Annotated in this window: 108 protein-coding genes, 2 tRNA genes and 1 pseudogene (1 of these 111 running past the window's edge); 57 read left to right on the forward strand and 54 right to left on the reverse strand. The window is 66.8% G+C overall.

Going from position 1 to position 111,785, the window contains the following annotated elements; all coding sequences use genetic code 11:
• The first annotated feature begins 324 nt into the window (after positions 1–324).
• The 6 genes from BDI24065_RS24620 (at position 325) to BDI24065_RS24645 (ending at position 5,160) form a co-directional block, all read left to right on the forward strand.
• Positions 325–903, forward strand: coding sequence for a YqgE/AlgH family protein (locus BDI24065_RS24620; protein WP_011351143.1), 579 nt, complete (start codon positions 325–327; stop codon positions 901–903).
• Positions 900–1,349 (forward strand): Holliday junction resolvase RuvX, encoded by a 450-nt coding sequence (ruvX, locus tag BDI24065_RS24625; protein WP_027788201.1) that lies wholly within the window; start codon positions 900–902, stop codon positions 1,347–1,349. Before BDI24065_RS24620 ends, ruvX begins: the two co-directional genes overlap by 4 nt.
• Entirely contained in the window at positions 1,336–1,848 is a 513-nt protein-coding gene (pyrR, locus tag BDI24065_RS24630) for a bifunctional pyr operon transcriptional regulator/uracil phosphoribosyltransferase PyrR (RefSeq protein ID WP_175033456.1), read from the forward strand. Before ruvX ends, pyrR begins: the two co-directional genes overlap by 14 nt.
• A gap of 73 nt (positions 1,849–1,921) precedes the next feature.
• Complete coding sequence (locus tag BDI24065_RS24635; protein WP_175033457.1) at positions 1,922–2,953, forward strand: aspartate carbamoyltransferase catalytic subunit; 1,032 nt, start codon at positions 1,922–1,924, stop codon at positions 2,951–2,953.
• Between the two features lie 52 nt (positions 2,954–3,005).
• A complete protein-coding gene (locus tag BDI24065_RS24640) occupies positions 3,006–4,283 on the forward strand; it encodes a dihydroorotase (RefSeq protein ID WP_175033458.1) in 1,278 nt (425 codons plus the stop codon).
• Positions 4,284–4,302: 19 nt separating this feature from the next.
• The gene (locus tag BDI24065_RS24645) at positions 4,303–5,160 is read left to right on the forward strand and encodes a lysophospholipid acyltransferase family protein (RefSeq protein ID WP_175033459.1); all 858 of its coding nucleotides are present in this window, start codon (positions 4,303–4,305) and stop codon (positions 5,158–5,160) included.
• A 32-nt stretch (positions 5,161–5,192) separates the two neighbouring features.
• Here the strand turns inward: BDI24065_RS24645 and BDI24065_RS24650 are convergent, their stop codons facing one another.
• Entirely contained in the window at positions 5,193–6,032 is an 840-nt protein-coding gene (locus BDI24065_RS24650) for a symmetrical bis(5'-nucleosyl)-tetraphosphatase (RefSeq protein WP_175033460.1), read from the reverse strand.
• A gap of 339 nt (positions 6,033–6,371) precedes the next feature.
• Here BDI24065_RS24650 and rfbB point away from each other — a divergent pair, with 339 nt between their 5' ends.
• The 8 genes from rfbB (at position 6,372) to BDI24065_RS24690 (ending at position 14,463) form a co-directional block, all read left to right on the forward strand.
• Positions 6,372–7,433 carry a dTDP-glucose 4,6-dehydratase gene (rfbB, locus tag BDI24065_RS24655; protein WP_175033461.1) on the forward strand — a complete coding sequence of 354 codons (1,062 nt, stop codon included), beginning with the start codon at positions 6,372–6,374 and terminating at the stop codon, positions 7,431–7,433.
• Between the two features lie 11 nt (positions 7,434–7,444).
• On the forward strand, positions 7,445–8,338 hold the full coding sequence (gene rfbA, locus BDI24065_RS24660) for a glucose-1-phosphate thymidylyltransferase RfbA (RefSeq protein ID WP_175033462.1): 894 nt from the start codon (positions 7,445–7,447) through the stop codon (positions 8,336–8,338).
• Positions 8,323–8,871 (forward strand): dTDP-4-dehydrorhamnose 3,5-epimerase, encoded by a 549-nt coding sequence (gene rfbC / locus BDI24065_RS24665; RefSeq protein ID WP_175033463.1) that lies wholly within the window; start codon positions 8,323–8,325, stop codon positions 8,869–8,871. The genes rfbA and rfbC overlap by 16 nt, the downstream gene beginning before the upstream one ends.
• Complete coding sequence (gene rfbD / locus BDI24065_RS24670) at positions 8,868–9,764, forward strand: dTDP-4-dehydrorhamnose reductase (RefSeq protein ID WP_175033464.1); 897 nt, start codon at positions 8,868–8,870, stop codon at positions 9,762–9,764. The genes rfbC and rfbD overlap by 4 nt, the downstream gene beginning before the upstream one ends.
• 75 nt (positions 9,765–9,839) lie before the next feature.
• Positions 9,840–10,646, forward strand: a complete 807-nt coding sequence (locus BDI24065_RS24675; protein WP_175033465.1) for an ABC transporter permease — start codon at positions 9,840–9,842, stop codon at positions 10,644–10,646.
• The gene (locus BDI24065_RS24680; RefSeq protein WP_175033466.1) at positions 10,636–11,949 is read left to right on the forward strand and encodes an ABC transporter ATP-binding protein; all 1,314 of its coding nucleotides are present in this window, start codon (positions 10,636–10,638) and stop codon (positions 11,947–11,949) included. The genes BDI24065_RS24675 and BDI24065_RS24680 overlap by 11 nt, the downstream gene beginning before the upstream one ends.
• Before the next feature lie 77 nt (positions 11,950–12,026).
• Positions 12,027–13,172 carry a DegT/DnrJ/EryC1/StrS family aminotransferase gene (locus BDI24065_RS24685; RefSeq protein WP_175033467.1) on the forward strand — a complete coding sequence of 382 codons (1,146 nt, stop codon included), beginning with the start codon at positions 12,027–12,029 and terminating at the stop codon, positions 13,170–13,172.
• Positions 13,159–14,463, forward strand: coding sequence for a glycosyltransferase (locus BDI24065_RS24690; RefSeq protein WP_175033468.1), 1,305 nt, complete (start codon positions 13,159–13,161; stop codon positions 14,461–14,463). Before BDI24065_RS24685 ends, BDI24065_RS24690 begins: the two co-directional genes overlap by 14 nt.
• Positions 14,464–14,492: 29 nt before the next feature.
• Here BDI24065_RS24690 and BDI24065_RS41165 read toward each other — a convergent pair whose 3' ends face one another.
• A complete protein-coding gene (locus BDI24065_RS41165; protein ID WP_254609859.1) occupies positions 14,493–14,909 on the reverse strand; it encodes a hypothetical protein in 417 nt (138 codons plus the stop codon).
• Here BDI24065_RS41165 and BDI24065_RS24695 point away from each other — a divergent pair.
• Both BDI24065_RS24695 and BDI24065_RS24700 read left to right on the forward strand, forming a co-directional pair.
• A complete protein-coding gene (locus BDI24065_RS24695) occupies positions 14,904–15,863 on the forward strand; it encodes a glycosyltransferase family 4 protein (protein ID WP_254609860.1) in 960 nt (319 codons plus the stop codon). The genes BDI24065_RS41165 and BDI24065_RS24695 overlap by 6 nt on opposite strands.
• A gap of 55 nt (positions 15,864–15,918) precedes the next feature.
• Complete coding sequence (locus BDI24065_RS24700) at positions 15,919–17,808, forward strand: glycosyltransferase family 2 protein (protein WP_254609861.1); 1,890 nt, start codon at positions 15,919–15,921, stop codon at positions 17,806–17,808.
• Between the two features lie 61 nt (positions 17,809–17,869).
• Here BDI24065_RS24700 and BDI24065_RS24705 read toward each other — a convergent pair whose 3' ends face one another.
• Together BDI24065_RS24705 and BDI24065_RS24710 are read right to left on the reverse strand one after the other, a co-directional pair.
• Positions 17,870–18,538, reverse strand: a complete 669-nt coding sequence (locus BDI24065_RS24705; protein WP_175033471.1) for an acetyltransferase — start codon at positions 18,536–18,538, stop codon at positions 17,870–17,872.
• A gap of 117 nt (positions 18,539–18,655) precedes the next feature.
• On the reverse strand, positions 18,656–21,031 hold the full coding sequence (locus BDI24065_RS24710; RefSeq protein WP_254609862.1) for a glycosyltransferase: 2,376 nt from the start codon (positions 21,029–21,031) through the stop codon (positions 18,656–18,658).
• Between the two features lie 285 nt (positions 21,032–21,316).
• Here BDI24065_RS24710 and BDI24065_RS24715 point away from each other — a divergent pair, with 285 nt between their 5' ends.
• Genes BDI24065_RS24715 through BDI24065_RS24730 form a run of 4 tightly spaced genes read left to right on the forward strand, consistent with a single transcriptional unit; the run spans position 21,317 to position 26,048 of the window.
• On the forward strand, positions 21,317–22,177 hold the full coding sequence (locus BDI24065_RS24715) for a glycosyltransferase family 2 protein (protein ID WP_175033556.1): 861 nt from the start codon (positions 21,317–21,319) through the stop codon (positions 22,175–22,177).
• Entirely contained in the window at positions 22,174–23,139 is a 966-nt protein-coding gene (locus BDI24065_RS24720) for a UDP-glucose 4-epimerase family protein (protein ID WP_175033473.1), read from the forward strand. The genes BDI24065_RS24715 and BDI24065_RS24720 overlap by 4 nt, the downstream gene beginning before the upstream one ends.
• A 5-nt stretch (positions 23,140–23,144) precedes the next feature.
• Positions 23,145–24,161, forward strand: coding sequence for an MraY family glycosyltransferase (locus BDI24065_RS24725; RefSeq protein WP_175033474.1), 1,017 nt, complete (start codon positions 23,145–23,147; stop codon positions 24,159–24,161).
• A gap of 12 nt (positions 24,162–24,173) precedes the next feature.
• Entirely contained in the window at positions 24,174–26,048 is a 1,875-nt protein-coding gene (locus BDI24065_RS24730) for a polysaccharide biosynthesis protein (protein WP_175033475.1), read from the forward strand.
• A gap of 98 nt (positions 26,049–26,146) precedes the next feature.
• Here BDI24065_RS24730 and BDI24065_RS24735 read toward each other — a convergent pair whose 3' ends face one another.
• The 5 genes from BDI24065_RS24735 to BDI24065_RS24755 are packed head-to-tail and all read right to left on the reverse strand — an operon-like array spanning position 26,147 to position 31,584.
• On the reverse strand, positions 26,147–27,253 hold the full coding sequence (locus BDI24065_RS24735) for an MraY family glycosyltransferase (protein WP_175033476.1): 1,107 nt from the start codon (positions 27,251–27,253) through the stop codon (positions 26,147–26,149).
• A 27-nt stretch (positions 27,254–27,280) separates the two neighbouring features.
• Positions 27,281–28,303 (reverse strand): UDP-glucose 4-epimerase GalE, encoded by a 1,023-nt coding sequence (galE, locus tag BDI24065_RS24740; RefSeq protein ID WP_175033477.1) that lies wholly within the window; start codon positions 28,301–28,303, stop codon positions 27,281–27,283.
• A gap of 15 nt (positions 28,304–28,318) precedes the next feature.
• Positions 28,319–29,455, reverse strand: a complete 1,137-nt coding sequence (locus BDI24065_RS24745) for a glycosyltransferase family 4 protein (protein WP_175033478.1) — start codon at positions 29,453–29,455, stop codon at positions 28,319–28,321.
• Between the two features lie 51 nt (positions 29,456–29,506).
• Positions 29,507–30,331, reverse strand: a complete 825-nt coding sequence (locus BDI24065_RS24750; protein WP_175033479.1) for a glycosyltransferase — start codon at positions 30,329–30,331, stop codon at positions 29,507–29,509.
• Complete coding sequence (locus tag BDI24065_RS24755; RefSeq protein ID WP_175033480.1) at positions 30,328–31,584, reverse strand: lipopolysaccharide biosynthesis protein; 1,257 nt, start codon at positions 31,582–31,584, stop codon at positions 30,328–30,330. Before BDI24065_RS24755 ends, BDI24065_RS24750 begins: the two co-directional genes overlap by 4 nt.
• A 262-nt stretch (positions 31,585–31,846) precedes the next feature.
• On the opposite strand from BDI24065_RS24755, the gene BDI24065_RS24760 reads away from it, so the two are divergent.
• From BDI24065_RS24760 to waaA, 4 genes are all read left to right on the forward strand, one after another.
• Positions 31,847–33,241, forward strand: coding sequence for a phosphomannomutase/phosphoglucomutase (locus BDI24065_RS24760; protein ID WP_175033481.1), 1,395 nt, complete (start codon positions 31,847–31,849; stop codon positions 33,239–33,241).
• A gap of 175 nt (positions 33,242–33,416) precedes the next feature.
• Positions 33,417–34,412 (forward strand): lipopolysaccharide heptosyltransferase I, encoded by a 996-nt coding sequence (gene waaC / locus BDI24065_RS24765; RefSeq protein ID WP_175033482.1) that lies wholly within the window; start codon positions 33,417–33,419, stop codon positions 34,410–34,412.
• A gap of 34 nt (positions 34,413–34,446) precedes the next feature.
• Positions 34,447–35,331 (forward strand): Kdo hydroxylase family protein, encoded by an 885-nt coding sequence (locus BDI24065_RS24770; protein WP_021161704.1) that lies wholly within the window; start codon positions 34,447–34,449, stop codon positions 35,329–35,331.
• Between the two features lie 37 nt (positions 35,332–35,368).
• Positions 35,369–36,724 carry a lipid IV(A) 3-deoxy-D-manno-octulosonic acid transferase gene (gene waaA / locus BDI24065_RS24775; protein WP_175033483.1) on the forward strand — a complete coding sequence of 452 codons (1,356 nt, stop codon included), beginning with the start codon at positions 35,369–35,371 and terminating at the stop codon, positions 36,722–36,724.
• 63 nt (positions 36,725–36,787) lie between these two features.
• Here waaA and ureG read toward each other — a convergent pair whose 3' ends face one another.
• The 16 genes from ureG to hemN all read right to left on the reverse strand — a co-directional run bounded on the left by ureG (position 36,788) and on the right by hemN (position 51,458).
• On the reverse strand, positions 36,788–37,435 hold the full coding sequence (gene ureG / locus BDI24065_RS24780) for an urease accessory protein UreG (protein ID WP_175033484.1): 648 nt from the start codon (positions 37,433–37,435) through the stop codon (positions 36,788–36,790).
• 17 nt (positions 37,436–37,452) lie between these two features.
• Entirely contained in the window at positions 37,453–38,133 is a 681-nt protein-coding gene (locus BDI24065_RS24785; RefSeq protein ID WP_175033485.1) for an urease accessory protein UreF, read from the reverse strand.
• Positions 38,120–38,719 carry an urease accessory protein UreE gene (gene ureE, locus BDI24065_RS24790; RefSeq protein ID WP_175033486.1) on the reverse strand — a complete coding sequence of 200 codons (600 nt, stop codon included), beginning with the start codon at positions 38,717–38,719 and terminating at the stop codon, positions 38,120–38,122. The genes BDI24065_RS24785 and ureE overlap by 14 nt, the downstream gene beginning before the upstream one ends.
• Positions 38,720–38,741: 22 nt before the next feature.
• The gene (ureC, locus tag BDI24065_RS24795; RefSeq protein WP_175033487.1) at positions 38,742–40,448 is read right to left on the reverse strand and encodes an urease subunit alpha; all 1,707 of its coding nucleotides are present in this window, start codon (positions 40,446–40,448) and stop codon (positions 38,742–38,744) included.
• Between the two features lie 29 nt (positions 40,449–40,477).
• Positions 40,478–40,783: an urease subunit beta gene (locus BDI24065_RS24800; protein WP_046545089.1), complete on the reverse strand. Its 306-nt coding sequence runs from the start codon at positions 40,781–40,783 to the stop codon at positions 40,478–40,480.
• A gap of 7 nt (positions 40,784–40,790) precedes the next feature.
• Complete coding sequence (gene ureA, locus BDI24065_RS24805) at positions 40,791–41,093, reverse strand: urease subunit gamma (RefSeq protein WP_006406310.1); 303 nt, start codon at positions 41,091–41,093, stop codon at positions 40,791–40,793.
• 236 nt (positions 41,094–41,329) lie between these two features.
• Complete coding sequence (locus BDI24065_RS24810) at positions 41,330–42,205, reverse strand: urease accessory protein UreD (protein WP_175033488.1); 876 nt, start codon at positions 42,203–42,205, stop codon at positions 41,330–41,332.
• A gap of 197 nt (positions 42,206–42,402) precedes the next feature.
• Complete coding sequence (gene urtE / locus BDI24065_RS24815; RefSeq protein ID WP_175033489.1) at positions 42,403–43,095, reverse strand: urea ABC transporter ATP-binding subunit UrtE; 693 nt, start codon at positions 43,093–43,095, stop codon at positions 42,403–42,405.
• Positions 43,096–43,099: 4 nt separating this feature from the next.
• The gene (urtD, locus tag BDI24065_RS24820; protein WP_175033490.1) at positions 43,100–43,957 is read right to left on the reverse strand and encodes an urea ABC transporter ATP-binding protein UrtD; all 858 of its coding nucleotides are present in this window, start codon (positions 43,955–43,957) and stop codon (positions 43,100–43,102) included.
• Complete coding sequence (urtC, locus tag BDI24065_RS24825) at positions 43,954–45,141, reverse strand: urea ABC transporter permease subunit UrtC (protein WP_175033491.1); 1,188 nt, start codon at positions 45,139–45,141, stop codon at positions 43,954–43,956. The genes urtD and urtC overlap by 4 nt, the downstream gene beginning before the upstream one ends.
• A gap of 1 nt (position 45,142) precedes the next feature.
• On the reverse strand, positions 45,143–46,762 hold the full coding sequence (gene urtB, locus BDI24065_RS24830) for an urea ABC transporter permease subunit UrtB (protein ID WP_175033492.1): 1,620 nt from the start codon (positions 46,760–46,762) through the stop codon (positions 45,143–45,145).
• Between the two features lie 108 nt (positions 46,763–46,870).
• On the reverse strand, positions 46,871–48,178 hold the full coding sequence (urtA, locus tag BDI24065_RS24835; RefSeq protein ID WP_046545094.1) for an urea ABC transporter substrate-binding protein: 1,308 nt from the start codon (positions 48,176–48,178) through the stop codon (positions 46,871–46,873).
• 452 nt (positions 48,179–48,630) lie between these two features.
• Positions 48,631–48,954, reverse strand: coding sequence for a rhodanese-like domain-containing protein (locus BDI24065_RS24840; RefSeq protein ID WP_011351193.1), 324 nt, complete (start codon positions 48,952–48,954; stop codon positions 48,631–48,633).
• A gap of 14 nt (positions 48,955–48,968) precedes the next feature.
• A complete protein-coding gene (locus BDI24065_RS24845; RefSeq protein ID WP_175033493.1) occupies positions 48,969–49,625 on the reverse strand; it encodes a protein-L-isoaspartate O-methyltransferase family protein in 657 nt (218 codons plus the stop codon).
• 104 nt (positions 49,626–49,729) lie between these two features.
• On the reverse strand, positions 49,730–49,987 hold the full coding sequence (locus BDI24065_RS24850; protein WP_006488573.1) for a hypothetical protein: 258 nt from the start codon (positions 49,985–49,987) through the stop codon (positions 49,730–49,732).
• A 79-nt stretch (positions 49,988–50,066) separates the two neighbouring features.
• Positions 50,067–51,458, reverse strand: a complete 1,392-nt coding sequence (hemN, locus tag BDI24065_RS24855; protein ID WP_175033494.1) for an oxygen-independent coproporphyrinogen III oxidase — start codon at positions 51,456–51,458, stop codon at positions 50,067–50,069.
• A gap of 173 nt (positions 51,459–51,631) precedes the next feature.
• Between hemN and BDI24065_RS24860 the strand changes: the two genes are divergently transcribed.
• From BDI24065_RS24860 to BDI24065_RS24870, 3 genes are all read left to right on the forward strand, one after another.
• Positions 51,632–51,946 carry a YkgJ family cysteine cluster protein gene (locus tag BDI24065_RS24860; RefSeq protein ID WP_175033557.1) on the forward strand — a complete coding sequence of 105 codons (315 nt, stop codon included), beginning with the start codon at positions 51,632–51,634 and terminating at the stop codon, positions 51,944–51,946.
• Positions 51,943–52,524: a DUF1439 domain-containing protein gene (locus BDI24065_RS24865; RefSeq protein WP_175033495.1), complete on the forward strand. Its 582-nt coding sequence runs from the start codon at positions 51,943–51,945 to the stop codon at positions 52,522–52,524. The genes BDI24065_RS24860 and BDI24065_RS24865 overlap by 4 nt, the downstream gene beginning before the upstream one ends.
• Positions 52,525–52,605: 81 nt before the next feature.
• Positions 52,606–53,436: an undecaprenyl-diphosphate phosphatase gene (locus tag BDI24065_RS24870; RefSeq protein WP_175033496.1), complete on the forward strand. Its 831-nt coding sequence runs from the start codon at positions 52,606–52,608 to the stop codon at positions 53,434–53,436.
• Between the two features lie 150 nt (positions 53,437–53,586).
• Here the strand turns inward: BDI24065_RS24870 and trmB are convergent, their stop codons facing one another.
• Both trmB and BDI24065_RS24880 read right to left on the reverse strand, forming a co-directional pair.
• Entirely contained in the window at positions 53,587–54,354 is a 768-nt protein-coding gene (gene trmB / locus BDI24065_RS24875; RefSeq protein WP_175033497.1) for a tRNA (guanosine(46)-N7)-methyltransferase TrmB, read from the reverse strand.
• A 133-nt stretch (positions 54,355–54,487) separates the two neighbouring features.
• Positions 54,488–54,562: transfer RNA gene (locus BDI24065_RS24880), tRNA-Gly, on the reverse strand.
• Positions 54,563–55,067: 505 nt separating this feature from the next.
• On the opposite strand from BDI24065_RS24880, the gene BDI24065_RS24885 reads away from it, so the two are divergent.
• The 3 genes from BDI24065_RS24885 (at position 55,068) to BDI24065_RS24895 (ending at position 58,873) form a co-directional block, all read left to right on the forward strand.
• A complete protein-coding gene (locus BDI24065_RS24885) occupies positions 55,068–56,864 on the forward strand; it encodes a DUF262 domain-containing protein (RefSeq protein WP_175033498.1) in 1,797 nt (598 codons plus the stop codon).
• A 267-nt stretch (positions 56,865–57,131) separates the two neighbouring features.
• The gene (locus BDI24065_RS24890; protein ID WP_175033499.1) at positions 57,132–57,596 is read left to right on the forward strand and encodes an ion channel; all 465 of its coding nucleotides are present in this window, start codon (positions 57,132–57,134) and stop codon (positions 57,594–57,596) included.
• A gap of 116 nt (positions 57,597–57,712) precedes the next feature.
• Positions 57,713–58,873, forward strand: a complete 1,161-nt coding sequence (locus BDI24065_RS24895; protein WP_175033500.1) for an enolase C-terminal domain-like protein — start codon at positions 57,713–57,715, stop codon at positions 58,871–58,873.
• Here the strand turns inward: BDI24065_RS24895 and BDI24065_RS24900 are convergent.
• From BDI24065_RS24900 to BDI24065_RS24910, 3 genes are all read right to left on the reverse strand, one after another.
• On the reverse strand, positions 58,859–59,503 hold the full coding sequence (locus BDI24065_RS24900; protein WP_175033501.1) for a LysE/ArgO family amino acid transporter: 645 nt from the start codon (positions 59,501–59,503) through the stop codon (positions 58,859–58,861). The genes BDI24065_RS24895 and BDI24065_RS24900 overlap by 15 nt on opposite strands.
• A gap of 125 nt (positions 59,504–59,628) precedes the next feature.
• Positions 59,629–59,970 carry a DMT family transporter gene (locus BDI24065_RS24905; protein WP_175033502.1) on the reverse strand — a complete coding sequence of 114 codons (342 nt, stop codon included), beginning with the start codon at positions 59,968–59,970 and terminating at the stop codon, positions 59,629–59,631.
• Between the two features lie 123 nt (positions 59,971–60,093).
• The gene (locus BDI24065_RS24910; RefSeq protein WP_175033503.1) at positions 60,094–61,023 is read right to left on the reverse strand and encodes a LysR substrate-binding domain-containing protein; all 930 of its coding nucleotides are present in this window, start codon (positions 61,021–61,023) and stop codon (positions 60,094–60,096) included.
• 170 nt (positions 61,024–61,193) lie between these two features.
• On the opposite strand from BDI24065_RS24910, the gene BDI24065_RS24915 reads away from it, so the two are divergent.
• From BDI24065_RS24915 to scpB, 3 genes are all read left to right on the forward strand, one after another.
• Positions 61,194–62,516, forward strand: a complete 1,323-nt coding sequence (locus tag BDI24065_RS24915) for an MFS transporter (RefSeq protein WP_175033504.1) — start codon at positions 61,194–61,196, stop codon at positions 62,514–62,516.
• A 61-nt stretch (positions 62,517–62,577) separates the two neighbouring features.
• On the forward strand, positions 62,578–63,801 hold the full coding sequence (locus BDI24065_RS24920) for a CaiB/BaiF CoA transferase family protein (RefSeq protein ID WP_175033505.1): 1,224 nt from the start codon (positions 62,578–62,580) through the stop codon (positions 63,799–63,801).
• Positions 63,798–64,607, forward strand: a complete 810-nt coding sequence (gene scpB / locus BDI24065_RS24925; RefSeq protein WP_175033506.1) for a methylmalonyl-CoA decarboxylase — start codon at positions 63,798–63,800, stop codon at positions 64,605–64,607. The genes BDI24065_RS24920 and scpB overlap by 4 nt, the downstream gene beginning before the upstream one ends.
• Before the next feature lie 169 nt (positions 64,608–64,776).
• Here scpB and BDI24065_RS24930 read toward each other — a convergent pair whose 3' ends face one another.
• The 3 genes from BDI24065_RS24930 to BDI24065_RS24940 form a co-directional block, all read right to left on the reverse strand.
• Positions 64,777–65,316 carry a chromate transporter gene (locus BDI24065_RS24930; RefSeq protein WP_175033507.1) on the reverse strand — a complete coding sequence of 180 codons (540 nt, stop codon included), beginning with the start codon at positions 65,314–65,316 and terminating at the stop codon, positions 64,777–64,779.
• Positions 65,313–65,924 (reverse strand): chromate transporter, encoded by a 612-nt coding sequence (locus BDI24065_RS24935; protein WP_175033508.1) that lies wholly within the window; start codon positions 65,922–65,924, stop codon positions 65,313–65,315. Before BDI24065_RS24935 ends, BDI24065_RS24930 begins: the two co-directional genes overlap by 4 nt.
• A 215-nt stretch (positions 65,925–66,139) precedes the next feature.
• Positions 66,140–66,895 carry a DeoR/GlpR family DNA-binding transcription regulator gene (locus BDI24065_RS24940; protein WP_089450074.1) on the reverse strand — a complete coding sequence of 252 codons (756 nt, stop codon included), beginning with the start codon at positions 66,893–66,895 and terminating at the stop codon, positions 66,140–66,142.
• Positions 66,896–66,976: 81 nt separating this feature from the next.
• On the opposite strand from BDI24065_RS24940, the gene BDI24065_RS24945 reads away from it, so the two are divergent.
• From BDI24065_RS24945 to BDI24065_RS24965, 5 genes are all read left to right on the forward strand, one after another.
• Positions 66,977–67,576 carry an NUDIX domain-containing protein gene (locus tag BDI24065_RS24945; RefSeq protein ID WP_175033509.1) on the forward strand — a complete coding sequence of 200 codons (600 nt, stop codon included), beginning with the start codon at positions 66,977–66,979 and terminating at the stop codon, positions 67,574–67,576.
• Complete coding sequence (locus BDI24065_RS24950; protein ID WP_175033510.1) at positions 67,573–67,953, forward strand: DUF4406 domain-containing protein; 381 nt, start codon at positions 67,573–67,575, stop codon at positions 67,951–67,953. The genes BDI24065_RS24945 and BDI24065_RS24950 overlap by 4 nt, the downstream gene beginning before the upstream one ends.
• 184 nt (positions 67,954–68,137) lie before the next feature.
• Positions 68,138–69,007 carry an SIR2 family NAD-dependent protein deacylase gene (locus tag BDI24065_RS24955; RefSeq protein WP_175033511.1) on the forward strand — a complete coding sequence of 290 codons (870 nt, stop codon included), beginning with the start codon at positions 68,138–68,140 and terminating at the stop codon, positions 69,005–69,007.
• A 194-nt stretch (positions 69,008–69,201) separates the two neighbouring features.
• Positions 69,202–69,588, forward strand: a complete 387-nt coding sequence (gene crcB / locus BDI24065_RS24960) for a fluoride efflux transporter CrcB (RefSeq protein ID WP_011351225.1) — start codon at positions 69,202–69,204, stop codon at positions 69,586–69,588.
• A 23-nt stretch (positions 69,589–69,611) separates the two neighbouring features.
• Positions 69,612–69,962 carry a DUF190 domain-containing protein gene (locus BDI24065_RS24965; protein ID WP_175033512.1) on the forward strand — a complete coding sequence of 117 codons (351 nt, stop codon included), beginning with the start codon at positions 69,612–69,614 and terminating at the stop codon, positions 69,960–69,962.
• 12 nt (positions 69,963–69,974) lie between these two features.
• Here the strand turns inward: BDI24065_RS24965 and BDI24065_RS24970 are convergent, their stop codons facing one another.
• The gene (locus BDI24065_RS24970; RefSeq protein WP_039371016.1) at positions 69,975–70,538 is read right to left on the reverse strand and encodes a YggT family protein; all 564 of its coding nucleotides are present in this window, start codon (positions 70,536–70,538) and stop codon (positions 69,975–69,977) included.
• A 75-nt stretch (positions 70,539–70,613) separates the two neighbouring features.
• Complete coding sequence (locus tag BDI24065_RS24975) at positions 70,614–71,543, reverse strand: Rossmann-like and DUF2520 domain-containing protein (protein WP_175033513.1); 930 nt, start codon at positions 71,541–71,543, stop codon at positions 70,614–70,616.
• A gap of 518 nt (positions 71,544–72,061) precedes the next feature.
• On the opposite strand from BDI24065_RS24975, the gene BDI24065_RS24980 reads away from it, so the two are divergent.
• Positions 72,062–72,367 carry a hypothetical protein gene (locus tag BDI24065_RS24980; RefSeq protein WP_027783774.1) on the forward strand — a complete coding sequence of 102 codons (306 nt, stop codon included), beginning with the start codon at positions 72,062–72,064 and terminating at the stop codon, positions 72,365–72,367.
• A gap of 124 nt (positions 72,368–72,491) precedes the next feature.
• Here BDI24065_RS24980 and BDI24065_RS24985 read toward each other — a convergent pair whose 3' ends face one another.
• Positions 72,492–73,160 (reverse strand): LysE family translocator, encoded by a 669-nt coding sequence (locus tag BDI24065_RS24985; RefSeq protein ID WP_175033514.1) that lies wholly within the window; start codon positions 73,158–73,160, stop codon positions 72,492–72,494.
• A 58-nt stretch (positions 73,161–73,218) separates the two neighbouring features.
• Positions 73,219–74,775 (reverse strand): UbiD family decarboxylase, encoded by a 1,557-nt coding sequence (locus BDI24065_RS24990; protein ID WP_175033515.1) that lies wholly within the window; start codon positions 74,773–74,775, stop codon positions 73,219–73,221.
• Between BDI24065_RS24990 and BDI24065_RS24995 the strand changes: the two genes are divergently transcribed.
• Together BDI24065_RS24995 and BDI24065_RS25000 are read left to right on the forward strand one after the other, a co-directional pair.
• Complete coding sequence (locus tag BDI24065_RS24995) at positions 74,747–74,941, forward strand: hypothetical protein (protein WP_175033516.1); 195 nt, start codon at positions 74,747–74,749, stop codon at positions 74,939–74,941. The two genes, BDI24065_RS24990 and BDI24065_RS24995, sit on opposite strands and share 29 nt — an antisense overlap.
• A 431-nt stretch (positions 74,942–75,372) precedes the next feature.
• Positions 75,373–76,479 carry a transglycosylase SLT domain-containing protein gene (locus BDI24065_RS25000; protein WP_175033517.1) on the forward strand — a complete coding sequence of 369 codons (1,107 nt, stop codon included), beginning with the start codon at positions 75,373–75,375 and terminating at the stop codon, positions 76,477–76,479.
• 113 nt (positions 76,480–76,592) lie between these two features.
• Here the strand turns inward: BDI24065_RS25000 and BDI24065_RS25005 are convergent, their stop codons facing one another.
• From BDI24065_RS25005 to BDI24065_RS25045, 9 genes and pseudogenes are all read right to left on the reverse strand, one after another.
• Positions 76,593–77,789, reverse strand: coding sequence for a pyridoxal phosphate-dependent aminotransferase (locus BDI24065_RS25005; RefSeq protein ID WP_175025622.1), 1,197 nt, complete (start codon positions 77,787–77,789; stop codon positions 76,593–76,595).
• A gap of 72 nt (positions 77,790–77,861) precedes the next feature.
• Entirely contained in the window at positions 77,862–78,299 is a 438-nt protein-coding gene (nusB, locus tag BDI24065_RS25010; protein WP_021157083.1) for a transcription antitermination factor NusB, read from the reverse strand.
• Entirely contained in the window at positions 78,296–78,814 is a 519-nt protein-coding gene (gene ribH, locus BDI24065_RS25015) for a 6,7-dimethyl-8-ribityllumazine synthase (RefSeq protein WP_011351235.1), read from the reverse strand. The genes nusB and ribH overlap by 4 nt, the downstream gene beginning before the upstream one ends.
• A 53-nt stretch (positions 78,815–78,867) precedes the next feature.
• Positions 78,868–80,010, reverse strand: a complete 1,143-nt coding sequence (gene ribBA / locus BDI24065_RS25020; protein WP_175014011.1) for a bifunctional 3,4-dihydroxy-2-butanone-4-phosphate synthase/GTP cyclohydrolase II — start codon at positions 80,008–80,010, stop codon at positions 78,868–78,870.
• Between the two features lie 193 nt (positions 80,011–80,203).
• Entirely contained in the window at positions 80,204–80,722 is a 519-nt protein-coding gene (locus BDI24065_RS25025; protein WP_175033518.1) for a DUF1993 domain-containing protein, read from the reverse strand.
• A 366-nt stretch (positions 80,723–81,088) separates the two neighbouring features.
• A pseudogene (locus BDI24065_RS25030) lies at positions 81,089–81,226 on the reverse strand (riboflavin synthase); the annotation flags it as partial.
• A gap of 89 nt (positions 81,227–81,315) precedes the next feature.
• Positions 81,316–82,437, reverse strand: a complete 1,122-nt coding sequence (gene ribD, locus BDI24065_RS25035; protein ID WP_175033519.1) for a bifunctional diaminohydroxyphosphoribosylaminopyrimidine deaminase/5-amino-6-(5-phosphoribosylamino)uracil reductase RibD — start codon at positions 82,435–82,437, stop codon at positions 81,316–81,318.
• 15 nt (positions 82,438–82,452) lie between these two features.
• Positions 82,453–83,736 carry a glutamate-1-semialdehyde 2,1-aminomutase gene (gene hemL, locus BDI24065_RS25040; protein ID WP_175033520.1) on the reverse strand — a complete coding sequence of 428 codons (1,284 nt, stop codon included), beginning with the start codon at positions 83,734–83,736 and terminating at the stop codon, positions 82,453–82,455.
• 176 nt (positions 83,737–83,912) lie between these two features.
• On the reverse strand, positions 83,913–84,377 hold the full coding sequence (locus BDI24065_RS25045; RefSeq protein WP_174951059.1) for a hypothetical protein: 465 nt from the start codon (positions 84,375–84,377) through the stop codon (positions 83,913–83,915).
• 249 nt (positions 84,378–84,626) lie between these two features.
• Between BDI24065_RS25045 and BDI24065_RS25050 the strand changes: the two genes are divergently transcribed.
• Positions 84,627–85,844, forward strand: a complete 1,218-nt coding sequence (locus tag BDI24065_RS25050; RefSeq protein WP_174941429.1) for a Bcr/CflA family multidrug efflux MFS transporter — start codon at positions 84,627–84,629, stop codon at positions 85,842–85,844.
• Between the two features lie 96 nt (positions 85,845–85,940).
• Here the strand turns inward: BDI24065_RS25050 and BDI24065_RS25055 are convergent, their stop codons facing one another.
• The 3 genes from BDI24065_RS25055 to zwf all read right to left on the reverse strand — a co-directional run bounded on the left by BDI24065_RS25055 (position 85,941) and on the right by zwf (position 90,085).
• The gene (locus BDI24065_RS25055; protein ID WP_175033521.1) at positions 85,941–87,869 is read right to left on the reverse strand and encodes a bifunctional transcriptional regulator/glucokinase; all 1,929 of its coding nucleotides are present in this window, start codon (positions 87,867–87,869) and stop codon (positions 85,941–85,943) included.
• Positions 87,847–88,527, reverse strand: coding sequence for a 6-phosphogluconolactonase (pgl, locus tag BDI24065_RS25060; RefSeq protein ID WP_175033522.1), 681 nt, complete (start codon positions 88,525–88,527; stop codon positions 87,847–87,849). Before pgl ends, BDI24065_RS25055 begins: the two co-directional genes overlap by 23 nt.
• 88 nt (positions 88,528–88,615) lie before the next feature.
• A complete protein-coding gene (gene zwf / locus BDI24065_RS25065; protein WP_174941423.1) occupies positions 88,616–90,085 on the reverse strand; it encodes a glucose-6-phosphate dehydrogenase in 1,470 nt (489 codons plus the stop codon).
• Positions 90,086–90,514: 429 nt separating this feature from the next.
• Here zwf and BDI24065_RS25070 point away from each other — a divergent pair, with 429 nt between their 5' ends.
• From BDI24065_RS25070 to BDI24065_RS25085, 4 genes are all read left to right on the forward strand, one after another.
• Complete coding sequence (locus BDI24065_RS25070; RefSeq protein ID WP_060229382.1) at positions 90,515–91,762, forward strand: ABC transporter substrate-binding protein; 1,248 nt, start codon at positions 90,515–90,517, stop codon at positions 91,760–91,762.
• Between the two features lie 138 nt (positions 91,763–91,900).
• Positions 91,901–92,839, forward strand: a complete 939-nt coding sequence (locus tag BDI24065_RS25075; RefSeq protein ID WP_011351250.1) for a carbohydrate ABC transporter permease — start codon at positions 91,901–91,903, stop codon at positions 92,837–92,839.
• Positions 92,829–93,686, forward strand: a complete 858-nt coding sequence (locus BDI24065_RS25080; RefSeq protein WP_043181722.1) for a carbohydrate ABC transporter permease — start codon at positions 92,829–92,831, stop codon at positions 93,684–93,686. Before BDI24065_RS25075 ends, BDI24065_RS25080 begins: the two co-directional genes overlap by 11 nt.
• A 112-nt stretch (positions 93,687–93,798) precedes the next feature.
• Positions 93,799–94,917: an ABC transporter ATP-binding protein gene (locus BDI24065_RS25085; RefSeq protein WP_175033523.1), complete on the forward strand. Its 1,119-nt coding sequence runs from the start codon at positions 93,799–93,801 to the stop codon at positions 94,915–94,917.
• Between the two features lie 84 nt (positions 94,918–95,001).
• Here the strand turns inward: BDI24065_RS25085 and BDI24065_RS25090 are convergent, their stop codons facing one another.
• The 3 genes from BDI24065_RS25090 to trxB form a co-directional block, all read right to left on the reverse strand.
• Positions 95,002–95,625, reverse strand: coding sequence for a trimeric intracellular cation channel family protein (locus BDI24065_RS25090; protein WP_175033524.1), 624 nt, complete (start codon positions 95,623–95,625; stop codon positions 95,002–95,004).
• Entirely contained in the window at positions 95,612–96,391 is a 780-nt protein-coding gene (locus BDI24065_RS25095) for a Smr/MutS family protein (RefSeq protein WP_175033525.1), read from the reverse strand. Before BDI24065_RS25095 ends, BDI24065_RS25090 begins: the two co-directional genes overlap by 14 nt.
• Before the next feature lie 137 nt (positions 96,392–96,528).
• A complete protein-coding gene (gene trxB / locus BDI24065_RS25100) occupies positions 96,529–97,491 on the reverse strand; it encodes a thioredoxin-disulfide reductase (protein ID WP_174968517.1) in 963 nt (320 codons plus the stop codon).
• 439 nt (positions 97,492–97,930) lie between these two features.
• Here trxB and BDI24065_RS25105 point away from each other — a divergent pair, with 439 nt between their 5' ends.
• From BDI24065_RS25105 to BDI24065_RS25115, 3 genes are all read left to right on the forward strand, one after another.
• Positions 97,931–100,240: a DNA translocase FtsK gene (locus BDI24065_RS25105; protein WP_175033526.1), complete on the forward strand. Its 2,310-nt coding sequence runs from the start codon at positions 97,931–97,933 to the stop codon at positions 100,238–100,240.
• 46 nt (positions 100,241–100,286) lie between these two features.
• On the forward strand, positions 100,287–100,976 hold the full coding sequence (gene lolA / locus BDI24065_RS25110) for an outer membrane lipoprotein chaperone LolA (protein WP_011351257.1): 690 nt from the start codon (positions 100,287–100,289) through the stop codon (positions 100,974–100,976).
• 209 nt (positions 100,977–101,185) lie between these two features.
• Positions 101,186–102,496, forward strand: a complete 1,311-nt coding sequence (locus tag BDI24065_RS25115; RefSeq protein WP_175033527.1) for a replication-associated recombination protein A — start codon at positions 101,186–101,188, stop codon at positions 102,494–102,496.
• A gap of 43 nt (positions 102,497–102,539) precedes the next feature.
• Here the strand turns inward: BDI24065_RS25115 and BDI24065_RS25120 are convergent, their stop codons facing one another.
• Positions 102,540–102,806 (reverse strand): DUF2164 domain-containing protein, encoded by a 267-nt coding sequence (locus BDI24065_RS25120; RefSeq protein WP_011351259.1) that lies wholly within the window; start codon positions 102,804–102,806, stop codon positions 102,540–102,542.
• A 263-nt stretch (positions 102,807–103,069) separates the two neighbouring features.
• Between BDI24065_RS25120 and serS the strand changes: the two genes are divergently transcribed.
• The 4 genes from serS (at position 103,070) to BDI24065_RS25140 (ending at position 107,431) form a co-directional block, all read left to right on the forward strand.
• Positions 103,070–104,371, forward strand: a complete 1,302-nt coding sequence (serS, locus tag BDI24065_RS25125; RefSeq protein WP_175033528.1) for a serine--tRNA ligase — start codon at positions 103,070–103,072, stop codon at positions 104,369–104,371.
• A 135-nt stretch (positions 104,372–104,506) separates the two neighbouring features.
• Positions 104,507–104,597 (forward strand) — tRNA-Ser (locus tag BDI24065_RS25130).
• 202 nt (positions 104,598–104,799) lie between these two features.
• Positions 104,800–105,753: a phosphatase PAP2 family protein gene (locus BDI24065_RS25135; protein WP_254609863.1), complete on the forward strand. Its 954-nt coding sequence runs from the start codon at positions 104,800–104,802 to the stop codon at positions 105,751–105,753.
• Between the two features lie 142 nt (positions 105,754–105,895).
• A complete protein-coding gene (locus BDI24065_RS25140; protein WP_175033529.1) occupies positions 105,896–107,431 on the forward strand; it encodes a methyl-accepting chemotaxis protein in 1,536 nt (511 codons plus the stop codon).
• 81 nt (positions 107,432–107,512) lie between these two features.
• Here the strand turns inward: BDI24065_RS25140 and BDI24065_RS25145 are convergent, their stop codons facing one another.
• Positions 107,513–108,673, reverse strand: a complete 1,161-nt coding sequence (locus BDI24065_RS25145) for an alkane 1-monooxygenase (protein WP_175033530.1) — start codon at positions 108,671–108,673, stop codon at positions 107,513–107,515.
• A 669-nt stretch (positions 108,674–109,342) separates the two neighbouring features.
• Between BDI24065_RS25145 and BDI24065_RS25150 the strand changes: the two genes are divergently transcribed.
• From BDI24065_RS25150 to minE, 4 genes are all read left to right on the forward strand, one after another.
• Positions 109,343–109,855: a GNAT family N-acetyltransferase gene (locus BDI24065_RS25150; protein ID WP_175033531.1), complete on the forward strand. Its 513-nt coding sequence runs from the start codon at positions 109,343–109,345 to the stop codon at positions 109,853–109,855.
• 169 nt (positions 109,856–110,024) lie between these two features.
• The gene (gene minC / locus BDI24065_RS25155) at positions 110,025–110,795 is read left to right on the forward strand and encodes a septum site-determining protein MinC (RefSeq protein WP_175033532.1); all 771 of its coding nucleotides are present in this window, start codon (positions 110,025–110,027) and stop codon (positions 110,793–110,795) included.
• Between the two features lie 59 nt (positions 110,796–110,854).
• Positions 110,855–111,670, forward strand: a complete 816-nt coding sequence (gene minD / locus BDI24065_RS25160) for a septum site-determining protein MinD (RefSeq protein ID WP_175033533.1) — start codon at positions 110,855–110,857, stop codon at positions 111,668–111,670.
• A 12-nt stretch (positions 111,671–111,682) separates the two neighbouring features.
• Positions 111,683–111,785: the 5' portion of a cell division topological specificity factor MinE gene (gene minE / locus BDI24065_RS25165; protein WP_006486661.1), read on the forward strand. Its footprint extends 152 nt past the window's final position; only the first 103 of its 255 coding nucleotides appear in the window; the start codon lies at positions 111,683–111,685; its stop codon lies beyond the right edge, outside the window.

A 111,785-nucleotide genomic window follows, 5' to 3' on the forward strand; every position in this document is an offset into this window, starting at 1 on the left:
GCTCGCCGACGGCGGGCTCGATGCGCACGGCCACGCGTCCGACATGCTGCGCGCGGCGCTGCTGAAGATCGCGGCCGGCGTCGCGCCGCCGGACCTCACCGCGGCGTCCGGCGCGCTCGGTGCGGCGCTCGGCCGGGCCTGACGAACAAGGGGACGGACACGCCGCGGCAGCCCTTGCCGCGCGGGCCCGCAACACGCTGCCGACAGCGCCCGCGCGCGTGTTAGAGTGCCATGTGATCCGTGCGCGCCGTTGCCAGCGCGGTGCGGCGTTGCTTGTTGATCGCGGCTCGGTCAGGCCGCGGCGTCTTTGCTAAAATTCAAACCATGTCAAAGCCTTCCGATCGCATCAATCTCACCAACCAGTTCCTGATCGCCATGCCGAACATGGCCGATCCGACGTTCTCGGGAACGGTGGTCTATCTTTGCGATCACAGCGAGCGCGGTGCGCTCGGCCTCGTCATCAATCGTCCTACCGACATCGACCTCGAATCGCTGTTCAACCGCATCGACCTGAAGCTCGACATCGAGCCGCTGCTGCACATCCCGGTGTACTTCGGCGGCCCGGTCCAGACCGAGCGCGGTTTCGTGCTGCACGAGCCGGTGGAGGGCGCGAGCTACAACTCGTCGATGTCCGTCGAGGGCGGGCTGGAGATGACCACGTCGAAGGACGTGCTCGAGGCGGTCGCGACGGGCACCGGCCCGAAGCGCTTCCTGCTGACGCTCGGCCATGCGGGCTGGGGGGCAGGGCAGCTCGAGGAAGAAATTTCCCGCAACGGCTGGCTGACCGTGGCCGCCGATCCGCGCATCGTGTTCGACACGCCGGCCGAAGAGCGCTTCGAAGCCGCGCTGGGCCTGCTCGGCGTCAGCTCGTCGATGCTGTCCGGCGAAGCAGGGCACGCATGAGTGGCGCGAGCGCGCGCGATGCGACGCTCCTCGCGTTCGACTACGGCGAAAAGCGTATCGGCGTCGCGATCGGCAATGCGCTGACGCGCTCGGCCCGTGCGCTCGTCGTGATCCAGAACCTGAACCGCGAACACCGCTTCAAGGCGGTCGGCGACCTGCTGGCCGAATGGCGGCCGGACGCGCTCGTCGTCGGCCTGCCGATGCATCCGGACGGCACGCCGCACGACATGACGCAGCAGGCGAAACGTTTCGGCAACCAGCTGAACGGCCGCTTCGGGCTGCCCGTCACGTGGGTCGACGAGCGCTATTCGTCGGTCGAGGCCGAGGCCGGGCTGCGCGAGCGCAACGTGCGCGGCCGCGCCCGGGCCGAGATGCTCGATGCCGAGGCCGCGCGCGTCATCCTTCAACAGTATCTCGATCAATTGTCCGACCATGAGCACCATTGATGCCGAGGCGCTTTACCGCGTCCTGCTCGACCAGATCCGCGCCGTGTACGGCACGGCTTTTGCGGAACCGGGCGGCCCGCGGCTTGCCGGCATTCACAGCGGCGGCGCATGGCTTGCCGAGCGCCTCGCGCGCGATCTCGGCGCGCCGTCGTTCGGCGTCGTGAACGTCGCGCTGCATCGCGACGATTACGCGAAGAAGGGGCTGCACAGCCAGGCCAGCCCGACGTCGCTGCCGTTCGAGGTCGACGGCGCACGCATCGTGCTCGTCGACGATGTGCTGTTCACCGGGCGCACCGTACGCGCGGCGCTCAACGAGCTGTTCGACTACGGCCGTCCGGCCGCGGTCGAGCTCGCGGTGCTCGCCGATCGCGGCGGCCGCGAGCTGCCGGTGGCTGCGCGCTTCGCGGGCGGCACGCTCGACGTGCCGGCCGGCGCGACGCTCGTGCTCGCGCGCGACGATGCGCAGTTCACGCTGCGCGTCGAGGCGCACGGCGCCTGAACGACACGCGAACCGTATCCCGGGCCGCCGGTTTGCACCGCGGCCCGTTTGCATAGTTGGAATCACGCACACCATGACCACCGACACCACTGGCCGCACCGGCAATCCCGCTGCGGCCACGAGCCCCGACCGGTTCCGCTACGGTTTCCTGAAGGGCAATCCGCAGCTCACGAAAAACGGCGAGCTGAAGCATCTGCTGTCGATCGAGGGCCTGCCGCGCTCGATCGTCAACCACATCCTCGATACGGCCGAGCAGTTCGTCAGCGTGACGGACCGTGAAGTGAAGAAGGTGCCGCTGCTGCGCGGCAAGTCCGTGTTCAACCTGTTCTTCGAAAACTCGACGCGCACGCGCACGACCTTCGAGATCGCCGCGACGCGCCTGTCGGCCGACGTGCTGAACCTGAACATCAATGCGTCGTCGACGAGCAAGGGCGAATCGCTGCTCGACACGATCAACAACCTGTCGGCGATGCATGCCGACCTGTTCGTCGTGCGTCACGCGTCGAGCGGCGCACCGTACCTGATCGCCGAGCACTGCGCACCGCACGTGCACGTGATCAACGCCGGCGACGGCCGCCATGCGCACCCGACGCAGGGCCTGCTCGACATGTACACGATCCGTCACTACAAGCGCGACTTCACGAAGCTGCGCGTGGCGATCGTCGGCGACATCCTGCATTCGCGCGTCGCCCGCTCCGACATCCATGCGCTCACCACGCTCGGCGTGCCGGAAGTGCGCGCGATCGGCCCGCGCACGCTGCTGCCGGGCGGCCTCGAGCAGATGGGCGTGAAGGTGTTCCACAACCTCGACGAAGGGCTGAAGGGCGTCGACGTGATCATCATGCTGCGCCTGCAGAACGAGCGGATGAGCGGCGCGCTGCTGCCTTCCGCGCAGGAATACTTCAAGACCTGGGGCCTGACGCCCGAGCGCCTCGCGCTCGCCGCGCCCGACGCGATCGTGATGCACCCGGGCCCGATGAACCGCGGCGTCGAGATCGACTCGCAGGTCGCCGATGGCCCGCAGTCGGTGATCCTCAACCAGGTCACGTTCGGCATCGCCGTGCGGATGGCGGTAATGGGCATCGTCGCCGGCAACAGCGACTGAGCCCGCTTTCGCGCATCCTTATTCACGCAATCAACGCATTCACAGACAGCGCATGAAGATTCATATCAAAGGCGGCACGCTGATCGACCCGGTCGCCGGCACCGAGCGGCAGGCCGACGTATTCGTCGCAGGCGGCAACATCGCTGCGCTCGGCACGGCGCCGGCCGGTTTCAACGCGGACAAGACGATCGACGCATCGGGCCTGATCGTCGCGCCCGGCCTCGTCGACCTGTGCGCGCGGCTGCGCGAGCCCGGCTACGAGCACAAGGCGACGCTCGCGTCCGAGATGGCCGCGGCCGTCGCAGGTGGCGTCACGACCCTCGTGTGCCCGCCGGATACCGACCCCGTGCTCGACGAGCCGGGTCTCGTCGAAATGCTCAAGTTCCGCGCGCGTAACCTGCACCAGGCGAACGTGCATCCGCTCGGCGCGCTGACGGTCGGCCTCAAGGGTGAAGTGATTACCGAAATGGTCGCGCTGACCGAGTCCGGCTGCGTCGGCTTCACGCACGCCAATGTGCCGGTGCGCGACACGCAGGTGCTGCTGCGTGCATTGCAGTACGCGAGCACTTACGACTACACCACGTGGTTGCGCCCGCAAGACGCATTCATCGGCCGCGGCGGCGTCGCCGCGAGCGGCGCGCTGGCGTCGCGGCTCGGGCTGTCCGGCGTGCCGGTCGCGGCCGAGACGATCGCGCTGCACACGATCTTCGAACTGATGCGCGTGACGGGCGCACGCGTGCATCTCGCACGGCTGTCGTCGGCGGCCGGCCTCGCGCTCGTGCGCGAGGCGAAGGCCGAGGGGCTGCCCGTGACCTGCGACGTCGGCGTGAATCATTTGCATCTGATCGACGTCGACATCGGCTACTTCGATTCGCAGTTCCGGCTCGATCCGCCGCTGCGCAGCGAGCGCGATCGCGAAGCGATTCGCGTGGCGCTCGCCGACGGCACGATCGACGCGATCTGCTCCGACCACACGCCGGTCGACGACGACGAGAAGCTGCTGCCGTTCGGCGAAGCGACGCCGGGCGCGACGGGGCTCGAACTGCTGCTGTCGCTGACGCTGAAGTGGGCGGACGAGACGCGTACGCCGCTTGCGCAGGCGCTGCGCCGCATCACGTCCGCGCCGGCCGACGTGCTGAAGCTGCCGGCCGGTCGCCTCACCGAAGGCGGTGCGGCCGACCTGTGCGTGTTCGACCCGCGCGCGCACTGGCGGGTCGAGCCGCGTGCGCTGAAGAGCCAGGGCCACAACTCGCCGTTCCTCGGCTACGAACTGCCCGCTTGCGTGCGCACGACGCTCGTCGCCGGGCAGATCGCGTTCGAGCGCCCCTGAACCACGCCGGACCTTCGCCATGATTGCCCTTCGCAAGCTGCGTCTCGTTTTCCACCTGTTGCGCGGCATGGTGATCGTCGCGCTGCGTTTTTCGCACGTCACGCCCGCGCGGCGTGCCGAGATGACGCGCCGCTGGTCGCTCAAGCTGCTGCGGATCTGCGGGATGCGCCTCGTCGTCCATAACGACGGCGCGCGGCTCGACGCGAGCGCGCTCGTGGTCGGCAATCACGTGTCGTGGCTCGACATCTACACGGTCAACGCGTGGCGGCCGACGCCGTTCGTGTCGAAGGCCGAGGTGCGGCAGTGGCCGGTCGTCGGCTGGCTCGCCGAGAAGCTCGACACCGTGTTCCTGCAGCGCGAGAAGCGCACCGAGGCGATGCGGGTCATGCACGAGATGGCCGAGCGCCTGCGCAACGGCGGGCTGATGTGCGTGTTTCCGGAAGGAACGACGACCGACGGGCAGGAACTGCTGCCGTTCCATGCGAACCTGTTCCAGTCCGCGGTATCGGCCGGCTGCGCGGTGCAGCCGATCTGCCTGATGTACGAGGACGCGCAGCGGCGGCAGTCGGTCGCGCCGGCCTACACGGGCGAACTGGCGCTCGGCAAGTCGCTCGACATGGTGTTGCGCGGTGGCCCGATCATTGCGCACCTTTACGTATGCGAACCGATCGCGCCGGGTGGCGACCGGCGGGCGACGTCCGCGGCGGCGCGCGATGCGATTGCCGCCGCGCTCGCGACGCTGCAGGCGAAGGTCGACAAGCCGACGGCCGAGTCGCTCGCGGAGCTGGCCAGACATGCCTACCCGGCGACCGAGGTCGGTGCCGGTGCGGCAGGCGACGAGGCGGCCGACGCGCCCATGCCGGGGCGCGAGGGTTGACGCGCTTCCCGGCGCCGCGAATCAGTCTTTGATCACTCTCCGCCCGGCGCGCGGCACGCTTCGCACTGCACCTGCGTGACCGCGCGCTGAGCCGGATCGGCCGTCAGCCGCACGGCCGACAGCTGGTTACCCCACACACACCCGGAATCGAGCGCGACCACGTTCTCGCGCATCATCAGGCCGAGCGCGGCCCAGTGCCCGAACACGACCGTCACGTCCTCCGTGCGACGCCCCGGTACGTCGAACCACGGCAGATAGCCGGGCGGCGCGTTGTCGGGGCCGCCGTTCGCCTTGAATTCCATTGCGCCGTCGGGCGTGCAGAAGCGCACGCGCGTGAACGCGTTGAACGCGACACGCATCCGGTCGCGCTTCTTCAGGTCCGGGCTCCATTGATTCGGCTCGTTCCCGTACAGCTTCTGCAGCGTGTCGCGCCAGTCGGGCGCGCGCAGCGCGCGCTGGAGTTCGTCGGCGAGTTCGAGCACGAGCGTGGCATCCCACTGCGGCAGCACGCCCGCATGCACGAGCAGCATCCCGTTTTCCGCGTGCACGAACGGGCGGTGGCGGACCCAGTCGAGCAGCGCATCCGCATCGGGTGCGTCGAGGATCTCGCCGATGGTGTCGCCCGGGCGTTCGGTGCGCAGGCCGGCGGAGACCGCAAGCAGGTGGAGGTCGTGATTGCCGAGTACGACGGTCGCGCGCGGGCCGAGGTCGACGAGCGCACGCAGCGCGGCGAGGGAGTCCGGGCCGCGGTTGACGACGTCGCCGGCGATCCACAGCGGCGTGTCGGCAGGTGCTGAAAGCTTGTCGAGCAACGACTGGAAAGCGGAATGACAGCCTTGGATGTCGCCGATGGCGATGGGGGCGGGAAGCATGAGGGTCAGATCGTACCGAAACGGGGTGAACTGGGAAAAATCGTATGAATATACGGCGGCGCAACGGCTGTTCCACATCGGACGGCCCGCCAGGCATGCGATTTTTCGTGACGCGAAGGGCCCTCGCGCTGTATCAAGTTGTTAGCAGCGTGGAGTTGGCACCGGCTGGATTCCTATAATTGACATTTTCACTCCGAAATTAACATCTCGTGACTTTGCCGGTATGGCGACCGGTTAAAATGCCGGGCCTGATCGGCCTAGACTTGGCCACTGTGACATGACATGAAGTGCGACGAGCGCCTGCCAGGCGCGCCGCACATTATTACTAGAGGACGTTTCATGATCCTGGTTACCGGCGGCGCGGGTTTTATCGGTGCCAACTTTGTACTCGACTGGATGGGCGCCTCCGGCGAAGCCGTGCTCAACGTCGACAAGCTGACCTATGCGGGCAACCTGCGTACGCTGGCACCGCTCGACGGGAATCCGGATCATGTGTTCGCTCGTGTCGACATCTGCGATCGCGCGGCACTCGATGCCCTGTTTGCCGAGCACCGGCCGCGCGCCGTGATCCATTTTGCCGCCGAGAGCCACGTCGATCGCTCGATCCACGGGCCGGCCGATTTCGTGCAGACCAACGTCGTCGGCACGTTCACGCTGCTCGAAGCGGCGCGCACGTACTGGAATGGCCTGGACGACGCGAACAAGGCAGCGTTCCGCTTCCTGCACGTATCGACCGACGAGGTGTTCGGGTCGCTGTCCGCGACCGATCCCCAGTTCTCGGAAACGACGCCTTATGCCCCGAACAGCCCCTATTCGGCGACGAAGGCAGGCTCCGACCACCTGGTGCGTGCGTATCACCACACGTATGGCCTGCCGACGCTCACGACGAACTGCTCGAACAACTACGGTCCGTACCAGTTCCCGGAGAAACTGATTCCGCTGATGATCGCGAATGCGCTCGCAGGCAAGCCGCTGCCGGTCTACGGCGATGGCCAGAACGTGCGCGACTGGCTGTACGTCGGCGACCACTGCAGCGCGATCCGCGAAGTGCTTGCGCGCGGCGTGCCGGGCGAGACGTACAACATCGGCGGCTGGAACGAGAAGAAGAACCTCGACGTTGTGCACACGCTCTGCGACCTGCTCGACGCCGCGCGGCCGAAGGCGGCGGGTTCGTATCGCGACCAGATCACCTATGTGAAGGACCGTCCGGGCCATGACCGCCGCTACGCGATCGATGCGCGCAAGCTCGAGCGCGAGCTCGGCTGGAAGCCGGCCGAGACGTTCGAGACGGGGCTCGCGAAGACCGTGCGCTGGTATCTCGACAATCAGGTCTGGGTGGACGAGGTCGCGTCCGGCGATTACCGCAAGTGGGTCGAAACGAACTATGCGCAACGCACATGAGGATCTGATCGATGGCACGTAAAGGCATCATTCTCGCCGGCGGTTCGGGCACGCGGCTGTATCCGATTACCCACTCGGTGTCGAAGCAGCTGCTGCCGGTGTACGACAAGCCGATGATTTACTACCCGCTTTCGACGCTGATGCTCGCGGGCATTCGCGACGTGCTGGTCATTTCGACGCCGGCGGACACGCCGCGCTTCGAGGCGTTGCTGGGCGACGGCTCGAAGTGGGGGATGAACCTGCAGTACGCGGTCCAGCCGTCGCCGGACGGGCTCGCGCAGGCGTTCGTCATCGGGCGGGACTTCATCGGCAACGATCCGAGTGCACTGGTGCTCGGCGACAACATCTTTCACGGCCACGATCTCGCGAGGCAGCTTCACGCGGCGAATGCACGTACCGAAAGCGCGACCGTGTTTGCCTATCACGTGCAGGATCCGGAGCGCTACGGCATCGTCGAATTCGACGACCAGATGCGCGCGGTATCGATCGAGGAGAAGCCGGCCCAGCCGCGCTCCCGCTACGCGGTGACGGGTCTTTATTTCTACGATAACGACGTGTGCGACATTGCGGCCGACATCAAGCCGTCGGCGCGCGGCGAACTTGAAATCACCGACGTCAATTCCCGCTATCTCGCGGCAGGCAAGCTGCAGGTGGAGATCATGGGGCGCGGCTATGCGTGGCTCGACACCGGCACGCACGATTCGCTGATGGAGGCCGCGGCGTTCATCGCGACCTTGCAGAAGCGCCAGGGCCTCGTGGTGGCATGCCCGGAGGAGATTGCATACCGAATGGGCTGGATCGATGCCGAGCGCCTGGCGGCGCTCGCCGCACCGCTCGCCAAGAACGCGTACGGGCAATATCTGAAGAACCTACTGACGGACAAGATTCTATGGCAATCACGGTAACTTCCACGGCAATTCCAGACGTCAAGCTGATCGCGCCCAAGGTCTTCGGCGACGCTCGCGGGTATTTCTTCGAGAGCTTCAATCAGCGGGAATTCCGTGAGCAGGTTGCGGATGTCGAGTTCGTTCAGGACAACGAGTCGCGCTCGGTCAAGTCCGTCCTGCGCGGGATGCACTATCAGGTCCGTCATGCGCAGGGCAAGCTGGTCCGCGTCGTCGAAGGCGAAGTGTTCGACGTCGCCGTCGATCTGCGTCGTTCGTCGCCGACGTTCGGCAAATGGGTTGGCAGCGTGCTGTCCGCGGAAAACCACCTGCAGATGTGGGTGCCTGCCGGATTTGCGCACGGCTTTCTGGTGATGTCCGAGGCGGCGACGTTTCAATACAAGACGACCGATTTCTGGTACCCCGAATTCGAGCGCGTGCTGCTGTGGAACGACGCGAACGTCGGCATCGACTGGCCACTCGACGGCGCTCCGGTGATCGCGCCGAAGGATCTCGCCGGCACCGTGCTGGCGGATCTGGAGACCTACGCATGAAGATTCTCGTGACGGGTGCGAACGGGCAGGTCGGATGGGAGCTCGTGCGTGCGCTGCAACCGCTGGGCCAGGTGGTGGCCGCGACGCGTCACGTCGTCGATCTCGGCGATGCGGCTGCCGTCGCTGCATACGTCGACGCGCTCGCGCCCGATCTCGTGGTCAATGCGGCCGCCTATACCGCGGTGGATCGCGCCGAGGACGAGCCTGACGCCGCATTCGCGATCAACCGCGATGCGGCGGGCGCGCTTGCGCAGGCCGCCCGGAAGCGCGGCGCATTGCTGATCCACTTCTCGACCGACTATGTGTTCGACGGGAGCAAGCGGACGCCGTATGCCGAGCGCGACGACGTGCGCCCGCTGAACGTTTACGGCGCGAGCAAGCTGGCCGGAGAGCAGGCGATCGCCGACGCCGGCGGCGACTGGCTCGTGTTCCGTACGTCGTGGGTCTACGCGTCGCGCGGCCAGAATTTCCTGCGCACGATGCTTCGGCTGGGGGCGAGCCGCGAGACGCTGTCCGTCGTCAGCGATCAGTTCGGCGCGCCGACGAGCGCGCGCATGATTGCGGACCTGACCGCGCACGCGGCGGCGCAAGCGCTCGCCGAGCGGCGGGCGGGATCGTTCGAGAGCGGCCTCTATCACATGACGGCGCAAGGCTCGACGACCTGGCACGCGTTTGCGGAAGCCATTTTCGCCGGGGCCAGAAGCCTCTCTCCGCAGATCGACCTGTCTGTCCGCGAAGTGAAGCCGATCCCGGCGGCCGAGTATCCGGCGAAGACGCCGCGTCCGACCTTTTCGGTGCTCGACAACACGCGGTTCGACGAGCGTTTCGGATTGCATCGGCCGCAGTGGTCGGACGGGCTTGCGCTCGTCCTTGCGGAACTGTTCGATGCCTGATGCCGCCCGATCCGGGCGGTGCACATCACACTTCATGCCGAGTCGTTCGGCGGCATGGTTTAGCTAGAGATTGTCATGCGGGAAATCATTCAACCATCACTTCCTATCTGGCGGCATCGCCGCCTGATCCTCCAAATGGCGCGCCGCGAGGTGGTCGGCCGATATCGCGGCTCGGTGCTCGGCCTGCTGTGGTCGTTCTTCAACCCGCTGCTGCTGCTGACCGTCTACACGTTCGTGTTCAGCGTGATTTTCAAGGCACGCTGGAATACCGGATCCGATTCGAAGACGGAATTCGCCGTCGTGCTGTTCGTCGGGATGATCATGTTCCAGGTGTTCTCGGAAGCCGTGAACCGTGCACCGTCACTGATCATCAGTAACGCGAACTACGTGAAGAAGGTCGTGTTCCCGCTCGAGGTATTGCCGGTCGTCGCGCTGCTCGTCGCACTGTTCCATGCCGCGATCAGCTTCTGCGTGCTGGTGCTCGCGATGCTCGTGCTGGGTTTCCAGGTGCATCTCACGATCCTGTATTTCCCGCTGATCGTCCTGCCGTTCATCCTGTTCACCCTCGGTGTCTGCTGGTTCCTGGCGTCGCTGGGCGTGTTCATCCAGGACATCGGCCAGTCGATCGGGCTCGTGACGACGGTGCTGATGTTCCTGACGCCGGTGTTCTATCCGGTGAGCTCGCTGCCGGCCAGTTACCAGCGTATCGTCGGAATGAATCCGATCGCGTTCGTCATCGAGCAAAGCCGTAACGTCGTGATCTTTGGAAACGTGCCGAGCTGGACCGGTCTGCTGGTGATGATGATCGTCAGTGTCGGCGTCGCGGCACTGGGCTACCAATGGTTTAATCGCACGCGGAAAGGATTCGCAGATGTCCTCTGATCTCGCAGTCAGCGTGAAGGATCTGAGCAAGGTCTTTCATATTTACGATAACCCGCGCGCGCGCCTGATGCAGATGCTGTTCGGCTCCCGCAAGCAGTATTACCGCGAGTTCTGGGCGCTGCGCGATGTCTCGTTCGATATTGCGCGCGGCGAGACGGTGGGGATCGTCGGCCACAACGGCTCGGGAAAGTCCACGCTGCTCCAGGTGATCTCGGGTACGCTCGCGCCGAGCGCCGGCAACGTCGAAACGAACGGCAAGGTTGCCGCGCTGCTCGAGCTCGGGTCGGGTTTCAATCCCGAGTTCACCGGTCGCGAAAACGTGATGCTGTACGGCCAGATTCTCGGGATGAGCGAGGAGGAGCTGGAAGAGAAGTATCCGGCCATCGTCGATTTCTCCGAGATCGGCGATTTCGTCAACCAGCCGCTGAAGACGTACTCGTCGGGCATGTACGTGCGCCTCGCATTTTCGGTCGCGATCCACGTCAATCCGGACATCCTGATCGTCGACGAGGCGCTGTCGGTCGGCGACGCGCTGTTCCAGGCGAAGTGCATGGCCGTGATGAAGAAGCTGATGGATCGCGGCACGACGCTGCTGTTCGTCAGCCACGACCCCGGTTCGGTGAAGGCACTGTGCAACCGCGCGATCCTGCTCGATCACGGCAACATGCTTGCCGTCGGATCGACGGACCATGTCATCGAATCGTATTACTCGTCCTATGTCCGCAAGAAGCAGCACGTGATTGCCGACGACGACGCGCCGTCGACGCAGATCGCCGAGCTCGACGCCGACCTCAACGACGGCGCGGACGAGTTCCAGAAGCAGGCGGCGTTCCAGCGGATCCGCAACGGCCGCGCGAGCTTCGTCAACGTGCAACTGCTGAACGAGCAGGGGCGCGCGACGCGCCAGGTTACCTACGGCGACACCGTGACGCTGAGAATGATCGTGAGCGTCGAGGAAGACCTGCCGCTGCTGGCATTCGGCTATCACCTGCGCGACAAGAACGGTTTCGATATCGCGTACTCGGACACCGGCCTCGAGCACGCGCATTTGTACGACGTGCACGCGGGTGAAGTCCACGTGGTCGACTGGACGTTCAAGGTATCGCTGCGCGGCGGCGATTACAGCATCAGCGCCGCCACGTCGGTGCCGACCGACCTGAGCATCGGCCAGGTCGACACGTGCGATCATGTGCCGATCGCCGTGCAATTCAACGTCTCGCGCGGCACCTATCTGCCGCTTTATGGCGCCGTGCATTTCGACAACAAGGTCCAGACGCGGCTGTTGTCGAAGACGGTAGCCTGACGCAGCGTTGGCCGGCAGCGGATCCGGCGCCGGGGCCGGCGTGCGGATCCGCACGAGGAATCAATCAGGAGCGCCCTATGAGACAAAAGCCGGATGGTTTCGCCAGTCCGATCTATGTGACGAAACCGATGTTGCCGCCGCTCGGCGAGTTCACGTCGCAGCTGGAAGACATCTGGGACAGCGCGTGGCTGACGAACGGCGGTGCGAAGCACGCCGCGCTGGAGGCGGCGCTCGCAAAGCGGCTCGGTGCCCGGCACTTCTCGCTTTTCAACAACGGGACGAGCGCGCTGCTCGTCGCCTGCCAGGCGCTGCGGCTCGCCGGAGAAGTCATCACGACGCCGTTCACGTTTCCCGCGACGCCGCATGTGCTGCACTGGAACAACGTGACGCCGGTGTTCTGCGACATCGACGAGGAAACGCTGACCATCGACCCGGCGGTGGCCGAAGCGCTGATCACGCCGCGCACGACGGGTGTGCTCGGCGTGCACGTGTACGGGATGCCGTGCGACGTGAACGCGTTCGAGCGCATTCGCGAGCAGTACGGCGTCAAGGTGCTCTACGACGGCGCGCACGCGTTCGGCACGGAAATCGACGGCAAGCCGGTCGCCGAGTTCGGCGACGCAACGATGTACAGCTTCCATGCGACCAAGCTGTTTCACTCGGCCGAGGGCGGCGGGCTGGCGATGGCGGACGACGCGATGAAGCGGCGCGTCGATCTGCTCAAGAATTTCGGAATCTTGAACGAGACCGAGGTCATCATGCCGGGCACCAACGGCAAGATGAACGAAGTGCAGGCGGCACTGGGTCTCGTCAATCTCGCGCATTACGATGCCGAGCATGCGGCGCGGCAGCGCGTTGCACAGGTTTACCTGAGTCGCCTGGACGAGATTCCCGGCATCACGTGCTTCCGGTTGCCGCCGAACGTCGGCCACAGCATGCAGTATTTCATCGTGCGCGTGAACCCGCAGGCATGCGGCGTGTCGCGTGACCGGTTGTACGACACGTTGAAGGAGTTCAACGTGTTTTCGCGGCGCTATTTCTACCCGCTTTGCAGCGAGCACAATTGCTACCGCGCGCTGCCGAGCGCCGATCCGGGGCGCCTGCCGGTTGCGACGCGCGTGTCCCGCGAAGTGCTGGCGTTGCCGCTGTACGGCGAGCTCGGGGAAGACGGGGCGAATCGCATCGTCGACATCATTCAATACATCTGCAATGGCAAACAATAATTATTCGACCGGGGATTCGCGGCCGCGTGTCAGCGTTCTCACGACGTCTTACAACTACGGCAGATTCATCGGGGAGACGATCCGGTCGGTGCTGTCCCAGACGTACGGGGCGTGGGAGCTGATCATTGTCGACGACTGTTCGACGGACGATTCCTGGGAGGTCATCCAGCAGTTCGACGACCCGCGGATCCGCGCGGTGCGCCAGGAGCGCAACCAGGGCGCGTGCGCGGCGTACAACACGGCGCTGCGTCTCGCGTCCGGCGAATTCATCGCGAGCCTCGATTCCGACGACGTGTTCGTGCCCGAGAAGCTTGCGGCGCAGGTCGCGTTCATGGACGCCCATCCGGAAGTCGACATCTGCGGCAGTTTCATGGCGGAGATCGATGCGTCGAGCCAGCCGGTCGACGCCGACAAATGTTTTTATGCGCCGTGGTTCAATCAGGACCTCGACCTGAATGCGCCCGACAGCTGGGTGTGGGAGAACCACCTGTGCCATTCGACCGTGCTGGTCAGGAAGTCCACGCATGACCGGATCGGCTTTTTCCGTGAGGACCTGACCTACTCGCCGGACTGGGATTTCTGGCTGCGTTCGCTCGCCGGCGGCGCCCGGTTCCACGTGATGAAGGACGCGCTCCTCCTTTACCGTGCGCACGGCGGCAACGTCACGCATCGCAATCGCGACGCGCTGATGTGGGAGTATGCGGACATCTCCGGCGGCGTCGTGCACCCGTACCTCGAGCGGATCGAGCGCTTCGACCTGCTCCGCAAGAGCATGGAGTCGTTCGTCGGGCGCTTCTTCGAGATAGACGGCGACTGGCGGCGGTTTCTCGAGCTGATCGAGATGCTGCGCGTGTACGACCGTCACGAGGACACGTTCAGGATTCCGCCGCATCTGTTCTTCAATGGCGAACTGACCGCGTTCGTCACGAGACTCGCGTCCGGCTGGTCGCCGCAGGCTTTTGCCGCCGTTCGCGAGCGCCTGTCGAAGCCCGCGGGCGAGTACGATGGTTCGGCGCCAGCGGTGGACGCGCAAGCGCCCGCAGGCGCCGCGACGTTTCAACTACTGATTCGCGGCGAACGCGACCGTGCGCTTGCCGAACTGGATCAGGTGCGTACCGAGCACGAACGTGTCGCCACGGAACTCGAACACGCGAAAGCCGAGTTGCGTGCCGCGGCCGAACGGGAAGGGCGGCTCGCTGCCAGCCTGGCTGACGCGCAGACGGAACTCGATCGTGTCAGGGGCACCATCTGGGGCAAGGCGGATAATCTGTACCGGCGCCTGAGCCGATAGTCGGTGTACCAGCGAATGATTCAAGATATCTAACCATGCCGCGATACCAGCATCTTCTGTACTTTGCCCAACGCGTCTACCATCGCCTGCCGCTGAGCCAGGAGGCGAAGTGGCGCGTCCGCAAGGCCATTTCGCCGGTTATCACGTCGTTGCGCCATGGCAAGTCGATTCGCCAGGCGCTGCGATCGGCCATCGCGCGTGAGGTGTTGCTCGACCACGCGCGTGAGTCGCGCCTGCAGCACCTGATGCTCGACCTCGCGCAGCGTGGCGTGCGAAATGTCAGCCACGTCATTGCCGTGCCGTTTCTTGGAACGGGAGGCGCGGAGAACGTCGCGCTCAATTTCTCGAAAGCGCTCCGCGAGATCCACCCCGACCGTCAGGTCCTGCTCGTCGTTGCCGATCGCGATCTGGTCGACGAACGCGTTGCACGGATCGACGATGTGCATGTGGTCGTCCTGCGCGATTTCACGCACGACGATTCGTACGCGCTGAAGCAGGCGCTGCTGTACGACATGCTGCTGGCGATCCGGCCCGCCGTGTTCCACAACATCAACAGCGAAGTCGCGTGGAACGCGGTCATCGCGCAAGGGCGGCAGCTCAAGGAAGTCACGCGCCTGTTCGCCAGCATTTTCGCGTTCCAGTTTGCCGAGGACGGCAAGAGCAAGATCGGCTACGCAGCCTATTTCCTGCAGCCGGGGCTGCCGGCGCTGACTGCGCTGCTGTCCGACAATCAACGCTTCGTGACCGATGCACGTGCCGAGTACAGCCTCGGTCAGCAGGGCGACAAGCTGCGCGCCGTGTACAACCCCAGTCGCATGGCGACCGCCGGGTGGAAGGCGCGCTCGCTCGCGCGCATCGCGAGCCGCGGGCAGGACCTGGCGGGGCAGCGCCCGGCGTTTCTGTGGGCGGGGCGGCTCGACAAGGAGAAGCGCGTCGACCTGCTGCTGGCGCTCGTGCAGGCGTGCCCGCACATCGATTTCTACGTGTACGGCCAGGCCGTCGTGAACGTCAGCGAGCAGCTTCCCGATCTCGCGAACCTGCATCTGATGGGGCCGTTCACGTCCCCGGAAGAGTTGGTGCGTGACCGCGCGTACACCGGCTTCATCTTCACGTCGAAATGGGAAGGTATGCCGAACATCCTGCTTGAAATCGGCACATTGGGCGTACCGATCATCGCGCCGTCGGTCGGCGGCGTGGGCGAGCTGATATCGGATTCGACCGGATATCTGCTGTCGGAGAAGCCGGATGTCGCCGATTATCGCGCGGCGATGGAATCAGTCATTTCGAATTCGCAGGAAGTCGAAGCGCGCGCACGCGCGCTCGTCGAGCTGATCGACGGGCGGCATACGTGGCAGCGGTTCGTCGAGCATGTCAAGGAGTTGGAAGGTTATGGGATCTGACCGGAAAGAATCGGGCACGGACGACTCGCGTGATCTGTCGTTGCCGCTCGTATCGGTGGTAATCCCCTGTTTCAATCAGGCGCAGTATCTGAATGAGTCGATCTCGTCGGTGCTCGACGCATACCGCGGGCCGTTGGAGATCATCGTCGTCGACGACGGCAGCACGGCACCCCGGACCGATATCCACTTGCGCGCGGCGGAGGCGCTGTCGCCCGCGGTACGCGTGATTTCGCAGCAGAACGCAGGGCTTTCGGGGGCGCGCAACACGGGTATTGCCGCCGCGAACGGCGAATTCGTGCAATTGCTGGACGCGGACGACCTCATCGTTCCGCCGAAGCTCGACTTGCAGGTCGCGCATTTCCAGGTGGCGAATGCGCTCGACGTATCGGTGTCCAACTTCCTGTTGTGCGACGATTCTCGCTCGGTCTTTTCGAAGCATGACGAGGCGATCGCGCATTCGGCGCTCGGGCTGTCCGATTTTCTGTACAAATGGGAGCGCGGCTTCGCGATCCCGATTCACTGCGCGCTGTTCCGATGCGCCGTGCTGGCGGACGCGCCGTTCGACACATCCGCGCGCGCCAAGGAAGACTGGCTGTTCTGGTGCGGCCTGAGTGCGCGTGGCGCACGGATGGCCTATATCAATGCGCACAACGCGATCTACCGGCAGCACGCGCAAAGTATGCGCCGGTCCTACGTGAAGATGGGCAAGAGCTGGCTGCACGCGGCTGCCAAGATCGACGCGATGGTGTCCGCGCGCGAACCGGCGTTTTTCGAGTCCGCGGTCGACTGGTTCGAGAATTTCTATCGGAAGCACCCGGCGTACGCAGAGGAAATCGCGCAGTTGCGCGGCCACCCGCGTGAAGCCGGGTCGGGCGCTGCCGCGTCGCCGGCCGTTCCCGTCGATCTGCACGCGCAGAAGCTCGCGCGACTGCAGGCGGCCATCGCGAAGATGCCGGCGTCGGCGACGCCGCTCATCAGCGTCGTGATCCCCGCATACAACCATTTCGACTATATCGACGGTTGCCTGCTGTCCGTGATCGAGCAGCAGGACGTCGCATTCGAGATCATCTGCGTCGACGATCGTTCGCCCGATGCGCGCACGACGGCGCTGCTGCGCGCGCTGCAGGGAAGTCACCCGAACGTGCGGATTGTCCTCAATAGCGAGAACAAGGGCATTTCGCGCACGCAGAACGAGGCAGTCGCGCAGGCGGCCGGAGCGTACGTCGCGTTCGTCGATTGTGACGACGCGTTGGTGCCCGGTGCGCTGTCCCGTGTCGCGCAGCTCCTGAAGCAGGCGCCGCCATGCGATTACCTGTTCACGGACCGGTTCGACATCGACGAAAGCGGCAACGAAATCCGGCGGGCCGACTACGGCGGCTATCCGGCCATTGCGTTCAGGAACGACGAGGGCATCAAGGACGATTTGCTCGACGGAATGGTCGCGTCGCATCTGAAGGTGATTCGACGCGATGCCTATCTGCAGGCAGGTGGTTCGCTCGACATGTATTCCGGCATCCAGGATTGGGAGCTGGCGCTGAAGATCGCCGAATTCGGCAGCTTCCGTTATCTGCACGAGCCGCTCTATCGGCATCGGATCCATACGCGATCCGTCACGTCGTCGGATAGCGTCGGCCAGTTCAGGAAGACCAATATCATTCGACGGCAGTTTGCCGGCAGATGGCTCTGTGGCGGGCGCGATCGAACCGGGCCGGTCATGCGGTTTTCGAGCGACGCGAGATCGATGCCGTCGATTGCTCAACTGAAGGAAGCGTGGCGGCAGGGGCGGCGATGCGAGATGTTCGTCGCGGCGGACGCGCCGCCTCCCGTACTCAATTTCCTGCGGGAATTCAATTCGTACTTCGACCGCATCGTGTGGACGAGTGCCGAAACCTATGCGGGCCTGCTCGGGTACGTGCAGCCAGGTGTGATGGTCGCGCACGGATAGGAGCAGCCTGACTGACCGCAGCGGCGCGCGACGCGCACGCCACGGCGTGCGCCCGCGCGGTTCACGCCGGCCGTTTCACCATCGGCGCAGCCGGGTTGCCGACGACGGTCACGCCCGGCGGTACGTCCTTGGTCACGACGGCCCCCATCCCGATCACCGCGCCCTTGCCGATCGTCAGGGGTTTGTCGGGCGTGCCTTGCTTCAGCACCGCGCCCGTACCGATATAGGCATCGTCTTCGATCACGATCCGGCCGTTGCAGGCGACGCGCGGGGCGAACGTCACAAAATCGCCGATCACGCAGTCGTGAGCGACGTAGCTGTAGATGTTGAACTGGAAATGGCGGCCGATCCTGATATCCGATGTGCACATCGAGAAATCGCAGAACACCGCGCCTTCGCCAACCTCGACGTTATCGAGCGACACATGCGAACCGGCCGTCAGCGAGCCGAACGCGAGGCCTTCGCTTTCGCAGCGCTGGGCCAGCGTGCGGCGGGCCGCGGGCGAGCCGACCGACACGACGACAGCGCGGTCGCGATGCGCGGGCGAGATGAGGGCCTCGAAGGAAATGACTTCAATGCCATTCTGGACGGTGCCGATTTCCGACGGCGTGTCGGAGATGAAGACGATTCCGGATGCCGAGCCGGTAGCGGCTCGGGCTTGATGCTGTCGTGCCAGCGGCAGGATCTCGCGCCCGAACCCGCCGCACCCGTAAATAGCGATTCGCTCCATCGTTCACTCCGGTCTGAATGGGGAGCAGTCTAACGGTAGCGGTACGCGGCGGGCAACCTCATTATGCGGGGTGCGCGCGTCCGGCCCGCGCGGTATGGCGGCGGGCCGGACCGGCGATCACTTTCCTGTAAACGGCCGCATGATCGCCCGCAGCAGCGGGCCCAGTACCGGAATCCGGTGGAGGCGCAGATACGCGCGATAGATGATGAAAATTCGCGCGCGCTGAAACGCGACCCACTGGTTCGCGTACTGCCGCAGTTCGACCGACTCGTTCCTGAGGACATCGGCTTCGCGCGCATGAACGAGCAGCTTTGCGCGCGCGTCCGCGAGTTCCCGTCTCAATCGACGCAGTTCTTCCTGGTTTTCCGCGGACGAAACGGCTTGATCGGCGGGCACCTGGGCAGGCTGATGGGATTCTTGATGGGAGGCATTCATACCGAATATCCGCTGAATGTTCGCGACGTACTGTGCGTCGCCATGCTTGTCGTGAACGTAGCCGGAAGCGCGCTTCGACAGCGCTCCGAGCAGATCGGGTTGGGCGTACAGGCGCTCGATGGCGTCCCGATACGCGTCGACGGCCTCGTCGATATCGTTGGATGCCTCGATGAGCATGCCGGTCTCTCCGTCGAGCACGGCTTCGCCGATGCCGCCGATGTTCGGTGCGATGACCGGGAGTCCCGAGCCCATGGCTTCGAGAATCACGTTCGGCAGCCCGTCGAACCACGACGTATAGACGAGCGCGTCGTACTCGTGCAGCGGAAGATCCGCGAACGCTGAAAACGGCCCTTTGTAGTTTGCGCCGGCCAGGTCGATTTCGAAGCCCGGCGTGATGCCGCCATACAGGTCGAGCGTGATGCCGGTGCCGCTCTGCGCGAAGTACTTCGACAGCGCGACGGCCAGTTGCGGCCGCTTCTGGCCGTCCAGCCGCGACGCCCACAGCAGACGTCGTCGCGGTGTCGCATGAATCGTCGGCTCCTTGACGCCGTGCAGCAGCGCGGGAAGGTTGTTCCAGCGGGACGCGCTGGCGCCGAAAATGAACTTGTCGTCGACGACCGTCTGTTCGTTGTCGGTGACGATCCGCGTGATGTGCTGGATGTTGTTCGTCAGAAACTCGACCGCGCCGCCCGAAATGATCGAGACGTCGTCTTCGTAGACGCGCGTGTCGCAGAACCGGTAGTACGTGACGTCACGTCCGCTGAATTGCGCGAAATGGCGGCTCAGCATGCGATGGGAAAACACGCACGCGCGAATGTGCAGCCGGGCGTCGGGCGCCGCTGCGCGAATCAGGCGTGCGGTGATGCGATCGCGCTGACGATCGTCGAGATCCTTGCCGAGCACGGCGACGTCGATGAAAGTCGCTGCGTCGGGCAGCCGCGACAGCCACGCATGCTTTTCCATCGGCTCGCCGGACAGCACGAGGATCCGTTTCGACGCACCGCATGCCAGCAGGCCGTTCATCACGTCGAGAACGTAGCGCTCCGCGCCGCCGGCGGGCAGGAACGGAATCAGGAACACGTCCGTGATCGGTCCGGCGTCGCGAATGGCTTCGCACATTTCGTAGTAGACCGCGGAGGGCTCGGGCGTCGACCACATCGCGCTCGTCTGGCTGCCGTGCCGCAGCGACAGCGTATCGACGGCAGGATCGATCCGGTTGGCGGCTTCGGTCATATCCGACAGCATCCGGCTGCCGAGGAACTTCTGCTTGACGTCGTACCACGGCGGCAACGCGCGTTCACCGGCGCGATACGCGCGATAGTCGTCGGCGAACACCCGCAGGTAGACGTCCGGGTCGAACAGGTCGGTGTCCGGCGTTTCGAGCTCGACGCTCTGGTTGCGCGCGGCCGCCATGATGCTTTGCTGGCGCTGACGGTAGTACAGGACCGTATCGGGGATGTAGTGCGCCTTCATCCCGAGCGCAATCGCACATGAGTTGAAGTGCCAGTCTTCGAATGCGTGGCCGCGTTGCGTGTCGCAGTGAACGTACTTGAGACGATCGAATGTCGAGCGATGGAAGAATACGCGCGACACGTACGGATGGATGTCGGCCAGCAGGAACGGCATCAGGTCCGCTTCGCCGTACTCGGTAATGAAGTACATCGAACCGAATGCGATCAGGTACTGCGGGAACAGCAGGGCATCGTTGCCGTACCGCTTGGCAGCCGCCAGCGCTTCGACGAAGAAATTGAACGACACGAGATCGTCGGCGTCGGCCGTGGCGAAATATTCGCCTCGTGCAATTGCGCAACCGGAGTTTCGGCTCAGGCCCAGCGATCGGTTCGATACCTCGATCGTCTGGACTCCATCAAAACTGGAGAGGTCTGCCGACGCGATGACGGAGCGGGTCGCTTCGTTCGGGTTATCAAGGACGACGACAATTTCCAGGGTGATACCGCGGGCTCTTGCGAAGTCTGCCGCTTCACTCAGGGACCGCAACGTCCGGTTGATGATGCCGCCCTCATTGTGGGCGTTGAGAATCACCGAAATATCAAACATAGGGTGCAGCTGGCCGGATGCATATCGAGGTCACGCATTATATACAGAAGCATTTGGCGTTTCGGCGCCCGCATCCGTTCGCCGGGGCGGGGGCAACGCATGCGTTGGCTGCTCGCTCCGGGCAGACGTGCCCATGCCTGGAGTCCCTTTTTCCCGCCATGGCGCCCGTGGCATACGCCGCCACGGCATAATTGCTACAAATGGCAATCTCGGTTGCGTGGGCTGGCCTGCCTGCGCACACTGGTAAACGCCCCTTACGCGCCAAATGTAAACAATAGTCAGCACGTGACATCTCATCCGCAAGCATCCACTCGCTCACCGCATTCCGTCGACGAAACACTGTCGATTTCCATCGTGACGTACCACCCGGACGAGGCGCTCCTCGCTCGTACGTTCTCCAGTCTTCGTGCGGCGTGCGAGCGTCTGCGGGCCGTGCGCGGCGGCGGTGCCATCAGCGTTTGCCTGGTCGATAACGGTGGCTTGCCGGATCTCGCGGCCGAGCTTGCCGCATTCGAGCGGGCCGGCATTGGCTGCAGCGTGCTGTCCGGTCACGGCAACGTCGGCTACGGACGCGGACACAACCTCGCGATCGAAGCGGCGCGCAGCCGCTATCACCTGGTCCTGAATCCCGATATCGACCTCGAGCCGGATGCGCTCGTGCAAGCGCTCGACTTTCTCGACGCGCATCCTGAAGCAGGTTTGCTGTCGCCGCGCATCGGTGACGAATCGGGACGGATCCAGTATCTGTGCCGCCGCTATCCGGCGCTGGTGGATCTTCTGGTCAGGGGATTCCTGCCGGCGGCGTTGCGCCCGCCGTTCGAGCGCCGGCTGGCAAGCTACGAGATGCGCGACCGCATCAACGAAACCGACGTCGTGTGGGATCCGCCTATCGTCAGCGGCTGTTTCATGCTGTTCCGCACCGAGGTGCTCGCGCGTCTGCAGGGCTTCGATCCACGCTATTTCCTCTACTTCGAGGACTACGACCTCAGCTTGCGGACCGGTGAGTGCGCACGCACGGTCTACCTGCCGCTGGCGCGCGTGATTCATCACGGCGGCGGCGCATCCCGCAAGGGTTCCGCGCACATCCGCATGTTCGCGGCGTCGGCGTTCAAGTTCTATAACCGCTTTGGCTGGAGGCTGTGGTGACCCGCATCGTCGTGACAGGCGCAAACGGCTTCGTCGGCCGCGCGGTCTGCCGGCTGGCGCTCGCGGCAGGACATACGGTCACGGCGCTGGTGCGCCGTCCCGGCGGATGCGTCGACGGCGTTCGCGAGTGGGTGCATGACGCGCCGGATTTCGCAGGGCTCGCACACGCGTGGCCGGATGATCTGGAGGCCGATTGCGTGATCCACCTGGCCGCGCGTGTCCACGTGATGCGCGACGAGTCGCCCGATCCGGACGCCGCGTTCGAGGCGACCAACGTTGCAGGGACGCTGCGCGTTGCCGAAGCGGCGCACGCGCACGGCGCGCGCCGCTTCGTGTTTGCCAGCAGCATCAAGGCGATCGGCGAGGGCGATCGAGGTGTGCCGCTCGCGGAGGACGTCACCCCCGCGCCGCAGGATCCATACGGGCGTTCGAAACTGCGTGCGGAGCAGGCACTCGCGCAATTCGGGCGGCAGGCGGGCATCGATGTGGTCACCGTGCGTCCGCCGCTGGTTTACGGCCCCGGCGTGCGGGCCAATTTCCTGCGGATGATGGACGCCGTCGCACGAGGATTGCCGCTTCCGCTCGGCGCGATCGAGGCGCGCCGCAGCCTCGTCTATGTCGACAACCTCGCTGACGCGCTGCTGCGGTGCGCAATCGATCCGCGGGCCGCGGGCGAGTGCTTTCATGTTGCCGACGACGACGCGCCGTCGGTGGCCGGGCTGCTGCGACTGGTCGGCGACGCGCTCGGCAGGCCGGCACGGCTGTTCCCGGTGCCGGTCGCGATGCTGCGCACGCTCGGCAGGCTGACCGGCCGCAGCGCCGCCGTCGATCGCCTGACGGGCAGCCTGCAGCTCGACGCCGGCCGCATGAAGCGCATGCTCGACTGGCGGCCGCCCTATACGACGAGACAGGGCCTCGATGCGACCGCCGCGTGGTATCGTTCGCGCGACATACAGAAATAGACAATATGCATCCCGCGATTACCACGTGGCTCACGGCGGCCGGCGTAGCACTGGCCGCCGCCTTCGCCTCGACCCTTATCCTGCGGACGCTGCTCGCGACGGGGCTGGCCTGGCGCCTCGCGACCGATATTCCGAACGACCGTTCGCTGCATACGCTGCCGACGCCGCGCGTGGGCGGCTGGGGCATCGTTCCGGTCTGCGTGGTCGCGATAGTGTGGCTCGCGCCGTCGATGTGGTTGATCGCGGTAGCCGCTGCCGGCCTGGCCGCGCTGTCACAGCTGGACGACCGGCGCGGGCTGCCGGCGCGGATCCGGTTCGCCGCGCACCTTGCCGCGGTCGTCGCGCTGATCGTCGTCTATCCGGCCGCCGCGCCGTGGTGGCTCCTTGCCGGCGTCGGTTTCGGAATGGTCTGGCTGACCAATCTCTACAATTTCATGGATGGCGCGGACGGCCTCGCCGGCGGCATGGCGCTGTTCGGCTTCGGCGCGTATGCGGCTGCCTCACTGGCGGGCTCGCCGCCGGAGCCTGATCTCGTGGCGGGCGGTGCGGCGATCGCGGGTGCCGCGCTCGGATTCCTGCTGCTGAATTTCCATCCGGCGAAGCTGTTTCTCGGCGACGCGGGCTCGATTCCGCTCGGATTCATGGCGGGCGCGCTCGGCTACTGGGGCTGGCGACGCGGGGTCTGGCCGATCTGGTTTCCGGCGATGGTGTTCTCGCCCTTTATTGCCGATGCATCTGTAACACTTGCGAGACGTTTGTTACGCGGGGAAAAGTTCTGGCAGGCGCACCGGGAGCATTATTATCAGCGCATGGTGCGTTCCGGCACCGGCCATCGGCGCACCGCCATCTACTGGTACCTCGTGATGCTCGCGGGCATAATTGCAGGCTTGTGGGCATTGGGCCGTCCCACACTGCAGCAGTGGGGGCTGTTTGTCGCCTGGTATGGCGTTCTTGCGTGCATCGGTTGCGTGATCGACGTGCGCTGGCGGCGTGTCGGCATGGCCACCGAAAACAAATCTTGAGGTCTCCCGCCGATGTTGCGATCCAAAGCATCTTGGCTGTCATTGAGTGCTTTCCTGTTCGACCTGCTGGCGGTGCTTGCAGCGTGGTTGTTCGCCTATCTCGTCCGCTTCAACGGTAGTATCCCGGCCGATTTCCTCGGCGGCGCGCTGATGGCGCTGACATGGGTGCTGCCCGTGTACGCGCTGATGTTCCACGTGTTCGGCCTGTACCGCGGGCTGTGGGTGTTCGCGAGCCTGCCCGACCTGATGCGTATCGCGAAGGCGGTTGGCGGCGGCGGCGTGATCGTGATGATCGGCGCCGTGATGTTCCAGCCGGTGCCGATCATTCCGCGTTCGGTGCTGCTCGTGTCGCCGCTGATGCTGTTCCTGGCGATGGGCGGCGCGCGCGCGCTGTATCGCGCGACGAAGGAGTATTACCTTTACGGCGGGCTGGTCGGCAAGGGCAAGCCGGTGCTGGTGCTCGGTGCCGGCACGGCCGGCGCGAGCCTCGCGCGCGAACTGTCCCGCTCGGGCGAATGGCGCCTCGTCGGCCTGCTGGATGACGACGTGACCAAGCAGGGGCGCGAGGTCTACGGCTACAAGGTGCTGGGCTCGTTCAACGACCTCAAGCACTGGACCGACGCCATGAAGGTCGAATACGCGATCATCGCGATTCCGTCGGCGTCGGTCGAGGAGCAGCGCCGCGTCGCAACGCTGTGCGTGCGGGCCGGCGTGAAGGCGATGGTGCTGCCGTCGCTGACCGCGCTGATGCCGGGGCAGGGCTTCCTGTCGCAGGTGCGGAACATCGATCTCGAGGATCTGCTCGGCCGCGACGCCGTGACGATCGACACGCCGCACGTCGAGGCGCTGCTGCGCGGCCGCGTCGTGATGGTGACGGGCGCGGGCGGCTCGATCGGCTCCGAGCTGTGCCGGCAGATCCTGCGTTTCGCGCCGGCGCAGCTCGTCGCGTTCGACCTGTCCGAGTACGCGATGTACCGGCTGACCGAGGAGCTGCGCGAGCGCTTCCCCGACCTGCCGGTCCTGCCGATCATCGGCGATGCGAAGGATTCGCTGCTGCTCGACCAGGTGATGTCGCGCCATGCGCCGCACATCGTGTTCCACGCGGCCGCCTACAAGCACGTGCCGCTGATGGAGGAGCACAACGCGTGGCAGGCGCTGCGCAACAATGTGCTCGGCACCTATCGCGTGGCCCGCGCCGCGATCCGCCACGACGTGCGCCATTTCGTGTTGATCTCGACCGACAAGGCCGTCAATCCGACCAACGTGATGGGCGCGAGCAAGCGCCTTGCGGAAATGGCCTGCCAGGCGTTGCAGCAGACGAGCGGACGCACGCAGTTCGAGACGGTGCGCTTCGGCAACGTGCTCGGCAGCGCGGGCAGCGTGATCCCGAAGTTCCAGGAGCAGATCGCGAAGGGCGGCCCGGTCACCGTCACGCACCCGGAGATCACGCGTTTCTTCATGACGATCCCGGAAGCGTCGCAGCTGGTGCTGCAGGCGTCGAGCATGGGGCATGGCGGCGAGATCTTCATTCTCGACATGGGCGCGCCCGTGAAGATCGTCGATCTCGCGTGCGACCTGATCCGCCTGTACGGTTTCTCGGAAGAGCAGATCCGGATCGAGTTCACCGGGCTGCGGCCCGGCGAGAAGCTCTACGAGGAACTGCTCGCGGACGACGAGGCGACGACGCGTACGCCGCACCCGAAGCTGCGGATCGCGCGTGCGCGCGAAACGCCGGACAATTTCCTCGACGAACTCTTGCCGTGGCTGATGCAGCATCGCGTGCTGCCCGACGACGAAGTGCGGCGCGACCTGCGGCGCTGGGTGCCGGAGTACCAGACGGCCGCCGTGCCGGCGCTCAAGAGCGTACGGGTCGCGTCGAACCGCTGAACGCCGCGGTTCGTGCGGTCGCCACGCGGCGGCCAGCCGGCCGGCCCAAAAGAAAAGCGCCCCGCGGGGCGCTTTTTTCATGCCGGGCCGAGAACGGCTCAGCGACTGGGCCGGTGCTTGCGCACCACCATCCACCGCGGCGCGCGGAACCGCACGATGCTGATGTACAGCCACACGTAGGTCAGCGCGAACAGCACGACGAACACGAACAGGTGCACCGTGTGCCGCCAGAACAGCGTCGCAGGTATCACCGCGACGAGGCACAGCAGCCACAGGTACGGCGACGTCAGCGAATTGCGGCGCGTCAGGTCGTGTGCGTGCTTCGTGCCGACGGCCCAGCGCATCAGCCGCTTGTACACGAGCATGTGCAGGTGCACGCCGTCCGGGATCCCGGGTGACATGCCGCGAATGAATTTCTTCCGGTAGATCGAGAAGCAGGTCTCGAAGATCGGGTACATGAACAGCAGCACCGGGTACCACGCGGATACCTCGTGGTTACGCATCACGAGCATGATCGCGAGCTCCGCGAGCATGAAGCCGATGAAATACGCGCCGCCGTCGCCGAGGAAGATCAGCCCGGCCGGGAAATTCCACAGGAAGAAGCCGAGTACGGCGCCCATCATGATGATCGACGCGGACATGACGACCGGGTCGCGGACCTGGAACGCCACGTACGCGAGCGACGCGAACATCATGAAGCTGACCATCGACGCGAGCCCGTTGAAGCCGTCGATGATGTTGACCGCATTCGCGAGCGCCGCGACCGCGAGCACGGTGACGAACGCCGAAATGGCGACATAGCCGAGCAGGAAGTCGAGCGGCGGCACGCTGATGCGCGTGACCGCAATGTTCATCAGCCAGAACGCGAGCGCGGCCGCGCCCATCGTGCAGAGCAGCCGCGCGCGCGGCGACACGCGCTTGGTCAGGTCCTCGACGAGGCCGGACAGGAAGGCCGGCATTCCGCAGGCCACGATGCCGAGAATGCTGCCGGCGATCGTCGGGTAGCGCTGCGTGAGCAGCAGCGCCGACGCGACGACGCCCGCGAGGATCCCGATGCCCCCGACCCGCGGCACGGGCCGCACGTGGAATTTCTGCACGCCGGCCAGATCGCTGTCGACCGAGAATTTCTCGTGAAGGTGCGCATAGCGCACGATGAACAGCGTGACGAGCAGGGAGACGATGAAGCCGGACGCGAAGCTGAGCATGGGATCGCTCGAAAAATGGACAGCGGATTATACAAAACCGCGGGGGTTCCCCTCCTGCCATCGCCAGTGGTCGGCACACATTTCTTCGATACCGAGTGCGGCACGCCAGCCGATGATGTCGGCCGCGGCCTGCGGGTTCGCGTAGCACTCGGCGATGTCGCCCGGGCGGCGCGCGACGAGCTCGTACGGCACCGGGCGGCCCGACGCCTTTTCGAACGCCCGCACGACTTCCAGCACGCTGTAGCCCTGGCCGGTGCCGAGGTTCACGACGAAGCTCGCGTCGCGCTTCGTGAGCGCGTCGAGCGCGGCGATGTGCCCCTTCGCGAGATCGACGACGTGGATGTAGTCGCGCACGCCCGTGCCGTCGGTCGTCGGGTAGTCGGAGCCGAACACGCGCAGCTTTTCCAGCTTGCCGACCGCGACCTGCGCGACATACGGCATCAGGTTGTTCGGGATGCCGGCCGGATCCTCTCCGATCAGCCCGCTCGCGTGCGCGCCGACCGGGTTGAAATAGCGCAGCGTCGCGATCCGCCACGTCGGGTCCGAGGCTTCGAGATCGCGCAGGATCTGCTCGGCGATCAGCTTCGACTGGCCGTACGGGTTCGTCGCGGACAGCGGGAACGATTCGTCGATCGGCGAGCGCTCGGGCACGCCGTACACGGTCGCGGACGAGCTGAACACGAACTGCTTGACGTTGCGCTCGCGCATCACCTTGAGCACGGCGAGCAGGCCGCCGATGTTGTTCTGGTAGTACTCGAGCGGCTTCTCGACCGATTCGCCGACGGCCTTGAGCGCCGCGAAGTGGATCGTGCCGGTGATCGGGTGCGCGTCGAATACCTTCGAGAGCGCGGCTTCGTCGCACACGTCGATCTGGTGGAACGCAGGAGTCTTGCCCGCGATCTGCGTGATGCGGCGCACGGATTCGGACTTGCTGTTGACGAGATTGTCGGCGATCACGACGTCGTAGCCGTTGCCGAGCAGCTCGACGGTCGTATGCGAGCCGATATAGCCCGCTCCGCCGGTGACGAGGATGGTGCCTTTAGCGGTCATTGCTGATGCGCTCCTTCAGAGGGTGATACCGGTTAACGAATGGATGGTACGCCGGTAGCGCTCGACGACCTGCTGCTCGTCGAATTCCGCCGTGACCTTCTGCCGGCCGCGTGCGCCCATCGCGTCGCGTCCGGCCGTTCCGAGTTCGATCATGCGAAGCAGTTGCTCCGCGAGGCTCGCGCTGTCGCGCACGCGGCACAGGAAGCCCGTGTCGCCGTCGGCGACGACGTCGCGGCAGCCAGGCACGTCGGTCGCGACGATCGGGCGGCCCATCGCGGATGCCTCCATCAGCGTGCGCGGCACGCCTTCGCGGTACGACGGCAGCACGACGCAATCGGCTGCCGCGATGTGCGGACGCACGTCGTGCGCTTCGCCGAGATATTCGATCGCGCCTTCGCCGACCCACGCATCGACGTCCGCGCGGCCGATCGCGCTCGGATTGTCGACGCCGAGCGGCCCGAGCAGCTGGAAGCGCGCGTTCGGGAAGCGCGCGCGCACGATGCGCGCGGCCTCCACGTATTCGCGCACGCCCTTGTCCCACAGCAGCCGGCCGATCAGGATGAAGACGGGCGCGTCGCCGGCGGGCAGCGGCACCGGCGCGAACTGGTCGAGATCGACGCCTTCGCCGTGCAGCAGCCGCGCGCGATCGGGGTGCGCGAGCAGCTGCTGCACGGTGAAGGTCGCGAGATCGTCGCGGTTCAGGAACCACACTTCACGCGGGAAGCGGAACGCGAACCGGTACAGGCGCTTCGCGACGCTTGCCGCGCGGCTTTTCTGGATGAAGACGTAGCCGAGCCCGGTCGTCACCGCGATCGACGGCACGCGCGCGAGCCACGCGGCGACCGAACCGTAGATGTTCGGCTTGATCGTGTAATGGAACACGAGCGAGGGCTGCAGCGCGCGGTAGTGACGCACCAGCGCGGCAAGCGTGCCGAGATCCTCGCGCGGGCTCGTGCCTTTCGACGCGACCGCGAGCGCGACGTAGCGGCAGCCCATCTGCTCGAGCAGGGGCACCGTGCGGTCGTGCGGCGCGATCACGATGACCTCGGCGCCGCGCGCGACGAGCGCACGGATCAGCCCGTGGCGATACGTGTAGATCGCCCAGGCCGTGTTGCAGACGAGCGCGATGCGCAGCGGGGAGGTGGCGGACATGAAAAAAAGAATAAATAAAGCGTCGAAATTGCCGAAAGGGCCGGATGCGCGTCAGGCGGACGGCCGCGCGGCGAACAGCGTCTGCTTGATCCGCTGCAACGTACGGTATGGCGTCACGAAATGCAGCAGGTTCTTGGCGAGGCCGGCCCAGTCGTACGGGTTCAGCGCGTTGAAGTAGCTCAACAGCAGCGTGAGCGTCGACACCAGCTGGCGCCGGCGCTTGGTCGCACTGATCCCGCCCTCGTTCAGTTCGTAATAGAGGCCGAGTTCCGGCAGGTTCGCGCAATCGTAGCGTTGCATTAACCGTAAAAAAAGATCGAGATCCTCGGCCGCACGGTATTTCGCACGATAGTTCCCCACTTCGCGCACGGCGTCGATGCGCAGCATCACCGACGGGTGCACGAGCGGCGAGCGCAGGAAGCGCGTGCGCCGCAGCGTGCGCGGATCGGCGGGCGGCGTCAGCATGAAGCGCGGTTCGCCGGCGCGGGACACGACTTGCGTCCACATGCCGACGCAGGCCACCCGCGGGTGGGCGCCGAGATACGCGCGCTCTTTCGCGAGGCGTTGCGGCACGGCCAGATCGCCCGCGTCGATGCGCGCCGCATAGCGGAAGCCGCGCGCGGCGAGCGCGTCGATGCCGGCGGCGAGCGCGCGCTCGATGCCGCCGTTCTGCGGCATGCGCAGTACGTCGATCGAGAGGCCGGGCAGGTCGGGCGCGACGATCGGCGGCGAGCTGCCGTCATCGACGATCAGCACGTGTACGGGCGTGTCCTCGCGAAACGACGCGAGGGTCCGGACGACATCGTCGTGCCCGTTGTAGGCCGGCATCAGCACGGCCACATCGTCGAGCGAGGGCGGGCAATCAGGGGACGTCATGGTCGCAGCTTGAAACGGATGTAATGAAAATTGACGGCGGCGGCGGCCAGGTAGCCGGCCGCCAGCCCGACGAGCGCGCCGTACAGGCCGAGCCGCGGGATCGCGAACAGGTTGACGAGCGCGGCGATCGCGAGCGCGAGCAGCCATTTCGACAGCAACACGAATTTTGCTTGATATTTGAGAACGATAAGATTGCCTATCGCCTCGATGCCGGCCGGCACCGACAGCCAGACCGCCCAGCGGAAGATGTCGACCGAGGCCTCGTAGCCGTGGCCGAACACCTTGCCGACGATCAGCGGGGCCGCGGCGTCGAGCACGAGCGCGCCGGCCGTCATCAGGCAGGCCGTCATCGCGATCAGCCGGACGATGTTGCGGCGCAGCCGCGCGACGTCCTGCACGCGGTAGACGAAGGCGGGTGCGATCGTCTGCGCGAGCATCAGCGCGAGCGTGATCCAGTTCTCGTTGAGCTGCTGCGCGGCCGAGTAACGGCCGAGATCGGCGAACGACACGTGGCGCTCGAGCATCAGGCGGTCGAGCTTCAGGAACAGGTACATGCAGATGAGGCCGAGCCAGAACACGGTGCCGGCCGTTGCAAAGTGCCTGAACAGCGGCTTGTCGAACGTCCAGCCGAGCGAGCCGCCGTTACGATGCCGGTAGTACAGCAGCAGCGCGAAGCCGATGGCGGCGGCCTCGAGTGCCCACAGCCACGCGAAGCGGGCGGGGCCCGCGGCCGCGCGGACCAGCAGCCAGACGAGCAGCGCCTTCACCAGCGCGGTGACCATGCTGGTGACGAGCTGCGGCTTGCTGTAGGTCATGCTCTGCAGCCACGCGTTGACGACGCCGACAAACGGCTCGCGGAACACCATCGTGACCGCGAGGCCCGCGAGCATCGCGCCGACCAGCGGATCGAAGGCGCCCGCGGCGATCGCGATCCAGGTTGCGACGAGCGCGGCGGCGGAGACGGCGATGCGCAGCGCGAACGCGCTGCCCAGCACCGCGCCGAGCTGGGCGGGCGGGCGCTGGACGATGGTCGGGACGAGGATTTCCGCGCCGCACACCCAGGTTAGCGGCGCCAGTACCAGGAGAAGCGTATTCGCATACTGCCATTTGCCGAACACATCTGGCCCGAAATAACGGGCCAGCAGGCCGCTGATCGCGATCGCGACGCCGATCTGCGTGAGCCGTTCGAGCCCCAGCCAGACGAGGTTCGCGACGGCCTTCGCGACATCCGGGTTGCCGAAGCGCTTCAGCATGCGCGGTGGCGGCGTGCGCACAAGGCGGCCGGTAGGGCGCCCGGAGGCTGCGGGGTGGCGGCGGCGGGACGGCTAGGCATTAAAATGGGCGGCATGCGCGTCATCAAAACCCGCGATTATAAGTGGGATCGGGGTCGCTCCCGCCGTTCCGCGACAGCCGTTTCGTCCGTGGCGGGCCAGCATGTATCATGCGCGGCACCGGCGAGCGGCGGCCAGGCAAGCCAGACAATTTTTCATGCACGCAACTGAGAGAAGAGAATCGATGATCTCCCAATCCATCTTCAAGGCATATGACATTCGTGGCGTGGTCGGCAAGACGCTCGACACCGACACTGCGCGCGGGATCGGCCGGGCATTCGGCAGCGAAGTGCGCGCGCAGGGCGGCGATGCGGTCGTCGTCGCGCGCGACGGCCGCCTGTCCGGGCCGGACCTCGTCGGCGCGCTGGCCGACGGCCTGCGTGCGGCGGGCGTCGACGTCGTCGACGTCGGCATGGTGCCCACGCCGGTCGGTTATTTCGCGGCGAACGTCCCGCTCGCGCTGAAGGGCGGCGAGCGCCGCGTCGATTCGTGCATCGTCGTCACGGGCAGCCACAACCCGCCTGACTACAACGGCTTCAAGATGGTGCTGCGCGGCGCCGCGATCTACGGCGAGCAGATTCAGGCGCTGTACCGCCGCATCGTCGACGAGCGCTTCGAGACGGGCAGCGGTTCGTACGAGCAGTTCGACGTGGCCGACCAATACATCGCGCGCATCGTCGGCGACATCAAGCCGGCCCGCCCGATGAAGCTCGTCGTCGACGCCGGCAACGGCGTGGCCGGCCCGCTCGCGACGCGCCTGTTCAAGGCGCTCGGCTGCGAGCTCGTCGAGCGCTTCACCGACATCGACGGCACGTTCCCGAACCACCACCCCGATCCCGCCCACCCGGAAAACCTGCAGGACGTGATCCAGGCGCTGAAGGACACCGACGCCGAGATCGGCTTCGCGTTCGACGGCGACGGCGACCGCCTCGGCGTCGTCACGAAGGACGGCAAGATCATCTATCCGGACCGCCAGCTGATGCTGTTCGCGGAAGAAGTGCTGTCGCGCAACCCGGGCGCGCAGATCATCTATGACGTGAAGTGCACGCGTCATCTCGCGCAATGGGTGAAGTCGAAGGGCGGCGAGCCGCTGATGTGGAAGACGGGCCACTCGCTCGTGAAGGCGAAGCTGCGCGAGACGGGTGCGCCGCTCGCCGGCGAAATGAGCGGCCACGTGTTCTTCAAGGATCGCTGGTACGGCTTCGACGACGGTCTCTACACGGGCGCGCGCCTGCTCGAGATTCTCACGAAGACGGCCGATCCGAGCGCGCTGCTGAACGGGCTGCCGGACGCGATGAGCACGCCTGAACTGCAGCTGTGGCTCGACGAAGGCGAGAACTTCCGCCTGATCGACAAGCTGCAGAAAGAGGCGAAGTTCGAAGGCGCCGAGGAAGTCGTGACGATCGACGGCCTGCGTGTCGAGTACCCGGACGGCTTCGGCCTCGCCCGTTCGTCGAACACGACGCCGGTCGTCGTGATGCGTTTCGAGTCGGAGACGCAGGAAGGGCTCAAGCGCATCCAGGAGGACTTCCGCCGCGTGCTGACGGCCGCGAAGCCGGACGTCAAGCTGCCGTTCTGAGCGTCGGCGGCCTGCGGGCCGCCACCGGCGCGACGGTGAGTCCAATCGTCGCGCCATCCCCGAAAAGCGGCGCACGCCACACGCGTGCGGCCGCTTTTTGTCTGTCTGGGCCTCCGGGCGCGATAAAATCGCTCCTTTATGCTTGTCGCCGGCTGCCTGCCGGCGTTTTTTCAGCGTGCAAAAGATCCTGATCGTGCGCGTGTCGTCGCTGGGCGACGTCGTGCACAACATGCCGGTGATCGCCGATATCCGGCGCCGCCACCCCGATGCGCAGATCGACTGGCTCGTCGAGGAGAGCTTCGTCGACCTGGTCAAGCTCGTCGACGGCGTGCGCAACGTGCTGCCGTTCTCGCTGCGCCGCTGGCGCAAGAAGCCGTTCTCGGGCGCCACGTGGCGCGAGATCCGCGCGTTTCGCCAGCGCCTCGCGGCCGAGCAGTACGACCTCGTGATCGACTGCCAGGGCCTCATCAAGACGGCCTGGGTGGCGAGCTGGGCGCGCGGCCTGCTCGTCGGGCTCGGCAACCGCACCGACGGCGCCGGCTACGAGTGGCCCGTGCGCTTCTTCTACCGCAAGCGCGTGCCGATCGCGCCGCGCACGCACGTCGTCGAGCGCTCGCGGCAACTCGTCGCGGCCGCGCTGGGCGACCCGGCGCCGACGCCGGCCGATCCGGTCGACTTCGGCCTCGATACGCGCGCGGCGGCGCTCGCGGTGGCCGCGCTCGGCCTGAACCTGCCGGTGCCGTACGTGGTGTTCGTCCATGCGACGTCGCGTGCCGACAAGCAGTGGCCGGACGCCGCATGGATCGAGCTCGGCCAGGCGCTCGTGCGGCGCGGCGCGTCGCTCGTGCTGCCGTGGGGCAACGACGCGGAGCGCGCGACCAGCGAGCGGCTGGCGAAGGAATTCGGCGCGGCGGCGATCGTGCCGCCGCGGCTGTCGCTGCCGGCCGTGGTCGGGCTGATCGACGGCGCGGCCGCCACCGTCGGGGTTGATACAGGTCTGGTTCACATCGCGGCCGCGCTGAAGCGTCCGACGGTCGAACTGTACAATTTCGCGACGGCCTGGCGGACCGGCGGCTACTGGTCGCCGAACGTCGTCAATCTCGGCACGGCGGGGCAACCCCCGTCGATCGCGCAGGTGAAGTCGGCGCTCGCGGGCTTCGGTCTCCTGTAACGCTGTCACACGCGCGAACCCACGCGAACCGAACATGAGCGAATCCCAGATCATCGAAGTCCCGTCCGCCGACTGGAGCGGACACAACCTGTCGGCGCCGCGCGAGCAGCTGCTGGCCGCCGTCGAGGAAGGCAAGGTGCTGTATTTCCCGCACCTGCGCTTCGCGATCGAAGGCGGCGAGGAAGCGCTGCTCGATCCGGCGCTCGCCGACCCGAAACGCAAGAACATCAGCCTCGCGCCGAATGGCGGCGCGCTCGCCGGCGTGCTCGGCGACAGCGTCACGCAGTCGGCGGTGCGCGCGCTCGTCGCGCGCTTCCAGCAACAGGCCGGCACGCTCGTCGACGGCCTCTTTCCCGAATACCGCGGCAAGCTGCGCGTCGCGCCGACGAGCCTGCGGCTGATGCAGGTCGAGACGCGCCAGACGTCGTGGCGCAAGGACGACAGCCGGCTGCACGTCGACGCGTTCCCGTCGCGGCCCAACTACGGCGAGCGCATCCTGCGCGTGTTCACGAACGTGAACCCGGCCGGCGTGCCGCGCGTGTGGCGCGTCGGCGAGCCGTTCGAGGACGTCGCGAAGCGCTTCCTGCCGCGCATCAAGCCGCAGTTGCCGGGCGCCGCGTGGCTGCTGAACCTGCTGCACGTGACGAAATCGCCGCGCAGCGCTTACGACCACCTGATGCTGAACCTGCACGACAGCATGAAGGCCGATCTCGACTACCAGAAGACGAGCCCGCAGGAGACGATGCCGTTCCCGCCCGGCTGCGTGTGGATATGTTTCTCGGATCAGACTTCGCACGCTGTGATGTCCGGCCAGTTCATGCTCGAACAGACCTTCTTCCTGCCGGTCGACGCGATGGTGCGCCGCGAATGCGCGCCGCTCGGCATTCTCGAACGCCTGAAGGGCAGGGCGCTGGTTTGAGCGCGCCTCTTCTCCGTTGCAACACGAGGGTCGCCGCATGCTGAGGGTGATCTATCGCGCGCTGTGGTGGCTCGTTGCACCGATCGCCGTGATCCGGCTTTACGTGCGCTCGCGCAAGGAGCGCGGCTATCGCGAACACATCGGCGAACGTTTCGGCCACACGGCGGGCCGCTCGCGTGACGACCGTGCGCCGCTGATCTGGGTGCATGCGGTATCGGTCGGCGAGACGCGCGCGGCGCAGCCGCTGATCGACGCGCTGATGCATGTCCGCCCCGATGCGCGCATCCTGCTCACGCACATGACGCCGAGCGGCCGCGCGACCGGCGAGCAGATCTTTGGCGATCGCGTGCTGCGCTGCTACCTGCCGTACGACATGCCCGGCGCGGTGCGGCGCTTCCTGCGCGCGTGGCGGCCGACGCTCGGCCTCGTGATGGAAACCGAAGTGTGGCCGACGCTGATCGACGAGTGCCGTCGTGCGGACGTCCCGCTGGTGCTGACCAATGCGCGCATGTCCGCGCGTTCGTTCCGGCGTGCATCGAAGTTCGGCGCGGCGACGCACGACGTGTTCGGCGGCTTCTCGCGCGTGCTCGCGCAGAGTCCGGCCGATGCGGAGCGGCTGACGTCGCTCGGCGCGCGCAACGTGGCCGTGCTCGGCAACCTGAAGTTCGACATGACGACGCCGCCGGAGCTCGCGGCGCGCGGCCATGCGTGGCGCGACGCGATCGGCGCGCGGCCCGTGTGGGTGGCCGCGAGCACGCGCGAGAACGAGGAGGCGCTGGTGCTCGACGCATTCGCGGCGATGCGCACGCGCGGCGCGCTGCTGGTGCTCGTGCCGCGTCATCCGCAGCGTTTCGCCGAGGTCGAGGCGCTCGTCGAGCGCAGCGGGCTCAAGTGTGTGCGACGCTCGGTGTGGGCGGCCGACAAGGCCGCGCTCGCGGCCGGCCGGCCGGCTGTCGAACCGCTGCCGGACGACGTGACGGTGCTGCTCGGCGATTCGATGGGTGAGCTCGGCGCGTATTACGCGGCGGCCGACATCGCGTTCATCGGCGGCAGCCTGCTGCCGCTCGGCGGCCAGAACCTGATCGAGGCGTGCGCGGTCGGCGTGCCGGTGCTGATCGGGAAGCACGTATTCAACTTCACGCAGGCGACCGCCGACGCGGTCGCGGCCGGCGCGGCGCTGCAGGTCGAGGATCCGCTCGATCTCGCGCACGTGCTCGACGCGCTGTTCACCGACAAGGCGCGGCGCATCGCAATGGGCGCGGCGGGCGCCGCATTCGCATCGCGTCATCGCGGTGCGACCGCACGCACGGTCGACGTGCTCGCGGCACTGCTGCCGCCCGTCGAACGCGGCGGGCGCGCGCTGCAGGACGCGCAGGACCCTTCCGACGACTAGGCGAAGGCGGCGCAATGCCGCCGGGAGCACGCGTGGCGGCATCGTGTGGTGCCGCCGCGCCGCTCAGACCGTCAGCAAACCCTTCTTCTCGATGAACGCGATCACGTCCGCGACGCCTTCGAGCGCCTTCAGGTTCGTCATCACGTAAGGCCGCTCGCCGCGCATCTTCTTCGTGTCGGACGCCATCACGTCGAGGTTCGCACCGACCAGCGGCGCGAGATCCGTCTTGTTGATCACGAGCAGGTCGGACTTCGTGATGCCGGGGCCGCCTTTGCGCGGAATCTTCTCGCCGCCCGCGACGTCGATCACGTAGATCGTCAGGTCCGACAGCTCGGGGCTGAAGGTCGCCGCGAGATTGTCGCCGCCCGATTCGATGAACACGATGTCGGCATCGGGGAAGCGCGACAGCATCCGGTCGACGGCCTCGAGGTTGATCGACGCATCCTCGCGGATCGCCGTGTGCGGGCAGCCGCCCGTCTCGACGCCCATGATGCGTTCCTCGGGCAGCGCGCCCGCGACCGTCAGCAGCCGCTGGTCTTCCTTCGTATAGATGTCGTTGGTGATCGCGACGAGGTCGTACCGGTCGCGCATCGCCTTGCACAGCATCTCGAGTAGCGTGGTCTTGCCGGAGCCGACAGGGCCGCCGATGCCGACGCGCAGCGGCGGCAGTTTCTTCGTGCGGCGGGCGAGGGAGGAAGCAGGTGCGTTCATGGCGGATGGTGTCGGGTTCAGGAGCGGAACAACCGCGAATACTGGGTTTCGTGCCGCGCGGACAGGATGCCGAGCTGCGGCGCGAACGTGTTGACGGCGTCGGGCGGCGTCGCGAGCGCGCGGCGCACGGCCGCGTCGATCGCGCCGCGGAGCGCGACGATGATGCGTTGCCCGGCGAGCTGGCCGAGCGGCACGGCCTTCAGCGCGGCGGACGTCTGGTTCTCGACCCAGCCGAATGCGTACGCGGCGAGCACGGCGTCGGCGCTCGCGTCGTGCGCGGCTGCTGCGTACGCGAACGCAGTCGGCAGCGCGATCGGTGAAATCGATGCGAGCGTCGCGCGGCGCGCGGCATCGCCCCATTCGAGCGACGCGCAAAGTTGCGCGAGCGACCAGCCCATCTGTTCGGTCTCGCGGCGCAGTTCCGCCGATTCGCGGCTCGCGATGAACCACGCATTCTCGGCGACGAGCGCCGGCGCGTCGTGCGCGTGCCAGCGCGCGAGCTGGTGCGCGAGGAACGGCAGCTCGCCGTGCGTGAGCACGTCGGTCAGGCCGCTCGCGATCCAGTCGCGCGCGGTATCCGCGTCGTGAATCAGGTTCGCGTCGAGCGCCGCTTCGAGCCCCTGCGAATAGCTGAACGCGCCGATCGGCAGCGCCGGCGACGCAAGGTGCAGCAGTGCGACGAGTTCAGTGGTGGTCATGGCCGTGGCCGTGCGCGCAACCGGGACCATGCTGGTGGTCGTGGTCGTGGTCGTGCGAATGCGAGTGGCCGTGATGCTCGCCGAACACCTGCTGCGCGAGCGCGTAATCCTCGGCGAACGTCGCGTCGTGCCCGTGCTTGTGGCCGCCGCCGTACGCGCCGGCTTCCGGCTGGAACGGTGCAAGGGTCTCCTCGACCTGCGTGCCGAGCCGGCGCAGCATGTCCGCGAGCACCGGGTCGGCTTCGAGCTTCAGGTAGCCGTCGCCGATCTCGACCGGCGTGTGGCGGTTGCCGAGGTGGTACGCGGCGCGCATCAGCGTGAGCGGATCGGCCGCGCGCACGCGCAGCACGGTCTCGGGTGCCGCGGCAATGCGCACGAGTGCGCCGTCGTCGGCGACGAGCACGTCGCCGTCGCGCAGGATCGTGCCGCGCGGCAGCAGGACCGCGACGTCCTCGCCGGTGTCGAGCGTCGCCGCGAGGCGGCTCTTGCAGCGGGCGTCGTAGGCGAGCGTGAGCGTCGGTGCGCGCGCGACCAGCGACGCGGCGAGTTTCACGTTCGGGGCAATGCGTTTGTCGAGAGTGCGCATGAATCGAAAACCGGCAATCAGGTCAGAACAGGAAATAGCGCTGCGCCATCGGCAGCACCGTGGCCGGCTCGCAGGTGAGCAACTGGCCGTCGGCGATCACGTCGTAGGTTTCGGGGTCGACGCTGATCGACGGGCGCCACGCGTTGTGGATCATGTCGGCCTTCGTCACGTTGCGGCAGTTGCGCACCGGCACGATCCGCTTCGCGAGCCCGTAGCGTTCCGCGATGCCCGCATCGGCGGCCATCTGTGACACGAAGGTCAGCGACGTGCGCGCGAGCGCGCCGCCGCGGGTGGCGAACATCTCGCGATAGTGGACCGGCTGCGGCGTGGGGATCGACGCGTTCGGGTCGCCCATCTGCGCCATCGCGATCATCCCGCCCTTCAGGATCATCGACGGCTTGATCCCGAAGAATGCCGGTTCCCACAGCACGAGGTCGGCCCACTTGCCCGGCTCGATCGAGCCGACTTCGTGCGCGATGCCGTGCGTGAGCGCCGGGTTGATCGTGTATTTCGCGACGTAGCGCTTCGCGCGGAAGTTGTCGTTGCGCACGCTGTCCTCGGGCAGCGCGCCGCGCTGCACCTTCATCTTGTGCGCGGTTTGCCAGGTGCGGATGATCACTTCGCCGACGCGGCCCATCGCCTGCGAATCGGATGACAGCATCGACAGCGCGCCGAGATCGTGCAGGATGTCCTCCGCCGCGATCGTCTCGCGGCGGATCCGCGATTCGGCGAACGCGAGATCCTCGGCGATCGACGGATCGAGGTGATGGCACACCATCAGCATGTCGAGATGCTCGTCGAGCGTGTTGATCGTGTACGGGCGGGTCGGGTTGGTCGACGACGGCAGCACGTTCGACTCGCCGCACACCTTCAGGATGTCGGGCGCATGGCCGCCGCCCGCGCCTTCGGTGTGGTACGTGTGGATCGTGCGGCCCTTGAACGCGGCGACCGTCGATTCGACGAAGCCGCCTTCGTTCAGCGTGTCGGTATGGATCGCGACCTGCGTGTCGGTATCGTCGGCGACGGAAAGACAGTTGTCGATCGCCGCGGGCGTCGTGCCCCAGTCTTCGTGCAGCTTCAGCCCGATCGCGCCGGCCGCGATCTGCTCGACGAGCGGCTGCGGCAGGCTCGCATTGCCCTTGCCGAGAAAGCCGAGGTTGATCGGCCAGCCGTCGGCAGCCTGCAGCATCCGCTCCATGTGCCACGGGCCCGGCGTGCAGGTCGTCGCGTTGGTGCCGGTGGCCGGCCCCGTGCCGCCGCCGAGCATCGTCGTGACGCCCGATGCGAGCGCCTCGTCGATCTGCTGCGGGCTGATGAAGTGGATGTGCGTGTCGATACCGCCGGCCGTGACGATCAGCCCTTCGCCGGCGATCACTTCGGTCGCGGCGCCGATCGCGATCGTCACGCCCGGCTGGATGTCCGGGTTGCCGGCCTTGCCGATCGCGGCGATGCGGCCGTGCTTGATCGCGATGTCGGCCTTCACGATGCCCCAGTGATCGAGGATCACCGCGTTCGTGATGATCGTGTCGGGCACGTCGGCGGCCACGCGCTGCGACTGGCCCATCCCGTCGCGGATCACTTTCCCGCCGCCGAATTTCACTTCCTCGCCATAGGTCGTGAAGTCGCGTTCGATTTCGATCAGCAGCTCGGTATCGGCGAGCCGGACGCGGTCGCCCGTCGTCGGCCCGAACATTTCCGCGTACGCGCGGCGGCTCAAGCGTAGTGTCATGTTGCTGTTCCTGAAGAGTGGGGCGCGGCTTACAGCGGCCCCATCACCTTGCCCTGAAAACCGTAGACGGCGCGATCGCCCGCGAGCGCGACCAGCTCGACGGTGCGCGTCTGGCCCGGCTCGAAGCGCACGGCGGTGCCGGCCGCGATGTTCAGGCGAAAGCCGCGTGCGGCCGCACGATCGAACGACAATGCGTCGTTGACTTCGAAGAAGTGGTAGTGCGAGCCGACCTGCACCGGGCGGTCGCCGGTGTTCGCGACGACGAGCGTCAGCGTCGCGCGGCCCGCGTTCAGTTCGTGTTCGCCGTCGTCGGTGAGGATTTCGCCGGGGATCATGCGGGCCTCACGGAATCGGGTGATGGACGGTCACGAGCTTCGTGCCGTCGGGGAAGGTCGCCTCGACCTGGATGTCGGGAATCATCTCCGGCACGCCGTCCATCACGTCGTCGCGCGTGAGCAGCGTCGTGCCGTAATGCATCACTTCGGCGACCGTCTTGCCGTCGCGCGCGGCTTCCATCAGCGCGGCGGTGATGAAGGCGACCGCCTCCGGATAGTTGAGCTTCAGGCCGCGTGCGCGACGGCGCTCGGCCAGCAGCGCCGCCGTGAAGATCAGCAGCTTGTCCTTCTCGCGGGGAGTCAGTTTCATGAAGGCAAACGTTCAGGAAAACGTAATTTTTATCGGTGCGCGTACAACCGTGCGAACGCGCGGGTCATCGTAGCACCGCGCTGTTTTGCGTGCGTCGTGTATCGGTTATGTAAGGAGCAAGGGGCGTGCCATGTGCATGGAGCGCCGTGCGATGCGCGCTCGTGGTGCGCGATGCATGGGCAGCGTGCAGCGCCCGCCGCGACGTTGCGCCGAAACGGTGCGTGGCGTGACGGCGCTCAGGTTTGCCAGAGGCGCAACGGCCGTGCGTCGACGCCGTGCACGATCGGCCGCAAATGCAGCCAGCAGTCGGTGAAGTGGCGTTGCAGCGCTTCCATCGACGTCGACAGCGCACGGACCAGCACGACGCCCGGCGTCACGCAGGTCGCGCCCGCGCGCAGCGTGGCATCGAACTGCATCCGCGCGGCGAGCGATTCGGCGAGCGCGGCGTCGCACGCGGCGCCGGCGGCCCACAGCGTGCCGTACGCGGGAAAGCCGGCGAGACCCTGCAGCGCACCGCGCAGCGGGTCGTGCGCATCGAGCAGCGCGCGTTCGGTCCACAGCGGCCGGCCGTCGGCATCGACGAGTGCCGAGGTCGACGCGATGCGGCCCGCCGACCAGGTTTCGCCGGCCGCCTGCCGGCCGAGCTGCGACGCGTCCCAGCCGATCGCACTGGCGCCTGCGCCGAGCTTGACCGTGAAGTCGAGCGACGCGTGCGCCGCGTCGAAGAACAGGTTGTTCTGCGGCAGCCAGTCGAGCTTCGCGTGTTCGCCGACCGTGATGCCGATGCGCTGCGTCGCGTCCATCCCGTTCGACTTGTACCACTTGGTCGCGCCGGGCGTCGTCAGCACCGCGTGCGTGCCGTCGCCGAGCGCGATGTCGATGTCGAGCCGGTCGCCGCCCGCGACGCCGCCCGGCGGATGGACGATCACCGCGTGGCAGATCGCGTCGCCTTCCGGATACAACGGCCGCTGCACGCGCAGCGGGCCGTCGTGCAGCCGGTGCGCGAGCGTCGTGCGCGCGCCGTGCCGCTCGAAGCCGAGTTCGAGACGGCCGCGCCACGACTTGGCGACGGCGGGGCGGGACAGCGGGGCGTGGGAATCGGGGGCGGACATCGGCGGGAAGCAGGGGACGGGCGCGGGGAACGAGGATGCTACCGCAACAATATACGCTTCGGTGCCCGCGTTGCAGGACGCGGCAACGCCGGTCTCGCGCCGTGCCGCACATCGCCGGCGTGCGCCTGACATGCGCGATTCGGCGACGCTCCGGATCGATAGCCGGAAGCGACGCCGCCCCGGGGCCACCTCTCCCGCTATACCGCGATCAGCTCGCGCACGCCGTTCGCTTCCATGTCCTGCGCGTCGCCGCCCGCGACGATCTCGCCGCGGCTCATCACCCAGTAGCGGTCGGCGATCGATTGGGCGAAGTCGTAATACTGCTCGACGAGCAGCACGGTCATCCTCGATTCGTCGACGAGCTGGCGCAGCGTGCGGCCGATGTCCTGGATGATCGACGGCTGGATGCCTTCGGTCGGCTCGTCGAGGATCAGCAGCTGCGGCTCGCTCATCAGCGCGCGGCCGATCGCGAGCTGCTGCTGCTGGCCGCCCGACAGGTCGCCGCCGCGCCGCGCACGCATGTCCTTCAACACCGGGAACAGGTCATAGATGCGGTCGGGCACTTTCGAAGGTGCCTTGCGGCTCGCGGCGCCGACGAGCAGGTTTTCCTCGACGGTGAGTCGCGGAAAGATATCGCGGCCCTGCGGCACGTACGCGAGCCCGGCCGCGACGCGCGCATAGGGCGGCATCGCGCCGAGCGCCGTGCCGCGCCACGACACGCTGCCGCTCTTTGCCGCGACGACACCCATCAGGCAGCGCAGCAACGTGCTCTTGCCGACGCCGTTGCGGCCGAGCAGCACGGTGAGCTTGCCGTCGTCGGCGGCGAGGCTCACGTTGCGCAGGATATGGCTGCCGCCGTAGTACTGGTTCAGTGCATCGATCTTCAGCATCGCATCATCGTCCAAGATAAGACTCGATCACCGCGTCGTCGCGCTTGACCTGGTCGAGCGTGCCTTGCGCGAGCACCGCGCCTTCGGCCATCACCGTCACGCGGCCCGTGTCGCCTGCGAGCGCCGCGACGAATTCCATGTCGTGTTCGACGACCATCATCGAGCAGGTGCCGCGCAACGTGTTCAGCAGTTCGGCGAGTTCCATCGTCTCGTGATCGGTCATCCCGGCCGCCGGCTCGTCGAGCAGCAGCAGCGCGGGGCGCTGCATCAGCAGCATGCCGATCTCGAGCCGCTGCTTCTGCCCGTGCGACAGCTCGCCGGCCGCGCGGAAGGCGTGGCTTTCGAGGCCGATCAGCGCGAGGGTCTCCTCGATCTTCGCCTGCGCGGCACGGTCGAGCCGCGCGCGCAGCGATGCGAGCCAGCCCTTGTCGGTCTGCATTGCCAGCTCGAGGTTCTCCCACACCGGATGCTGTTCGAACACCGTCGGCTTCTGGAACTTGCGGCCGATGCCCGCGCGCGCGATCTCGGGCTCGCTCATCCGCGCGAGGTCGAGCGTCTGGCCGAGAAACACCTTGCCCGCGTCGGGACGCGTCTTGCCGGTGATCACGTCCATCATCGTGGTCTTGCCCGCACCGTTCGGGCCGATCACGCAGCGCAGCTCGCCCGCGTCGATCGCGAGCGACAGCTTCTTCAGCGCGCGGAAGCCGTCGAAGCTCACCTCGATATCCTCGAGATAGAGGATCGTGCCGTGCGACGTGTCGATGCCGGGCGGCATCACGCGCCCCATCGATGCGGTGCCGCTGACGACCAGCCCTTCGTCCTCGGGCGGCGGCGTGAATTGGTAGAGGGCCGTTCCGTTCATGCGCGTTTCCCCTTCGCGAGCACGGTTTCGACGAGGCCCATGATCCCGCGCGGCAGCAGCAGCGGCACGAGCACGAAGATCAGGCCGAGGAAGAACAGCCAGTATTCGGCGAAGTACGCGGTAAAGAAGCTCTTCGCCCCGTTCACCGCGAACGCGCCGACGATCGGCCCGATCAGCGTGCCGCGCCCGCCCACCGCGACCCAGATCGCCATCTCGATCGAGTTGCCGGGCGACATCTCGCCGGGGTTGATGATGCCGACCTGCGGCACGTACAGCGCGCCCGCGATGCCGCACAGCACGGCCGACACGGTCCACACGAACAGCTTGTACGCGAGCGGGCTGTAGCCGAGGAACATCAGCCGCGTCTCGCCGTCGCGCACCGCGGTGACGACGCGCCCGAGCTTGCTCGTGACGATCGCACGCGCGGCGATGAACGCGAGCACCAGCGTCGCGAACGTCAGCAGCAACAGCACCGTGCGCGTGCCGGGCGACGTGATCGCGAAACCGGCGATGCGCTTGAAGTCGGTGAAGCCGTTGTTGCCGCCGAAGCCCGTCTCGTTGCGATAGAACAGCAGCATCGCGGCGAACGTCAATGCCTGCGTGATGATCGACAGGTACACGCCCTTCACGCGCGAGCGGAACGTGAAGAAGCCGAATACCCACGCAAGCACGGCCGGCACGAGCACGACGAGCGCGAGCGCCCACGCGAGATGCTGCGTGCCGCTCCAGTACCACGGCAGCTGGTGCCAGTCGAGAAACACCATGAAGTCGGGCAGGTCGCTGCCGTACTTGCCGTCGCGGCCGATCTCGCGCATCAGGTACATGCCGATCGCGTAGCCGCCGAGCGCGAAGAACAGCCCGTGGCCGAGGCTCAGGATCCCGCAGTAGCCCCAGACGAGATCGAGCGCGAGCGCGGCGATCGCATAGCACATCAGCTTGCCGGTGAGCGTCATCGCGTACGCGGACAGGTGGAACGCGCTCGATTCGGGCGCGACGAGCGCGGCGAGCGGTACGCCAATGCCGATCGCGATGCACAGCGCGATCAGCGCGAGCCACGCGCGCCGCGACAGCAGCGCGGGGCGGGGCGGCAGGCCGAGCGCGAAGCGCTCTTCCGCGCGTGCGGCGGCAGCCGCCTTCGGCGCATCGGCGGCCGGGTTCGACAACGAGTGGGTGAATGAAGTCACGTCAAGCCTCCGCACTGCGGCCCTTCGGGGCGAACATGCCCTGCGGACGTTTCTGGATGAACAGCACGATCATTACGAGCACCGCGATCTTCGCGAGCACGGCGCCCCAGAACGGCTCGATCGCCTTGCTCGCGAGGCCGAGCCCGAAGCCGCCGAGCACGGTGCCGGCGATCTGCCCGACCCCGCCGAGCACGACCGCCATGAACGAATCGATGATGTAGTTCTGGCCGAGATCGGGGCCCACGTTACCGATCTGCGACAGCGCGCAGCCGCCGAGGCCCGCGATGCCCGCGCCGAACGCGAACGCATACGCATCGACGCGGGCGGTCTTCACGCCGACGCACGCGGCCATCCGGCGGTTCTGCGTGACGGCGCGCACGAACAGGCCGAGCCGCGTCTTCGTCAGCACGGCCCACGCGACAAACACCACCGCGAGCGCGAAGGCGAGGATCGCGAGCCGGTTGTACGGCAGGATCAGGTTCTGCATCACGGTCACGCCGCCGCTCATCCACGACGGGTTCACGACCTGCACGTTCTGCGCGCCGAACAGCATCCGCGTCGCCTGGATCAGGATCAGGCTCACGCCGAAGGTCGCGAGCAGCGTTTCGAGCGGGCGGCCGTACAGGTGTCGCAGCACGAGCCGTTCGAGCACGATGCCGACGAGCGCGGCCGTCGCGAACGACACCGGTACCGCGACGAGCGGATACCAGTCGAACGCGCCGGGCGCGTAGCGCTGGATCAGCGTCTGCACGACATAGGTTGCGTACGCACCGATCATCAGGAACTCGCCGTGCGCCATGTTGATCACGCCGATCAGCCCGTATGTAATCGCGAGGCCGAGTGCGGCGAGCAGCAGCACGCTGCCGAGCGACACGCCGGCGAACAGCGTGCCGGCAATCTCGCCGCGGCGCTGCAATGCGTGCAGCGCATCGAGACCTTGCTGCGCGGCGTCGCGCACGCGGGCGTCGGGCTCCGCGTAGCTGCCGTCGGCGTTCTTCGCGACGAGCGGGCGCAACTGCTCGATCATGTCGAGGTCCTGCCGCGCGGCCACCACCTGCACGGCGTCGAGGCGCTTCGCCGGATCGGCGTCGTGCAGCGCGGCGATCGCCCACAGTGCGTCCAGGCGGCGCTTCAGCGCGGGATCGGTTTCCTTTGCACGCGCGCGGTCGATCATCGGCTTGAGCGCTGGGTCGGGCGATTTCAGCAATGCATCGATCGCGTCGCGGCGCGCGGCAACGTCGGGCGACGCGAGCGCGAGCCCCGACAGCGCGCCCGCGATCTTCGTGCGCAGCAGGTTGTTCAGCATCACCGGCTGCGCGTCGCCTGCCGGCGTCGCGGCCTGCGAGAGCGCGTCGTGCGCGGTGTCGCCGGTCTGGATCAGCAGGTGGCCGTCACCGGTCGCGAGTGCGTCGCCGGTCGACAGTGCATTGAGCAGCGCGACGGCGCGCGGATCGGGATCGGCGGCGAGCCGTTCGATCGCGGCCGTCTTCGCGTCGAAGTCGTCGCCGGCGAGCGCGGCGGTATCGGTGGCCGTCAGCGCGAACGCGGCGCGCGGCAGCCCGCCCGCGAGGGCGGCGCACGCGACGATCGCGACGGCGGCTCGGCGAAAGCGTGTAGGCATCGGGAAATCCTGTCGGGCGTGGGGAAGCGGATGCAGGTGGCGATGCGCGTGCATCGGCACCTGCAAGCGAGCGGGGCATCGCGCCGGTGCGCGACGCCCCGCGTCACGTCAGGCCAGCGCCGCGCGCTGCCGGCGCAGGAAGGCCGGGATCGACGTGACGATGTCCGGCTTGCCCTGGTTGCCCGCGATGAACGGGCTCCACGGCTGCGCGCGCACCGCGGTCTTGGTCTTCCACACGACGTTGAACTGCCCGTCGCCGCGAATTTCGCCGATCATCACCGGCTTGTGCAGGTGATGGTTGCCGTCCATCGCGAGCGTGAAGCCCGACGGCGCGGCGACGGTCTGGCCGATCATCGCGACGCGCACCTTGTCGACGTCGGTGCTCTTCGCCTTCTCGACGGCCTGCTTCCACATGTGGATGCCGACGTAGGTTGCTTCCATCGGGTCGTTGGTCACGCGCTTCGCGCCGCCCGGCAGGTTGTTCGCCTTCACCCACGCGGCGAACTGGTCCTTGAACTTCGTGTTGGTCGGGTTCTTCACCGACATGAAGTAATTCCACGCGGCGAGGTGACCGACGAGCGGCTTCGTATCGATCCCGCGCAGCTCTTCTTCGCCCACCGAGAACGCGACGACCGGCACGTCGGTTGCCTTGATCCCCTGGTTGCCGAGCTCCTTGTAGAACGGCACGTTCGAGTCGCCGTTGATCGTCGAGATCACGGTCGTCTTGCCGCCTTGCGAGAAGTTCTTGATGTTCGCGACGATGGTCTGGTAGTCGCTGTGGCCGAACGGTGTGTAGACCTCCTGAATGTCGGCGTCCTTCACGCCCTTCGATTTCAGGAACGCGCGCAGGATCTTGTTGGTCGTGCGCGGATACACGTAGTCGGTGCCGAGCAGGAAGAAGCGCTTCGCGCCGCCGCCTTCCGCGCTCATCAGGTACTCGACGGCCGGGATCGCCTGCTGGTTCGGCGCTGCCCCTGTGTAGAACACGTTGCGCGACATTTCCTCGCCTTCATACTGCACCGGGTAGTAGAGCAGCCCGTTCAGTTCCTCGAACACCGGCAGCACCGACTTGCGCGACACCGACGTCCAGCAGCCGAACACGCAGGCGACCTTGTCCTGCGTGAGCAGCTGGCGAGCCTTCTCGGCGAACAGCGGCCAGTTCGACGCGGGATCGACCACCACGGGCTCGAGCTTGCGGCCCATCACGCCGCCGCTCTTGTTGATGTCGGCGATCGTCATCAGCGCGGTGTCCTTCAGCGACGTCTCCGAGATCGCCATCGTGCCCGACAGCGAGTGCAGGATGCCGACCTTGATCGGGCCGGTGCCCGCATCGGCCGCGTGTACGAACGGGCTCTTGCCCGCGAGCGCGAGTGCGCCGGCCATCGAACCGAACTTCAACAGACTGCGACGTTTCATCGGGATCCCCTTGTCGTGTTGGAAATGCGTGCGCCGTGAAGGCGTCGGCCAACGGGTAACGCAAGGCATGTGCCAGTCGTGCGGATGCACGTCCGGCGTGCCTGCGCGGGGCGGTGCGGGGCGTCGGGACGGTGCGCATGACGCGTCGTGCAGCATGCGCGGTCCGTCGCGGTGCAGGCTCACGGGCGCAAATGGTGCACGGTCGGGGTGCCCCGTTCAGGTGCCCGCACCTGCACGCGGTACGGGAACCGTCGTGCACCACGACTTCACACCGCGCAAGCAGGGCACGGGCGCAGCACGGTGCAGCCGTCGGTCAGCGACGACGACGCTGAAGTGATTGACCGGAGCGGAAAAGAGAAACGGGCACGCGATGCGTGCCCGTTCGGGGAATCAGTGCGGCCGGCGGCAGTGTGCCGATCGGCGAGGCGGTGCGCGATGCGCCACCGGCAGGATCAGTAACGCGGTACGGACGGATCGACGTCGCGCGACCACGCGTCGATCCCGCCTTGCAGGTTGTACAGCTTCGTGAAGCCGCGCGATTCGAGGAACATCGCGACCTGTGCGCTGCGCATCCCGTGATGGCACACGCAGACGATTTCCGCTTCGTCGTCGAGCTCTTCGCTGCGTGCGGGAATCTGCTGCATCGGGATCGACACGCTGCCGGCGATGTGCGCGGTCGCGATTTCCCACGGTTCGCGCACGTCGAGCACGACCGGCGCGGGGCGCGCCTTGTCGCCGAGCCATTCCGCGAGCATCGCGGCCGTCAGGATCTGCATGGTGGCTCCGCTGCTCAGAACTTGAAGCGCGACGGCTCGATCGCGTTGACGAGGTGGTCGATGTAGGTTTCGAACACGTCGGCGACGCGGTACTGCTTGTCGTCGATGCGCGTGATGATCTGCGCCTTCATCACCGGACGGCCGCCGACGAATGCCGCGAGGCGGCCGCCGACCTTCAGTTGTTCGAGCATTTCCTGCGGCACGACGGGCAGGCCGCCCGCGACGCAGATCACGTCATACGGCGCCTTGCCGGCCCAGCCGCGCGAACCGTCGCCGAGGACGACTTCCGCGTTGGTCACGCCGTCGTTGCGCAGGTTGTCTTCCGCGAACTTCGCGTTGGTCGGATCGATCTCGACGGCCGTCACGTGCTGTGCGCGGTGCGCGAACAGTGCGGCCAGGTAACCCGAGCCGGCGCCGACGATGAGCACGTTCTCGTGCTTCTTGACCGTCAGCTCCTGCAGCACGCGCGCTTCGACGCGCGGGAACAGCATCTTGCTGTTGCCGCCGGGCAGCGGCAGTTCGAGGTCGACGAACGCGAGATCGCGGTATTCGGCCGGAACGTAGTTTTCACGCTTGACGATCGACAGCAGGCCCAGGACGTCGAGATCCAGCACGTCCCACGGCCGGATCTGTTGTTCGATCATGTTGAAACGCGCGTTTTCGATATTCATGGTGTGGTCACGCAGCCTGGTCGGCCATCAGCGGGGATAGAGAAACTTCGTGATTGTACCAAACGGGGCGGCCGCGAAGCCTTCAGGCGGCCTGCAACAGACCTTTACCCCTTGCTCTTCTTGATCTGCGCCTCGAACGCGAGGTCGAGCTTGCTCGCCTTGCGCGGTTTTTTGGGGCCGAATTCGTCGACGAACTTGACGAACTCGTCGAGCGGCAGCGGCTCGCAGCGCTTCTCGGCGGTGCCGCCGGAGCGGTCGACGAGATAGAACAGGCCGCCCGCCATCGCGACGGCCGCGAATTGCGGGTTGCCGGAGCGGGTCTTCAGGCGTTCGACCGCGTGGGTCGCTTTGGTGGTGCGCATCGTGCGGATTCTGGCGGAGCGTAAGCCCCACACTGTATCAAACCGGCCGCCCGTGTGCGGCCGGCCGGGCACGCCGGGCTCAGACCGTGCGCGAGTAGCGCTGCTGCGGCGTCTGGCCGAGATACGCGTCGAACGCCATCGCGATGTTGCGCACGACCATCCGGCCGGCCGGATGGATCGTCAGTCGGTCGGCCGCGATCGTCAGCAGCCCGTCGCGCTCGAACGGGCGCAGCGCGTCGAGTTCGCGCGCGAAATGGTCGGCGAAGCGGATGCCGTGCGCGGCCTCGACATGCGAGAACGGCAGGTCGAGGTTGCACATCAGTTGCGTGATCACGTCGCGGCGCAGCCGGTCGTCGGGCGTGAGCCGCACGCCGCGCGCGATCGGCAGCCGGCCCGCGTCGAGCGCGGCGCCGTAGGCGGGCAGGTCTTTCGCGTTCTGCGCGTAGACGTCGCCGACCTTGCCGATCGACGACACGCCGAATCCGACGAGATCGGTATCCGCGCGCGTGCTGTAGCCCTGGAAATTGCGTTGCAGCGTGCCGTTCTGCTGCGCACGCACGAGCTCGTCGGACGGCCGCGCGAAGTGGTCCATCCCGATGTACACGTAGCCGGCCGACGTCAGCATGTCGATCGCGAGGCCGAGCAGCGCGATGCGCGTTTCCGGCGGCGGCAGCGCCGCGTCGTCGATCTGACGCTGCATCTTGAACAGGTGTGGCATGTGCGCGTAGCCGAACACCGACAGCCGGTCGGGCGCGAGTTCGATGATCGTTTCCAGCGTGCGCGCGAAGACGGAGACGGTCTGGTGCGGCAGCCCGTAGATCAGGTCGACGCTCACCGAATGAAAGCCCGTCGTGCGTGCGGCCGAGAGCAGGTCGGCCGTCATCGCAAGCGGCTGGATGCGGTTGATCGCCTGCTGCACGACCGGGTCGAAATCCTGCACGCCGAGGCTCAGCCGGTTGAAGCCGATGGTGCGCAGGTGGACGAGCGTCGCGGGCGTGACCGTGCGCGGGTCGATCTCGATCGAGAATTCGGCGTCGGCATCCGGCGCGAGCGCGAAGTGCTCGCGGGTGGCCGCCATCAGCTCGGCCGTTTCGTCGTCGGACAGGAAGGTGGGCGTGCCGCCGCCCCAGTGCAACTGCGTGACCGGGCGCGCGGGATCGAACAGCGTGGCTTGCAGTGCCATCTCGCGCTTGAGTTGATCGAGATACGGGCGCGCGCGGCGGTGGTTGTTGGTCGCGATCTTGTTGCAGCCGCAGTAGAAGCACGCGGTGTTGCAGAACGGGATGTGGAAGTACAGCGACAGTTCGCTCGACGACGCGCCGGGGTCGCTTGCCGCGCGCACATAGTCGGCCGGGTCGAAATCGTCGCGGAACTGCAGCGCGGTGGGGTACGACGTATAGCGCGGCCCGTTCGCGCCGTATTTCGCGAGCAAATCGGGACGGAACAGTGTGTCGGCAGAACCGGAACGCATGACAACCTCGCGCTTTTTAGATGCTTTCGAGTATATAAACGCGCGATTGAGCCGCATTGTGTAATAACGTCGCAGCCGGCGATGGCACAATGCGGGGTGGGGCTGCGCGGCACCGCGTCCGGTTGCCGCACCGTTTTTTGTTGTTCGTCCGAGAGAGCCGAGTGTCCGTCGAATTGCCTGTCCGCCCGGCGTCAGCCGTCCCGCCGCCGCATGCGTGCCGCGAGGGCTGCGGCGCGTGCTGCATCGCGCCGTCGATTTCCAGCCCGATTCCGGGCATGCCCGACGGCAAGCCGGCCGGCGTGCGCTGCGTGCAGCTCGGCGACGACCTGCGCTGCCGGATCTTCGGCCGCCCCGAGCGGCCCGCGTGCTGTTCCGGATTGCAGCCGGCCGAGGACATGTGCGGCGCGTCGCGCGACGACGCGCTCGCGTGGCTCACGCGTCTCGAGGCCGCGACGCGGCCGTCGCAACCAGGAGAGTGTTCAGCATGACCGCACCTTGCGCGCCCGGCCGGCGCCGTTTTCTTGCCGCAACCCTCGGCGCCATCGGCGTGACGCTCTCGCTTGCCGCGTGCGCGTCGACGTTCCCGTTCATCCCCGATCACTACACGTTCTCGCGCGGTGACGTGCAGAAAGCCGTCGCGCGCAAGTTCCCGTACCAGAAGACGGTCGCGCAGGTGGTCGACGTGTCGCTCGCGAACCCGGCCGTCAACCTGCTGCCCGACCAGAATCGCGTGGCCGTGCAGCTCGACGCGCATTTCGTGAGCCCGTTCCTGCGCGCGCCTGTCAGCGGCAAGTTCACCGTGTCGGGTCAGCTGGCTTACGACGCGCCGAGCCGCTCGGTCGTGCTGAAGTCGCCGGCCGTCGACAGCCTCGCGCTCGACGGCGACGCGCAGATGTACGCGCAGCAGGTCGGCGCGGCCGCCGGCCTGCTTGCGACGCAGTTGCTGACCAACTATCCGATCTACACGTTCAAGCCCGAACAACTGCAATTTGCCGGGGTGAACTACGAACCCGGTACAATTACGATTCTTACAAACGGCATACGCGTGGCGATCGTCGAAAAATGACGACGTACCGCGCGCGGCCGGCGGGGGGCCGCGCATAGCAGGGTGGCCCTTTCTTTCGACCTTTTCGGAGTTGGGCCACGGATGGACTGGATCCTGATCTGCAAGGCATTGATCCTCGGCGTCGTCGAGGGGCTGACGGAATTCCTGCCGGTGTCGAGCACCGGTCACCTGATCGTCGCGGGCAGCTTCCTGAACTTCAACGATGCGCACGCGAAGACATTCGACGTCGTGATCCAGTTCGGCGCGATTCTCGCGGTGTGCTGGGAATACCGGCAGCGGATCGTGTCGATCGTGTCCGGGCTGCCGAGCCGGCCCGACGCGCGGCGCTTCACGCTGAACGTCGTGATCGCGACGATTCCCGCCATCGCGCTCGGCCTCCTGTTCGAGAAGAAGATCAAGGCCGTGCTGTTCTCACCGGTGCCCGTCGCGTTCGCGCTCGTCGTGGGCGGCGCGATCATCCTGTGGGCCGAGGCGCGGCAGCGCGAGCGCAGCGAGCCGCCGCGCGTGATGTCGGTCGACGAACTGACACCGCTCGACGCGTTCAAGGTCGGCATTGCGCAGTGCTTCGCGCTGATTCCCGGCATGTCGCGCTCGGGTTCGACAATCATCGGCGGGATGCTGTTCGGCCTCGACCGCCGCGTGGCTACCGAATTCTCGTTCTTCCTCGCGATCCCGATCATCTTCGGCGCGACGCTCTACGAAACCGTCAAGGACTGGCAGGCGTTCACCGTCGATTCGCTCGGCCTGTTCGTGCTGGGGGCCGTCGCGGCGTTCATCAGCGCGTTCGTGTGTGTGCGCTGGCTGCTGCGCTACGTCGCGACGCACGATTTCACGGTGTTCGCGTGGTACCGGATCGCGTTCGGGCTGTTCGTGCTGCTGGTCGGGTACAGCGGCTGGCTGAACTGGGCGTGACGCGGTGTAGCGGCGCCACGCGTGCGTGAGCAGAAGGCTGCTCATCACGCGCGACGGACGCGGTATGCGCCACAACGTAAAAACGGCCCGATCGGCATTTGCCGGTCGGGCCGTTTTGCTTTGGCGACGCTCGCGCGAAGCCGGGTGCGGTCAGCTCGCGCGCTTGCGGAACACCAGGTCCCACACGCCGTGGCCGAGCCGCAGCCCGCGCCGTTCGAACTTCGTCACCGGGCGGTAGTCGGGGCGCGGCGCGTAGTCGGCGGCCGTGTTTTCGAGCGTCGGCTCCGCGCCGAGTACTTCGAGCATCTGTTCCGCGTAGTTCTGCCAGTCGGTCGCGCAGTGAATGTACGCGCCGGGCTTCAGGCGCGACGCGAGATGCGCGACGAGCGGCGGCTGGATCAGCCGGCGCTTGTGGTGACGCGCCTTGTGCCACGGGTCGGGGAAGAAGATGTGCACGCCGTCGAGGCTTTCCGGCGCGATCATGTGTTCGAGCACTTCGACCGCGTCGTGCTGGATGATGCGGATGTTCGACAGATCCTGCTCGCCGATCAGCTTCAGCAGCGCGCCGACGCCCGGCTCGTGCACCTCGACGCCGAGGAAGTCGTCGCCGGGGCGGTGCGCGGCGATTTCCGCGGTCGATGCGCCCATGCCGAAGCCGATCTCGAGGATGCGCGGCGCGTTGCGGCCGAACACCGCATTCCAGTCGGGCAACTCCGGCGCGTACGGCACCACGAAGCGCGGGCCGAGTTCGTCCATCGCGCGGCGCTGGCCGGTCGATACGCGGCCGGCGCGCGTCACGAAGCTGCGGATGCGGCGGTGGTGCAGCGGATTGACTGCGTCGGCGCCTTCGGCGGCTTCGTCGGGAATGGCGTCGTCGTGCGGCGGCAGGCCGGCTTCGTTCGGATCGTCGTGCATCATCGGTGACAGAGAAAGGCTCGGTGGCGGGCGAGGGCCCGTTGCGCGCAGCAGGGGCCGGGTGAACCGGCACATGGTACAAAAAAGCCGCCTTCGACGAGGCGGCTCATGCGCAGGCTGCGATGCAGCCGGAAAGTGGAGCGGGCGATGGGAATCGAACCCACGTCATCAGCTTGGGAAGCTGAGGTAATGGCCATTATACGACGCCCGCAGAACGAGTGATTGTACAAGGCAATCTGTAGCGGTGGCAAGTGCGGAAGTTTGGTCGCTGGCGTTGCTCGGCCACGGAGTGATGTCAGCGCTGGTAGTGGGGGCAGTTGAGAGCTGGTCGCTGAGCATTGACCACTTCTGTCGCCGGAGACACCGACTTTCATCGCGTTCGATCCGGAGTGTGTCGATTGGGCGGTGTATTGCTCAGCGGCCCTATTTCAGAGCGATGGCGCGAATCACGGTCGCCGCAACATTTGGATGGTTGAGCAATGCCGGGGCCGTGCGGATGTCACTATTTGAATAGATAGCTGTGTTACAAGCAATACCGAAACTGCGGGATCTGGTCGGTTTATCGAGATGGGTAGGCCGGCGTGATCACATCGTTTATCATCAACCTATCCTGTGATCCGAAACCTTTGCCTCGGTCGAACTGGAAGTGTTTCAATCCAAGAGCTGTACTTTTAGCGAAGAATTCCCTCGAACCCTCCCTCAGAAGCGGTCACCAAATGGCAAGCATCAAGCAAGACCTTACAAATCGCAACGAGAGCGTCGAACGTGTGTACGGATTTAATGCGGAAAGCAGATTTCTAGTAAATAGACGATATCAGCGAAAACTTGTCTGGTCCATAGATGAGAAGCGTGCGTTCATAGACTCCCTGCGCCAGGCGTTTCCCGTGCCGTTGATTTTGCTGGCAGATGTGGAGCATGAAGGGGAGGATCGTTTTGAAATTATCGACGGGATGCAACGACTCAATGCGATCGTTTCCTTTATAGAAGGGGAGTTCGATCTCGATGGAGCGTATTTTGATTTGCAGGCTATGGCGCAAACGAAGCTTCTCCTTGATGGGGAGAGGTTGATTCAAAAGACACCGATTCTTGATCGGGCAATCTGTGTCAAGATTGTTGGCTATAGCTTGCCACTCACAGTTTATCCGGCTACTGCTTATACGCAGATTGATGAGATCTTTCGTAGAATCAATGCTTACGGGAAGCATCTGTCGAGACAGGAGCTTCGTGTTGCTGGCGTCACGAACTCTTTCGCTCAACTGGTACGAAATCTTGCTGCACGGGTTAGAGGCGACGTGTCTGCAAGCGATAAGTTGTACTTGTCCTCAATGAAGCAAATAAGTATCACTAGTAAGGAATTGCCTTATGGCTTGAATGTCGATACGCTCTTCTGGGTCCAAAACAACATTCTCACTCGAGAATACATCCGTCAATCGCGAGATGAGGAGCTTATAGCGGATATGCTCGGCTATATTCTTCTAACGCCTAAAGTGTCTTCTAGTGCGGAAATTATCGATGAGTTTTTTGGCTATTCGCCAAATGGTGCGAAGCAGGCTCGAAAAGATGAAATTGAGGCGGCTGTTAATAAAGTTGGCAGCGATGTTCTCATTGCGCAATATATGACGGTTCATGACGTATTTCGCGATATTGTGAAGGCATCCAAAAAGCGATTTAATGAATTAATGTTCGCGGATGCGGGCTTGCGCGTGCCTCGCTATTTTCAAAGTGTGTTTTTGGCATTGTGGGAATTGATGGTTAATGAGCAGCTGATCATCAGGGATGTTAACAAGGCAGCCAAGGCGCTGGATGGCGCAGGTGAGAATATTTCAATCGGCGGGGGTGGTGGGCGGTTTAGTGCCGACGATCGAGAAAAGAACATTACGGTAGTAAAGGGGTTGCTTCAAAAATCCTTCTCCAAGAGGAAGCAAAACGATCCTGCGTTGTCGTCGTGGACAACGGAATTCGAAAATATTCTGATGCAGTCGTATACCGAGCAAACTCTCTATGATTTTAAGCAAGGATTCATGCTGCTGGATGGCTCTGCGAAATTCGATGAGCCTCTCTTTGAAAAAGTGTTCAAAACACTTGCGGCAATGGCCAATCAGGGGCCAGGGGCGGTTGGCTACGTAATTGTTGGAGTGGCTGACGACGCCAAAACGGCGGCGAGAATCAAGAATTTATATGGAGTAGGAGCAATAGAGTACCAGCGATTCTTGATCACAGGTATCGATCACGAAGCTGCTGGGCTCCCGAAGAAATTGGACTCCTATTTTCATGGAATAACGCAACGGCTCGCTGCAAGTCAGATGAGTGAGTGGGCACGTGCTCAGATAGCTCGAGACGTAAGACTGATTTCGTACTTTGGTCGATCCCTCGTAATCTTTAAAGTAGAGGCGGGCCATGAGCCGTGCGATTTTCAGGGTAGATACTACGAAAGACACGGAGCGAACATATCCGAGATTAAGCAGCCAGGTTACGCTGCGCTGTTTCGGCGTTTCTTGAGCGCGAAAGCTTAGTGTGATGGCGTCATTGGCAGTAAATCGATTGTTGCGTTTTGATAGGAATTTTTCTTCGGCAATCGTATTTGATCAATGGCGCGCCAGCTATCGCGGGTACGGGGAGTTGCTTTGAAATCGGCTGCATGATCTCAGTTGCCCAAAAGGCCGATCCGCTAGGCCGTGGACCTATGCGAAAGGAATCCAACCTCGCCCGGACTGTTGAGTTGTCGGCTGTGGTGTTAGTCTTGCCCCGTTTCTGTTGTTGTTCCGTAGCAAAGGCCTCCCATGGAAAGCTGGACGATCGGCATCCTTCTCGGCATGACCACGATCCTCGTGCACACCGCGGCGATGGTCGGCCTGGCGGTCGTCGCGCGCCGGCTTCGCGAAGCGCTCGACGTGCGCCGTGACGACATCCACGAACAACTGCGCAAGGTGACGGGCATCATCGCGCTGATCTGCATCGCGCTCGGGCTGCTGCATACGCTGGAGGCGATCGCGTGGGGCGCGACTTTCGTGCAGGTCGGTGCGATCGGTTCGTTCGGCGATGCGCTGTTCTTCTCGATCGACACGATGTCGACGCGCGGCGCGTCGGGCATCGTGCCCGCCGCGAACTGGCGGATGCTCGGCGCGATCGAATCGTCGTGCGGCGTGCTGCTGTTCGGGATGTCGACCGCGTTCATCTTTGCCGTGATCCAGGCCGACTTTTCCGCGATCACGCAGCGGCTGCAACGGGATCGTCCGCCTCGGTAGCGCACGCCTGCAACCCGCGGCGACAGCGCCTATGATGCAGCGGTTCGCCCACCGTTCCGGCCGCATCGCGACCCTCGTGCGCCAGCGCCTCGGCCGTCACCTTCGGAACCCCGACCATGCGCATCACCGCGATCCACGAACAAGCGATTCCCGTGTCCCGCTATGCCGATCCGGCGATCCCGTCCGGCGGCCTGACGACGAGCCTTGTCGCGGTCGTCACCGACGTCGTGCGCGACGGCCGCCCCGTGACGGGTTACGGCTACGCATCGGTCGGCCGATTCGCACAAGGCGGCCTGATCCGCGAACGGTTCGCACCGCGCCTGCTGGCCGCCGCCAACACGCTCGCCGACGAAGCCGGCACGAACCTCGATCCGTTCCGTGCATGGCGCGCGATGATGGCCGGCGAAAAGCCCGGCGGGCACGGCGAACGATGCGTCGCGGTCGGCACGCTCGACATGGCGATCTGGGATGCCGCCGCGAAGATCGCCGACCTGCCGCTCCATCGCTTTCTCGCCGACCGGCTCGAACGCACGGCCGCACCACGCGTGCGCGTCTATGCCGGCGGCGGCTACCGCTATCCGCATGACGATCTCGCGCGTCTGTCGGACGAGATGCGCCGCATCGTCGATCTGGGCTACACACACGCGAAGATCAAGATCGGCGGCGCGGATTTCGATCGGGACCGCAGGCGCATCGACGCGGCCGCCTCGCAATTGGCGGGCAGTTCGCATCTCGCGGTTGACGCGATGAACACGTACGACGCGACGACCGTTGACGCGGCCGCCGCGATGCTCGCGCCGTTCGATCTCTGGTGGTTCGAGGACATCTGCGATCCGCTCGACCTGCCGCTCCAGGCGGACATCGCGACGCGCTATGCACCGCCGATCGCAGCCGGCGAGGCACTGTTCTCGCTCGCGGAAGCGAAGCTGCTCGACCGCTACGGCGGCCTGCGCCCCGAGCGCGACGTGCTCGTGTTCGATCCGGTGCATGGCTACGGGCTGCCGGGCTATCTGCAGATCGTCGAGCACTTCGCATCGCGCGGCTGGCGGCGCGACGCGTTCTGGCCGCACGGCGGCCACCTGTTCTCGCTGCATGTCGTCGCGGCGCTCGGGCTCGGCGGCGCGGAAGTCAATCCGTTCTCGTTCCATCCGTTCAGCGGACTGGCCGATGGCGCAAGCGTCGACGCCGGATACGCACGCGTGCCGCAGGCACCGGGCATCGGCTTCGAGCTGCATGCCGGCGCGCACGACCTGTTTCGCACGTTATCGAGCCGCTGACGCCTGCAGCGCATCGATCGCGAAACGCACCGCGAAACCGAGCATCATCACCGCGACGAAGCAATCGAGCACGCGCCATGCCAGCGTACGGGCGAACCACGCGCGGCACGCGCGGGCGCCATACGCGAGGATCAGGAACCACGCGAGCGAAGCCGTCATCGCGCCGATCGCAAACGGCGCCCGTGCGGCAGGCGTGTGGCTCACGATCACGGTGCCGAGCAGCAGCACGGTGTCGATCCACGCATACGGATTCAGCAGTGAGACGGCAGCGGTCGCGAGTACCGTGCGTGAGCGCGTGGGTTCGCTGCCGGTGCGCGGACCGTCGACGTGCTCGGGTTGTCGTCGCCGGATCGCCGAGCGCAGCGCGAGCAGGCCATAGCCGGCGAGATACGCGATCCCGGCCCACAGCGCGGCCGACACCACGCCGGGATATCGCGACAGCAACGACGACAACCCGTGCGCGCCGAGCACGATCAGCAGCGCGTCGCTGCCTGCGCAGACGAGGGCGATGGAGAGCAGATGGGGGCTCGAGATCGAGCGCTTGATGACGAACGCGTCCTTGGGGCCGACGGACGTGAACAGTCCGGCGCCAAGCAGCAGGCCTTCGATGAAGGCAGAGGTGTCGAGCACGAGCGGGCCGACAACCTCTTAAGCTGAACCGGTGATGGTTAGGATGAACGAAACGTTAAGGGGCGTCCGGGGGCATTGTCAATGCCCCTCGGCGCCCGCGCGCAGGCAACCGGCGGCGATCACGATCAGTGCGTAGCCGCTTCGCCGAGGTTGAGCGCGACCAGCGCAACGACGGTCAGCGCGATGCCGGCGAGCTTCAGCGACGACACCGATTCGTCGAAGCAGACGATACCGATCACGGCCGTGGCCGCGGTGCTGGCGGCGGCCCAGCTTGCATACGCGAGCCCCAATTCGAGCCGTTTCGTCGCGAGCGCCATCAGCCAGACCGCGCAGGCATAACAGACGACGGTAAGCGCGGAGGGGAGTGGGCGGGAAAAGCCGGCCGAGAATTTCAGGCCGACGGAGCCGAGCACTTCGGCGAGGACACTGATGCCCAGCAGAAGCCAGGCAGACTGGAGCGGGGACACGAACGGCCTCCTTCCCCCGACGCTTATACCGAGCGGCGAGCAGAAGTGGCGGTGTCAGCGGTACCCCGGATGAACGGAGCTTAGTACGCGCGCCGTCGCGGCACAAGGCGTGCGGCGCGCCGGTCACGCACCGTCGGCCTGCCCGGCCGCCCACTCGGGCCGCTGCCCGAGCGCGTCGAACAGCCGGACGATCTCGGCTTTCACCTTCTGCACTGCGTTGCTGACGAGCGCCGTATCGTGCCAGCACAGCGACAGGTCGCGCGCGAACAGCCGGTGCGCGACCGTCGACAGCTTGAGCTTGCGCTCCTCGATCTCGACGTGCGCGGCCGTCCACGGCAGGATCGTCACGCCGAGCTGCGCCATCACGGCCGCGAACAGCAGCCCGGTCGAGCTTGCCTCGAAGCTGATTTCGTACGACAGCCCGGCCTCGCGCATCGCCCAGTCGACCCGGTTGCGGATCGTGTTCGGCGCACTCGGCAGCACGAGCGGCATCCGCGCGATCGCGTCGAGCGGCACGGGATCGTCCGGCACCTGGAAGCCGGGCCACGTGATCAGGTACAGCGTTTCCGTCAGCAGCCGGTGGATCGCGATGCCGCGCGTGTCGACCGCGTCGACGACGATCGCGAGATCGAGCCGCGCGCGTTCGAGCAGCGTGTCGAGGTCGGCGCTCGGCGCCTCGATCAGCTCCAGCATGATGCCCGGATAGCGGTCGCGCACCGCGCGGGCGAGCGGTATGGCCAGCACGCGCGCAGTACTCGACGGCATCCCGACCGTGACGCGGCCCTGCGGCGTGTCGGCGTCGCGGCGCAGCAGTTCGCGTGTGCCGTCGGCCTGGCGCAGCAGGTCGAGCGCGTGCTGATACAGCGTGCGGCCGGCGGCGGTCGGCGCGACACCGCGCACGCTGCGTTCGAGCAGCTGCATCCCGAGATCCTGTTCGAGATTGCGCATCTGCTGGCTCACTGCCGGCTGCGCGACATGCAGCGCCTCGCTCGCATGCGTGACGTTGCCGCATTCGACGACCTTCACGAAATAGCGCAACTGCCTCAAGTCCATCGCTGCCGCCTCCCGATTCAAGTCATAAGCCAATCCGATCGAGCAAGATGAATATCATATTTTTCTCCGATCGATGGTGTTTCTATACTCGTCTCACAAAAGAGCCAGCCTGCCGGCCATCCCGGACCGGACGCGGCAAAAGCGCCGGCCCCGCCGGCAAGGAGACGAAGATGTTCAAGGCGATCGACGCGCCGGCGGCCGGCACGAAGCCGCGGCGCACGCCGCTCACGCGCGAGCAGGTCAAGGGCTTCTGGGCCGTGTACGCGGGCTGGGTGCTCGACGGCGTGGATTCGGTGATCTACGCGCTCGTGCTGATTCCGGCGCTGACCGAACTGCTGCCGGCGTCCGGCATCGCGGCGACGCCCGCGAATCTCGGGATGTACGGCTCGATCCTGTTCGCGCTGTTCCTGATCGGCTGGGGGCTGTCGTTCATCTGGGGGCCGCTCGCCGACCGCTTCGGCCGTGTGCGCACGCTCGCCGCGAGCATCCTGATCTATTCGGTGTTTACCGGCGCGGCCGCGTTCGTGCACGACGTGTGGGCACTGGCCGCGTGCCGGCTGATCGCCGGGATCGGCGTCGGCGGCGAATGGGCGCTCGCGGGCACCTATGTTGCCGAGAGCTGGCCGGAAGACCGCCGCAAGATGGGCGCCGGCTACCTGCAGACGGGCTACTACTTCGGCTTCTTCATCGCGGCGTGCCTGAACTACACGATCGGCGCGACCTACGGCTGGCGCGCGATGTTCCTGTGCGGCCTCGCGCCCGCGCTGCTCGCGGTGTTCACCGTGATGCGCGTGAAGGAGCCCGGCCAGTGGCGCCGGCATGACGCACGCGACGGCGACGTGGCCGACGCACGACGCGCCCATCCGCTGCGTGAGATCTTCACGCCGGCCTTCCTGCGCCGCACGCTGACGAGCGCGAGCCTCGTCGGCGTCGCGATCGTCGGGCTGTGGGCCGGCTCCGTCTACGAGGCGAGTGCGGTCAGCACGCTGGCGGCGCGCGCGGGCATCGATCACATCGGCGCGATGCGGCTTGCATCGGTCGGCGCGGCGATCCTGTCGTGCGCGACGATCGCGGGCTGTCTCGTGGCGCCGTGGCTGTCCGAACGGCTCGGCCGGCGCGCGGCGCTCGGCGTGTATTTCGCGGGCATGGCCGCATCGATCGTGTTCGCGTTCGGCTGGGCGTTCTACCAGCCGAACGGGCTCGCGGCGTTCATGGTGTCGCTCGCGTTCCTCGGTTTCTTCGGCGGCAATTTCGCGATCTTCTCGTTGTGGCTGCCCGAGCAGTACCCGACGCGCGTGCGTGCCACCGCGTTCGCGTTCAACGCGTCGATCGGCCGCTTCATCGGTGCGGGCGTGAACTTCCTGCTCGGCGCCGCGATTCACGGTTACGGATCGCTCGGCGTGCCGGTCGCATGGACCGCGGCCGTATTCGGCCTCGGCATCCTGATCCTGCCGTTCGCGGTCGAAACGCGCCACCAGACGCTGCCCGAATGAGCGGCGCGCCGCCATCGTCTGAAAACACGCCACACCCAGTCATCAATATCAGGAGTCCGGAATGCAGGCATTACAAGGAATCAGGGTCGTCGATCTGAGTCGCGCGCTGTCGGGGCCGTTCTGCTCGATGGTGCTCGCCGATCTCGGCGCCGACGTGATCAAGGTCGAGTCGGGGCTGCACGGCGACATGAGCCGCGCATGGGGGCCGTTCGATCGCGGCGTGAGCACGTACTACCTGTCCTGCAACCGCAACAAGCGCGGCATCTGTGTGGATTTCCGGCAGCCCGCCGGCCTTGACGTCGTGCGCCGGCTGATCGCGCAGGCCGACGTCGTGATCGAGAATTTCAAGGCCGGCACGATGGACGCGATGGGGCTCGGCTACGCCGCGCTGAGCGCGCGCGATCCGCGGCTCGTGATGGGCAGCGTCACCGCGTTCGGCCCGCGCGGCCCGCTGCGCGACTGGCCGGGCTTCGACCAGATCGCGCAGGGCTATGCGGGGCTGATGAGCCTCACCGGTTTTCCCGATGGCGAACCGACCCGCACGGGTACCGCGATCGGCGATCTCAGCTCGGGGATGTGGGTCGCGACCGGCGTGATGGCCGCGCTGTTCGAGCGCGAGCGCACGGGGCGCGGCCAGCATGTCGGCACGTCGCTGCTCGAAAGCCTCGTTGCGCTGTTGAGCGTGCACGGCCAACGCTACCTGAGCCTCGGCGACGTGCCGCGCCGCACCGGCAATGCACATGCGGTGATCGCGCCGTACGGCGTGTTCGAGACGGCCGACGGGCCGCTCAACCTCGCACCGATCACGACCGACATGTGGCTGCGGCTGTGCCAGTTGCTGGACCTGCCCGAGCTGCCGAACGATCCGCGCTTCGCGACCAACGACGCGCGCGTCGCGCACCGCGACGAACTGAAGGCGTTGCTCGAAAGCCGGTTGCGCACGCGCGGCAAGCGCGAATGGACGCAGCGCTTCGTCGACGCCGGGCTGCCGGCCGGGCCGATCAACACGCTCGACGAAGTGTTCGACGATCCGCAGCTCGCGCATTGCGGGCTGGTCGAACCGGTCGCGCATCCGACGCTCGGCACGCTGCGCCAGGTCGTCACGCCGCTCGGCGGGATGGGCGACGAGGTGCCGGCGCCGCGCACGCGCCATGCGCCGCCGCTGCTCGGCGAGCATACGGTCGACGTGCTGCGCGAAGCGGGCTACGGCGACGACGCGATCGACGCGCTGCTGGCCGAGCGCGCGATCTTCCAGGCGGAAGCGGTGGCGGAGGCCGTGCAATGAGCGACACGACGAAACACGAAGGGGCGTCGAGCGTGACGGTCGACATGGCGGGTGAGCGGATCGCGCGCGTGCGGTTCGCGAATCCGGCGCGACGGCATGCGCTCGACGCGCCGTTGCTCGATGCGCTCGTCGCGCACCTCGATGCGCTGGCCGAACACCGTCCGCCACCCGTCGTGATCCTGTCGAACGACGGCAGCGGCGACGTGTGGAGCGCGGGGCACGACCTGCGCGAACTGGCCGACGATCGCGATCCGCTCGCGTACGGCAAGCCGCTCGAACGGGCGCTGCGGCGCGTGCGGACCTATCCGGGCGCGGTGATCGCGGCGGTATCGGGCTCGGCGTGGGGCGGGGCGGTCGATCTCGTGATGAGCTGCGATCTCGTCGTCGCGTCGCGCGGCGCGCGTTTCGCGATGACGCCCGCGAACATCGGCCTGCCGTATTCGACGAGCGGCCTGCTGCGCTTCTACGACAACCTGCCGATTCATGTGCTGAAGGAGATGTTCTTCTGCGCGCAGCCGCTCGATGCGGAGCGCGCCGCGCATCACGGGCTCGTGAACCGGCTGGCCGACGCGGGTGGGGTCGACGATGCGGCGCTCGACGTCGCGCGCACGATCGCGACGAAGGCGCCGCTCGCGGTGCACGCGGTGAAGGAGCAGTTGCGCGTGCTGCAGGACGCGCGGCCGTTGCCGGCCGACGCGTTCGAACGGATTGCCGAGCTGCGCCGGCAAGCGTGCGAAGGCGTGGATTTTGCCGAAGGGTTGCGCGCGTTCGCGGAGCGGCGCACGCCGGCGTTTCGCGGCGTCTAGGCGATGGGTTGTACGAGCCGGGCGAACAGGCGGCGAAAAGCGCGCGGACGTGCTCGCGCCGTTGCGCGGGTATCGGATGCTTTGTTCGCAGCCGCAGCCGCAGCCGCAGCCGCAGCCGCAGCCGCCACCGCCACCTTCGCCTTCGCCTTCGCGAGCGCGTCGCCGCGTTTCACATGCCGAGCGCGTGCACGCCGACGAGCAACAGCGCGCCCAACGCGATCAGCAGCAGCGCATGAACGCGCGTATACATCACGCAGAGCGTCGACGCGACCGCGATCGCGCGCGCAGCCCAGCCGCCGTCGAGCACCTGGAGCAGCACCCACACCGACGCGAGGATCATGCCGGCCGCGACCGGGCGCAGGCCGGCCTCGAGCGCGATCTGCCAGCGCGCACCCTGGTGCCGACGCCACAGATGCGCGACGCCGTAGATCAGGAACGCAGTCGGGCCGAACAGCGCGAGCGTCGCGATCACCGCGCCCCAGAAGCCGGCCACCTGCCAGCCGATCAGCGTTGCCAGCAGCGAGCCGGGGCCCGGCGCCATCCGCGCGATCGCGAAGTCGTTCACGAATTGCGTGGCGGTCATCCAGTGATGCACGTCGACCACCTGCCGCTGGATGTCGGCGATGATCGCCTGTCCGCCGCCGATCGTTGCGATCGACAGCGGCGCGAACACGCCGAACAGCGCGGCGTAGCGTTGCGATGCGGTCATTGCGTATCGCCCCCGGCCGGTGTTGCGCCCGCGCGGCGGTATTCGAGCGCGACGCTCAACGTGCCGCCGACCAGCACGGTCCATACGAGCGGCCAGTGCAGAACCGCAACCGATATGAAGGTGATCGCCATCACCGCGAACGGCAGTGCACGGCGCGGTAGCCGGCGCACGGCGGTGATCGCCATCGAGATCGACAGCCCGATCGCTGCGGCCGCCGCGCCGGCGAGCGCGACATGCGTGAGCGGAAAGCGTGTGAGGGTCGAGAACGCGATGCCGAACAGCACGATCAGCACGGCGGGCGGCGCGATGATGCCGGTGAAGCCGGCCACGGCGCCGCGCCATCCGGCGAGCCGGTAGCCGATCCAGATCGCGAGGTTCTTCACGTTGACGCCCGGCAGCGCCTGCGACAGCGCGAGGCCGTTGAGGAACGCTTCCTCGTCGAGCCAGCGCCGCTCGTACACGAAGTCGCGCATCATCCGGCCGCTGAGCCCGCCGCCGAAGCTGGTCAGGCCGATCTGCGAGAACGCGATGAACAGCGCGAGGACGCCGGGCGGCGGCGCATCGCCTGCAGGCGGTGCCGGTGAGGGGGCGGCGGAGGGCGGGGGCATCGAGCGGGCGGCGCGTGGCGGTTGGGCGGTCGCCCATGTTAGCAAGCGGACGCTGTCAGCACGCTGACATGGGTTCGGCGGCGACGCGATGAAAGCCCGTGGCCGAGTCGACGGACGTGTTCCGGCGCACCCGGCTCATCGAGCTCATCGAGCGTACCCAGCCCATCAGCGCATCAACGTATCTCGCGCATTCGCGTGGCCGCAACCCGTCGCCGCTACGCGCGCACGACCGTCACGCCCGCCGCCTCGATCGGCTTCGTCAGCGCGGCGTCGGTTTCCTTTTCGACCACCACGGTGTGCGCCAGCGTGAGTTCGCCGATCACGAACTGCGACGCCGCGCGCAGCTTCGACTGCGACGCGAGCACGACCGTTTCGGCCGCGCGTTCGGCCAGCGCGCGCTTGATCGCCGCTTCCTCGAAATCGCCGGTGCTGAGCCCCGCAACCGGATGCACGCCCGTGACGCCCATGAAGTACAGGTCCGCGTGGATGCGTGCGATGCCTTCCATCGCCGCCGCGCCGACGGCGACGATCGAATGCTTGTAGAGCCGCCCGCCGATCAGGATCACGTCGATCGACGGATGCGCGGCGAGCGCCACCGCGACACTCGGGCTGTGCGTGACGATCGTCGCGCGCAGGTCTGCCGGCAACTGACTGACGAGCAGCGCCGAGGTCGTGCCGCCGTCGACGATTGCCACCTGCCCCGGCGCGATCATCTCCGCGGCCCGCCGCGCGATGCGGCGCTTTTCAGCCGTCTCGAGTGCCTCGCGCTGCGCGAACGGCGCGACGGCCGGCGACGCCGGCAGCGCACCACCGTGCACGCGCTGCAGCAGGCCTTCGGCCGCGAGCTCGCGCAGGTCGCGGCGGACCGTGTCTTCGGACACGCCGAATTGCGCGCTCAGCTCCACCGCCAGCACCTGGCCGTCGCGCGCGAGTGCGTCGAGGATCGCTTTCTTGCGTTGTGTCGTCAGCATTTGGATTGCACGAATTTTCTTGAAATTGCACGAATATGCACGTTACCATGGGCGCCGTCTTTTGTCGAACCGGAGGCTGGAATGGCTGCAACGCGGGACCGTGTCCGCATCGTCGATACGACGGTGCTGTCCGATGACTGGTATGTGCTGAAGAAGGTGACGTTCGATTTCCTGCGCCGCGACGGTACGTGGCAGCGCCTGAGCCGCGAGACCTACGATCGCGGCAATGGCGCGACGATCCTGTTGCGTAACGCCGAGACGGGCGACGTGCTGCTCACGCGGCAGTTCCGGATGCCGGCGTTCGTCAGCGGGCATGACGGCATGCTGCTCGAAGCCGCGGCGGGCCTGCTCGACGACGCGACGCCCGAAGCGCGCATCCGCGCGGAGGCCGAGGAGGAGACCGGCTATCGCGTGCGCGGCGTGCGCAAGGTGTTCGAGGCGTTCATGAGCCCGGGTTCGGTGACGGAGAAGCTGCATTTCTTCGTCGGCGAATACGATGCGTCGCTGCGCACCGGCGACGGCGGTGGCGTCGCGGAAGAGGGCGAGGATCTCGAGGTCGTCGAGATGCCGCTGCAAGCGGCGCTGGACGCGGTCGAACGCGGCGAGATCGTCGACGCGAAGACGATCATGCTGCTCCAGTACGTCGCGCTGCGGGAAACCGCCGGCGCGCACACGGCATGACGCCGCTGCTCGTGCTGGTCGCCGGCCCTTATCGCAGCGGCACGGACGGCGACCCCGCGCGCATCGCCGCGAACCTGCACCGGCTGGAGGAGGCGGCGCTCGCCGTGTATCGCCGCGGGCACGTGCCGATGATCGGCGAGTGGGTGTCGCTGCCGCTCGCCGTCGCGGCCGGATCGAGACAGGTCGGCGACGCGATCAGCGAGGCGTTCCTGTATCCGGCCGCGCACCGGCTGCTGCGGCGCTGCGATGCGGTGCTGCGTATCGACGGCGCGTCGCGCGGGGCGGACATGGACGTCGGTCTTGCAAGGCAGCTCGGCAAGCCGGTCTATTTCGCGGTCGATGAGATTCCGGTCGCGCAGGACGATTCGGATAGCTGAACAGGCGGGGAGGCGGCCGGCCATGGCCGCACCGGCGGCTCCCCGCATCGCCCGGCCGCCAGCATTGCCCGCGGCCGTGCAAGCGTCACGTCATGCCGTTGCATCGCGCATGCCGCGCTGCGTGCGAACCGGCGTATGATCGCGACGCCACTCGCGCGTCACCCGACACTACCGCCGCCTCATCATGCCGTTTTCCGATTCCGCTGACTCCACAGCTGCCGCCGCCGCGCAACTGCCCGCCGATCTCGTCGCCTCCGCCGTTGCTGCGCTCGCTCGCGCCGACGCATTGCTCGTGACGGCCGGCGCCGGTATCGGCGTCGATTCCGGGCTGCCCGATTTTCGCGGCACGGACGGGTTCTGGCGCGCGTATCCGGCGCTGCGCCACGAGCGTTTCGAATTCCACGAGATTGCCTCGCCGCACGCGTTCCGTGCGCGAGCGCAACTCGCATGGGGCTTCTACGGGCACCGTCTCGCGCTCTACCGAGCGACGGTGCCGCATGCGGGCTTCGCGATCCTGCGTCGCTGGATCGATGCGATGCCGAACGGCGGTTTCGTGCTGACGAGCAACGTTGACGGCCAGTTCCAGAAAGCCGGCTTCGATCCGGCGCGGATCGTCGAGATCCACGGTTCGATCCACGCGATGCAGTGCCTGCGTCCCTGTTCGGACGACACGTGGGATGCGGCGCCGTTCGTGCCGGAAGTCGACGAAGCCACCTGCCGCCTTGTCGGCGACATGCCGCGCTGCCCGCACTGCGGCGGTCTCGCGCGGCCGAACATCCTGATGTTCGGCGACACCGGCTGGATCGGTGCGCGCTACGACGCGCAGGAGCGTGCGCTGGAAGACTGGATCGCGCGAGCCGGGCGCGTCGCGGTGGTCGAGATCGGCGCGGGCACCGCGATCCCGACCGTGCGCCTGCTGAGCGAGCGGCTCGGCGCCGACGTGATCCGCATCAACGCGCGCGAAGCGCATGCGCGTCGTGCGGACGTGATCGGCCTGAAGGGCGGCGCGCTGGCGACGCTGAGCGCGCTCGACGCGGCCTGGCAACGTGCATGAGCCTGCGGGCGGGCGAAACGACCTGAACGGGCGGGCATCCCGCAGGCGGTCGCCGTTGCAGGTGCGCGGCGAATCCGCATACAGTTCAGCGTGTGCGGCCCTTGCAAGTGCGGAAAGCGTGCGGGGGCGGACATCGCCCCGGGCAACCGGGAGCCGGCGGCTGACGCCAGCCGCATCATCGACCGGGAGCGCCCTTGTTCTATTCGATCGTCGCGATCTTCGTCGGCGCCGGGCTCGGCGCGTTGCTGCGCTGGTTCCTGAGTCTCGCGCTCAACGAATTCTTTCCCGCCGTGCCGCTCGGCACGCTCGCCGCGAACCTGATCGGCGGCTACGTGATCGGCATCGCCGCCGTCGTGTTCACGACCCGCGTCGGGCTGCCGCCCGAGTGGCGGCTGTTCGTGATCACGGGCTTTCTCGGCGGTCTCACGACGTTTTCGACCTATTCGGTCGAAGTGATGACGCATGCGGTGCAGGGCGAATTCGGATGGGCGTTTGCGGTGGCTGCCCTACACTTGACTGGATCGTTCGCGCTGACGGCGCTCGGCATGTGGACCGCGCGCGCGTGGCTCGCGGCGGCCTGAGCGTGCCGCCATCGGAGGGTGCGATGGACAAGATCTTCCTGCGCTTCTATGTGCACGAGAAACACCGGCTGCACTGGAAGCCGCTGTGGGAATGGCTGCTGGAGGAGGCGAACCGGATGGGCGTCGCGGGCGGTTCCGCGTTTCGCGCGATGGCCGGGTTCGGCCAGCATCGCGTGCTGCACGAGGACCGCTTCTTCGAACTGCAGGGGTCGCTCGCGATCGAGATCGAATTCATCGTCACCGAGGACGAGGCGCAGCGCTTGCTCGAGCGGCTGTCGCACGAGAAGGTGCGGGTGTGCTACGCGATGATGCCGGCGCGCTTCGGCGTGATCGACACGCTCGGCGCACCGCCGGCGCAGGGGCCGGCGGCATAGGGGGCGACGGCGTCAGATGCCGAACATCGTCAGCGACACGGCGGCGCGCGTGACGATCATCAGCAGCACCTGCACGATCACGAACAGCAGGATCGGCGACAGGTCGATACCGCCGAGGTTCGGGATGATGCGGCGCAGCGGGTTCAGGAACGGCGCGGTGAGCTGGTAGAGGATCGGCATCGCCGGCGAGCGCGGGTTGAGCCACGACAGCAGCGCCATCAGGATCGTCATCCAGATCACGAGATTGAGCGCCCATTTCACGACGGTGAGCAGCGCGACCACGACGAGCGTCGCGATCACCGAGGCCGGATCGAAGCCGGCCATCACGACCATCAGCACGACGTAGACGAGCGCGGTGAGCAGTGCGGCGACGACGCTGGCCCAGTCGATGCCGCGTACGCCCGCGATCACGCGGCGCAGCGGCAGCACGAGCCAGTTGGTCGCCTGCAGCACGGCCTGCGTGACGGGGTTGTACGGTGGCACGCGGACGGCCTGCATCCAGACGCGCAGGATCAGCGCGGCGCCGAACAGCGTGAAGACGGTATTGAGCAGAAAACGGGCGATCTCGCCGAACATCGTTGGCATCCTTTTTATACAGTCAGTAGCGTGCGGCCGCCAACGCCGGATGGCGGCGCATCGGCCGACACCTTATCACGCCTCGTCTCGCGACGGGGAGGGGTGCGCGGCGGTGCGCGCGAGCGACGTTTCGACGGCTTCGGCGAGCGCCGGCAGCGACGCCGGCGGCGTGGCGCGCTGCGCCGCAAGCGCGACCGCGCGGCGCGTCAGCAGCGCGTACAGCGTCGCATGATCGCCGCCGCGTGCTTCAAGCAGTGCCAACTGGCGTTCGACGATGCCCGTATCGCCGCGCGACACCGGGCCGGAGAGCGCGTTCGCGAGCCCCTTGTCGCGCGCGGTCTCGATCGTGCCGGCCAGCATCGGCAGCAGCGCGCGCAGCGCGGCTTCCTCGTCGAAACCGAGGCCGTGCCACAGCTCGACCGCTTCCGCCAGCCCGCACAGCGCGAAGCTCGCCGCGTAGTGCGCGGCCGCGTGATAGAGCATCCGGCCGCCGGCCGGAATCGATAGCGGATGGCAGCCGAGTGCGGCAGCAAGTCGCATCAGCGTCGCATGCAACGCGCCGTCGGCTTCGATCGTGACCGAGCAGCCGTCGATGCGGGTGAGGTCGGCGTCGGTGCCGCCGAACAGGTAGAGCGGATGGAAGCCGCCGGTGGCCGCGCCTTGCTGCTTCGCCGGATCGAGCAGCGCGACTGCCGACGCGCCGCTGCAGTGCACGACGGCCTGCCGTGCGGCGCGCGACGCGTCGAAGTGCAGCGCCGCGGCGGTCGACGCGAGATGGTCGTCGGGCACCGTCAGGAAGATCAGGTCGGCGGCGTCTGCGACCTGCTGCGGCGTGTCGACCGCCTGGCAGCCGTCGATGCGCGCGGCGAGGGCCGCGGCCGACGCGGGCGTGCGGCTCGCGACCGCGACGACCGGAAAGCCGGCCTGCGCGAAGCGCTGCGCGACGCAGCGCGCGAGACGGCCGGCGCCGATGAAGCCGAGGCGAGGTGTGTCGGGGAGGGGCATGGCAGCGGGCGTAAGCCAAAACGAAGCAACCGCCAGTATCGCAGGAATGACGGTGGTGTCGCGAAAGGGCTGTTTCCGTGCCGGCACGTGCCTGACTGTTTATCGGTAAGCGGTGCGCTCGGCGCGTGTTGCGGCGCCCGGCGTCACGACCGACTCACGATCCCGGAATCCGACCCCGAAACATATCGCCCCCGTATCGGGATTGAAATGTCGGCATCTTGTCTCAAATTTGTAATCGTTCATTACGGTCGCGTGCCCGCTGCGCGCGCCGTATCCGGTAAGACTGACCGGTCATGATGTTGCGACCCGACTCGTCGGACGGAATCGCGCGGCTCGCAAGGGTCGCCGCAGGCGCTGCAAGCCACGCCGTACGGCGGCTCCGGCCGCGTGCAATTGCAATTTGCAACAAATGCACGATACGCGAGGGGCGGGTTTTCGCTACATTGCTTCCATGCGACGTGCATGCCCGCCGTTGCCGACAGGGGCGCATAAAATACCGCTCCAGCAGGAGAATCGAAGTGAAAAAGCTCATTCCGTTCATCGCCGCCGCCGCGCTGGGCCTGGGTGCCGCAAGCGCTGCGCAGGCTCACGTGTCGATCGGGGTCGGCATCGGTATCCCGGTCGCGCCCGCGTATCCCGTCTATGCACCGCCGCCGCCCGTGTACTACGCGCCGCCGCCTCCGCCCGTCTATTACGCACCGGCGCCGGCCTACTACGCGCCGCCGCCCGCGGTGGTCGTCGGCGGCTATGGTGGCTACTATGGCCGTCCGTACTGGCGTCACGGTTACGGCGGCTGGGGCCATCACGGCTACTGGCGTCGCTGATTTGTGCCGCGCGGCCTAGCCGCGCGTGGCAAAACGGCGCAACGTCCCGCGAGGGGCGCTGCGCCGTTTTTTCTTTTGGGCTGCCGCCCGACTTCGGTGAGCGGCCCGTGCAGGCCGGCTGCGATTACACCGCGTGCACGATCAGGTCGCGGTAGCCGCCGACAATCACGCTGTACGAGAAATACGCGAACAGCAGCGCCGACGCGATGTGACACGCGCGCATCAGCCCGGCGCCCGCGCGCTTGCGGCCCTGGCTCGCGAGCGTGCACATGAAGAGCGTCCACGCGAGGCCGCCGAGGAAAAAGCCCGACAGGAACACCGACGCGGTGGCCGGCGTGGTCGCGCCGGCTTTTGCGATCAGCGCGCCGCCGACCGCCGCGAACCACAGGATCGCGCTCGGCGACGACATCGCGAGCAGCATCCCGCGCAGGAAACTGCGCCGGGCGCTGGCGCGCGGCTGCGGCGCGTCCTCGGCATCGTCGCCGGCCGCCTTGGCCGGCGCGAGCGCTTCGCGCGCCATCTTCCACGTGAGGAACAGCAGCACGGCGCCGCCGCCGATCCACACGATCCAGCGCACCGGCTCGAACTGCAGCAGCACGGCCATCCCCGCGAGCGCGAGCGCCGCATAGACGAGATCGCCGACGCACGAACCGATGCCGAGCCAGAAGCCCGGCCGGAAACCGTGCGACAGCGTCAGCGACAGCATCGCAACGTTCACGAGGCCGATGTCGAGGCACAGCGACAGCGACAGAAAGAAACCGTCGGACAGCATGGAGGCGGGCGGAAAGGTCATCTTCGTTGTGCTTGTAGCGATGGCAGTCCACGGGCCGGCAGGCGCCGGCCGCGTGGCATCAGAGGCCGATCTCCTGCCAGAGCCGGTCGACGCGCGCCTTCACGGCCGCATCCATCTCGATCGGGCGGCCCCATTCGCGGTTGGTCTCGCCGGGCCACTTGTTGGTTGCGTCGAGCCCCATCTTCGAACCGAGGCCGGCCACCGGCGACGCGAAGTCGAGATAGTCGATCGGCGTGCTGTCGACCATCACGGTGTCGCGCACGGGGTCGACGCGCGTCGTGATCGCCCAGATCACTTCCTTCCAGTCGCGGATGTTCACGTCTTCGTCGACGACCACGATGAACTTCGTATACATGAACTGCCGCAGGAAGCTCCACACGCCGAACATCACGCGCTTCGCGTGGCCCGCGTAGCTCTTCTTCATCTGGACGATGGCCATCCGGTAGCTGCAGCCTTCGGGCGGCAGGTAGAAGTCGGTGATCTCGGTGAACTGCTTCTGCAGCAGCGGCACGAACACTTCGTTGAGCGCGACGCCGAGCACCGCGGGCTCGTCCGGCGGCTTGCCCGTGTAGGTCGAGTGGTAGATCGCATCGCGGCGCATCGTGATGCGCTCGACGGTGAATACCGGGAACCACTCCTGCTCGTTGTAATAGCCGGTGTGGTCGCCGTACGGGCCTTCGAGCGCGTGCTCGTACTTGGCCGACGCGTTGCCGGCCGGACGCGGCGGTGCGCCGGCCGGAGCGGGGGCGGGCGAGCCTTCCTGCGGATAAATGAAGCCTTCGAGCACGATCTCCGCGCGCGCGGGCACCTGTAGCGTGTCGACGCCGGGCGTCAGGCACTTCGCGAGCTCGGTGCGGCTGCCGCGCAGCAGGCCGGCGAACTGGTACTCGGACAGCGAATCGGGCACGGGCGTCACCGCGCCGAGCGTCGTGGCCGGATCGGCACCGAGCACGACCGCGACCGGATACGGCTTGCCGGGGTTCTGCAGCGCGAATTCGCGGAAGTCGAGCGCGCCGCCGCGATGCGCGAGCCAGCGCATGATCAGCTTGTTGCGGCCGATCAGCTGCTGGCGGTAGATGCCGAGGTTCTGCCGCGACTTGTTCGGCCCGCGCGTGACCGTCAGGCCCCACGTGACGAGCGGCCCCGCGTCGCCAGGCCAGCAGGTCTGGATCGGCAGCCGGTTCAGGTCGACGTCGGCGCCTTCCCAGACGATCTCCTGGCACGGCGGCGACGACACCGATTTCGGCGCCATGTCCCACACGGCCTTCGCGAGCGACAGCAGCTTGCCGGCGTCCTTCAGGCTCTTCGGCGGATCGGGCTCCTTCAATGCGGACAGCAGGCGCCCGAGATCGCGCAGTGAATCGAGCGCGGCGTCGTCGCCCGCATCGACGCCCATCCCGAGCGCGACGCGGCGCGGCGTGCCGAACAGGTTGCCGAGCACCGGGAAATCGTAGCCGGTCGGTGCGTTGAACAGCAGCGCAGGGCCGCCGGCGCGCAGCACGCGGTCGCACAGCTCGGTCATTTCGAGCACGGGCGACACGGGCTGCGTGACGCGCCGCAGCTCGCCGAGCGCCTCGAGGCGCTGGATGAAATCGCGTAAGTCTTTGTATTTCATGAAGATGGTCCGGGCCACCCGCAAGGCGGGCAGCGATGGGTGGGCGCAGCGGCCGGCTGCGACCCCGAATCGACCGACGATTTTACCCGCGCTGCCGCATGCCCGCCCGGCGGAGAAAAAAGTCGACCGCGCGCAAACCCCCTACGGCACGGGGCTCACGATCTGAAGAGCGACCGTAAATTACTTTTTGTTATAATTTCAAGGTTTTATAGTGTTGACGATCTATAAAACCCTGCTAGAATCCGCTCACATTGGCTGCAGGGTAAAAGGCTTCGAGCCGCCAATCACCGATCTTTGACGCAGCGCGTCACCGTCCGCCGAAACCTGCACGGCGTATCCGACGGCCTTTAGTTGTAGTCACAGCCAGCGCCCCCAGGACGCTGGTTTTTGCGTGGGTGCCACCGCGTATGCCCGCCTCGCCCAGTGTGCGAAGGTGCCGGCCCTCTTACACCGTGGCCTCGAACGGTACTTATACCGTTTCCCCGATGCTTGCACGCCCCAACCAAAGCGTGCGGCGTCGTGATTCCGCGGCGCGTTACCTGTCTCGCCATCGAGCTGAGCGAGCCGCACGAGTCATGTTCATGGGAGATGATCTGAATGAACGCTTGGTTATCGTGGCGTCCTAGTGAGCAGCATGCGCAGTTCGTGCGCAGCATGCTGCGTCGCGGGACGCGTGTCAGTCACCATCTATTCAGCGTTGTCGGCTGTCTCGCTGTCGCAGTTGCGCTCGCACTGTGGCTGCTGCCAACCGTCCGCGGCACGCTCGCCGCGAAGCTGATGCCGGTCGTATCCGCGGCCGTGCAAGCCGGCCCGGCCCGTCTGCTGACCGGCCATCCGCTGCCGAACTTCGCGCCCGCCGGCGCGCAGCCGCAGCAGGAAGACAACGGCCCTGAAACGGACGCGCTTGCGGTCGGCCTCGACGTCGCACCGGAAGCCGCCGCCACGCAGGGTGATGCGTCAAACGGCCCGTCGCCCGTCGCGCTTGCGAAGCTGATCCCGACCCAGCGCGTGGCGGCCGATGCGCGTGACGACCGTGCGCTCGCATCGAATCGCGAACAGGCGCTCGTCGCGACCTACCTGTCGCGCCGTTACCACGTCGCACAGGAGCCGCTTGGCCAGCTCGTCAAGGCTGCGTTCCAGACCGGCCGTGACGTCGGCCTCGATCCGCTGCTGCTGCTGTCCGTGATGGCGATCGAATCGGGCTTCAACCCGTACGCTGAAAGCGGCGTCGGCGCGAAGGGCCTGATGCAGGTCATGTCGAAGGTCCACTCCGACAAGTTCGAGTATTTCGGCGGCACCGATACCGCACTGCAGCCGCTCGCGAACCTCCAGGTCGGCGCACTCGTGCTGAAGGACTGCATCGCACGTGGCGGCTCGCTCGCGAACGGCCTGCGCATGTACAACGGCTCGACGAACCCCGAGGACAACGGCTACGGTTCGAAGGTGATGGCCGAGCGCGGTCGCCTGCGTGATGTCGCGCGTGGTCGTAGCGTGCCGGTCAATGCGCCGCAGGCGCCGGCGAAGCCGATCGTCACGGCCGCCGCCATGACGGCAGCAGCAGGCGGTGCGAAGCGCGTGCATGCGACGCTCGAAACGTCGACGTCGGCGAAGTCGACGGCACCGAAGGAAGCCACGTCGCAGGACGACGCGAGCGTCGATACCGCGAAGCAGTCGCACAGCGACCATTCGGAGCTTGGCGCGTAACGTGCGGCGGTAACGTACCGCACGGCTGCGGCCGGCAGGAAATGAAAAGGCACCCGATCCGGGTGCCTTTTCCTTTTTGCGGGGTGCGAAATGGCCGCCGCGTCGGCCGCGTGTCAGTGCTGCCCGAACAGTGTCGCGAGCCGGTCGACCGCCTCCTCGAGCCGCGAGTAAGCCGTCGCATAGGACAGGCGGATATAGTCGCGCGGCGCATGCACACCGAAGTCCATGCCGGGCACCAGCACGACGCCCGCGTCGTGCAGCATCGCCGTGGTGAGCGCGGCGCTGTCGCCGGCCGCCGGGTGAGCGACGCCGCCGCAGTGCGCATACACGTAGAACGCGCCATCCGGCATCACGGGCACCGTGAAGCCGAGCCGTTCGAGCGCCGGTGCGATGAAATCGCGACGGCGCTTGAATTCGAGCCGGCGGGCTTCGTAGATGTCGAGCGCGGCCGGCTCAAAGCACGCGAGCGCCGCGTGCTGCGCAAGCGCGGACGGGCAGATGAACAGGTTCTGCGCCAGCTTTTCGAACGTGCCGACCAGCGCCGGCGGCACGACCAGCCAGCCGAGCCGCCAGCCCGTCATGCTGAAATACTTGGAGAAGCTGTTCACGGTGACGACGTCGTCGCCGAACGACAGCGCCGACACCGGCGCCGCGTCGTAGCTGAGCCCCTGGTAGATCTCGTCGACGATCGTGAAGCCGCCGCGTGCGCGCACGGCTTCGACGATCCGCTTCAGCTCGTCCGGCTCGAGCGACGTGCCGGTCGGGTTCGACGGCGACGCGAGCAGCACGCCGCGCGTGCGGTCGCCCCAGCGCGTGCGGACGTCGTCCTCGGTGAGCTGGAAGCGCGCGTCCGGGCCGCTCGGCACGAGCACCGCGCGGCCTTCGGCCGCCGCGACGAAGTGCCGGTTGCACGGATACGACGGGTCGGGCATCAGCACCTCGTCGTCACGCCCGACGAGCGCGAGGCATGCGAGCAGCAGCGCGGCCGACGCGCCGGCCGTCACGACGATCCGTTCCGGACTGATCGTGAGGCCGTAGGCACGCGCATAGTGCGCGGCGATCGCCTCGCGCAGCGGCGCGATGCCGAGCGCGCTCGTATATTGCGTGACGCCGCGGCGCAGTGCGGCCGCGGCCGCTTCGACCACCGGTTCCGGCGCCGTGAAATCCGGCTCGCCGATGCCCATGTGGATAACATCGCGCCCGGAGGACTCGAGACGCTGTGCCTCCTTCATCAGTTCCATCACGTAGAAGGGCTGGATCGCGTCGACGCGTGCGGCGAGTTTGACGAGCGAATCGGTGGCGGTATTCATCGGGCGGGCAGGGCGAGGAGGCGGGGCAAAAGAAAAAACGGGCGCATGCGCGCCCGTTCCGGACCAACGGGTTCAGCCGTTGCGGCGCGCCTGCGTTTCGGCGGGGCGCAGCTTCGCGGCGAGCTTGTCGAGCACGCCGTTCACGTACTTGTAGCCGTCGGAGCCGCCGAACGTCTTCGCGAGTTCGACAGCTTCGTTGATGATCACGCGGTACGGCGTTTCGACATGGTGCGTGAGCTCGAACGTCGCGATCAGCAGCACGGCGCGTTCGACCGGCGACAACTGGTCGATCGGGCGGTCGAGCGACGGCGTCAGCGCTTCGACGAGCGTCGCGTGCTCGCGGATCACGCCGTGCAGGATCGCGTCGAGCAGCTCCTTGTCAGCCTTGTCGTAACCGAGCGCGCCGCGCAGTTGCGCGTCGATCTCGCCGGAGGATGCGTTCGACAGCAGCCACTGGTACAGCCCCTGCGTCGCCAGCTCGCGCGATTGTCGGCGGGCGCTCTTCTTCATGCGCGCTCCTCTTCGTCGTCTTCGTCTTCTTCTTCGTCCTCGTCGTCATCGCCGAGCTGGTCGAGTGCCATCGTCAGGTTGGCCATCTCGACGGCGACGCGTGCGGCGTCACGACCCTTTTCGGTCATGCGCGCGACGGCCTGCTCGTCGTTTTCGGTCGTCAGGACCGCGTTCGCGATCGGCAGGTTGAAGTCGAGGCCGATGCGGGTGATGCCCGCGCCGCTCTCGTTCGACACGAGTTCGAAGTGGTAGGTCTCGCCGCGGATCACCGCGCCGAGCGCGATCAGTGCGTCGAACTGGCCGCTTTCCGCGAGCTTTTGCAGCGCGAGCGGGATTTCCAGTGCGCCGGGCACCGACACGAGCAGCACGTCTTCACCGGTGACGCCGAGGCGTTCCAGTTCCTCGACGCACGCGTCGGCGAGGCCGTTGCACACGGGCTCGTTGAAGCGCGATTGCACGATGCCGATACGCAGGCCGTCGCCTTCGAGATTCGGTTGGTATTGTCCGATTTCCATGATCTTGTCCGTGGTGTGGATGAACGGTTATAGGGCGAAAGCGCCGTGGCGGGTTACGCGTTGGACGCCGGGCAGGACTTGGCTTCGCCGCCGGGCATCGGAATGAAGCCCGTGACTTCCAGGCCGTAGCCGGACATGCTGCCCAGCTTGCGCGGATTCGACAGCACCTGCATCTTGCCGACGCCGACATCGCGCAGGATCTGCGCGCCGATGCCGAACGTCTTGAAATCTACCGGCCGGCGCTTGAGCGCGGCGGCCTTTTCTTCCTCGTCGAACGCCTTGAAGACGTCGATCAGGTGTTCCTTCGTGTCGCCGCAGTTGAGCAGCACGATCACGCCGAGATCGCGCTCCGCGATCTCGCGCATCGCGGCATCGAGCGTCCACGAGTGCGTCGACACGCCCGTTTCGAGCAGGTCGAGCACCGACAGCGGCTCGTGCACGCGCACCGGCGTATCGACGTCGGGCGACGGCGCACCGCGCACCAGCGCGATGTGCGGCGAGCCGCTCGGCTGGTCGCGGTACAGCACCGCGCGGAACGTGCCGTGCGCGGTCTGCATCGTGCGCTCGGCGATCCGCTCGATGATCGATTCGGTGCGGCTGCGGTACTGGATCAGGTCGGCGATCGTGCCGATCTTCAGGTTGTGTTCCTGCGCGAACTCGATCAGGTCGGGCAGGCGCGCCATCGTGCCGTCGTCCTTGATGATCTCGCAGATCACCGCGGCCGGCGTGAGGCCCGCGAGCGCGGTGAAGTCGCAACCGGCTTCGGTGTGGCCCGCACGAACGAGCACGCCGCCCGGCTGCGCCATGATCGGGAACACGTGGCCCGGCTGCACGATGTGCTCCGGGCGCACGTCGTGCGCGACCGCCGTGGCGATCGTGTGCGCACGGTCGGCGGCCGAGATGCCGGTCGTCACGCCTTCGGCCGCTTCGATGCTGACCGTGAACGCGGTGCCGTACTGCGTGCCGTTGCGGTAGGTCATCAGCGGCAGGTGCAGCTGCTTGCAGCGCTCCTGCGTCAACGTCAGACAAACCAGGCCGCGGCCGTACTTGGCCATGAAGTTGATCGCTTCCGGCGTGACGAATTCGGCGGCGATCACGAGGTCACCCTCGTTTTCGCGGTCTTCTTCGTCGACCAGGATCACCATCCGGCCGGCTTTCAGCTCGGCGATGATGTCGAGCGTGGAGGCGAGCGTCATAAGGGGGCGTGAAAGAGGAAAGTGCGTATTTTACGCCAGCCGGACGACCTTTCGGCTGGCATGGGTCGCGCGCGGCCGGCGAGCGCTCCGGAAAGCGCTGCGGCCGGCCGGCGCGGCGGGCCTGGCCGGGCCGCCGCGCGTAGTTTGCACGCGGGTGCGGACGGTTGCGGGCCGGGCTTTGCCCGGCCACGCGTCAGGCATGCTGGTCGCGTCCGCCCAGGTAGTCGAGCTTGCCGAGTTCGACGCCGCTGTGGCGCAGGATGTCGTACGCGGTCGTCACGTGGAAGAAGAAATTGGGCAGCACGAAATTCAGCAGGTACGACTGGCCGGTGAACTCGATCGGGCCGACGCGCATCTTCAGCACGACCTGGCGCGCCTCGCTGCCGTCGATCTGCGCGGCGTCGAAGCTTTTCAGGTAGTCGATCGTCTTCTGGATGCGTGCGTGCAGTTCGTCGAAGGTCTGCTCGACGTCCGGGTAGCTCGGGATCTCGACATCGGCGAGCCGCGCGGCGCAGCCCTTGGCCGTGTCGGTCGCGATGTAGACCTGGCGGACGAGCGGCAGCATGTCCGGGTACAGGCGGGCGCCGACGAACACCGACGGATCGATCTGCTTTTCGGCCGCGTGCGCCTGCGCCTTGCCGAGGATGTGCTGCAGGTTGGTCAGGCCACGGATCAGCACGGGCAGCGAAGCCTGGTACATCGAGATGGACATGGGGACGACTCCTTGAGGAAGAGGGCGGCCGGTTTGCGGCACGTCGTGCGTTGCGGCGTTGAAACCGCTGTCGACGCATCTTAGCGCGGCGGCATGACCCGTGCGCGTCGTTGGCCATTCGGCCAGCTGTCGGGGCGGGCCGGCGAGCGTCGAGCGCAGGCGTCGTTGCTTCGACCGGCGACGCGCGGCGAGAAATGGGGCGGGAGCAATCCGCGTCGTCCCGACGCGATGGACATCGGGACGGCCCGCCGCGCGGGGCGAAATGCGCCGTGCGGCGGGTTCGACCGGCGGCCGGCCGAACGAGGTGGCGCGGTGGCGGCGCCCCGACCGCGACGGGCCGAACCGCCAGTCCGCGAACCGGCGCAATCAGTCCTGATGCACGCCCTGCGACGTCGACAGCATCCGCTCCACATACCGCGCGATCATGTCGACTTCGAGATTGACCTTGTCACCGGCCTTCACATGCCGCAGCGTCGTGACCTCGACCGTATGTGGAATCAGGTCGCCGGCATCGACCGACGCGCCGAGCGGCAGGATCGATTCGATACGGCCGACGGCCGCGACAATGCCGGCAAACATCGTGACGATCCCGTTCAGTGAGGCGCGTCGGGCGGCGCGAAGCGCGCGAGGATCCGCAGATCGTCGCCGACCCGCTCGAACCCGTGGAACGACAGCCGCGTGCGTGCGTCGAGGCTCGCCGGCGCCGCGAGGTCGAACATGCCGGCCGCATCGGCGCCCAGCAGGCTCGGTGCGAGGTAGACGAGCAATTCGTCGACGCACTGCTCGCGCAGCAGCGAGCCGTTCAGCTTGTGGCCGGCCTCGACGTGCAGTTCGTTGACGCCGCGCGCGCCGAGCGCCGCCAGCATCGCGGGCAGGTCGACCTTGCCTTGCGCATTGGCGATCGGCACGATTTCCGCGCCGCGCGCCTTCAGCACGTTCGCGCGCACTTCGCCGGCGGCGTCGAGCCGGCCGCAGAAGATCAGCAGCGGCGCACCCTCGAGCAGCCGCGCGTCGAGCGGCAGGTCGAGGCGGCTGTCCACCAGGATGCGTTGCGGCTGGCGCGGCGTGTCGATGCCGCGCACGGTCAGCAGCGGGTTGTCTTCACGCACGGTGCCGATGCCGGTGAGGATCGCGCAGGCGCGCGCGCGCCACGCATGTCCGTCGAGGCGCGCGGCCTCGCCGGTGATCCACTGGCTTTCGCCTGACGGCAGCGCGGTGCGGCCGTCGAGCGACGCGGCGGTCTTCAGCCGAACCCACGGGCGGCCGCGCGTCATCCGCGACACGAAGCCGATGTTCAGCTCGCCGGCTTCATGCGCGAGCAGCCCGCAGCGCACGTCGATGCCCGCGTCGCGCAGCATGCCGAGGCCGCGCCCCGACACCTGCGGGTTCGGGTCTTCCATCGCGGCGACGACCTTCGCGACGCGCGCGTCGATCAGCGCGTTCGCGCACGGCGGCGTGCGGCCGAAATGGCTGCACGGCTCGAGCGTTACGTAGACGGTCGAACCCGCGACGTCGTAGCCGCGTGCGCGTGCGTCCTTCAGCGCCTGCACTTCCGCGTGATCCTGGCCGGCCGGCTGCGTGAAGCCTTCGCCGATCACGTCGCCGTCCTTGACGATCACGCAGCCGACCCGCGGGTTCGGCGCCGTCGTATACATGCCGCGCGCGGCGAGCGCGAGCGCGCGCTGCATGTGGGCGAAATCGATATCCGAGAACATGCGCGCGGACCCGGGTCAGGCGGCGAGTGCCGCGAATGCGCGGCGTGCGGCCGCGAGCGTCGCGTCGATCACCGCGTCGTCGTGCGTGCTCGACACGAAGCCGGCCTCGTACGCGGACGGCGCGAAGTACACGCCTTCGTCGAGCATCAGGTGGAAGAAGCGGTTGAAGCGCTCGGTGTCGCTCTTCGTCACTTCGGCGAAGCTCGCCGGCACGCGTTCGGCGAAGTAGAGGCCGAACATCGCACCGATCGAGTCGGCCGCGAACGGCACGCCGGCCGCACGCGCTTCGGCCGCGAGGCCGTCGGCGAGACGCTTCGTCTGCGCGGTGAGCGCGTCGTAGAAGCCGGGTGCCTGGATCAGCTGCAGCGTCTTCAGGCCCGCGGCGACCGCGATCGGGTTGCCCGACAGCGTGCCGGCCTGGTAGACGCCGCCGAGCGGCGCGAGGTGGGCCATGATGTCGCGGCGGCCGCCGAATGCAGCAGCCGGCATCCCGCCGCCGATCACCTTGCCGAGGCAGGTGAGGTCGGCCGTGATCCCGTAGTACGCCTGTGCGCCGCCGAGCGCGACGCGGAACCCGCACATCACTTCGTCGAAGATCAGCACGGCGCCGTGCTTCGTGCACAGCGCGCGCAGCGCGTTCAGGAATTCCGGCGTGCCGCGCACGAGGTTCATGTTGCCCGCGACCGGCTCGACGATCACGGCGGCGATCTCGTCGCCGAACGTGCCGAACGCTTCTTCGAGCGCGGCGACGTTGTTGTATTCGAGGACGGTCGTGTGCTTCGCGATGTCGGCGGGCACGCCGGCCGACGTCGGGTTGCCGAACGTCAGCAGGCCCGAGCCGGCCTTCACGAGCAGGCTGTCCGCATGGCCGTGGTAGCAGCCCTCGAACTTGACGATGCGGCTGCGGCCCGTGAAGCCGCGCGCGAGACGCAGCGCGCTCATCGTGGCCTCGGTGCCGCTCGACACCATCCGCACCTGCTCGATCGACGGCACGAGCTTGCAGATTTCCTCGGCGATCACGATCTCGGCTTCGGTCGGCGCGCCGAACGAGAAGCCGTCGGCGAGCACGTTCTGCACGGCCGACAGCACTTCCGGATGGACGTGGCCGACGATCATCGGGCCCCAGGAGCCGATGTAGTCGATGTACTGCTTGCCGTCGGCATCCCAGAAGTACGGGCCTTGCGCGCGCGCGACGAAGCGCGGCGTGCCGCCGACCGAACGGAATGCGCGCACCGGCGAGTTGACGCCGCCGGGAATGGTCTTCTGGGCGCGTTCGAAGAGGATCTGATTGTTGGACATGGCGAAACCTGCGAGAGAAGGGCGCGGGGGCCTGTGCACGGGCCGCGGCGCCTGGGCGGAACGATCCGTCCGATTGTACCGGAGACGCGCGCGGCGGGCCCGCGGCGCGGTCTGCGGCCTTTCGGCGCGTGAGCGATCGCGCGGGCCGTGAAGGAACGGAGGGCGATTCGGCCCCGTTATCGATCCGGCAAGGGGGGCGGCTTGCGCTTGCCGGTCAGTTCGGCCCAGCGCTTTTCGAGCGGGCCTTCGACCATCGGCTTGATCACCGTGCCGGAGCTCTGCGCATCCCAGGTCTGCACCGAGTACGGGTGGACGCGCAGCGCGTCGCGCGCGATCACGACGTCCTGGTGCGCGTCGACCAGCCAGTCGTACACGAAGTCGATGCACAGCCGGTAGCCGCGCTTGGTCGCCGGATCGGGCACCTCGTACGGCGCGCGCGTCACGTAGCCGGAGCCGAACACGCCCTTGGGCTCCTTCGCGACGCGATGCAGGAACACGCGGTCGCCCGGCAGGATGCCGCGCGCGAAGCCGCAGCCCCACACGTCATGCACGGCCTCGCCGGCCTTCACGCGCGCGGCGACGTCGGGCAGTTCGGGCCACGGCCATTTCTTGGGGCTCCAGATCAGCAGGAAAGCGGTCATCGGTTCGGTCGTACGCTGTATTGGTCAGACAAGAAGGGGGGAGGCGCTGCAAGCTTAATCGAATCCCCGCTCGTGATCCCGCGCGGCGAGCGCCACGCGGGTACTTTTCGGTCCGCCGCGCACGCGAGCCGCCAGCACGTAAAAAAGTTGCGCGTACAATCATGGGCCTGGGCGCGCCGTTCGCGGCGCGGCTTCCCGTCTTCACCGCCACGCGCGCCCCGATGCGCGCGGGCTCCATTCCGGATACCCATGTCTCACGTCATCCGACGCCGGCCCGATGCCCGGCTGATCCTGTTGCTCGGCGCGCTCGCCGCCTGCGGGCCGATCGCTACCGACATGTACCTGCCGAGCCTGCCGTCGATCGCCGACGGCTTTTCCGTCAGCCCCGGCGCTGCGCAGCGCACGCTGACGAGCTTCATGGCCGGCTTCTCGGTCGGCATGCTGCTGTACGGCCCGCTGTCCGACACGTGGGGCCGCCGCCCCGTGCTGCTCGGCGGCATCGCGCTGTTCACGCTTGCGAGCATCGGCTGCTTCGTGTCGACCTCGATCGACATGCTGATCCTCGTGCGCTTCCTGCAGGCGCTCGGCGCCGGCGCGGCGTCGGTGCTGTCGCGTGCGATCGCGCGTGACGCGCACGAGCCGACCGACGCGGCGAAGGTGCTGTCGATGGTCGCGATCGTCACCGCGGTCGGGCCGTTGCTCGCACCGTTGATCGGTGGCCAGATCCTGCGTTTCTCGGGCTGGCGCGGCGTGTTCGTCGTGCTGGCCGTGTTCGGCGCGGTGTGCGCGGCGACCGCATACCTGCGCGTGCCCGAAACCTGGCCGAAGGAGCGGCGCAAGAGCGCGGCCGTGCTCGCGTCGTTCGCGTCGTACGGGCGCATCCTGTCCGATCCCGTCGCATGGGGGCACATGCTGTGCGGCGGGATGGCGTTCGCGTCGATGTTCTCGTACATCACCGCCACACCGTTCGTGTACATCGAATATTTCCACGTGTCGCCGCAGCACTACGGGCTGCTGTTCGGCCTGAACGTCGTCGGCATCATGATCGGCAACTTCGCGAACACACGGCTCGTCGGCCGCCTCGGTTCGCTGCGCATCATCGCGGCCGCGTCGCTCGTGAGCTGCATCGCGTCGCTCGCGGTCGCGCTCGTCGCGCTGACGGGGTGGGGCGGGCTGTGGTCGATCGTCGTGTGCCTGTTCTTCGTCGTCGGCGTGGTCGGGATCCTGTCCGCGAACTGCACGACCGACCTCATGCATCGCTATCCGCACAATGCGGGCGCGTCGGCGGCCGTGTTCGGCGCGATGCAGCTGGCGCTCGGCGCGCTCGCGAGCGTCGCGATCGGCGCACTCGCGGACGGCACGCCGTTCGCGATGGGCGTGACGATCGGCATCTCGGGCGTATTGTGTTTCGCCGGGCGCTACCTCGTGCTGCGCTGGCACGGGCGGCCGGTCAAGGCGGGCGCCTGATCCGCGGCCATGCGGCAGAATGAAAAACGCCACCGCGCGCGCTGCGCCGGTGGCGTTTTTGTTTGGAACGCGGGAAGCGGCTGCCGCCGCGCCGCGTCAATCCCGCGCGACGTCCTTCGCCGCCGGCGATGCGCCGTGGCTCAGCCAGTCGAGCACGTCGGCCGTTTCGTCGTCGTTCGCGCGTGCCTTCGCCTGCGCGACGGCCTCGGGCAGTTCGCCGTTCGTCGACGCACGACGGATCGCGACGCCGACCGCGAGGATGTCGATCATCAGCAGATGCAGGATCCGCGAGATCATCGACAGCTGCGACTCGCGCATCTCGATGTGGTCGGTTTCGAGCGCGACGGTTGCGCGCTTCGCGAGCGGCGTGTTGCTCGACGTGATCGCGATCACCTTCGCGCCGGCCTGCATCGCGACGTCGAGCACGCGCAGCAGCTCGGGCGCGCGTCCCGACTTCGACACCGCGACGATCACGTCGCCCTTGCCGAGCAGCGCGGCCGATGCGGCCTGCATGTACAGGTCGCCGTACGCGATCGTCGGGATCCCGAAGCGGAAGAACTTGTAGTGTGCGTCCTGCGCGACGATGTTCGAGTTGCCGAGCCCGTAGAACTCGATGCGCCGCGCGCCGTTCAGGATCTCGATCGCGTTCTCGACGTGCTCGAAATTCAGGTGCTCGCGCAGCTGCAGGATCGCCGACACCGTGTTGTCGAGCACCTTCGCGCCGAAGTCGGTGGCCGTGTCGCCGAGATGCACCTGGCTGTGGCTCATCGGGATCGTGCCCGTGAGGCCGGTGGCGAGCTTCAGCTTGAAGTCGGACAGCCCCTGGCAGCCGAGCGAGCGGCAGAAGCGGATCACCGTCGGCTGGCTCACGTCGGCCTTGCGTGCGATGTCGACGATCGGATCGTTGATGATCGAGCGCGGATGGTTCAGTGCGAGATCGGCGACGCGGCGTTCGGCCGGCGTCAGCGCGTCGCGCATCTGGCGGATCCGCTCGAACACGGCCGACGACGCACCGCCCGAGCGGTTCGACAGCTGCTCCGCGAGGATCGCCGATACGCCGAGGAACGCCGGGTATTCGGCGGTGATCAGGTAGGTCGGGATGTTCTCGAGGTAGTGCGTGAAGCGGCCCTTCGCCTCGAAACGCGCGCGGAACGACGAGCGCGTGAACAGTTCGCCGAGCTTCAGCGCGACGCCGCCGCCGATGTACACGCCCCCGAGCGCGCCGAGCGTCAGCGCGACGCTGCCCGCGAACGCGCCGAGAATCCCGCAGAAGCATTCGACCGTCTCGAGCGCGAGTGCGTCGCCCGCATGTGCGCGTTCGACGATCTCGACCGTGTCGACGGTCGCGGCCACGCGCTTCTTGTCGCGTGCCGCGAGCGCGCGATAGATGATCTCCATGCCGGGGCCCGCGCACACGCGTTCGAACGACACGTGCGGAAACTTCTTGCGCGCGTACTGCAGCACCAGGTCCTCGCGCTCGTCCTGCGGCGCGAACGACGCATGGCCGCCTTCGCTGCCGAGCGCGATCCAGCGGTCGTCGGCCGGGATCAGCCCCGACACGCCGAGCCCGGTGCCGGGCCCGAGCAGACCGATCACGCTGTTCTGGCGGCGCGCGCCACCGCCGACCTGCACGCGCTGCGCGTCGGTCAGGCCCGGCAGCGCCATCGCGAGCGCGGTGAAATCGTTGACGACGAGCAGCGTATCGAAGCCGAGCGCGCGGCGCGTCGCCTCGATCGAGAAGGTCCAGTCGTGGTTGGTCATCGTGACCTGATCGCCGTCGACCGGATTGGCGATCGCGATCGCCGCGTGGTTCACGCGGCTGATCTTCACGTCCTTCAGGTATTTGCGGATCGCGTCGGTGAGCGTCGGATAGTCGGCACCGGGATACACGCGGATCTGCGTGATGTCGCCCGGGCCGGTTTCCAGCGCGAAGCGCGCGTTGGTGCCGCCGACGTCCGCGAGCAGGCGCGGGCCGTCGGCATGCTGGCCCGCGACAACCGCCTTACTTTGCGCACCAGTAGACATCGAGCTGGGTCCCCTTGTCGTTGGCCAGTTGGGAAATCGCGTTCTTCTGCAGCGATGCGGCTGCGGCGTCGAGCACCGCACGTTTGCGGTCGCCCGCGATCAGCAGGAACAGCCGGTCGACGCGCTTGAGCGCATCGAGCGAGAAGCTCACGCGCGCATGCGGCGCGGCGCCGGGATGCACGGCGACGAAACGCTCGGGCGTCGTGATCGCGTGATCCCATTCGGGTGCATCGGCGAAGATCGACGCGGTATGGCCGTCCTCGCCCATGCCGAGCACGGCGACGGTCGGCACGCGGTAGTCGGCGTTCGCGTTCAGTGCGGCGACGTGCGCGTCGAGCGCGGCGCGCGTGTCGACGAGCGGCAGGAAGCGGGCAGGGGCGGCTGCGTGCTGCAGCAGCGTGTCGCGCACGAGGTGCGCGTTGCTGGCTGCGTCGTCTTCGGGCACCCAGCGGTCGTCGACCAGCGTCACGTCGACGCCGGCCCAGTCGAGCGCCGCGTGCGACAGCGTTTGCAGGAACGGGCGCGGGCTCGTGCCGCCGGACACCGCGAGCGTCGGGCGCGCGGGGCCGGCGAGCGCGGCGCGCAGCGCATCGCCGACGGCGCGCGCGAGCGCTTCGCTTTGCGCTTCCTGGGTGTCGAAAGCGTGGATCTCGATCACATCTCCTCCGGACTGCTTTGTCTGTTCAAATCGTACGAATCGTGGGGCACGTTGCCGCGTACGGTGGCGTGCGCGGCAACGGTTTGCATCAGTTCTCTTCTTCGAGCCAGCAGGTGTCGTGCTGCGCGAGCATCGCGCTCGCCGCGGCCGGCCCCCACGTGCCCGCCGCATACGGCTTCGGCGGCTTCAGCGTGCGTGCCCATTCGTTCAGGATAGGCTCGACCCAGCGCCATGCGGCTTCCTGTTCGTCGCGGCGCACGAAGAGGGCGAGACGGCCGTTGATCACGTCGAGCAGCAGGCGCTGGTACGCCTCCATCTGCCCTTCCTTGAAGAACTGGTCGAACGCGAGGTCGAGGTGCACGCTCGCGAGGTTCATCCCTTCGCCCGGCTGCTTCGCGAGGCAGTACAGGCGGATCGTCTCGTTCGGCTGCAGCCGGATCACGAGGCGGTTCGAGCCGGGCCGCAGCGCGGTGGGCCCGAGCGCCGAATGCGGCACCGGGCGGAAATTGACGACGATCTCCGCGACGCGATCGGCAAGGCGCTTGCCGGTGCGCAGGAAGAACGGTACACCGGCCCAGCGCCAGTTCTCGATCTCGACCTTCAGCGCGACGAAGGTTTCGGTCTGGCTGTCGGGCTTCACGCCCGGTTCGGTCGCGTAGGCCGGCACCTGCGCGCCCTTGATCACGCCCGCATGATACTGGCCGCGCACGGCAACCTTGCCGATGTCGCGCGGATCGACCGGCTTCAGCGCGCGCAGCACGCGCAGCTTCTCGTCGCGTACCGAATCCGAATCCATCGAATGCGGCGGTTCCATCGCGACGATCGACAGCAGCTGCAGCAGGTGGTTCTGCACCATGTCGCGCAGCGCGCCCGTATTGTCGTAGAAATCGCCGCGTGCCTCGACGCCGAGCTCCTCGGCGATCGTGATCTGGATGCTCTCGACCCATTCGCGGCGCCACAGCGGCTCGAACAGCGCATTGCCGAAGCGCAGCGCGAGCAGGTTCTGCACGGGTTCCTTGCCGAGGTAGTGGTCGATCCGGTAGATCTGGCCTTCCGCGAAGATCTCGCCGACCGCGTCGTTGATCGCATTCGACGACTTCAGGTCGTAGCCGAGCGGCTTCTCGAGCACGATGCGCGAGCCTTCGTTCAGGCCGACCGACGCGAGCGCCTTGCAGATCGGCACGAACAGCGACGGGCCCGTCGCCAGATAGAACACGCGGATGCCGGGCAGCGATGCCACCGCGTCGCGCAGCACGACGTAGTCTTCCGCGCGGCCGAGATCGAGGTGCACGTACTCGATGCGATCGAGGAAGGACTTCCACGCAGCTTCGTCGAACGCCTTGCCGGCGGCCTTGGCCGCGTGCGGCTTCACGTGTGTGTCGACCCATTCGAGATAGGACGCACGATCCGATTCGTGACGCGCCACGGCAACGATCCGGCCGCTCTCCGCCAGCATGTTCGCACGGTGCGCCTCGAACAGCGCGGGCAGGATCTTGCGCATCGACAGATCGCCGGTGCCGCCGAAAAGTACGAAGGTAAAGCTGGAATCGGTATGCATGTGTCTCCGCCGGGTTGGGGTGCTGGGAAGCGATCCGTAGTGCGATAAAAATATTTTTGACACTGAATTGTAGTTTAACTACAATCCGCCGCAAGGGGTAGCACCTGGGTGAAGAAAAAAAGAAGTGCGGTCGATGAACTGCGCGAGCTTCACCTTCGGGAACGCCATGTGCCGAATGTTATCGGACATTGACGGCGCGCATCGTCAGCGCGACGTCGCCCCCGGGCTCGCGCCGCATCATCGCGGCGGGCCAGAAACACAAAGAGGAGACACGCCGTTGAATCTCGATTCACGCTTTCTGTAAGAGCCCGGCCGGTCATCGGCCCCGTACGCTGCATGCGTCCCGCGGCTCGATTTCCCCGTCGTTATCAAGAAGCCGGTTCCCGTCAGGGAACTTCACGAGTTGATTCAGTCTGGAGGAGATAAGTAATGAAAGTTCGCTCGATCATGGGCGCGCTCTGCGCCGCAGGTCTGATGGCTGGCGCCGTGGCGGCGCAGGCAGCCGAGAATGTGACGGTGCTGCACTGGTGGACCTCGGGTGGCGAGTCGAAGGCCGTCGGCGTGCTGAAGGACGACGTGCAGAAGCAGGGCTACGTGTGGAAGGACTTCGCGGTCGCGGGCGGCGCCGGCGCCGCGGCAATGACCGCACTGAAGACCAAGGTGATCAGCGGCGACGCACCGTCGGCCGCGCAGATCAAGGGCCCGCTGATCCAGGACTGGGCCGACCAGGGCGTGCTCGTCAACATCGATTCCGCTGCCGGCGACTGGAAGCAGAACCTGCCGCCGGAAATCGACAAGATCATCAAGTACAAGGGCCACACCGTCGCGGCGCCGTTCTCGGTGCACCGCGTGAACTGGCTGTACATCAACAAGGCCGCGCTCGACAAGGTCGGCGCGAAGGTGCCGACCACCTGGCCTGAATTCTTCGCGGTGGCCGACAAGCTGAAGGCCGCGGGCATCCAGCCGGTCGCGATGGGCGGCCAGCCGTGGCAGGATCTGACGCTGTGGGAAGACGTCGTGCTGTCGCAGGGCCCGGCGTTCTACAAGAAGGCGCTGGTCGACCTCGACCAGGCGACGCTGACGTCGCCGCAGATGCTGTCCGTGTTCGACACGGTGCGCAAGATCCAGGGCTACTTCGATACCGGCCGTAACGGCCGCGACTGGAACCTCGCGACCGCGATGGTGATCAACGGCAAGGCCGGCATGCAGTTCATGGGCGACTGGGCGAAGGGCGAGTTCGAGAACGCCGGCAAGAAGGCGGGCAAGGACTACATCTGCGCGGCGGTGCCGGGCACGGCGAATTCGTACACGTTCAACGTCGATTCGTTCGTGTTCTTCCAGCAGAAGGGCGAGAAGGCGGCGACGCCGGGCCAGCTCGCGCTCGCGAAGACGATCATGACGCCGGACTTCCAGGAACAGTTCAGCCTGCTGAAGGGTTCGGTGCCGGTACGCCTCGGCGTGAAGATGGACAAGTTCGACGACTGCGCGAAGAAGTCGTATGCCGACGAGCAGACCGCGATCAAGTCGGGCGGCTTCGTGCCGTCGCTCGCGCACGGGATGGCGCAGAGCGATGCGACCGCCGGCGCGATCACGGACGTCGTGACGAAGTTCATGAACTCGCAGCAGGATTCGAAGAGCGCGGTTGCCGCGCTCGCGAAGGCCGCGAAGGTCAAGTAACGCGCGACAGGCGCCCGGCCGGAAGCGCTTCATCGGCCGGGCGTTTTTGCATGTGCAGCAAACGGGCTCGCCCGCGGGCTCGTGCCGTATCTGGCGCCGGCCCGGCCTGCGTCGCCCTCGTTCCAGGAGTCGAATCAAGTGGCTGCCCCTCTTAGCGGAAACGGATCCGGCGCTGCCGCCGCACGGCGTACGTCGCCGATGTCGGCCTTCGCCGATCGCTGGATCCCGAAGCTCGTGCTCGCGCCGAGCGTCGCGATCGCCGTGGTGTTCATCTACGGCTTCATCCTGATTACCGGCTATCTGTCGCTGACCAACTCGCGACTGTTGCCGAACTACGAATTCGACGGCTTCGGCCGTTACACGGACCTGTTCCAGAACGACGTGTGGTGGACCTCCGCCGCGAACCTCGGCTGGTTCGGGATTCCGTTCATCGCGATCTGCGTCGCGCTCGGGCTGTTCCTCGCGATCCTGCTCGACCAGCGGATCCGCAACGAAGGCGCGCTGCGCGCGGTCTTCCTGTATCCGATGGCGCTGTCGTTCATCGTCACCGGCACCGCGTGGCAGTGGATCCTGAACCCGGGCCTCGGCCTCGAGAAGGTGATGCACGACTGGGGCTGGACGAGCTTCTCGTTCGACTGGCTCGGCGATCCGGACAAGGCGATCTTCTGCGTGGTGATCGCGGCCGTGTGGCAGTCGACCGGATTCGTGATGGCGCTGTTCCTCGCGGGGCTGCGCGGCGTCGACGCGGAGATCTTCAAGGCCGCGCAGGTGGACGGCGCGACGCTGCCGACCATCTACCGCAAGATCGTGATCCCGAGCATGCGCCCGGTGTTCTTCTCGGTGCTGCTGATCCTCTGCCACATCACGATCAAGACCTTCGACCTCGTCGTCGCGCTGACGGCGGGCGGCCCGGGCACGTCGTCGTCGCTGCCGGCCATGTTCATGTACACGTTTTCGTTCAACCGCGGCCAGCTCGGGCTCGGCGCGGCGTCCTCGGTGATGATGCTCGCGACCGTGGTCGCAGTGCTGGTGCCGCTGATGTATATGGAATCGAGGAGCACCCGCAATGCAGCCTAAGATGACGATCAGCCGGGCAGTGATCTATGCGGCACTGATCCTGTTCGCGCTGTATTTCCTGTTCCCGATCTACGTGATGCTGTCGACGTCGTTCAAGGATCTCGACCAGCTGCGTACCGGCAACCTGCTGACGCCGCCCACCACGTGGACCATCGACCCGTGGGTGAAGGCGTGGAGCGGCGCGTGTACCGGCGTGCGCTGCGACGGGATGAAGCCGTTCTTCCTGAATTCGCTGCAGATGGTGATCCCGGCGGTGCTGATCTCGTCGCTGATCGGCGCGTTCAACGGCTACGTGCTCACGCACTGGCGCTTTCGCGGTGCGGACGCGCTGTTCACGATGATGCTGGTTGGCTGCTTCATCCCGTTCCAGGTGATCCTGCTGCCGATGGCGCGCCTGCAGGGGATGCTCGGCCTCGCCAACACGATTCCGGGCCTCGTGTTCGTGCACGTCGTGTACGGCATCGCGTTCACGACGATGTTCTTCCGCAACTTCTACGTGAGCGTGCCGGCCGAGCTCGTGAAGGCCGCGCGCATCGACGGCGCGGGCTTCTTCACGATCTTCACGAAGATCCTGCTGCCGGTGTCGCTGCCGATCTTCATGGTGTGCCTGATCTGGCAGTTCACGCAGATCTGGAACGACTTCCTGTTCGGGATCGTGTTCTCCGGCGTCGATTCGATGCCGATCACGGTTGCGCTGAACAACCTCGTCAACACGTCGACGGGCGTGAAGGAATACAACGTCGACATGGCCGGCGCGATCATCGCCGCGCTGCCGACGCTGCTCGTCTACATCGTCGCCGGCCGCTACTTCGTGCGCGGGCTGACGGCGGGCGCGGTGAAGGGGTAAGCGCGGCTTCATCCGATACGACGAACCGGCCGCGCCTCGCGCGCGGCGCATCGAAACGAACCCGACGCGGCGCCCGAGTGCGCCGCGCGAGACGAGACAGAGGATTCACAGCATGGCAAGCCTTTCCATCCGTGACGTGTACAAGACCTACCCGAACGGGGTGCCGGTCCTGAAGGGTGTCGACATCGAGATCGAGGACGGACAGTTCCTGATCCTGGTCGGCGGGTCGGGCTGCGGGAAGTCGACGCTGCTCAACATGATCGCCGGGCTCGAGACCGTGACGAGCGGCGAGATCTGCATCGACGGCAAGGTCGTCAACGACCTGTCGCCGAAGGATCGCGACATCGCGATGGTGTTCCAGTCGTACGCGCTGTATCCGTCGATGACGGTGCGCGAGAACATCTCGTTCGGCCTGAACATCCGCAAGGTGCCGAAGAGCGAGCAGCAGCAGATCGTCGACCGCGTGTCGCAGATGTTGCAGATCCAGCACCTGCTTGACCGCAAGCCGGGCCAGTTGTCGGGCGGCCAGCGCCAGCGTGTCGCGATGGGCCGTGCGCTCGCGCGCGATCCGTCGCTGTTCCTGTTCGACGAGCCGCTGTCGAACCTCGACGCGAAGCTGCGCATCGAGATGCGCGCGGAAATCAAGCTGCTGCACCAGCGTCTCGGCACGACGATCGTCTACGTGACGCACGACCAGATCGAGGCGATGACGCTCGGCGACCGGATCGCGGTGATGAAGGACGGCGTGGTCCAGCAGTTCGGCGCGCCGCAGGAGATCTACGATTCGCCGTCGAACCTGTTCGTCGCGGGCTTCATCGGCGCGCCGCCGATGAACTTCATCAACGGCAAGCTGGTCGAGCAGGGCAGCGGGATCGCGCTCGAGATCGACACGGGCGTCAAGCGCGGCGTGCTGAACCTGCCGTTCGACGCGGCGAAGCTGAAGTCGCACGTCGGTCGCGAGGTGATCCTCGGCCTGCGTCCGGAGCGCATCACCGACGTGCGCCACGCGCACAACGGCGACGCGTCGCACCTGCAGCCGTTCGACGTGCGCGTTGACGTGACCGAGCCGACCGGGCCCGATACGCACGTGTTCGCGCAGGTCAACGGCAAGCGCATCGTGAGCCGCGTGCATCCGGCCGCGAACCCGCAACCCGAACAGACGCTGTCGCTGCTGTTCGACGTGTCGAAGGCCGTGCTGTTCGACCCGGCGTCGGAAGAACGGATCGCGTAACGCGGCGCTCGCGCTGAACGAAAGAAGGGGCCGTCTCGAACGGCCCCTTTTGTTCTGGCGATGCGGTTGACGCTACAACGGCAGTCAGTGCGGCAGCCTGACGTCGAACTTGAACGTCGCGAGCCGCGCGACGAGGATGAAGCCGGTCGCGAGCAGCACACTGTAGACGGAATCGAACTGCAGCCACACGAGCAGCAGGTAGAACCAGCAGCCGACGAACGCACAGGTCGCGTACGGCCGCGAATCGCGCAGGATCAGCGGGATGTCGTTGCACAGCACGTCGCGGACGATCCCGCCGACCACGCCGGTGATCACGCCCATCATCACCGCGATGAAGCGCGGCATTTCAGAGTCAAGCGCGATCGCCGTGCCCGAGATGCTGAAGATCCCGAGCCCGATCGCATCGGCGACGAGCAGCAGCCGCTCGGCCGACAGCCGCGACAACATCCGCAGCACGAACGGCGCGAACAGCGCGAGCACGAAGATCACGATCACGTAGTCGTCGTGCACGACCCAGTAGAACGGCCGGCGCTCGAGCAGGATGTCGCGCAGCGTGCCGCCGCCGAATGCGGTGGCGAGTGCCACCACGAACGTGCCGACCGAGTCGAGGCGGTTCTTGCGCGCCTCGATGAAGCCCGAGATCGCAAAGGCCAGCGTGGCGATCGCCTCCAGTATCGCGATCGCGAGCGTCAGCCTAGGATGCGGCACGCGGCCCCCGGTCGGCCGGCGCCGCGTGCGGCTGCAGCAGCACGAGCACCGCGCCCGCGCCGCCGTCGTTGCCGCGCGCCTCGCAGAACGCGATCACTTCTTCCTTCTGCACGAGCCACGCCCGCACCTTGCCCTTCAGCACGGGCTCCTTGCCGATCGATCCGAGCCCCTTGCCGTGGATCACGCGCAGGCAGCGCAGCCCCTTCTTGCCGGCTTCGCGGATGAACTCGGCGAGCGCGTCGCGCGCCTCGTCGCGCCGCATCCCGTGCAGGTCGATCTGCGCCTGCACGATCCACGCGCCGCTGCGCAGCTTGCGCACGACGTCGCGGCTGATGCCGGGGCGGTGGTAGTACAGCGAGTCGTCGCTGTCGAGCAGCGTCTCGGGATCGAATTCGTCGGACAACGTCGCGTTCAGCACGGCTTCCTCGTCGCGCTGTGTCTGCTTCGGCACCGGGTCGGGCGGCGTGCGGCCGGCCGCCGCGCGCGGCGGCGCCTTGAGCGGCTGGATTGTGCCGACCTCGTTGCGGAACACGTTCGCGTCGGCTTCCGCCTTGCGCTCGGCCTTCGCGGTTTCGACGCGGTTGCGCTCGCGGCGCTCGGCTTCGCCCTTCAGGTTCGCGCGTAGCGCGCCGAGGCCGGCGAGCCCCTGGCCGCGCAACGCGGCGGGATCGGGCGCGGGTGCCGGCGCGGCGGGCGCGGGGTTCGCGGGACGGGCGGCGATCTGCCGCTTCGCGGGATCGCTCGGATGGGGCTGGTTCTTCGCCATGATTCGGTACGCAGGGCAGGCGCGTTCGGGCGCGCGGGCAAAAAAAAGCCGCTGCACGGCGGCAGCGGCTTGTCCGGCCAGACCCGCTTCGCGGCAGCGGACGCCATTGTAGCGCCCGGCGCGGCAGGTCTCGCGGCTTACTTCTTGTCGTGCAGGCTTTCGAGGTAGCGCTGCGCGTCGAGTGCGGCCATGCAGCCCGTGCCGGCGCTGGTGATCGCCTGGCGGTACACGTTGTCCTGCACGTCGCCCGCGGCGAACACACCCGCGACGCTCGTCGACGTTGCGTTGCCGTGCAGGCCGCTCTTCGTCAGGATGTAGCCGTCCTTCATCTCGAGCTGACCCTGGAACAGGTCGGTGTTCGGCTTGTGGCCGATCGCGACGAACACACCCTGGACGTTGAGGTCTTCCGTTGCGCCGGTCTTCACGTTCTTGATGCGCAGGCCCGTGACGCCCGAATCCTCGCCGGTCACTTCGTCGAGCACGTGATCCCACTTGATCACGACGGCGCCTTCCTTTTCCTTCTCCAGCAGGCGGTCGATCAGGATCGGCTCCGCGCGGAACTTGTCGCGGCGGTGGATCACCGTGACCTTCTTCGCGATGCCCGTCAGGTAGAGCGCTTCCTCGACGGCCGTGTTGCCGCCGCCGATCACCGCGACTTCCTGGCCGCGATAGAAGAAGCCGTCGCAGGTCGCGCAGGCCGACACGCCCTTGCCCATGAACGCTTCTTCGGACGGCAGGCCGAGATACTGCGCGGACGCGCCGGTCGAGATGATCAGCGAGTCGCACGTGTACTCGCCCGAGTCGCCGATCAGGCGGATCGGCTGCTCGTGCAGCTTCGCGGTGTGGATGTGGTCGAAGATGATTTCGGTGTTGAAGCGCTCGGCGTGCTCGAGGAAGCGCGCCATCAGCTCCGGACCCTGCACGCCTTTCGCGTCTGCCGGCCAGTTTTCGACGTCGGTCGTGGTCATCAGCTGGCCGCCCTGTGCGATGCCGGTGATCAGCACCGGGGACAGGTTGGCGCGTGCCGCGTAGACGGCAGCCGTGTAGCCGGCGGGGCCGGAACCGAGAATCAGGACTTTGGCGTGTTTGGGCGTGGACATGTGCGAATCCGTAAAAGGCGGCCGCGGCGGGCGGGGTAAGGCTCGCCGTACGATCCGGGTTGACCGGGATGCCGTCATAGATGGGTATCAGACGCGCATTATAAAGGCCCCGTTGCTGCGCTGCCGAACGAGAGTTTCAATCGCGTCGATAGTGTCGCGCGGTGCAACGGCCGCGCACGCGGGGCGGGCAGGGCGCGCGGCGGCGTGTTGCCGCACGGGTGTGGCGCGGCCGGGTGCCGGTTCGGGGCGGTGCGGCAGTGGCGCCCGCCGGCCGGCGGGAGCGGGGCAAAAGGGCCGCGGCGGAGCGCTTCCGCCGTGCCGGTCGTATCCCGGCCCCGTTATGTAACCGTCATTTACACTTGGCGGCCCGGTGCAGCGTTTACAATAAGCGGGATCGAACGACAGGCGGGCGCACGGCCCGTCCTATTTATACGGATTCATGGCAAAAGCTCCTTATTCCGCCCAGGCACAGGCGTTGCCGCACCGGATGTCGAAGCTCCTCACGGAGATCCGCTGGATTCTCCAGGTCGCGCTCTGCGCATTTCTGGTGATGGCCCTGCTGAGCTACAGCCGGCGCGATCCGAGCTGGACGCACGCGGCCCAGGTGGACCACATCTCGAACTGGGCCGGCCGCGTCGGCGCCTGGACGGCCGACATCATCCTGCTGCTGTTCGGCCTGTCGGCCTACTGGCTGATCGTGCCGCTCGCGCGGCGCATCGCCGTCAACTACCGCCGCATCACCCGCCACGAGGCGGTTGCGGACGAACCCGAGCGGCCGATCGGCTGGCTCACCGAAATCCTCGCGTTCGTGCTCGTCGTGCTGGCATGCGACGGCATCGAGGCGCTGCGCATGTGGTCGCTGAAGGTGCAGTTGCCGCGTGCGCCGGGCGGCGTCGTCGGCGAGGCCGTCGCGGGCGCGATGTCGCACGCGTTCGGTTTCACGGGCGGCACGCTGTTGCTGCTGATCGCGCTGGCGATCGGCCTGTCGCTGTATTTCCGCTTCTCGTGGCTGTCGGTCGCCGAGCGCGTCGGCGGTGCGATCCTGTCCGCCGTCAACGTCGCGAAGCTGCGCCGCGAGGCCGAGCGCGACCGCAAGCTGGGCGAGGCCGCGGCCGTGCGCCGCGAAGGCAAGGTCGAAGAGGAGCGCGTGCGCATCGAGGATCACGAGCCCGTGACGATCGTGCCGCCGGTCGTCACGCCGGCGAAGTCCGAGCGCGTCGAGCGCGAGCGTCAGGTGCCGCTCTTCACCGACCTGCCGGGCGATTCGACGCTGCCGGCGGTATCGCTGCTCGACCCGGCGCCGAAGGCGCAGGAGGCGATCTCCGCCGATACGCTCGAATTCACGTCACGCCTGATCGAGAAGAAGCTGAAGGACTTCGGCGTCGAGGCAAGCGTCGTGGCCGCGTATCCGGGCCCGGTCGTCACGCGCTACGAGATCGAGCCGGCCACCGGCGTGAAGGGCAGCCAGATCGTCAACCTCGCGAAGGATCTCGCGCGTTCGCTGTCGCTCGTGTCGATCCGCGTCGTCGAGACGATTCCCGGCAAGAACTACATGGCGCTCGAGTTGCCGAACCAGCGCCGCCAGACGGTGCACCTGTCCGAGATCATCGGCTCCGAAGTCTATGCGGCCGCGTCGTCGGCGCTGACGCTGAGCCTCGGCAAGGATATCGGCGGCAAGCCGGTGTGCGCGGATCTCGCGAAGATGCCTCACCTGCTGGTGGCCGGCACGACCGGTTCCGGCAAGTCGGTCGGGATCAACGCGATGATCCTGTCGCTGCTGTACAAGGCGACCGCCGAGCAGGTGCGCCTGATCCTGATCGATCCGAAGATGCTCGAAATGAGTGTCTACGAAGGCATTCCGCACCTGCTGTGCCCGGTCGTCACCGACATGCGCCAGGCCGGCCACGCGCTGAACTGGACGGTTGCGGAGATGGAGCGCCGCTACAAGCTGATGAGCAAGCTCGGCGTGCGCAACCTGGCCGGCTACAACAACAAGATCGACGAGGCCGCGAAGCGCGAAGAGAAGCTGCCGAATCCGTTCAGCCTCACGCCGGAAGATCCGGAGCCGCTCGGCCGCCTGCCGAACATCGTCGTCGTGATCGACGAGCTGGCCGACCTGATGATGGTCGTCGGCAAGAAGGTCGAGGAACTGATCGCGCGGATCGCACAGAAGGCGCGCGCGGCCGGCATCCACCTGATCCTTGCCACGCAGCGTCCGTCGGTCGACGTGATCACCGGCCTCATCAAGGCGAACGTGCCGACCCGGATCGCGTTCCAGGTGTCGTCGAAGATCGACTCGCGCACGATTCTGGACCAGATGGGCGCCGAATCGCTGCTCGGGATGGGCGACATGCTGTACCTGGCGCCGGGCACCGGGCTGCCGGTGCGCGTGCACGGCGCGTTCGTTGCCGATGACGAAGTGCACCGCGTCGTCGAGAAGCTCAAGGAGCAGGGCGAGCCGAACTACATCGAGGGCCTGCTCGAAGGCGGCACCGCCGACGGCGACGAGGGCTCGGCCGGTGCGGGAACCGGCGAAGGCGGCGACGAGTCTGATCCGCTGTACGACCAGGCGGTCGAGATCGTCATCAAGAACCGCCGCGCGTCGATTTCGCTCGTGCAGCGCCACCTGCGGATCGGCTATAACCGCGCGGCGCGGCTGCTCGAGCAGATGGAGCAGTCGGGGCTCGTGTCGGCGATGTCGTCGAGCGGCAACCGCGAAATTCTTGTGCCGGCGCGCGACGCGGAATGAGTCCGCGGCGCTCGCAGCGCCGGCCACCCAGGGAGAAAACCGCAATATGCAGCAACATTCGTTCGCAATGTCCCTTCGTTCGACGCGGCGCTGGCTCGGCGCGGCGCTCGCCGGCGCATCGCTGATGCTCGCGGCGACGCACGCGTTCGCGGGCGGCACCGAGCAACTGAAGGCGTTCGTGTCGCAGGTGCGTTCGGCGAAGGGCGACTTCACGCAGCAGATCGTCAAGGCACCCGCGAAGGGCGCGAGCGCCGTGCAGGCCGTGCCGAAACCCACCGACAATTCGAGCGGCACGTTCGTGTTCGCGCGCCCGGGCAAGTTCATCTGGACGTACCAGAAGCCGTACCAGCAGGTGTTGCAGGCCGACGGCGAGAAGCTCTACGTGTACGACCGCGACCTGAACCAGGTCACCGAGCGCAAGCTGAACGGCGCGCTGGGCGCGAGCCCGGCCGCGATCCTGTTCGGCAGCAACGATCTCGACAAGAACTACACGCTGCGCGATGCCGGCGAGAAGGGCGGCATCGAGTGGCTCGAGATGCTGCCGAAGGCGCAGGACACGCAGTTCCAGCGGATCGGTATCGGCTTCAAGAACGGCACGCTCGCCGCGATGGAACTGCACGACGTGTTCGGCAACGTCACGCTGCTGACGTTTACGAACATCCAGACGAATCCGCCGCTGAAGGGCGATACGTTCAAGTTCGTCGTGCCGAAGGGCGCCGACGTGATTACCGGCTGACCGGCGCCGCGCGCCGCTCTCCTGCAACGGGCCTGCCGGCGACGGCAGGCCCGTGTTGTTTCTGGGCGCGGGCACCGGGCGCGGGCACTGCGTGCCGGGCGTGGGCGTGAGGCGCGGGCACCGGCCACGGCGGCGCCGTCGCGCGGCTGTCATAATGGCGGGTCCGGCGGCCGGTTCGGCCGCGACCGTTTGATGTGGAGCGAGGGTTCATGTCCGATCTGTTTCAAGTCGAGCCGCGTCGCCCGCTCGCCGAGGCGCTGCGGCCGAAGACGCTCGCCGAGGTGATCGGCCAGACGCATTTGCTGGGCGAAGGCAAGCCGCTGCGGCTCGCGTTCGAATCGGGCAAGCCGCATTCGATGATCCTGTGGGGGCCGCCCGGTGTCGGCAAGACGACGCTTGCGCGGCTCACCGCGCTCGCGTTCGACTGCGAGTTCATCGCGCTGTCCGCGGTGCTCGGCGGCGTGAAAGACATCCGCGAGTCGATGGAGCAGGCAAAGGACACGCTGAACCGCACCGGCCGCCACACGATCCTGTTCGTCGACGAAATCCACCGCTTCAACAAGGGGCAGCAGGACGCATTGCTGCCGTTCGTCGAGTCGGGGCTCGTGACCTTCATCGGCGCGACGACCGAGAACCCGAGCTTCGAGGTCAACTCGGCGTTGCTGTCGCGTGCACAGGTGTACGTGCTGAAGTCGCTGGACGACGACGAGATGCGCCAGTTACTGAAGCGCGCACAGGAAATCGCGCTCGACAGCCTGTCGTTCGACGACAAGGCGATCGATACGCTGGTCGGCTATGCGGACGGCGACGCGCGGCGCTTCCTGAACCTGCTCGAGCAGGCGCAGACGGCGGCCACGTCGGCCGGCGTGGCGACGATCGATGCCGAATTCGTCAGCAGCGCGATGACGCTGAACGCACGACGCTTCGACAAGGGCGGCGACAACTTCTACGACCAGATCTCGGCGCTGCACAAGTCGGTGCGCGGTTCGAGCCCGGACGGCGCGCTGTACTGGTTCTGCCGGATGATCGACGGCGGTGCGGATCCGAAATATCTCGCGCGGCGGATCGTGCGGATGGCGTGGGAAGACATCGGCCTCGCCGATCCGCGCGCGTTGCAGATGGCCAACGACGCGGCCGAAACCTACGAGCGGCTCGGCTCGCCGGAAGGCGAACTCGCGCTCGGGCAGGCGGTGATCTATCTCGCGTGCGCGGCGAAGAGCAACGCGGGTTACAACGCGTTCAACCAGGCGATGGCGTTCGTCAAGCAGGACAAGTCGCGCGAGGTGCCCGTGCATCTGCGCAACGCGCCGACCAAGCTGATGAAGGAGCTCGGCTACGGTCACGCTTACCGATACGCGCACGACGAGCCGAATGCGTATGCGGCCGGCGAGACGTACCTGCCGGACGGGATGCGCGAGCCGCGCTGGTACAAGCCGGTGCCGCGCGGGCTCGAATCGAAGATCGCCGACAAGCTCGCGTGGCTGCGCGAACTCGACCGCGAGGCCGGCAAGAAGGACTGACGGCCCGGTGCGGCCCGGTGCGGCCGGCGCGGCCGCGAACGCGTCAGCGCTTGCGGGCCGGCTGCTTCTTCCAGTAGCCGAACGGCTCCTGATGGCACTCGATGTCGAGTTCGGTGACGCGGGCGTGCAGGCTCTGCTGCGCATCGGCGATCGCGAGGTTGTAGATCGCGGGCGCGATTTCCTCGACGAAGAAGTGCAGCAGTGCGCCGGCCTGGATATTGCCGATCGGCTCGTCCATGTTTTCCGTGAAATAGCGTTGCAGCGACGCGATCGCTCGGTCGCGTACGTCCTTGTCCAGTTCGATGGCCATCGGGTTCCTTGGGTAGCTGTGACGGGTGGCGGGTGCCGTGTTCGATGCGCCGCGGCAGGCGCACACGGGTGTTTCTCGATCCGCCGCGCGTCGATGCCGCGCGATTCCGCGGGTGCCGACGGGCGGACCGGCAATGCGATACTGCCATGGCCGTCGCACCACGGTCATCGCCCGTTTGCAGCATTGTCCGTCCGGCCAGTGCCGTGGCGGCCCCGCGGTGCGTTAGAATTCCCGTCTTACACAACGATTCTCCAAGTCCTCCCATGCTCGACATCCAGTTGCTGCGCAAAGACCTCGACGGCGTCGCCCAGCGCCTCGCCGATCGCGGCTACACCCTCGACATCGCCGCGTTCTCCGCCCTCGAAGCGGAACGCCGCGCGATCCAGACCCGCACCGAAGAGCTCCAGGCGCGCCGCAACAGCCTGTCGAAGCAGATCGGCGCGATGAAGGGGAAGGGCGAGGACACGTCGGCCGTGATGGCCGAGGTCGGCGGGATCGGCGACGAAATGAAGGCGGGAGAAGCCAAGCTCGGCGAGATCCAGGCGCGCCTGTCCGACCTGATGCTGGGCATGCCGAACATCGCGCATGAAAGCGTGCCGGTCGGCAAGGACGAAGCCGACAACATCGAAGTGCGCCGCTGGGGCACGCCGCGCCAGTTCGATTTCGAGGTGAAGGATCACGTCGACGTCGGCACGCCGCTCGGCCTCGATTTCGAGACCGGCGCGAAGCTCGCCGGTGCGCGTTTCACGATGCTGCGCGGCTCGATCGCGCGCCTGCACCGCGCGCTCGCGCAGTTCATGATCGATACGCACACGCTGCAGCACGGCTATACCGAAACGTATACGCCGTACATCGTGAACCCCGAGATCCTGTACGGTACGGGCCAGCTGCCGAAGTTCGCGGACGACATGTTCCGCGTCGAGAAGGGCGGCGAGGAGAACAAGGTCACGCAATACCTGATCTCCACGTCGGAGATCTCGCTGACGAACACCGTGCGCGAGTCGATCGTCGATGCATCCGCACTGCCGATCAAGCTGACCGCGCATTCCCCGTGCTTCCGCTCGGAAGCCGGTTCGTACGGCCGCGACACGCGCGGCATGATCCGCCAGCACCAGTTCGACAAGGTCGAGATGGTGCAGGTCGTCGCACCGGACACATCGTACGCGGCGCTCGACGAGATGGTCGGCCATGCGGAAGCGATCCTGCAGAAGCTCGGCCTGCCGTACCGCGTGATCACGCTGTGCACGGGCGACATGGGCTTCTCGGCCGCGAAGACGTTCGACCTCGAGGTGTGGCTGCCTGCGCAGAACACCTATCGCGAGATCTCGAGCTGCTCGAACACCGAGGCGTTCCAGGCGCGCCGGATGCAGGCGCGTTTCCGCAACGCGCAGGGCAAGCCGGAGCTCGTCCATACGCTGAACGGTTCGGGCCTCGCAGTCGGCCGCACGCTCGTCGCGGTACTGGAGAATTACCAGAACGCGGACGGCTCGGTCACGGTGCCGGAAGCGCTGCGTCCGTACATGGGCGGCATCGAGCGCATCGACGCGCCGGCACAGGCGTCGTAAGCGCACGTTCCGGCAAACTCGCGAAGTCCTCGCAAAAAATTTGCAAAAAGGGCTTGTGAGATTCGAAGAGATCGTTCTATAATCTTTTCTTTCGCGGAAACGACCAACCGCGAAATGCAGTAAAGCAGCAAGGAAGGAGAGGTGGCAGAGTGGTCGAATGTACCTGACTCGAAATCAGGCGTACGGTTTCCCCGTACCGTGGGTTCGAATCCCACCCTCTCCGCCAAAATACGAAGCCCCTTGATCCGGAAGGATCAAGGGGTTTTTCGTTTTGGGCTCGCGGTGCGTGCGTCGTGTCGCAAGCCATTGCAGTGGCAACAGCTCGACTCGCGACACATCGGATCGTGCTGATACGATGCGAGCCACTGCGTGCATGACCGTGCCGCGTCCCCGATACCGCCGCGCCGAACGGCAAACTCCGCGATCCCATGACGAACCGAGTGCCGAAAGTCCTGACGGGCATTGCGCTGCTGACCGCCGTCATCGCGGTCGTGGACATCCGCGGCGCACATGGCATCGGCATGGCGTTGGCATTCGGTATCGCGGCGTATTTCGCGGGGCTGGCAGGATGTGCTGCCATTGCAGTTGCGGCGGCATTGATCGTGCTGTCGCACGCCCCGCGCTACCGCGAGCGAGCGCTCACATGGCGATGGCGCGAATCGGCGATCGCGTTGCTTTGCATCGTGGCAATTGCTGCCTTCAGCCAGGCGGTCGTGGTGCTCGACTACCTGTGCGTGGCGCTTGCGCCGCCGTCGATCGAAGCCGATCTCGTCCGGTTCGATGCGTTGCTCGGCTTTCACTGGCCCGACCTGTATCGCTGGGTGAGGGCGCATGCCGAACTGCAGAGCGTGCTGGCGTTCGCGTATCGCTGCAGCATCGTGCAACTGATCGCCGTCCCGTTCATTCTCGCGACCGCACGGCGGCATGACGACCTCGCCGAATTCATGACGCTGTTCGCATTCGCGTTGCTCGTCGTGGTCGTCGTCTCGACGCCGTTCCCCGCGCAAAGCGCATTCATCCATTTCGGCATCGCCGATGCGAACACCGCGTCGACCGTGTCGCACTACGACCTGCTGCGCAGCGGGCGGCTTCGGCAGTTCAGCCTGTCCGAATCGCAGGGGCTCGTGTCGCTGCCGTCGTTCCACGTGATGCTGGCGCTGCTGCTCGCGTATGCGGTGCGGCATGTCCGCTACCTGTTTCCCGCATCGGTCGTGCTGAATGCCGTGATGATCGTGTCGACGCCGACACAGGGTGGCCACTACCTGGCCGACGTGATCGCCGGGATCGTATTCGGCGTGCTGTCGCTCGTCGTCGTGCGCCGCTGGATGGCGGGCCCGCGCAGGGCCGCGACAGCCGGGCCGCGCGCGACGCATCCGACCTGACCGAACTGCGGCCGGCGTTTTCGCACGCGTCCGGTCTTCACCGCTTTCTTCAGCTTTAAGCCCGCGCTTCCGGCGCCGTTAACACGAGGCGGCGGCCGGCGCCCGTGCCGGGCCGCCTCGTTTCCCGTCGATTCAAGGTCCCATGAAGCTGAGCTACAAGATTCCCCTCGCATTCGCCGTCGCGCTGCTGATGATGTTCGGTGGCGCGCTGTACGGTATCCACATTCTCAATCGGTCGATCGATACGTTCGCCGAAGACGTGCAGACGAACGTCGGCGACGAACGGCTCGTGTCGGCCACGCTCGTGCAGTTCAAGCTGCAAGTGCAGGAATGGAAGGACACGCTGTTGCGCGGCAAGCAGCCCGACAAGCTCGACCAGTACTGGCAGGCGTTCCAGACGCGCGAGCGGACGGTCGACACGCTTGCCGCGCAGCTCGTTCATCAGTTGCCGCCCGGCGAGAGCCGCTCGCTCGTCGAGCAGTTCATGCGCGCGCATACGGCGATGGGCGACGGGTACCGGCGCGGGTTCGACGCGTTCAAGGCTGCCGGCTTCGAGCCGTCGGCCGGCGATGCCGCCGTGGCGGGCGTCGACCGCGAACCCGCGGCGCTGCTGGAGCGGGCCGCGAAGTCGATCGCCGACGAGAGTGCCGCCGTGTCGGCGCAGGCGAGCCGCGATGCACAGCACGCCACTACCGCGAGCCTCGTGCTGATGCTGGTCGTGCTCGGCGTTGCGATGGTCGGCGCGTTCCTGTTCAGCCGCGCGATCCTGCGTCCACTCGACCGCGCAGTGGCGTGCGCGCAGGCCGTCGCAGAGGGTGACCTGACACGCGACGTCGACGCAGCCGGCCGCGACGAGATCGCCGATCTGCTGCGCGCACTGCAGACGATGCAGGCAAGCCTGTCGTGTGTCGTGCTCGAAGTGCGCACGCACGCCGAAGCCGTCGCGACCGCGAGCGCACAGATCGCGTCGGGCAATCATGACCTGTCGGCGCGTACCGAGGCGCAGGCCGCGTCGCTCGAGGAGACGGCCGCGAGCATGACCGAACTCACGGGCATCGTCCGCCAGTCGGCCGAGCACGCGCAGCACGCGGCGCAGCTGGCGCGCGACGCGTCGAACATCGCGTCGGCAGGCGGCGGCGTGATGACGGATGCCGTCGATACGATGAACGGCATCGCCGACAGCTCGGCGAAGGTCGGCGAGATCATCGCGGTGATCGACGGCATTGCGTTCCAGACCAACATCCTCGCGCTGAACGCAGCGGTCGAGGCGGCCCGCGCGGGCGAGCAGGGGCGCGGCTTCGCGGTCGTCGCGGCGGAAGTGCGCACGCTCGCGCAGCGCAGCGCCGCTGCCGCGAAGGAGATCAAGGGGCTCATCGAGCAGTCGACGCAGCGGGTCGACGAAGGCGCCGTGCTGATCGGTCGTGCGGGCGAATCGATTCACGAGATCGTCGGCGCCGTGCAGCGTGTCACGACGATCGTCGGCGAGATCTCGTCCGCGTCGCAGGAGCAGAGCGGCGGCATCCAGCAGGTGAACATCGCGGTGACGCAGATGGACGAAGCGACGCAGCGCAACGCGGCGCTCGTCGAGCAGGCATCGGCCGCGACGCAGGCGCTGGCCGAGCAGGCGAGCGCGCTGCGCCACGCGGTGGCCGTGTTCAGGCTGCCGGAAACGGCGTGACGGCGGCGCCGTCGCGCCGGACTTCGACGGAACCGAGGGGCGGCGCGCCGGCGCCAGCCGCCACCGGCTCGTCTTCCGCCATCAGGCTGCGGCCGGATATTGCGCGAGCACCCGGGCGCGGATCGACGGCTTGATGTTCGATTGCGCCATGTCGCCGCCGTAGTGCGCGACGACGCGCGGATTCATCACGCGATACCAGAGCGGCGGTACGTACGCGAACAGGATCATCGTTGCGTAGCCGGCCGGCAGTTGCGGCGAATTGTCGAAGTGGCGCAGCGCCTGGTACGAGCGCGTCGGATTCGCGTGATGGTCGGCGTGCCGCTGCAACTGGTACAGGAACAGGTTGGTGACGACGTGATTGCTGTTCCACGAATGCTGCGGCGTGCAGCGTTCGTAGCGGCCGCTCGGCAGCTTGCGGCGGCCGAGCCCGTAGTGCTCGACGTAGTTCACGACTTCGAGCAGCGACGCACCGTAGACGGCCTGGATCACGAGGAACGGAATCACGGCCTTGCCGGCCATCGCGATCGCGATGCCCCACACGACGACGGTCATCGCCCACGCGTGCAGTACCTCGTTGCGCCAGGTCCACGGCGAATGTCCGAGCCGTTCGAGGCGCGCCTTCTCGAGCCGCCACGCCGAGCCGATGCTGCCGGTCACGGTGCGCGGCAGGAACGCCCAGAACGATTCGCCATAGCGCGCGCTGGCCGGATCCTCGGCCGTCGCGACGCGCACGTGGTGGCCGCGGTTGTGCTCGACGTAGAAGTGGCCGTATGCGACCGGCGCGAGCGTGATCTTCGCGAGCCAGCGCTCGACGCGGTTGGTCTTGTGCCCGAGTTCGTGCGCGGTATTGATCGAGATGCCCGTCGCGGCGCCGAGCGACAGCGCGAAGCCGACGTAGTCGTACCAGGCGAGCGCGTGCGTGCCGACGATCCATACGCACACGAAGAACGCGACGTATTCGACGAGGGTCGCGAGATAGACGATCAACCGGTAGTAGCGCTCCCGTTCGAGGTGCGGTACGACGTCCTCGGGCGGGTTGTCGCGATCGTCGCCGATCAGCGTGTCGAGGATCGGGATCACGCCGAATGCGAACAGCGGGCCGAACCACCAGAACACGTGCAGGCCGGTCGACAGCGCGAGCTGGGCGGCGAGGATCGGTAGCGTGATCGTCAACGCGCCAAGCAGCCACAGGTAACGCTTGCCATCCGACCAGCCCGAAGCCGATCCGTCGGTCATTGCCATTGTCTCCCTCCTGCCGGCCGGCGCGAGGGCGGCCGCCTGTACGGTGGTTCGAATTCTCGTTGATCCGCGACGCACGCGCGGTCGAGCCGGATCGTTACCCGGTTCTGCCTGTTATACGACCCATGTGCACGCTTGCCAAACTCCGGCGCTAGGCGCGCGGCTCCAAACGGCGGGGCGCGTGCGGCGCAGGCAGGGAAGGGCCCGCGCACGCCGATTGAAACATGCGGGGAACGCCGGCTCGGCCCGCACGAGTGGCCGGTTTGTCAGACGGATGGCGCGCCGTGACGCGTGCGGGGATCGGTGCCGTCGGTTCGCAACAAATGTTGCGATGCAATATGCGGAGCGCGACAGGTACCCGCGATACCTGTTTTCGGGGTCACCAATCTTACGGATCATTACGAATTGCGCGCTGAAATCCGCAGGGTTCGATGGGCGGCTGCCTCATGTCGCAAGGCGACTGGCGTCATGCGTTGAACGCGGCCGCCGCAACCGTCTTTCGGCGGTACGCATGGACATGGCGATGCTGCACCTGCACACGAGCGGGCCGCTTGGCTGCCGGCGGTGCATGCTGCCTTTCGATTCGCGCCGCCATTTGAAAATAACGATTTGACTCATGCCCCGCTTTCGGTTGAAGCTAATAGCTTGCTGTCCGAAGGGGGCTGTGCCTGCATGAGTTCGACCTTGACCGTTCGTCGTATCGTTGCCGACCAGGGCGGCGTGTATCGCGAACTCCGCGCCGCATCGCTGCGCGAGCCCTACGCGCCCGGCGAAGCGCCGGAGGCCGAATTGCTGAACGTCGAAACGGACGCAGCGTCGGCGATTGCCGCGCAGCGCGCCGTATCCGACGAGTCGACGACTTTCCTGCTGTATACCGAAGGCCATCCGGCCGGCATGATCGGCGCGTATTTCGACAATACGCCCGATCGGCGCGCGTTCGTCAGCGAGCTGTGGGTTGCGCACGCGGTGCGTCATCTGCGCGGCGGCGTGCTGCTGCTGGAGACGGCCACCGCATGGCTCGCCGATCGCGGCGCGCAGGACGTCTACGCCTGGATTGCCGATGCGAACCGCAACGCGATCCGCTTCTACGAGCGCGCGGGTTTCGGCAACACCGGCGAACACGCGCCGATCGCGCGGATGCCCGGCGCGATGAAATCGCTGTATGTGTCGCAGGTGAAGCACTGACGCGACGTCAGGGCGCGGGTTGCGCGGCGCGATGAAGGCCCGGTCGCCCGCTTGCCTGCCCGCCTGCCGGTTGCGCGCCCGCCCGGGCCGCCGCAACCCGGCTCCCCAAAAATAATGGCCGCGCGCGTGGACGCCTGTAAAATACGCAAAAAATTTTTGCAGAGTGTCCATGTCGCTTAAAAAATCGCCATTCTTCGAGCTGCGCAGCGGATCGGTCGATACGTTGCTGTTCACCGTGAAGACGACCGATCTCGATGCGTTGCGTACCGAACTGGTCAAGCGCTTCGAAGCGACTCCCGAGTTTTTCGCCGACGATGTCGTCGCGATCGACGTCCGCCGCCTGGCTGACGGCGAACGCGTCGCGCTGGCGGACATCCGCCAGATGCTGAACGACGTGCGGATGCGCCCGGTGGGCGTCGTCGCGCTGGCAACGCAGGGCTGGGCGGGGGAAGCCGGCCTGCCGTTGCTCGAGGCGCGCGATCGCCGTGCGCCGGCCGCGAAGCACGCCGACGAAGCGGAACCGGCGCCGGCGCCCGTCGCCGAAGCCGTCGCTCCGGCAGCCGAACCGGCGCAGGAGCCCGCACCGACGTTGTTGCACACGGGCGGCCAGACGCTCGTGATCGACCGGCCGTTGCGTTCGGGGCAGCAGATTTACGCGAAAGGAGACCTCGTGGTGCTCGCGCCGGTCAGTCACGGCGCGGAGATCATCGCGGAAGGCAACATCCACATCTACGCGCCGTTGCGCGGCCGCGCACTCGCGGGCGTGCACGGCAATCACGACGCGCGCATTTTCTGCACGTGTCTCGAGCCGGAACTGATTTCGATCGCGGGTATCTATCGAACAACCGAGAACCCGTTGCCCGCCGAAGTACTGGGCAAATCGGTGCAGATCCGGCTCGAAGAGGAAAAACTGATGATCGAACCGCTGCGCCTGACGTAAGACACGCGGTGCGCTCCGGATCGATCGGCTCTCATTGACGAACACAGGGTATTGGGTAAATGGCAAAAATCATCGTGGTGACCTCGGGCAAGGGCGGCGTGGGCAAGACGACGACGAGCGCGAGCTTTGCGTCCGGTCTCGCGCTGCGCGGCCACAAGACAGCCGTGATCGACTTCGACGTCGGCCTGCGCAACCTCGATCTCATCATGGGCTGCGAGCGCCGCGTGGTGTACGACCTCGTGAACGTGATCCAGGGCGAAGCGAACCTGAACCAGGCGCTGATCAAGGACAAGAAGTGCGAGAACCTGTTCATCCTGCCGGCGTCGCAGACGCGCGACAAGGACGCGCTCACGCGTGACGGCGTCGAAAAGGTGCTCAACGACCTGGTCGCGATGGACTTCGCATACATCGTCTGCGATTCGCCGGCCGGCATCGAGGCGGGCGCGCTGCACGCGATGTACTTCGCGGACGAAGCGCTGATCGTCACGAACCCGGAAGTGTCGTCGGTGCGCGACTCGGACCGCATTCTCGGTATCCTGTCGTCGAAGACGAAGCGCGCGACCGAAGGCAAGGATCCGATCAAGGAACACCTGCTGATCACGCGCTACAGCCCGAAGCGCGTCAGCGAAGGCGAGATGCTGTCGCTCGAGGACATCAGCGAGATCCTGCGCATCAAGCTGATCGGTGTGGTGCCCGAGTCGGAAGCCGTGCTGCACGCATCGAACCAGGGCTTGCCGGCCGTGCATATCGACGGCACCGACGTCGCGGAAGCGTACAAGGACGTCGTCGCGCGTTTCCTCGGCGAAGACAAGCCGCTGCGCTTCACCGATTACCAGAAGCCGGGCCTGCTGCAGCGCCTCTTCGGCAGCAAGTAACGGAGGCCGTCCATGTCCATCCTTTCGTTTCTCCTCGGCGAGAAGAAAAAGTCCGCATCGGTCGCGAAGGAGCGCCTGCAGCTCATCATCGCGCACGAGCGCGTCGGCGGCCGGC

Source organism: Burkholderia lata, from assembly GCF_902499025.1.
Classification (GTDB): Bacteria; Pseudomonadota; Gammaproteobacteria; order Burkholderiales; family Burkholderiaceae; genus Burkholderia; species Burkholderia lata_C.

Excerpts from the sequence above, each read along its gene's own strand:
- BDI24065_RS24870 (WP_175033496.1), top strand. The coding sequence starts at position 52,606 with ATGGACTGGATCCTGATCTGCAAGGCATTGATCCTCGGCGTCGTCGAG.
- BDI24065_RS25055 (WP_175033521.1), bottom strand. The coding sequence starts at position 87,869 with ATGTCTACTGGTGCGCAAAGTAAGGCGGTTGTCGCGGGCCAGCATGCC.
- BDI24065_RS24735 (WP_175033476.1), bottom strand. The coding sequence starts at position 27,253 with ATGCTCAGCTTCGCGTCCGGCTTCATCGTCTCCCTGCTCGTCACGCTG.
- trmB (WP_175033497.1), bottom strand. The coding sequence starts at position 54,354 with ATGATGCACGACGATCCGAACGAAGCCGGCCTGCCGCCGCACGACGAC.
- BDI24065_RS24915 (WP_175033504.1), top strand. The coding sequence starts at position 61,194 with ATGTTCAAGGCGATCGACGCGCCGGCGGCCGGCACGAAGCCGCGGCGC.
- BDI24065_RS24750 (WP_175033479.1), bottom strand. The coding sequence starts at position 30,331 with ATGACGTCCCCTGATTGCCCGCCCTCGCTCGACGATGTGGCCGTGCTG.
- minC (WP_175033532.1), top strand. The coding sequence starts at position 110,025 with ATGTCGCTTAAAAAATCGCCATTCTTCGAGCTGCGCAGCGGATCGGTC.
- BDI24065_RS24635 (WP_175033457.1), top strand. The coding sequence starts at position 1,922 with ATGACCACCGACACCACTGGCCGCACCGGCAATCCCGCTGCGGCCACG.
- ribD (WP_175033519.1), bottom strand. The coding sequence starts at position 82,437 with ATGTTCTCGGATATCGATTTCGCCCACATGCAGCGCGCGCTCGCGCTC.
- BDI24065_RS24850 (WP_006488573.1), bottom strand. The coding sequence starts at position 49,987 with ATGCGCACCACCAAAGCGACCCACGCGGTCGAACGCCTGAAGACCCGC.
- rfbA (WP_175033462.1), top strand. The coding sequence starts at position 7,445 with ATGGCACGTAAAGGCATCATTCTCGCCGGCGGTTCGGGCACGCGGCTG.
- BDI24065_RS25080 (WP_043181722.1), top strand. The coding sequence starts at position 92,829 with ATGCAGCCTAAGATGACGATCAGCCGGGCAGTGATCTATGCGGCACTG.
- BDI24065_RS24940 (WP_089450074.1), bottom strand. The coding sequence starts at position 66,895 with ATGCTGACGACACAACGCAAGAAAGCGATCCTCGACGCACTCGCGCGC.
- BDI24065_RS24865 (WP_175033495.1), top strand. The coding sequence starts at position 51,943 with ATGACCGCACCTTGCGCGCCCGGCCGGCGCCGTTTTCTTGCCGCAACC.
- BDI24065_RS24985 (WP_175033514.1), bottom strand. The coding sequence starts at position 73,160 with ATGACCTTTCCGCCCGCCTCCATGCTGTCCGACGGTTTCTTTCTGTCG.
- BDI24065_RS24930 (WP_175033507.1), bottom strand. The coding sequence starts at position 65,316 with ATGACCGCATCGCAACGCTACGCCGCGCTGTTCGGCGTGTTCGCGCCG.
- BDI24065_RS25070 (WP_060229382.1), top strand. The coding sequence starts at position 90,515 with ATGAAAGTTCGCTCGATCATGGGCGCGCTCTGCGCCGCAGGTCTGATG.
- BDI24065_RS24970 (WP_039371016.1), bottom strand. The coding sequence starts at position 70,538 with ATGTTCGGCGAGATCGCCCGTTTTCTGCTCAATACCGTCTTCACGCTG.
- ureC (WP_175033487.1), bottom strand. The coding sequence starts at position 40,448 with ATGACACTACGCTTGAGCCGCCGCGCGTACGCGGAAATGTTCGGGCCG.
- BDI24065_RS25085 (WP_175033523.1), top strand. The coding sequence starts at position 93,799 with ATGGCAAGCCTTTCCATCCGTGACGTGTACAAGACCTACCCGAACGGG.
- BDI24065_RS25045 (WP_174951059.1), bottom strand. The coding sequence starts at position 84,377 with ATGACCGCTTTCCTGCTGATCTGGAGCCCCAAGAAATGGCCGTGGCCC.
- BDI24065_RS24800 (WP_046545089.1), bottom strand. The coding sequence starts at position 40,783 with ATGATCCCCGGCGAAATCCTCACCGACGACGGCGAACACGAACTGAAC.
- waaA (WP_175033483.1), top strand. The coding sequence starts at position 35,369 with ATGCTGAGGGTGATCTATCGCGCGCTGTGGTGGCTCGTTGCACCGATC.
- zwf (WP_174941423.1), bottom strand. The coding sequence starts at position 90,085 with ATGCATACCGATTCCAGCTTTACCTTCGTACTTTTCGGCGGCACCGGC.
- galE (WP_175033477.1), bottom strand. The coding sequence starts at position 28,303 with ATGACCGCTAAAGGCACCATCCTCGTCACCGGCGGAGCGGGCTATATC.
- BDI24065_RS25025 (WP_175033518.1), bottom strand. The coding sequence starts at position 80,722 with ATGTCCATCTCGATGTACCAGGCTTCGCTGCCCGTGCTGATCCGTGGC.
- BDI24065_RS25120 (WP_011351259.1), bottom strand. The coding sequence starts at position 102,806 with ATGGCCATCGAACTGGACAAGGACGTACGCGACCGAGCGATCGCGTCG.
- ruvX (WP_027788201.1), top strand. The coding sequence starts at position 900 with ATGAGTGGCGCGAGCGCGCGCGATGCGACGCTCCTCGCGTTCGACTAC.
- trxB (WP_174968517.1), bottom strand. The coding sequence starts at position 97,491 with ATGTCCACGCCCAAACACGCCAAAGTCCTGATTCTCGGTTCCGGCCCC.
- BDI24065_RS25135 (WP_254609863.1), top strand. The coding sequence starts at position 104,800 with ATGACGAACCGAGTGCCGAAAGTCCTGACGGGCATTGCGCTGCTGACC.
- urtA (WP_046545094.1), bottom strand. The coding sequence starts at position 48,178 with ATGAAACGTCGCAGTCTGTTGAAGTTCGGTTCGATGGCCGGCGCACTC.
- minD (WP_175033533.1), top strand. The coding sequence starts at position 110,855 with ATGGCAAAAATCATCGTGGTGACCTCGGGCAAGGGCGGCGTGGGCAAG.
- ureA (WP_006406310.1), bottom strand. The coding sequence starts at position 41,093 with ATGAAACTGACTCCCCGCGAGAAGGACAAGCTGCTGATCTTCACGGCG.
- BDI24065_RS24760 (WP_175033481.1), top strand. The coding sequence starts at position 31,847 with ATGATCTCCCAATCCATCTTCAAGGCATATGACATTCGTGGCGTGGTC.
- BDI24065_RS24785 (WP_175033485.1), bottom strand. The coding sequence starts at position 38,133 with ATGACCACCACTGAACTCGTCGCACTGCTGCACCTTGCGTCGCCGGCG.
- BDI24065_RS24975 (WP_175033513.1), bottom strand. The coding sequence starts at position 71,543 with ATGCCCCTCCCCGACACACCTCGCCTCGGCTTCATCGGCGCCGGCCGT.
- rfbC (WP_175033463.1), top strand. The coding sequence starts at position 8,323 with ATGGCAATCACGGTAACTTCCACGGCAATTCCAGACGTCAAGCTGATC.
- BDI24065_RS24955 (WP_175033511.1), top strand. The coding sequence starts at position 68,138 with ATGCCGTTTTCCGATTCCGCTGACTCCACAGCTGCCGCCGCCGCGCAA.
- urtE (WP_175033489.1), bottom strand. The coding sequence starts at position 43,095 with ATGCTGAAGATCGATGCACTGAACCAGTACTACGGCGGCAGCCATATC.
- hemN (WP_175033494.1), bottom strand. The coding sequence starts at position 51,458 with ATGCGTTCCGGTTCTGCCGACACACTGTTCCGTCCCGATTTGCTCGCG.
- BDI24065_RS24675 (WP_175033465.1), top strand. The coding sequence starts at position 9,840 with ATGCGGGAAATCATTCAACCATCACTTCCTATCTGGCGGCATCGCCGC.
- BDI24065_RS24845 (WP_175033493.1), bottom strand. The coding sequence starts at position 49,625 with ATGAATATCGAAAACGCGCGTTTCAACATGATCGAACAACAGATCCGG.
- BDI24065_RS24895 (WP_175033500.1), top strand. The coding sequence starts at position 57,713 with ATGCGCATCACCGCGATCCACGAACAAGCGATTCCCGTGTCCCGCTAT.
- BDI24065_RS24770 (WP_021161704.1), top strand. The coding sequence starts at position 34,447 with ATGAGCGAATCCCAGATCATCGAAGTCCCGTCCGCCGACTGGAGCGGA.
- BDI24065_RS24950 (WP_175033510.1), top strand. The coding sequence starts at position 67,573 with ATGACGCCGCTGCTCGTGCTGGTCGCCGGCCCTTATCGCAGCGGCACG.
- BDI24065_RS25050 (WP_174941429.1), top strand. The coding sequence starts at position 84,627 with ATGTCTCACGTCATCCGACGCCGGCCCGATGCCCGGCTGATCCTGTTG.
- BDI24065_RS24745 (WP_175033478.1), bottom strand. The coding sequence starts at position 29,455 with ATGTCCGCCACCTCCCCGCTGCGCATCGCGCTCGTCTGCAACACGGCC.
- BDI24065_RS24680 (WP_175033466.1), top strand. The coding sequence starts at position 10,636 with ATGTCCTCTGATCTCGCAGTCAGCGTGAAGGATCTGAGCAAGGTCTTT.
- BDI24065_RS24810 (WP_175033488.1), bottom strand. The coding sequence starts at position 42,205 with ATGTCCGCCCCCGATTCCCACGCCCCGCTGTCCCGCCCCGCCGTCGCC.
- BDI24065_RS41165 (WP_254609859.1), bottom strand. The coding sequence starts at position 14,909 with ATGCACATCGTCGATCCGTGCAACGCGTTCGTCGACCAGATCGCGATC.
- rfbB (WP_175033461.1), top strand. The coding sequence starts at position 6,372 with ATGATCCTGGTTACCGGCGGCGCGGGTTTTATCGGTGCCAACTTTGTA.
- BDI24065_RS24710 (WP_254609862.1), bottom strand. The coding sequence starts at position 21,031 with ATGTTTGATATTTCGGTGATTCTCAACGCCCACAATGAGGGCGGCATC.
- scpB (WP_175033506.1), top strand. The coding sequence starts at position 63,798 with ATGAGCGACACGACGAAACACGAAGGGGCGTCGAGCGTGACGGTCGAC.
- BDI24065_RS24755 (WP_175033480.1), bottom strand. The coding sequence starts at position 31,584 with ATGCTGAAGCGCTTCGGCAACCCGGATGTCGCGAAGGCCGTCGCGAAC.
- hemL (WP_175033520.1), bottom strand. The coding sequence starts at position 83,736 with ATGTCCAACAATCAGATCCTCTTCGAACGCGCCCAGAAGACCATTCCC.
- ribBA (WP_175014011.1), bottom strand. The coding sequence starts at position 80,010 with ATGACGCTCGCCTCCACGCTCGACATCATCGCCGAGCTGAAAGCCGGC.
- rfbD (WP_175033464.1), top strand. The coding sequence starts at position 8,868 with ATGAAGATTCTCGTGACGGGTGCGAACGGGCAGGTCGGATGGGAGCTC.
- BDI24065_RS25095 (WP_175033525.1), bottom strand. The coding sequence starts at position 96,391 with ATGGCGAAGAACCAGCCCCATCCGAGCGATCCCGCGAAGCGGCAGATC.
- urtB (WP_175033492.1), bottom strand. The coding sequence starts at position 46,762 with ATGCCTACACGCTTTCGCCGAGCCGCCGTCGCGATCGTCGCGTGCGCC.
- BDI24065_RS25000 (WP_175033517.1), top strand. The coding sequence starts at position 75,373 with ATGAACGCTTGGTTATCGTGGCGTCCTAGTGAGCAGCATGCGCAGTTC.
- urtD (WP_175033490.1), bottom strand. The coding sequence starts at position 43,957 with ATGAACGGAACGGCCCTCTACCAATTCACGCCGCCGCCCGAGGACGAA.
- nusB (WP_021157083.1), bottom strand. The coding sequence starts at position 78,299 with ATGAAGAAGAGCGCCCGCCGACAATCGCGCGAGCTGGCGACGCAGGGG.
- BDI24065_RS24650 (WP_175033460.1), bottom strand. The coding sequence starts at position 6,032 with ATGCTTCCCGCCCCCATCGCCATCGGCGACATCCAAGGCTGTCATTCC.
- BDI24065_RS25140 (WP_175033529.1), top strand. The coding sequence starts at position 105,896 with ATGAAGCTGAGCTACAAGATTCCCCTCGCATTCGCCGTCGCGCTGCTG.
- ribH (WP_011351235.1), bottom strand. The coding sequence starts at position 78,814 with ATGGAAATCGGACAATACCAACCGAATCTCGAAGGCGACGGCCTGCGT.
- lolA (WP_011351257.1), top strand. The coding sequence starts at position 100,287 with ATGCAGCAACATTCGTTCGCAATGTCCCTTCGTTCGACGCGGCGCTGG.
- BDI24065_RS24640 (WP_175033458.1), top strand. The coding sequence starts at position 3,006 with ATGAAGATTCATATCAAAGGCGGCACGCTGATCGACCCGGTCGCCGGC.
- BDI24065_RS24885 (WP_175033498.1), top strand. The coding sequence starts at position 55,068 with ATGGCAAGCATCAAGCAAGACCTTACAAATCGCAACGAGAGCGTCGAA.
- BDI24065_RS25150 (WP_175033531.1), top strand. The coding sequence starts at position 109,343 with ATGAGTTCGACCTTGACCGTTCGTCGTATCGTTGCCGACCAGGGCGGC.
- BDI24065_RS24890 (WP_175033499.1), top strand. The coding sequence starts at position 57,132 with ATGGAAAGCTGGACGATCGGCATCCTTCTCGGCATGACCACGATCCTC.
- BDI24065_RS24690 (WP_175033468.1), top strand. The coding sequence starts at position 13,159 with ATGGCAAACAATAATTATTCGACCGGGGATTCGCGGCCGCGTGTCAGC.
- BDI24065_RS24965 (WP_175033512.1), top strand. The coding sequence starts at position 69,612 with ATGGACAAGATCTTCCTGCGCTTCTATGTGCACGAGAAACACCGGCTG.
- BDI24065_RS24945 (WP_175033509.1), top strand. The coding sequence starts at position 66,977 with ATGGCTGCAACGCGGGACCGTGTCCGCATCGTCGATACGACGGTGCTG.
- BDI24065_RS24920 (WP_175033505.1), top strand. The coding sequence starts at position 62,578 with ATGCAGGCATTACAAGGAATCAGGGTCGTCGATCTGAGTCGCGCGCTG.
- BDI24065_RS24730 (WP_175033475.1), top strand. The coding sequence starts at position 24,174 with ATGTTGCGATCCAAAGCATCTTGGCTGTCATTGAGTGCTTTCCTGTTC.
- BDI24065_RS24725 (WP_175033474.1), top strand. The coding sequence starts at position 23,145 with ATGCATCCCGCGATTACCACGTGGCTCACGGCGGCCGGCGTAGCACTG.
- pyrR (WP_175033456.1), top strand. The coding sequence starts at position 1,336 with ATGAGCACCATTGATGCCGAGGCGCTTTACCGCGTCCTGCTCGACCAG.
- BDI24065_RS24705 (WP_175033471.1), bottom strand. The coding sequence starts at position 18,538 with ATGGAGCGAATCGCTATTTACGGGTGCGGCGGGTTCGGGCGCGAGATC.
- ureE (WP_175033486.1), bottom strand. The coding sequence starts at position 38,719 with ATGCGCACTCTCGACAAACGCATTGCCCCGAACGTGAAACTCGCCGCG.
- BDI24065_RS24995 (WP_175033516.1), top strand. The coding sequence starts at position 74,747 with ATGAAATCGCGTAAGTCTTTGTATTTCATGAAGATGGTCCGGGCCACC.
- BDI24065_RS24685 (WP_175033467.1), top strand. The coding sequence starts at position 12,027 with ATGAGACAAAAGCCGGATGGTTTCGCCAGTCCGATCTATGTGACGAAA.
- serS (WP_175033528.1), top strand. The coding sequence starts at position 103,070 with ATGCTCGACATCCAGTTGCTGCGCAAAGACCTCGACGGCGTCGCCCAG.
- BDI24065_RS25005 (WP_175025622.1), bottom strand. The coding sequence starts at position 77,789 with ATGAATACCGCCACCGATTCGCTCGTCAAACTCGCCGCACGCGTCGAC.
- BDI24065_RS24840 (WP_011351193.1), bottom strand. The coding sequence starts at position 48,954 with ATGCAGATCCTGACGGCCGCGATGCTCGCGGAATGGCTCGGCGACAAG.
- BDI24065_RS25145 (WP_175033530.1), bottom strand. The coding sequence starts at position 108,673 with ATGGCAATGACCGACGGATCGGCTTCGGGCTGGTCGGATGGCAAGCGT.
- BDI24065_RS24935 (WP_175033508.1), bottom strand. The coding sequence starts at position 65,924 with ATGCCCCCGCCCTCCGCCGCCCCCTCACCGGCACCGCCTGCAGGCGAT.
- BDI24065_RS24990 (WP_175033515.1), bottom strand. The coding sequence starts at position 74,775 with ATGAAATACAAAGACTTACGCGATTTCATCCAGCGCCTCGAGGCGCTC.
- BDI24065_RS24645 (WP_175033459.1), top strand. The coding sequence starts at position 4,303 with ATGATTGCCCTTCGCAAGCTGCGTCTCGTTTTCCACCTGTTGCGCGGC.
- ureG (WP_175033484.1), bottom strand. The coding sequence starts at position 37,435 with ATGAACGCACCTGCTTCCTCCCTCGCCCGCCGCACGAAGAAACTGCCG.
- BDI24065_RS25115 (WP_175033527.1), top strand. The coding sequence starts at position 101,186 with ATGTCCGATCTGTTTCAAGTCGAGCCGCGTCGCCCGCTCGCCGAGGCG.
- BDI24065_RS25105 (WP_175033526.1), top strand. The coding sequence starts at position 97,931 with ATGGCAAAAGCTCCTTATTCCGCCCAGGCACAGGCGTTGCCGCACCGG.
- BDI24065_RS24910 (WP_175033503.1), bottom strand. The coding sequence starts at position 61,023 with ATGGACTTGAGGCAGTTGCGCTATTTCGTGAAGGTCGTCGAATGCGGC.
- BDI24065_RS24620 (WP_011351143.1), top strand. The coding sequence starts at position 325 with ATGTCAAAGCCTTCCGATCGCATCAATCTCACCAACCAGTTCCTGATC.